Annotated in this window: 102 protein-coding genes and 1 pseudogene; 62 read left to right on the top strand and 41 right to left on the bottom strand. The window is 46.0% G+C overall.

Annotated features, from left to right (window positions below; all coding sequences use genetic code 11):
• Positions 1-48 precede the first annotated feature (48 nt).
• A complete protein-coding gene (locus QUB14_RS05805; protein WP_333215793.1) occupies positions 49-243 on the bottom strand; it encodes a hypothetical protein in 195 nt (64 codons plus the stop codon).
• A 212-nt stretch (positions 244-455) separates the two neighbouring features.
• Here QUB14_RS05805 and QUB14_RS05800 point away from each other — a divergent pair, with 212 nt between their 5' ends.
• The 5 genes from QUB14_RS05800 to QUB14_RS05780 all read left to right on the top strand — a co-directional run bounded on the left by QUB14_RS05800 (position 456) and on the right by QUB14_RS05780 (position 4,623).
• Entirely contained in the window at positions 456-1,226 is a 771-nt protein-coding gene (locus QUB14_RS05800; RefSeq protein ID WP_333215803.1) for a cysteine hydrolase family protein, read from the top strand.
• 211 nt (positions 1,227-1,437) lie between these two features.
• Complete coding sequence (locus tag QUB14_RS05795; protein ID WP_333215791.1) at positions 1,438-1,890, top strand: cupin domain-containing protein; 453 nt, start codon at positions 1,438-1,440, stop codon at positions 1,888-1,890.
• Positions 1,891-2,051: 161 nt separating this feature from the next.
• The gene (locus QUB14_RS05790) at positions 2,052-3,644 is read left to right on the top strand and encodes a CocE/NonD family hydrolase (RefSeq protein ID WP_333215789.1); all 1,593 of its coding nucleotides are present in this window, start codon (positions 2,052-2,054) and stop codon (positions 3,642-3,644) included.
• Positions 3,645-3,663: 19 nt separating this feature from the next.
• Positions 3,664-4,017: a DUF952 domain-containing protein gene (locus tag QUB14_RS05785; RefSeq protein ID WP_333215787.1), complete on the top strand. Its 354-nt coding sequence runs from the start codon at positions 3,664-3,666 to the stop codon at positions 4,015-4,017.
• A gap of 12 nt (positions 4,018-4,029) precedes the next feature.
• A complete protein-coding gene (locus tag QUB14_RS05780; protein WP_333215785.1) occupies positions 4,030-4,623 on the top strand; it encodes a restriction endonuclease in 594 nt (197 codons plus the stop codon).
• 11 nt (positions 4,624-4,634) lie between these two features.
• Here QUB14_RS05780 and QUB14_RS05775 read toward each other — a convergent pair whose 3' ends face one another.
• Positions 4,635-5,615 (bottom strand): site-specific DNA-methyltransferase, encoded by a 981-nt coding sequence (locus QUB14_RS05775; protein WP_333215783.1) that lies wholly within the window; start codon positions 5,613-5,615, stop codon positions 4,635-4,637.
• Between the two features lie 104 nt (positions 5,616-5,719).
• Positions 5,720-6,973 (bottom strand): CCA tRNA nucleotidyltransferase, encoded by a 1,254-nt coding sequence (locus QUB14_RS05770; protein ID WP_333215781.1) that lies wholly within the window; start codon positions 6,971-6,973, stop codon positions 5,720-5,722.
• Positions 6,974-7,081: 108 nt separating this feature from the next.
• Here QUB14_RS05770 and QUB14_RS05765 point away from each other — a divergent pair, with 108 nt between their 5' ends.
• From QUB14_RS05765 to tsaB, 3 genes are all read left to right on the top strand, one after another.
• Positions 7,082-7,330 carry a Ycf34 family protein gene (locus QUB14_RS05765; protein WP_006632635.1) on the top strand — a complete coding sequence of 83 codons (249 nt, stop codon included), beginning with the start codon at positions 7,082-7,084 and terminating at the stop codon, positions 7,328-7,330.
• Positions 7,331-7,555: 225 nt separating this feature from the next.
• On the top strand, positions 7,556-9,268 hold the full coding sequence (locus QUB14_RS05760) for a serine/threonine-protein kinase (RefSeq protein ID WP_333215779.1): 1,713 nt from the start codon (positions 7,556-7,558) through the stop codon (positions 9,266-9,268).
• 2 nt (positions 9,269-9,270) lie between these two features.
• The gene (tsaB, locus tag QUB14_RS05755; RefSeq protein WP_333215777.1) at positions 9,271-10,029 is read left to right on the top strand and encodes a tRNA (adenosine(37)-N6)-threonylcarbamoyltransferase complex dimerization subunit type 1 TsaB; all 759 of its coding nucleotides are present in this window, start codon (positions 9,271-9,273) and stop codon (positions 10,027-10,029) included.
• A gap of 44 nt (positions 10,030-10,073) precedes the next feature.
• Here tsaB and QUB14_RS05750 read toward each other — a convergent pair whose 3' ends face one another.
• The gene (locus QUB14_RS05750) at positions 10,074-10,403 is read right to left on the bottom strand and encodes a hypothetical protein (protein WP_333215775.1); all 330 of its coding nucleotides are present in this window, start codon (positions 10,401-10,403) and stop codon (positions 10,074-10,076) included.
• 84 nt (positions 10,404-10,487) lie between these two features.
• Here QUB14_RS05750 and QUB14_RS05745 point away from each other — a divergent pair, with 84 nt between their 5' ends.
• Entirely contained in the window at positions 10,488-13,667 is a 3,180-nt protein-coding gene (locus QUB14_RS05745) for a tetratricopeptide repeat protein (RefSeq protein ID WP_333215773.1), read from the top strand.
• A gap of 750 nt (positions 13,668-14,417) precedes the next feature.
• On the opposite strand, the gene QUB14_RS05740 is transcribed toward QUB14_RS05745, so the two are convergent.
• Positions 14,418-15,239, bottom strand: a complete 822-nt coding sequence (locus QUB14_RS05740) for an SDR family NAD(P)-dependent oxidoreductase (RefSeq protein ID WP_333215771.1) — start codon at positions 15,237-15,239, stop codon at positions 14,418-14,420.
• Positions 15,240-15,994: 755 nt separating this feature from the next.
• Positions 15,995-17,428: a carotenoid oxygenase family protein gene (locus tag QUB14_RS05735; protein WP_333215769.1), complete on the bottom strand. Its 1,434-nt coding sequence runs from the start codon at positions 17,426-17,428 to the stop codon at positions 15,995-15,997.
• A 73-nt stretch (positions 17,429-17,501) separates the two neighbouring features.
• On the opposite strand from QUB14_RS05735, the gene QUB14_RS05730 reads away from it, so the two are divergent.
• From QUB14_RS05730 to QUB14_RS05700, 7 genes are all read left to right on the top strand, one after another.
• Positions 17,502-18,539 (top strand): LD-carboxypeptidase, encoded by a 1,038-nt coding sequence (locus tag QUB14_RS05730; protein WP_333215801.1) that lies wholly within the window; start codon positions 17,502-17,504, stop codon positions 18,537-18,539.
• A 104-nt stretch (positions 18,540-18,643) separates the two neighbouring features.
• Positions 18,644-19,402: a class I SAM-dependent methyltransferase gene (locus tag QUB14_RS05725; protein WP_333215767.1), complete on the top strand. Its 759-nt coding sequence runs from the start codon at positions 18,644-18,646 to the stop codon at positions 19,400-19,402.
• A gap of 221 nt (positions 19,403-19,623) precedes the next feature.
• Positions 19,624-20,625: a cytochrome c oxidase subunit II gene (locus QUB14_RS05720; RefSeq protein ID WP_333215765.1), complete on the top strand. Its 1,002-nt coding sequence runs from the start codon at positions 19,624-19,626 to the stop codon at positions 20,623-20,625.
• A gap of 78 nt (positions 20,626-20,703) precedes the next feature.
• Positions 20,704-22,509 (top strand): cytochrome c oxidase subunit I, encoded by a 1,806-nt coding sequence (gene ctaD / locus QUB14_RS05715; RefSeq protein ID WP_190661206.1) that lies wholly within the window; start codon positions 20,704-20,706, stop codon positions 22,507-22,509.
• Positions 22,510-22,799: 290 nt separating this feature from the next.
• A complete protein-coding gene (locus QUB14_RS05710; RefSeq protein ID WP_333215762.1) occupies positions 22,800-23,423 on the top strand; it encodes a heme-copper oxidase subunit III in 624 nt (207 codons plus the stop codon).
• A gap of 163 nt (positions 23,424-23,586) precedes the next feature.
• Positions 23,587-23,868: an HNH endonuclease gene (locus QUB14_RS05705; protein ID WP_333215760.1), complete on the top strand. Its 282-nt coding sequence runs from the start codon at positions 23,587-23,589 to the stop codon at positions 23,866-23,868.
• Between the two features lie 171 nt (positions 23,869-24,039).
• Positions 24,040-25,272: a hypothetical protein gene (locus QUB14_RS05700; protein WP_333215758.1), complete on the top strand. Its 1,233-nt coding sequence runs from the start codon at positions 24,040-24,042 to the stop codon at positions 25,270-25,272.
• Between the two features lie 14 nt (positions 25,273-25,286).
• On the opposite strand, the gene QUB14_RS05695 is transcribed toward QUB14_RS05700, so the two are convergent.
• The 4 genes from QUB14_RS05695 to QUB14_RS05680 all read right to left on the bottom strand — a co-directional run bounded on the left by QUB14_RS05695 (position 25,287) and on the right by QUB14_RS05680 (position 28,171).
• Entirely contained in the window at positions 25,287-25,586 is a 300-nt protein-coding gene (locus QUB14_RS05695; protein ID WP_333215756.1) for a (2Fe-2S) ferredoxin domain-containing protein, read from the bottom strand.
• Positions 25,587-25,717: 131 nt separating this feature from the next.
• The gene (locus QUB14_RS05690; RefSeq protein WP_333215754.1) at positions 25,718-26,692 is read right to left on the bottom strand and encodes a cysteine synthase A; all 975 of its coding nucleotides are present in this window, start codon (positions 26,690-26,692) and stop codon (positions 25,718-25,720) included.
• Positions 26,693-26,757: 65 nt separating this feature from the next.
• The gene (locus QUB14_RS05685) at positions 26,758-27,339 is read right to left on the bottom strand and encodes a Uma2 family endonuclease (protein ID WP_333215752.1); all 582 of its coding nucleotides are present in this window, start codon (positions 27,337-27,339) and stop codon (positions 26,758-26,760) included.
• 193 nt (positions 27,340-27,532) lie between these two features.
• A complete protein-coding gene (locus QUB14_RS05680) occupies positions 27,533-28,171 on the bottom strand; it encodes a peroxiredoxin (RefSeq protein ID WP_333215750.1) in 639 nt (212 codons plus the stop codon).
• A 160-nt stretch (positions 28,172-28,331) separates the two neighbouring features.
• Here QUB14_RS05680 and QUB14_RS05675 point away from each other — a divergent pair, with 160 nt between their 5' ends.
• The 5 genes from QUB14_RS05675 (at position 28,332) to QUB14_RS05655 (ending at position 31,320) form a co-directional block, all read left to right on the top strand.
• Positions 28,332-28,607 carry a hypothetical protein gene (locus tag QUB14_RS05675; protein WP_333062925.1) on the top strand — a complete coding sequence of 92 codons (276 nt, stop codon included), beginning with the start codon at positions 28,332-28,334 and terminating at the stop codon, positions 28,605-28,607.
• Between the two features lie 95 nt (positions 28,608-28,702).
• Positions 28,703-29,065: a cupin domain-containing protein gene (locus QUB14_RS05670; RefSeq protein ID WP_333215748.1), complete on the top strand. Its 363-nt coding sequence runs from the start codon at positions 28,703-28,705 to the stop codon at positions 29,063-29,065.
• 548 nt (positions 29,066-29,613) lie between these two features.
• Positions 29,614-30,495 (top strand): ChaN family lipoprotein, encoded by an 882-nt coding sequence (locus tag QUB14_RS05665; protein ID WP_333215746.1) that lies wholly within the window; start codon positions 29,614-29,616, stop codon positions 30,493-30,495.
• A gap of 38 nt (positions 30,496-30,533) precedes the next feature.
• Positions 30,534-31,115, top strand: a complete 582-nt coding sequence (locus QUB14_RS05660) for an NAD(P)H-dependent oxidoreductase (protein ID WP_333215745.1) — start codon at positions 30,534-30,536, stop codon at positions 31,113-31,115.
• Positions 31,116-31,149: 34 nt separating this feature from the next.
• Positions 31,150-31,320 (top strand): hypothetical protein, encoded by a 171-nt coding sequence (locus tag QUB14_RS05655; protein ID WP_333215743.1) that lies wholly within the window; start codon positions 31,150-31,152, stop codon positions 31,318-31,320.
• 253 nt (positions 31,321-31,573) lie between these two features.
• On the opposite strand, the gene QUB14_RS05650 is transcribed toward QUB14_RS05655, so the two are convergent.
• The 3 genes from QUB14_RS05650 to QUB14_RS05640 form a co-directional block, all read right to left on the bottom strand.
• Positions 31,574-31,738 (bottom strand): hypothetical protein, encoded by a 165-nt coding sequence (locus tag QUB14_RS05650; RefSeq protein WP_333167567.1) that lies wholly within the window; start codon positions 31,736-31,738, stop codon positions 31,574-31,576.
• 65 nt (positions 31,739-31,803) lie between these two features.
• On the bottom strand, positions 31,804-32,634 hold the full coding sequence (locus QUB14_RS05645; protein ID WP_333215741.1) for an inositol monophosphatase family protein: 831 nt from the start codon (positions 32,632-32,634) through the stop codon (positions 31,804-31,806).
• 79 nt (positions 32,635-32,713) lie between these two features.
• Positions 32,714-34,147 (bottom strand): BCD family MFS transporter, encoded by a 1,434-nt coding sequence (locus QUB14_RS05640; protein ID WP_333215739.1) that lies wholly within the window; start codon positions 34,145-34,147, stop codon positions 32,714-32,716.
• Between the two features lie 142 nt (positions 34,148-34,289).
• Between QUB14_RS05640 and QUB14_RS05635 the strand changes: the two genes are divergently transcribed.
• The gene (locus QUB14_RS05635; protein WP_333215799.1) at positions 34,290-35,234 is read left to right on the top strand and encodes an aldo/keto reductase; all 945 of its coding nucleotides are present in this window, start codon (positions 34,290-34,292) and stop codon (positions 35,232-35,234) included.
• A 124-nt stretch (positions 35,235-35,358) separates the two neighbouring features.
• Positions 35,359-35,874 (top strand): isoprenylcysteine carboxylmethyltransferase family protein, encoded by a 516-nt coding sequence (locus QUB14_RS05630; protein ID WP_333215737.1) that lies wholly within the window; start codon positions 35,359-35,361, stop codon positions 35,872-35,874.
• A 111-nt stretch (positions 35,875-35,985) separates the two neighbouring features.
• Here QUB14_RS05630 and QUB14_RS05625 read toward each other — a convergent pair whose 3' ends face one another.
• Complete coding sequence (locus QUB14_RS05625; RefSeq protein WP_333215736.1) at positions 35,986-37,296, bottom strand: NB-ARC domain-containing protein; 1,311 nt, start codon at positions 37,294-37,296, stop codon at positions 35,986-35,988.
• Between the two features lie 533 nt (positions 37,297-37,829).
• Here QUB14_RS05625 and QUB14_RS05620 point away from each other — a divergent pair.
• The 7 genes from QUB14_RS05620 (at position 37,830) to QUB14_RS05590 (ending at position 42,198) form a co-directional block, all read left to right on the top strand.
• Positions 37,830-38,702, top strand: coding sequence for a S8 family serine peptidase (locus QUB14_RS05620; RefSeq protein ID WP_216670214.1), 873 nt, complete (start codon positions 37,830-37,832; stop codon positions 38,700-38,702).
• 14 nt (positions 38,703-38,716) lie between these two features.
• Positions 38,717-39,631, top strand: a complete 915-nt coding sequence (locus QUB14_RS05615) for a cyanobactin maturation protease PatG family protein (RefSeq protein WP_333215733.1) — start codon at positions 38,717-38,719, stop codon at positions 39,629-39,631.
• A gap of 150 nt (positions 39,632-39,781) precedes the next feature.
• Complete coding sequence (locus tag QUB14_RS05610; protein ID WP_333215730.1) at positions 39,782-40,030, top strand: hypothetical protein; 249 nt, start codon at positions 39,782-39,784, stop codon at positions 40,028-40,030.
• A gap of 119 nt (positions 40,031-40,149) precedes the next feature.
• Positions 40,150-40,476, top strand: coding sequence for a hypothetical protein (locus QUB14_RS05605; RefSeq protein ID WP_333215729.1), 327 nt, complete (start codon positions 40,150-40,152; stop codon positions 40,474-40,476).
• Between the two features lie 100 nt (positions 40,477-40,576).
• Entirely contained in the window at positions 40,577-41,035 is a 459-nt protein-coding gene (locus QUB14_RS05600) for a hypothetical protein (protein ID WP_333215727.1), read from the top strand.
• 283 nt (positions 41,036-41,318) lie between these two features.
• Positions 41,319-41,936 (top strand): hypothetical protein, encoded by a 618-nt coding sequence (locus tag QUB14_RS05595; RefSeq protein WP_333215725.1) that lies wholly within the window; start codon positions 41,319-41,321, stop codon positions 41,934-41,936.
• A 115-nt stretch (positions 41,937-42,051) separates the two neighbouring features.
• Entirely contained in the window at positions 42,052-42,198 is a 147-nt protein-coding gene (locus QUB14_RS05590; RefSeq protein WP_333215723.1) for a hypothetical protein, read from the top strand.
• A 191-nt stretch (positions 42,199-42,389) separates the two neighbouring features.
• On the opposite strand, the gene QUB14_RS05585 is transcribed toward QUB14_RS05590, so the two are convergent.
• Positions 42,390-43,004, bottom strand: a complete 615-nt coding sequence (locus QUB14_RS05585) for a pentapeptide repeat-containing protein (RefSeq protein ID WP_333215721.1) — start codon at positions 43,002-43,004, stop codon at positions 42,390-42,392.
• A 73-nt stretch (positions 43,005-43,077) separates the two neighbouring features.
• Here QUB14_RS05585 and QUB14_RS05580 point away from each other — a divergent pair, with 73 nt between their 5' ends.
• From QUB14_RS05580 to QUB14_RS05565, 4 genes are all read left to right on the top strand, one after another.
• A complete protein-coding gene (locus tag QUB14_RS05580) occupies positions 43,078-44,511 on the top strand; it encodes a hypothetical protein (RefSeq protein WP_333215719.1) in 1,434 nt (477 codons plus the stop codon).
• Positions 44,512-44,907: 396 nt separating this feature from the next.
• Positions 44,908-46,494, top strand: a complete 1,587-nt coding sequence (locus QUB14_RS05575; protein WP_333215717.1) for a chloride channel protein — start codon at positions 44,908-44,910, stop codon at positions 46,492-46,494.
• A gap of 158 nt (positions 46,495-46,652) precedes the next feature.
• Positions 46,653-47,132 carry a J domain-containing protein gene (locus QUB14_RS05570; RefSeq protein ID WP_333215715.1) on the top strand — a complete coding sequence of 160 codons (480 nt, stop codon included), beginning with the start codon at positions 46,653-46,655 and terminating at the stop codon, positions 47,130-47,132.
• Between the two features lie 90 nt (positions 47,133-47,222).
• Positions 47,223-47,495, top strand: a complete 273-nt coding sequence (locus tag QUB14_RS05565; protein ID WP_190661245.1) for a DUF3143 domain-containing protein — start codon at positions 47,223-47,225, stop codon at positions 47,493-47,495.
• Positions 47,496-47,782: 287 nt separating this feature from the next.
• Here QUB14_RS05565 and QUB14_RS05560 read toward each other — a convergent pair whose 3' ends face one another.
• The 3 genes from QUB14_RS05560 to lysA form a co-directional block, all read right to left on the bottom strand.
• Positions 47,783-48,529, bottom strand: a complete 747-nt coding sequence (locus tag QUB14_RS05560) for an isoprenyl transferase (RefSeq protein ID WP_172185480.1) — start codon at positions 48,527-48,529, stop codon at positions 47,783-47,785.
• Between the two features lie 20 nt (positions 48,530-48,549).
• Positions 48,550-49,443, bottom strand: coding sequence for a diadenylate cyclase CdaA (gene cdaA, locus QUB14_RS05555; protein WP_333215711.1), 894 nt, complete (start codon positions 49,441-49,443; stop codon positions 48,550-48,552).
• Between the two features lie 208 nt (positions 49,444-49,651).
• Complete coding sequence (gene lysA / locus QUB14_RS05550) at positions 49,652-51,085, bottom strand: diaminopimelate decarboxylase (protein ID WP_333215796.1); 1,434 nt, start codon at positions 51,083-51,085, stop codon at positions 49,652-49,654.
• A 179-nt stretch (positions 51,086-51,264) separates the two neighbouring features.
• On the opposite strand from lysA, the gene rimI (QUB14_RS05545) reads away from it, so the two are divergent.
• Together rimI (QUB14_RS05545) and QUB14_RS05540 are read left to right on the top strand one after the other, a co-directional pair.
• Positions 51,265-51,891: a ribosomal protein S18-alanine N-acetyltransferase gene (rimI, locus tag QUB14_RS05545; protein WP_190661249.1), complete on the top strand. Its 627-nt coding sequence runs from the start codon at positions 51,265-51,267 to the stop codon at positions 51,889-51,891.
• A 146-nt stretch (positions 51,892-52,037) separates the two neighbouring features.
• Positions 52,038-52,130, top strand: a pseudogene (locus QUB14_RS05540) (IS5/IS1182 family transposase); the annotation flags it as partial.
• 39 nt (positions 52,131-52,169) lie between these two features.
• On the opposite strand, the gene QUB14_RS05535 reads toward QUB14_RS05540, so the two are convergent.
• Positions 52,170-53,114 (bottom strand): GIY-YIG nuclease family protein, encoded by a 945-nt coding sequence (locus tag QUB14_RS05535; RefSeq protein WP_333215709.1) that lies wholly within the window; start codon positions 53,112-53,114, stop codon positions 52,170-52,172.
• Between the two features lie 336 nt (positions 53,115-53,450).
• On the opposite strand from QUB14_RS05535, the gene rimI (QUB14_RS05530) reads away from it, so the two are divergent.
• A complete protein-coding gene (rimI, locus tag QUB14_RS05530) occupies positions 53,451-53,831 on the top strand; it encodes a ribosomal protein S18-alanine N-acetyltransferase (protein ID WP_333215707.1) in 381 nt (126 codons plus the stop codon).
• A gap of 99 nt (positions 53,832-53,930) precedes the next feature.
• On the opposite strand, the gene QUB14_RS05525 is transcribed toward rimI (QUB14_RS05530), so the two are convergent.
• Positions 53,931-54,119 carry a hypothetical protein gene (locus QUB14_RS05525; RefSeq protein ID WP_333215705.1) on the bottom strand — a complete coding sequence of 63 codons (189 nt, stop codon included), beginning with the start codon at positions 54,117-54,119 and terminating at the stop codon, positions 53,931-53,933.
• 579 nt (positions 54,120-54,698) lie between these two features.
• Here QUB14_RS05525 and QUB14_RS05520 point away from each other — a divergent pair.
• From QUB14_RS05520 to QUB14_RS05510, 3 genes are all read left to right on the top strand, one after another.
• Positions 54,699-57,176: an ATP-dependent Clp protease ATP-binding subunit gene (locus tag QUB14_RS05520; protein WP_190733781.1), complete on the top strand. Its 2,478-nt coding sequence runs from the start codon at positions 54,699-54,701 to the stop codon at positions 57,174-57,176.
• Between the two features lie 399 nt (positions 57,177-57,575).
• Positions 57,576-58,169, top strand: coding sequence for a signal peptidase I (lepB, locus tag QUB14_RS05515; protein ID WP_190733779.1), 594 nt, complete (start codon positions 57,576-57,578; stop codon positions 58,167-58,169).
• Between the two features lie 273 nt (positions 58,170-58,442).
• Positions 58,443-58,766 (top strand): DUF1825 family protein, encoded by a 324-nt coding sequence (locus QUB14_RS05510; protein ID WP_190661255.1) that lies wholly within the window; start codon positions 58,443-58,445, stop codon positions 58,764-58,766.
• A gap of 149 nt (positions 58,767-58,915) precedes the next feature.
• Here the strand turns inward: QUB14_RS05510 and QUB14_RS05505 are convergent, their stop codons facing one another.
• Positions 58,916-60,835 (bottom strand): transglycosylase domain-containing protein, encoded by a 1,920-nt coding sequence (locus QUB14_RS05505; RefSeq protein WP_333215702.1) that lies wholly within the window; start codon positions 60,833-60,835, stop codon positions 58,916-58,918.
• 174 nt (positions 60,836-61,009) lie between these two features.
• Between QUB14_RS05505 and tyrS the strand changes: the two genes are divergently transcribed.
• The 3 genes from tyrS to QUB14_RS05490 are packed head-to-tail and all read left to right on the top strand — an operon-like array spanning position 61,010 to position 63,603.
• Positions 61,010-62,242 (top strand): tyrosine--tRNA ligase, encoded by a 1,233-nt coding sequence (gene tyrS / locus QUB14_RS05500; protein ID WP_333215795.1) that lies wholly within the window; start codon positions 61,010-61,012, stop codon positions 62,240-62,242.
• A gap of 32 nt (positions 62,243-62,274) precedes the next feature.
• A complete protein-coding gene (gene pyrF / locus QUB14_RS05495) occupies positions 62,275-62,985 on the top strand; it encodes an orotidine-5'-phosphate decarboxylase (RefSeq protein ID WP_333215700.1) in 711 nt (236 codons plus the stop codon).
• Between the two features lie 36 nt (positions 62,986-63,021).
• The gene (locus QUB14_RS05490) at positions 63,022-63,603 is read left to right on the top strand and encodes a hypothetical protein (RefSeq protein ID WP_333215698.1); all 582 of its coding nucleotides are present in this window, start codon (positions 63,022-63,024) and stop codon (positions 63,601-63,603) included.
• Positions 63,604-63,634: 31 nt separating this feature from the next.
• Here the strand turns inward: QUB14_RS05490 and QUB14_RS05485 are convergent, their stop codons facing one another.
• From QUB14_RS05485 to QUB14_RS05475, 3 genes are all read right to left on the bottom strand, one after another.
• Complete coding sequence (locus QUB14_RS05485; RefSeq protein ID WP_333215696.1) at positions 63,635-64,552, bottom strand: Bpu10I family restriction endonuclease; 918 nt, start codon at positions 64,550-64,552, stop codon at positions 63,635-63,637.
• Entirely contained in the window at positions 64,545-65,813 is a 1,269-nt protein-coding gene (locus QUB14_RS05480; RefSeq protein WP_333215694.1) for a DNA methyltransferase, read from the bottom strand. Before QUB14_RS05480 ends, QUB14_RS05485 begins: the two co-directional genes overlap by 8 nt.
• A 239-nt stretch (positions 65,814-66,052) precedes the next feature.
• Positions 66,053-66,730 carry a uracil-DNA glycosylase gene (locus QUB14_RS05475; RefSeq protein ID WP_333215692.1) on the bottom strand — a complete coding sequence of 226 codons (678 nt, stop codon included), beginning with the start codon at positions 66,728-66,730 and terminating at the stop codon, positions 66,053-66,055.
• A 193-nt stretch (positions 66,731-66,923) separates the two neighbouring features.
• Here QUB14_RS05475 and QUB14_RS05470 point away from each other — a divergent pair, with 193 nt between their 5' ends.
• Complete coding sequence (locus QUB14_RS05470) at positions 66,924-67,595, top strand: phosphoribosyltransferase family protein (protein WP_333215690.1); 672 nt, start codon at positions 66,924-66,926, stop codon at positions 67,593-67,595.
• 42 nt (positions 67,596-67,637) lie between these two features.
• Positions 67,638-67,928, top strand: coding sequence for a hypothetical protein (locus tag QUB14_RS05465; RefSeq protein ID WP_190733766.1), 291 nt, complete (start codon positions 67,638-67,640; stop codon positions 67,926-67,928).
• A gap of 189 nt (positions 67,929-68,117) precedes the next feature.
• On the opposite strand, the gene QUB14_RS05460 is transcribed toward QUB14_RS05465, so the two are convergent.
• Together QUB14_RS05460 and QUB14_RS05455 are read right to left on the bottom strand one after the other, a co-directional pair.
• A complete protein-coding gene (locus tag QUB14_RS05460; RefSeq protein WP_333215687.1) occupies positions 68,118-68,489 on the bottom strand; it encodes a VOC family protein in 372 nt (123 codons plus the stop codon).
• Positions 68,490-68,549: 60 nt separating this feature from the next.
• Positions 68,550-69,170: a histidine phosphatase family protein gene (locus QUB14_RS05455; RefSeq protein WP_333215686.1), complete on the bottom strand. Its 621-nt coding sequence runs from the start codon at positions 69,168-69,170 to the stop codon at positions 68,550-68,552.
• 55 nt (positions 69,171-69,225) lie between these two features.
• Here QUB14_RS05455 and QUB14_RS05450 point away from each other — a divergent pair, with 55 nt between their 5' ends.
• Positions 69,226-69,693 carry a hypothetical protein gene (locus QUB14_RS05450; protein ID WP_333215684.1) on the top strand — a complete coding sequence of 156 codons (468 nt, stop codon included), beginning with the start codon at positions 69,226-69,228 and terminating at the stop codon, positions 69,691-69,693.
• 148 nt (positions 69,694-69,841) lie between these two features.
• Here the strand turns inward: QUB14_RS05450 and QUB14_RS05445 are convergent, their stop codons facing one another.
• Complete coding sequence (locus QUB14_RS05445; protein ID WP_333215682.1) at positions 69,842-70,168, bottom strand: hypothetical protein; 327 nt, start codon at positions 70,166-70,168, stop codon at positions 69,842-69,844.
• Positions 70,169-70,322: 154 nt separating this feature from the next.
• On the opposite strand from QUB14_RS05445, the gene QUB14_RS05440 reads away from it, so the two are divergent.
• The 6 genes from QUB14_RS05440 (at position 70,323) to QUB14_RS05415 (ending at position 73,246) form a co-directional block, all read left to right on the top strand.
• Positions 70,323-70,601 (top strand): hypothetical protein, encoded by a 279-nt coding sequence (locus QUB14_RS05440; protein ID WP_333215680.1) that lies wholly within the window; start codon positions 70,323-70,325, stop codon positions 70,599-70,601.
• A gap of 39 nt (positions 70,602-70,640) precedes the next feature.
• Positions 70,641-70,922 (top strand): hypothetical protein, encoded by a 282-nt coding sequence (locus QUB14_RS05435; protein ID WP_006632576.1) that lies wholly within the window; start codon positions 70,641-70,643, stop codon positions 70,920-70,922.
• A gap of 218 nt (positions 70,923-71,140) precedes the next feature.
• A complete protein-coding gene (locus QUB14_RS05430; RefSeq protein ID WP_333215678.1) occupies positions 71,141-71,968 on the top strand; it encodes a PHP domain-containing protein in 828 nt (275 codons plus the stop codon).
• Positions 71,969-72,168: 200 nt separating this feature from the next.
• Positions 72,169-72,378 (top strand): CsbD family protein, encoded by a 210-nt coding sequence (locus QUB14_RS05425; RefSeq protein ID WP_333215676.1) that lies wholly within the window; start codon positions 72,169-72,171, stop codon positions 72,376-72,378.
• 227 nt (positions 72,379-72,605) lie between these two features.
• A complete protein-coding gene (locus QUB14_RS05420; RefSeq protein ID WP_332943370.1) occupies positions 72,606-72,866 on the top strand; it encodes a DUF433 domain-containing protein in 261 nt (86 codons plus the stop codon).
• Positions 72,863-73,246, top strand: a complete 384-nt coding sequence (locus QUB14_RS05415; RefSeq protein WP_333215674.1) for a DUF5615 family PIN-like protein — start codon at positions 72,863-72,865, stop codon at positions 73,244-73,246. Before QUB14_RS05420 ends, QUB14_RS05415 begins: the two co-directional genes overlap by 4 nt.
• Before the next feature lie 228 nt (positions 73,247-73,474).
• Here QUB14_RS05415 and xseB read toward each other — a convergent pair whose 3' ends face one another.
• Both xseB and xseA read right to left on the bottom strand, forming a co-directional pair.
• Positions 73,475-73,702 carry an exodeoxyribonuclease VII small subunit gene (gene xseB / locus QUB14_RS05410; protein ID WP_333046043.1) on the bottom strand — a complete coding sequence of 76 codons (228 nt, stop codon included), beginning with the start codon at positions 73,700-73,702 and terminating at the stop codon, positions 73,475-73,477.
• Positions 73,699-74,868, bottom strand: coding sequence for an exodeoxyribonuclease VII large subunit (gene xseA / locus QUB14_RS05405; RefSeq protein WP_333215672.1), 1,170 nt, complete (start codon positions 74,866-74,868; stop codon positions 73,699-73,701). Before xseA ends, xseB begins: the two co-directional genes overlap by 4 nt.
• Before the next feature lie 236 nt (positions 74,869-75,104).
• Between xseA and QUB14_RS05400 the strand changes: the two genes are divergently transcribed.
• Positions 75,105-75,839, top strand: a complete 735-nt coding sequence (locus QUB14_RS05400) for a hypothetical protein (protein ID WP_333215670.1) — start codon at positions 75,105-75,107, stop codon at positions 75,837-75,839.
• Here QUB14_RS05400 and gmk read toward each other — a convergent pair.
• The 4 genes from gmk to QUB14_RS05380 all read right to left on the bottom strand — a co-directional run bounded on the left by gmk (position 75,836) and on the right by QUB14_RS05380 (position 80,886).
• Positions 75,836-76,405 carry a guanylate kinase gene (gene gmk / locus QUB14_RS05395; protein WP_333215668.1) on the bottom strand — a complete coding sequence of 190 codons (570 nt, stop codon included), beginning with the start codon at positions 76,403-76,405 and terminating at the stop codon, positions 75,836-75,838. The genes QUB14_RS05400 and gmk overlap by 4 nt on opposite strands.
• Before the next feature lie 78 nt (positions 76,406-76,483).
• Positions 76,484-76,750 carry an extracellular matrix/biofilm regulator RemA gene (gene remA, locus QUB14_RS05390; RefSeq protein ID WP_333215666.1) on the bottom strand — a complete coding sequence of 89 codons (267 nt, stop codon included), beginning with the start codon at positions 76,748-76,750 and terminating at the stop codon, positions 76,484-76,486.
• A gap of 1,032 nt (positions 76,751-77,782) precedes the next feature.
• Complete coding sequence (locus QUB14_RS05385) at positions 77,783-79,885, bottom strand: M3 family metallopeptidase (protein WP_333215663.1); 2,103 nt, start codon at positions 79,883-79,885, stop codon at positions 77,783-77,785.
• A gap of 164 nt (positions 79,886-80,049) precedes the next feature.
• Positions 80,050-80,886 carry a hypothetical protein gene (locus QUB14_RS05380; protein ID WP_333215661.1) on the bottom strand — a complete coding sequence of 279 codons (837 nt, stop codon included), beginning with the start codon at positions 80,884-80,886 and terminating at the stop codon, positions 80,050-80,052.
• A 145-nt stretch (positions 80,887-81,031) separates the two neighbouring features.
• Between QUB14_RS05380 and QUB14_RS05375 the strand changes: the two genes are divergently transcribed.
• Positions 81,032-81,163, top strand: a complete 132-nt coding sequence (locus QUB14_RS05375) for a hypothetical protein (RefSeq protein WP_333215659.1) — start codon at positions 81,032-81,034, stop codon at positions 81,161-81,163.
• A 430-nt stretch (positions 81,164-81,593) separates the two neighbouring features.
• Here the strand turns inward: QUB14_RS05375 and QUB14_RS05370 are convergent, their stop codons facing one another.
• On the bottom strand, positions 81,594-82,973 hold the full coding sequence (locus tag QUB14_RS05370; RefSeq protein ID WP_333215657.1) for an NB-ARC domain-containing protein: 1,380 nt from the start codon (positions 82,971-82,973) through the stop codon (positions 81,594-81,596).
• A gap of 224 nt (positions 82,974-83,197) precedes the next feature.
• Between QUB14_RS05370 and QUB14_RS05365 the strand changes: the two genes are divergently transcribed.
• Both QUB14_RS05365 and QUB14_RS05360 read left to right on the top strand, forming a co-directional pair.
• Positions 83,198-83,509: a hypothetical protein gene (locus tag QUB14_RS05365; protein WP_333215655.1), complete on the top strand. Its 312-nt coding sequence runs from the start codon at positions 83,198-83,200 to the stop codon at positions 83,507-83,509.
• A 62-nt stretch (positions 83,510-83,571) separates the two neighbouring features.
• A complete protein-coding gene (locus tag QUB14_RS05360; RefSeq protein WP_333215653.1) occupies positions 83,572-86,727 on the top strand; it encodes a helicase-related protein in 3,156 nt (1,051 codons plus the stop codon).
• 209 nt (positions 86,728-86,936) lie between these two features.
• Here the strand turns inward: QUB14_RS05360 and QUB14_RS05355 are convergent, their stop codons facing one another.
• The 5 genes from QUB14_RS05355 to QUB14_RS05335 form a co-directional block, all read right to left on the bottom strand.
• Positions 86,937-87,230 (bottom strand): TIGR03792 family protein, encoded by a 294-nt coding sequence (locus QUB14_RS05355; RefSeq protein WP_333215651.1) that lies wholly within the window; start codon positions 87,228-87,230, stop codon positions 86,937-86,939.
• Positions 87,231-87,256: 26 nt separating this feature from the next.
• Positions 87,257-89,467, bottom strand: coding sequence for a PAS domain S-box protein (locus tag QUB14_RS05350; protein ID WP_333215650.1), 2,211 nt, complete (start codon positions 89,465-89,467; stop codon positions 87,257-87,259).
• 581 nt (positions 89,468-90,048) lie between these two features.
• Positions 90,049-91,257 (bottom strand): AAA family ATPase, encoded by a 1,209-nt coding sequence (locus QUB14_RS05345; RefSeq protein ID WP_333215648.1) that lies wholly within the window; start codon positions 91,255-91,257, stop codon positions 90,049-90,051.
• A gap of 71 nt (positions 91,258-91,328) precedes the next feature.
• A complete protein-coding gene (locus tag QUB14_RS05340) occupies positions 91,329-91,874 on the bottom strand; it encodes an RNA 2'-phosphotransferase (RefSeq protein ID WP_333215646.1) in 546 nt (181 codons plus the stop codon).
• Between the two features lie 321 nt (positions 91,875-92,195).
• Complete coding sequence (locus tag QUB14_RS05335; protein WP_333215644.1) at positions 92,196-92,879, bottom strand: class I SAM-dependent methyltransferase; 684 nt, start codon at positions 92,877-92,879, stop codon at positions 92,196-92,198.
• Between the two features lie 523 nt (positions 92,880-93,402).
• Here QUB14_RS05335 and QUB14_RS05330 point away from each other — a divergent pair.
• The 3 genes from QUB14_RS05330 (at position 93,403) to QUB14_RS05320 (ending at position 96,986) form a co-directional block, all read left to right on the top strand.
• Entirely contained in the window at positions 93,403-96,258 is a 2,856-nt protein-coding gene (locus QUB14_RS05330; RefSeq protein WP_333215642.1) for a diguanylate cyclase, read from the top strand.
• Between the two features lie 146 nt (positions 96,259-96,404).
• Positions 96,405-96,617 carry a hypothetical protein gene (locus tag QUB14_RS05325; protein WP_333215640.1) on the top strand — a complete coding sequence of 71 codons (213 nt, stop codon included), beginning with the start codon at positions 96,405-96,407 and terminating at the stop codon, positions 96,615-96,617.
• Between the two features lie 156 nt (positions 96,618-96,773).
• Entirely contained in the window at positions 96,774-96,986 is a 213-nt protein-coding gene (locus QUB14_RS05320; RefSeq protein WP_333215638.1) for a hypothetical protein, read from the top strand.
• Between the two features lie 59 nt (positions 96,987-97,045).
• Here the strand turns inward: QUB14_RS05320 and QUB14_RS05315 are convergent, their stop codons facing one another.
• Both QUB14_RS05315 and QUB14_RS05310 read right to left on the bottom strand, forming a co-directional pair.
• Entirely contained in the window at positions 97,046-97,252 is a 207-nt protein-coding gene (locus QUB14_RS05315) for a DUF6887 family protein (protein WP_333215636.1), read from the bottom strand.
• The gene (locus QUB14_RS05310) at positions 97,252-97,428 is read right to left on the bottom strand and encodes a DUF6888 family protein (RefSeq protein WP_333046144.1); all 177 of its coding nucleotides are present in this window, start codon (positions 97,426-97,428) and stop codon (positions 97,252-97,254) included. Before QUB14_RS05310 ends, QUB14_RS05315 begins: the two co-directional genes overlap by 1 nt.
• Positions 97,429-97,640: 212 nt before the next feature.
• On the opposite strand from QUB14_RS05310, the gene QUB14_RS05305 reads away from it, so the two are divergent.
• From QUB14_RS05305 to QUB14_RS05295, 3 genes are all read left to right on the top strand, one after another.
• Positions 97,641-97,934, top strand: a complete 294-nt coding sequence (locus QUB14_RS05305) for a hypothetical protein (protein WP_333215633.1) — start codon at positions 97,641-97,643, stop codon at positions 97,932-97,934.
• Entirely contained in the window at positions 97,921-99,060 is a 1,140-nt protein-coding gene (locus QUB14_RS05300; protein ID WP_333215632.1) for a DUF6745 domain-containing protein, read from the top strand. Before QUB14_RS05305 ends, QUB14_RS05300 begins: the two co-directional genes overlap by 14 nt.
• A gap of 107 nt (positions 99,061-99,167) precedes the next feature.
• The coding region (locus tag QUB14_RS05295) for a leucine-rich repeat domain-containing protein (protein WP_333297108.1) at positions 99,168-99,478 on the top strand (311 nt) is incomplete at its 3' end.

The following is a 99,478-nucleotide window of genomic DNA, read 5'->3' as shown; positions in this document are numbered from 1 at the left end:
GGAAATTAGTTTCCACCCATTCCCCCCCAGATGTCAAGCCTGATTTTGTTAAGAAAGATGTGAGTAAGGCATAGCTTGGTAAGGGGGGGAATTAGAGGGGGGGTTCCCCCCTTGGTAAGGGGGGGAATTAGAGGGTGGATTATTGGGCGCGATCGCACTTATGCAATTATCCACCACTTGCACGTCTGCGGTTTCATAACCGCTCTCAACCGGAATTAAAGCATTTTGAATTGTAAAGCTCATAGATTTACCCTTTTTGTAAAATTACATTTATTTTTATTTTATTATTGCAGGGCACTAACATTTGCGCTCACCAAACTGGAATAAACTTAATAAATCATAAAATTTATCAAAAACTTACCCCGGATACTTAATTATAGTAAAGATTTAAGATATGACAAGTTAGTAACAATCAAATTCTTATAAGATTGAAATTGTTTTTGAGTAACAATCATATGAATCCTGATTCTCTCCGCACTTTGGGCGTACCGCCGAATGCTTGGAAAGTTGATGCCAAAATTGCCGATATCACCCGATCGCCGATCGCGCCTCAACCTGTTACCCTGGAAACAGAAACTAAAACCCTGCGTTTGGACTTAGCAAAAGCAGCAATGTTGGTGATAGATATGCAAAACGATTTCTGTCATCCCGACGGTTGGCTAGCACATATTGGCGTAGATGTAACGCCCGCCAGAACTCCAATTAATCCTTTAAAAAATTTGCTGTCAGAATTGCGATCGCACGCAGTACCAATTATATGGATCAACTGGGGAAACCGCCCCGATTTGCTCAATATTAGTGCAGCTTCCCGTCACGTTTACAATCCCACAGGCGACGGCGTAGGTTTGGGAGATCCGCTGCCAAAAAACAACGCACCTGTACTGATGGCAGGGAGTTGGGCGGCGCAAGTTGTCGATGAATTAAAACCCATACCGGAGGATATTTGCGTTGATAAATATCGGATGAGCGGCTTTTGGGATACTCCTTTAGATAGTATCTTGCGGAACCTCGGCAGAACTACACTTTTCTTCGGAGGAGTAAACGCCGATCAGTGCGTCATGGCTACGCTGCAAGATGCTAATTTCCTCGGTTACGACTGTATTTTAGTCAAAGATTGTACAGCTACGACATCTCCCGAGTATTGCTGGCAAGCTACTCTTTATAACGTTAAACAATGTTTTGGTTTTTTGTCGGATTCTCAGGCTATGTTAGAAGCAATTAAATAGTAGTCATCAGGGGAGTATCTCTCTGGAGTATAAAAAGCGTTTTTTAGGACTGTGAGAGTCCTGCACAGCAAAGCCTATATCTCGCTTCCTGCTCTGACAGCGAACTCTCCTGTGAAATTAATAAACTTTGGAGGTTGAGCGGCGGACTAATGACTCTGGATTTTCACTAATGACAGCAGAAACATAACCACTGACAACTAACAATAAAAAAATGACAAACCAGTGCGTGATTCCTGTTATAAAGTCTCCGAAAGACTACCAAGCATTTCGCATCAGTCCGGGCGATACTAATAGATTAGCTATCGTCTTCGATCCGGTAATAGCTAATGTTTCATTAACAGTTTGCGTGGAGATTTTCGATGTGGGGGGCAAAACTCCTCCCAACCGCCATCAATTTGCAGTAGAAATGTTTTTTGTAATCAAAGGAACAGGGCAAGCAACCTGCGACGGCAAAACAGTTGGTATTCAACCGGGAGATAGTTTGTTAGTGCCTCCAACAGGCACTCACCTAATTGAGAATACGGGCAGTGAACGTTTGTACACTTTGTGCATCATGGTGCCGAATGAGGATTTTGTAGAACTAATTCGCAGCGGCACACCAGTCGAACTCGATGAGGAAGATATGAGAGTTCTCAGGCGATCGGATGTACTCGTATCCTGCTAGGTTTGTAGTAAGGAGTTGAGCGCTTAGATGAAAACTATCTCATCAGGTTTGTAGTCAGGGCTTCCGTCCTTAGAAGAAGCACTAAAGCCCTTACTACAAACTTTTTTATTTGATGTTTTTTAGGATTTATGCTGAAACTTTGCCCGAAAGAAACAGCGTCAATGCTAACTAAAGATGCCGTTCGTTTAGATGCTGACATCTACCGCCCCGATGCGGAGGGCGAATTTCCAGTATTATTAATGCGGCAACCTTACGGAAGGGCGATCGCCTCTACAGTCGTATATTCCCATCCCGCATGGTACGCCAAACACGGCTACATCGTTGTCATCCAAGACGTGCGGGGACGCGGCACTTCCCAAGGCGAATTTAACCTATTTGTTAGCGAAACACAAGACGGTTTTGATAGCGTCAATTGGGCAGCTAATTTGCCGGGAAGTAACGGCAAAGTCGGAATGTACGGTTTTTCCTACCAAGGCATGACTCAACTCTACACTGCTGCTGCTAAACCGAGCGCTTTAATTACAATTTGTCCGGCAATGGTAGGCGGCAATTTATACGCAGATTGGGCCTATGAAGGCGGGGCGTTTTGTCTGCAATCAAATCTCGGCTGGGCAATTCAGCTAGCCGGAGAAACCGCTCGCTTAAAAGCCGATATTTCTGCCTATCAAGCCTTGTATGCAGCTTCGAGAAATTTCCCGCTATACGATACCGTGCCGGCGCGTCCTGAGATTATTAAAAATCTGGCACCAGACTCATATTACCACGATTGGTTGGATAATTATCGACCGAGCGAGTATTGGGAAAAGTTATCGCCAAACATCAAAGATTTAGACTTGCCAATGCTGCACGTTGGCGGTTGGTTTGATACTTATTTGCGGGGAACAATCCATCTTTATAAGGAAATGGCGAGCCGGAGTTCCTGTCCGCAGCATTTGATAATTGGCCCTTGGGCGCATTTACCTTGGGGGCGAAAAGTTGGAGCGTTGGACTATGGTTTTGCAGCTTCAAATCCGGTGGATGAGTTGCAAATTCGCTGGTTCGATCGCTTCCTCAAAGGAGTTGATACAGGGATATTAGACGAGCTGCAGATTACACTATTTGAGATGGGGAGAAATGATTGGCGGAAATTTGATAAATGGCCTAATAACAATCATAAATCTTATTTTTTAGCAAGTACCGGACTTGCCGCGATGAGAGAAGATGCGGGTATTTTAACAGAGAGGTGCGCGGATGTTTGCACTGATGATATATTCGTACATGACCCTTGGCGGCCGGTGCCATCATTGGGAGGTCACGCTGCATTTCCTGCAGGTGCGATGGAGCGATCGACTATTGACTGCCGCACCGATGTGTTAACATACACTTCGGCACCGCTAACAGCAGATTTGCACTTAGCTGGAGATATAATTGTCGAAGTATTTTGTACCGCCGATGGGCCGACTTTTGATTTGTGTGCCATACTTTCTGAGGTAAAAGATAGTGGCAGCGTTTACAATTTTAGTCAAGGTTACGTCCGGATGAATTCAGGTGAAACACCTGTAATAATTGTGCTGCAAGCAACTTGTATGCAAATTGCCAAAGGTAATGCGTTGCGTCTGAGTTTGAGTGCGGCTTGTTTTCCCGCTTACGACGTGAATCCGGGAAGTGGTGCACCTCCCGGTGAAGCGCGGGCGATCGATGCTAAAATTATCACGCTGACAGTAAGTTGTGGCGGGAATTGTCCCTCTCAAATTTTGCTGCCAATTCTCAATTAAACCTAGAATTTATTCAATTATGAGCATTATTTTTCACATCATCCGCAGCCAACAGTGGGAACAAGCAAAACAAGTTCAATCCTATCGCGGAGATACGCTAGATACTGAAGGATTTATCCACTGTTCGACACTGCCGCAAGTTCTTAAATCTGCTAATAAATTTTTTGTGGGACAAACAGGATTGTTGCTGCTTTGGATTGACTCGGACAAAGTGCAAGCTGAACTTAAGTATGAATTGGCTGCGGGTGAAAATTACCCGCACATTTACGGGCCGCTGAATGTTGATGCTGTGTTGAAAATTTTTGAGTTTGAACCGCGTGCAGATGGCAAGTTTGAATTACCCGAAGAATTAACAGCAAGTATAAATGAATAGGCTTAGTACGCTGTGAAGATAGTTCAAGAAGTATCACTTATTAGTCGCGGTAACTTTGAGGAGTCAGAAGAATGGGGAGTTATTAAAAATGAAATACGGATTGCTATTGACGCGATCGCCTGGCCTGTGGGTGCATCAAACTTTACGATCAATCCAACCAGGCACGGAAACGGTGTCAAACCTATCAAAAATGCTTGTATGGCTGCTCTTCATGACAGTTTTGGATGGCAGCTTGAAACTAAAATCAGATTTGCAACTAGAACCCCTGGACGAGTAGATGCTACCAAAATCTTAGACAATCATTTATTTGCATTTGAATGGGAAACAGGAAATATCTCATCAAGTCACCGTGCTGTTAATAAACTGGTTCTCGGTATTTTACGAGGGATTTTTTTGGGGACGGCATTAGTTCTGCCCAGCCGTAAACTCTACCCTTATTTGACTGATAGAATTGGCAATTATGAGGAACTAGAGCCTTACTTTGATGTCTGGCGTGCTGTTAACATACAAGAAGGTTTTTTAGCCATATTTGTCATTGAACATGATGCCCTTGATAGGAGCGTACCTACAATTACTAAAGGCACAGATGGTCGCGCTTTAATATAAAATGTTAGTTATCAAGAAAACAATTCTAGTTGGATTGACTCGCTTTGTTTAACTTTATTTTTGGTCTTTCCCCTCGCTGATTCCCAGTTTTCAACTTTTCCATTTGCCAAGTCTTGTAACCGCTTCACTGCAGGTTCAATATCGCCGATTTCTGTACCCAGCCAATACCTACCCAACTTCTCTGCTGCATAAAATGTAGTGCCAGAACCTCCAAAAGGATCGATTACAACTTGTCCTGGATTCGATGCCATAGCAATGATACGTTCCAGCATGATTGGAGCTAATTCGTTTGCTCCCCTTTTCTTGTGCTGTCGGTGTCTTACTGGCGGAATATCTGTCCACATTTCTTCAATTAAAGTCCACAGATTTTCTTCTCGAATATCTTCAGAAGCATTTTCCCAGACATCTTCGGGAGCATCCCAAACATCCATTAAGTTAATACCTTGAGGATTTAATTTTTTGCGGTGTCCGCCGTAATCTTTAATCTCTCCTCCGCAATGCCGGCAGACTTGAATCGGCGTATAAACTTTATTGAAAACTGCTGGTTCGCCTTTTGTGTAGTAAAGCAATCCGTAGTGTGCGGGAGACATTTTCTTGCCGCGAGGAAAAGCTTTAGGCATTCTACAAGCTATCCAGTGACGAAAGTTCATTCCCTCTTGGTTTAAATATGCACCGTACTCAATGCACCATTTAGGTAAGTTGAAAATAAATAGACTTCCGCCCGGTTTAAGCACTCGAATACTTTCTTTAAGCCACTGTTTTGACCAAGCAAGATAATCGCTGGAATTCAGCATATCGCTCGTACCTTTACCGTAATCTTTGCCGAGATTAAAGGGCGGATCGGCAAAGACAATATCTGCACAATAATCGGGAATAGCACCTAAAAACTTGAGACAGTCTTCCTGGTATAGAATGCCGTATTTGCTTTGATAAACCTCTCGCAATCCCCGTTCGGCGGAAATCACAGGTGATATCAGACTCAAAGGTTGCATTTAATTATTTTTATTTAATAAGCATCACTTCAATAATAGTAATTCTAGCCAGTATTGTCAAGAGATTATTGGAGCGATCGCACTGTTGCCACTATTGCAAAATATCAATGAACATCAACCAACTCTGCCGCCAATTTCAGCGCATCTTCGCGAGTCGCAATTTTCCCTTCCACCCGCGCTAATTGAATATCCATCAACAATTGACCGATGCGCGGACTTCTGGGCAAATTCAAATATTCCATTAAATCATTGCCGCTAACTAATTGGGTCGGATGAGCAATAATATCATCAGCATCCAGATAGCGATTAATTAACAGTGAAATCTCCTCAACCGCAACTCCCGCCGCCACCGCCAAAACCGCTAAAACTGGAAATACTATTCCTACATCCCGAAACAAAAAATACTGTTCTCGCAAAGACATTTCCGCGATAGGTTTTGCTTGCAATTTTGGCAAGTATTTCAAAAGCCCGATCGCACTTTTAATCTCCGCATTGCTGTACTTCAACCGCAGCAACTGAGTTTCAGCAATTGTCGGGTCGGAATCTGCCAAAACAGCCAACTTCGCAACCGCCAACAACGGCGTTTTAATCGTATCTCGAATCGAGCGCGAAAATTCTCTCCCTAATTCCGGGTAAATTGCCGCTAACTTGGCAGCAGACGCATCAATTTTTGTCAAAATATCGAAACGGTCGATCGCACTTTCAAACCAAATCGAAAACAAACCGTCTTCGCAACCGCGACAAATCCAAGGAACACCGTCAGGATTGCTCAACAAATAACCCAATTCCGTCCGCACCCGTTCCACCGCTACCCGACTCAACAGCGGCGCTAATTCCCGAATCGCCGATTGAGTTTCAGGTTCGATCGCAAAACCCAACTGCGCCGCTTGGCGGTAAGCTCTTAATAACCTCAGCGGATCGTCCTCCAAATTTGACCGCGAAATCATCCGCAGCACACCCAACCGCAAATCAGTTTGACCGTCCAAAGGATCGATGATTTCTCCTGTAAAAGGATTGTAGGCGATCGCATTTATCCGAAAATCCCGGCGCAGCAAATCCCCCTCCAGACTCCCCCCTTCCGCCTGCGCCAAATCCACCGTACCGCCCGCAAATACAACCCGCGCAATTTGGCGTTCCGCATCCAACAAGACAAATCCACCATTCGTGCGATCGGCAATTTTTCGAGCAGTCTTCACCGCCCGTGTTAGCATGACAAAATCCAAATCAAAATAGTGCGATCGCCTCCCCAGCAACGCATCCCGCACCGCACCGCCCACCAGATAAGCAGGCGGTGTCAGCAGTTCCAAATCAAACGGCCAAGTATCAGGAGATAATGAAGAGGGCAAATTAATCGGCATCGCAACAAAAATCTACTTTCCTTACAAACAATTAAACTCTTGCTACGCTAGATTAACAGAAAGCTCAAATTTCACCAATCTTTTTGAAATGCACAGAGGATATCAAGAATGTGTATTTGTATTAACTGCCATTATGTAGACCGCTGCTTTACCTACCACGCCGTAGAAGAACAGCACGAACAGCTTCACCTCACCGAAACACCCGATTTCGACCCCGTAGAACCCACCATCAACGTCAACATCCGCCCCCGCCAAGACGAAATTGAAATGGAATGGGATGTAGTTGGCTGTCAGAGTTTCAAGCAAGAGACCGGCAAATGGGCAAAATTGCGGCCAGGCGAACTCGTCCCGACTTAAGGAAGAAGTCATTAGTCATTAGTCATTAGTCATTAGTCAGTAGTCATTAGTCATTAGTCATTTGTTGGTTGTTGGTTGCTATTTGTTGTTTTTTATAGGTTTCTTGTGAGTGGTTGGCGATAACAACCAATAACCAATTCCCAATTCCCGATGCCCGATGCCCAATTCCCCATTCCCCCTTCCCAATTAAAAATCTAAAATCTAAAATCTAAAATCTAAAATCCAATGTGCTATTGCTTAAACCCAACTTGTCAGAATCCGCAAAACCCAGGGGATGCAGAATTGTGCCAAAGTTGCGGGTCAAAATTGTTGTTAACTATTGACGCAGAAACACCATCAGCATCTCGCTACCGAACCATAAAGCCGATCGGGCAAGGAGGCTTTGGCAGAACATTTCTAGCAGTTGATGAAACAAAACCCCTGATTTTTTCGCAGTGCGTAATCAAGCAATTTTTCCCGCAAAATACCGCCACCGAAAAAGCAGCACAACTATTTCACCAAGAAGCAGCCCAGCTAGAAACCTTGGGAAAACATCCCCAGATTCCAGAATTAATCGCGCATTTTGAACAAGACGGGAGACAGTATTTAGTACAAGAATTTATAGACGGCAAAAATCTAGCCCGAGAATTAGAACAAAAAGGAGCCTTCACCGAAACTCAAATTCGGCAAATCCTCAACGATTTATTGCCCGTGCTCCACTTCGTCCACAAATCCAAAGTCATTCACCGCGATATCAAACCAGAAAATATCATTCGCCGCCGATTATCTCCTACTCCTTTACCCGCCTTAGAAAATTCCTATCAACCCTCTCCTTTCCAAAAAGATATTGTTTTAGTAGACTTTGGTGCAGCTAAGAAAGTAACAGCAACCGGGTTGCCGCAAACTGGTACAATCATCGGCAGTGCTGCTTATACAGCCCCAGAACAATTGATGGGGAAAGCAGTTTTTGCTAGCGATATCTACAGTTTGGGCGTTACCTGCATTCACTTGCTGACTGAAATTCCTCCCTTCGATTTGTTCGACAGTACAGAGGATTCTTGGGCTTGGCGAAATTATTTGAAAACCGCTGTTAGCGACGATTTCGGCCGCATCCTCGACACCATGCTTCAAAGTGCTACCAATCGGCGCTACAGTTCAGCATCAGCAGTCATCCGGCACTTGAACCCCAAACCAGTCTATTTAGACGCAGAGCCTGTGCTAGACGCGCCGGAAACGCCCGCAGAACGGGTGGTTACACCCGCGCCCGGTGTGTCGCTTTTCACTCGCCAAGAGCAAGCCGAAATTCAGCAAGCTTTGCAAGAGGATCTCGCCCCCTACAATGTTACAATCCAAGTCAGTCAAGCCAAGCAACAGCTCAATATCGTCATCAACAGAACCGAAGACAACCCCGTTTACTATCCGCACTTATCTCAAATAATTGCCACCCGACTCACCGATTTGCAGTTAAATAAAGTCGCAGCCGTTAAGCTGTTGGGAAGAGTCAACAATTCTCGCCGCCCGGAGTGGAAGCAAATATTGCAAATCGATCCCAAGATTAAATTGAGAAACAAACTCGTGCGGCTGCAACACAATCAATTAGTCAAGAAAATCGCCCCTGTTGCTACCCAAGAATTTTGGCTGCCGAAGTTCAAAACTCAGGATTTTTGGATAGATGCGCTAATGTTTGCTTTAGTTTGGTTTATCTTTGGCTCTCAAATAGTCATTTTTAATTCTTGGTTTGCGCTAATAGTTTCTTCTGGTTTTATGGCGGTGAAGCATCAAGTTTCCCAACACAAAGAATTTGCAAATAAAAATTTATTCGCAAGTTTAGTTGTGCTGTTTTTGATGACTGGGGGCATGGGGAATTCCAGGATTTTAAATACGGGAATATTTGGCATTCTTTTGGGTTGCTTAGTTGTGGCTTTGCCGCTGTTTTTTGTTAAGGAAAATTATCAGTAATCGTGAATAGCAATCCCCAAGACGGAACATCTGTTAAAAAATACGGCTTAGCCCTGAACACAGCTAGTCGCGAACTCGGTTTAGCCATCAGCAATTTTGCCGGGGATTCTCGCTGCCAAACTTGGAATTTGGATCGCGATTTAGCAACTCATTTGCATCAGTATTTAGTCGAGTTTATTGGGCCACAAACTTGGGCGGATTTGGCTTTTATTGCGGTGGCGAAGGGGCCCGGAGGTTTCACGGGGACTCGCATGGGTATGGTGACGGCGCGGACTTTGGCTCAACAGTTGGATATTCCGGTTTTTGCGGTTTCAACTTTGGCGGCTGTGGCTTGGGCGGCACCCCCCCAACCCCCCCTTGCTAAGGGGGGGCTTTTGAATACGGAACCTCCCGTTGGTAAGGGGGGGCTTTTGAATACGGAACCCCCCCAACCCCCCCTTGCTAAGGGGGGGCTTTTGAGAGAGGATATTGCGCTGCAAATGCCTGCACAGCGGGGACAATTGTTTGGGGCGGTTTATTCAGTTAACAAAGATTCTGGTTTAACTGAGTTGTTTCCTGAGACGGTGATGACTCCTGAATCTTGGCAAGAAAAGTTGGATAATTGGGGGAATTCTTATCAGTTAATTGAAGTGGGTAGCGAGTTGGGCTGGTCGGTTTCTAGTGTGTTGGAATTGGCTTATTTGGAGTGGCAAATGGGAAGTCGTCCTGATTGGTCGGATGCTTTGCCTTTTTACGGGCAACATCCGGTTAAGGGACACTGAATATTGGGAATAGGGAATTGGTAATTGGTAATTGATATCGTTGTTTATTTAAGGGCGATACAAACTTCGAGGCAAAAAGTTAATGTTAAGGGGTCTGGGCTTTCGGTTCGCAATCGATCGATCTCAGCTCGATCGCAGCCGCGAGATTCCATGAAATCGAGCATCCAGTTCGTTATTGTAGCGAGCTCGATGTATTTTGCTCCGAGACAAACAGGGCAAATTTCTGGGCTGAGGGTACCGGTGCCGCCGCATTCGGGGCAATCCCAGTGGCTGGTTACGGGCTCGGGGGTAGTTAGGATGTTGTTCATGCTGGGAAAAAGTACGCGCGGCGTAGCGATCCCGCAGGGAATCGCACTACTCGTTAACTCTAGCAAAAATGCCGATCGCCCTGACTTCTTCCTGCTTTAACACTAAGCAGGCTAGCGACTAAAATTGAAAAAAATACAAAAGGGGTGGCTATGTTCGATCGCGCTCAATGGGTTTTGGCCGGTATGTCGATCGCACTTTCGGTTCAGTTAAGTCAGCCAGTGGCAGCAGCCGTGCCCGTTGGTAAAGTCGTACAAACAGCACAAACTAACAGTAACGAAGCTGCTGCAAAAGCATTAAACGAAGGACTACAACTCTACCAGCAAGGAACGGCGGAAGCAAAAAGAAGTGCGATCGTCAAGTGCGAAGAAGCATTAAAGCTGTTTCGGCAAGCAGGCGACAATAGAGGGCAAGCACTTAGCCTCCTTGGTCTTGCCAAAATCTACTTAGACTTGGGAGAGAAACAGAAAGCATTAGAGTATTGGAGCCAATCCCTTCCTCTGAGTCGAACCCTCGGCGATCGCCGTTGGGAAGCTACCGCCCTCACCAGCATCGGCTTAGTCTACGATGAATTGGGAGAAAAACAGAAAGCGCTAGAGTATTACAACCAGTCCCTGTCTCTGAAACGGGCAATCGGCGATCGCAGTGGGGAAGCTCGCACCCTCACCAGCATCGGCACTGTCTACTTACAATTGGGAGAAAAACAGAAAGCGCTAGAGTATTACACCCAGTCGCTTCCTCTATTGCGGGCAGTGGGCGATCGCGTCGGGGAAGCTGCCACCCTCACTAACATCGGCAGTGTCTACTCACAATTGGGAGAAAAACAGAAAGCGCTAGAGTATTACACCCAGTCGCTTCCTCTATTGCGGGCAACCGACTATCGCAGGGGAGAAGCTGCCACCCTCAACAACATCGGCGGTGTCTACTCAGATTTGGGAGAAAAACAGAAAGCGCTAGAGTATTACACCCAGTCGCTTCTCCTGAGTCGGGCAACAGGCAATCGCGGTGGGGAAGCTGTCACCCTCACCAGCATCGGCTTAGTCTACTCAGAATTGGGAGAAAAACAGAAAGCGTTAGAGTATTACACCCAGTCGCTTTCCCTGACTCGGGCAACCGACGATCGCGGCGGGGAAGCTATCACCCTCAATAACATCGGCTTAGTCTACTCACAATTGGGAGAACAACAGAAAGCGCTAGAGTATTACACCCAGTCGCTTCCCTTGACTCGGGCAGTAGGCGATCGCCCACAGGAAGCTATCACCCTCAATAACATCGGCAATGTCTACTCAAAATTGGGAGAAAAACAGAAAGCGCTAGAATATTACACCCAGTCGCTTCCCCTGAGACGGGCAGTAGGCGATCGCTCAGGGGAAGCTGCCACCCTCAACAATATCGGCAGTGTCTACTCACAATTGGGAGAAAAACAGAAAGCGCTAGAGTATTACAACCAGTCGCTTCCCCTAACTCGGGCAGTAGGCAATCGCGGTGGGGAAGCTGCCACCCTCAAGAATATCGGCAGTGTCTACTCACAATTGGGAGAACAACAGAAAGCGCTAGAGTATTACAGCCAGTCGCTTCCCCTATTTCGGGCAGTAGGCGATCGCTCAGGGGAAGCTCTCACCCTTTACAGCATGGCTTCTGTCAAACGCGACCAAAACAATCTTTCCGAAGCCCTCAACGACATTGAATCCTCTATCAAAATCATCGAAAACCTCCGCACCAAAATTGCCAGCCCTGAACTCCGCAGCTCATACTTTGCCACAGTACAGGACTCCTACGAATTCTACATCGATTTGTTAATGCAACTGAACAAAACTAATCCTAAATCCGGTTACGATACTAAAGCCTTAGAAGCTAGCGAACGTTCGAGGGCCCGCAGCCTCCTCGAACTCCTCTTTGAAAGTAACGCCAACATTCGCGAAGGTATTTCCCCCGAGTTACTGCAACAAGAAAAGAGCCTGCAACAGCAACTCGATGCTATTGAAAAGCAGCGCATCGTAACAATCAGCACCCCCAATCCCAACGCGACTAAAATCGATGAAATCGACAAACAGCGCCTCGCACTTTTGCAACAATATCAGCAAATTCAAGCCCAAATTCGTACCACCAGCCCCCGCTACGCTGCCCTCACCCAACCCCAACCTTTAACGCTGCCAGAAATTCAGAAACAGATTCTCGATGAAAACACGATTTTATTGCAGTATTCCCTCGGCAAAGACCGCAGTTATTTGTGGGTGGTGACATCGACCGGAGTAACCAGCTATGAATTGCCAAAACAGGTTGACATTGAAACAGCAGCTAAGGACTTCCTAGAGGCAATAACTAGCCCAATCCAGAGAGATATTCCCCAACAAGTTGCCCAAGCAAGTGCAAATCTGGGAAAAATAATTTTACAGCCCGCAGCAGCCCAATTAGGAAATAAACGCTTATTAATTGTTCCCGACGGCGTGCTGCACTATACCCCTTTTCAAGCTTTAACTCTTGACAAAACCGCCGGACAAAATACCAATGTTCCCTTAATTATCGAACATGAAATTATTACTCTGCCTTCTGCCTCAAGTCTCGCTATTCTCAGGCAAAATTACGGAGATAGAAAACCGCCCAGCCGAACTTTAGCAATTTTAGCCGATCCAGTATTCAGTCCAGATGATGAAAGAGTCAAAGGAAAAATCACCCAAGCAACAACAGAAAAATTAGAAGCAAATAACCTCGGTTTAAATCAATCGCTTCGTGCTTCTAATCGGCAATGGCCGCCCGAACGCCTCGCATTTACCCGCCAAGAAGCCCAAACAATATCCAGCTTATTTCCCTCAGCTTCTAGCAGTCAAAAGATTGATTTTGATGCCAATCGCACTACTGCTATCGACGGCAGTTTAGCTAATTATCAAATCGTTCACTTTGCCACCCACGGCATGGCCAACAGCAAAAATCCCGAACTGTCAGGAATTGTGATGTCGATGGTAGATGACAAGGGCAATCTTGTCAATGGTTTTTTGCGCCTCACGGATATTTTTAACTTGAAACTGGCGGCAAATTTAGTGGTTTTAAGTGCTTGTCAATCGGGAATGGGACAGAATATTAAAGGCGAAGGAATGGTGGGATTGACAAGGGGTTTTATGTATGCGGGGGCGCAGCGGGTGGCGGTGAGTTTGTGGAATGTGGATGATGAGGGAACTTCTGTGTTAATGCAAAAGTTTTATCAAAAAATGGTGCAACAAAAGTTAGCGCCGGCGGCAGCTTTGAGGGCGGCGCAGATGGAAATGATGCAGCAGGAAAAATGGAAATCGCCCTATTATTGGGCGGCTTTTACCTTGCAAGGGGAGTGGAAATGATATACAGCACTTTTGCTGGTAAGTAAGTACATAGCCCTTGTAGGGACACGGCAATGCCCATTGGTGTCAACTTAACGTTAAACCGATAGTCCGACAGTCCGATAGTCCGACAATCCGACAATCCGACAGGGAATGAATTCCCTGTCTAATAGCTAAAGTCGTCTGAAGAGGACTAATGAGTTTAAAAATTCGGCGTTGCTGGGCGTTGCTGAATAAAGGTAGGAATTCAGATTTCCTAATAGCTATAAAACCAGTATGGTCAGTTTTGTAACATCAAGCGAAAAGTTGATTCCTACCGTGAATCAGCAACGTCAAAAATTCTTCTTCCCAGTCCTCTTCAGAGGACTTTCGCTATTAGACAGGGGTTTCAACCCCTGGCGGATTAGCGGACTACCGGGTGGGCGGCGTGAATCAGCAACGTCAAAAATTCTTCTTCCCAGTCCTCTTCAGAGGACTTTCGCTATGAGACAGGGATTTCAATCCCTGGCGGATTAGCGGACTATTGGGTGGGCGGCGTGAATCAGCAACGTCAAAAATTCTTTTTCCCAGTCCTCTTCAGAGGACTTTCGCTATGAGACAGGGATTTCAATCCCTGGCGGACTACCGGGTGGACTGGCGGACTAACGGGTGGCGGACTGACAGCTTAAGTTGACACCAATGGCCGAAGAGCCCGGAACGGGCAAGATGCCCGTTCCACAAAAGAATGAGTTTTCTTGTGGGGTGGGCCGAAGAGCCCGCCCATAAAAGGGTTTATCGCCCGCTAGCTAAAGCCTCCCGCAATTTACGGCCCCGCGATTTATCCCGAAGTTCTGGAGTCGCCATCCGCAACACAAAATCCAGCAACCAAGGCGCAATTCGGTGACACCAAACTGCTAGATGACTTTGCCATCCTACCAAGATTTCCGGTGCATCTTTCTGCAATCCCGCGACAAGTGCTAGGGCAACTTTTTCGGGAGTTGTGGGCACTACCCAGCGAAATTGTTCCAAGTCTCGCACCATGTCGGTATCTGTTAGAGATGGCAGCAAAGCTGTGACTCGAACATTGTACTGAGTTAACTCGCTGCGTAAAGCTTGGGTGAATCCCAAAATGGCAAATTTGGTAGCAGAATAAGTTGCCATTGTCGGAGCAGCAATTTTGCCCATTAAGCTCGAAACATTGACGATTGTTCCCTCTTTTTGAGTCGCCATTCGCCGAGCTATCAAGCGGGTAATTGTGTAGGTTCCGAGCAAATTTAAGGCGATTTCTTCCTCGATTAATGGCAGCGGGGAACGCAAGAAAGATGCTTGGTGGGCGACGCCTGCACAGTTGACTAGCAGGTGAATCGGGCCGCAATCTCGCCAAGCTTGGGCGATCGCAATATTCACCGCTACTGACTGAGTTAAATCCAAAGCTAACGGCACTACTTCTGTGCCCAAAACATCGATTTCCTCTGCCAGTTCAATTAATTGCCTGCGGTTGCGCGCCACAATCAACAAGCGTTTGACTCCTTGTCTCGCTAATTCCAGGGCGATCGATCGCCCAATTCCGCGCGAAGCCCCTGTAACAAGAGCTGTTTTTCCTTGAAGTTGCATAATAGATTAAACCTTTTGGTAGATACTCACTGCGGCACGGAGTTATGAGTTGTGAGTTGTGAATTATTAGTTATGAGTTGAATGTTTTGGCGGTAACAACTCATAATTCATAATTGTTGAAAAGGCTATCTTGTTTCGATAGACCTGATTTACTTGTGGGGTTAACTCAAAACCAAAAACTGTTGAATCGCTAACGTGCGCGTGAGTTGAACTAAACTTTGGGTTTGCCAGAAATCAGTCAATTATCTGGTCATTTAACCTCATTCCAGCAGACCAAGCTGAGATGAGAAAACCGAGTCGGAAATCATGATCAAGCGGGCTTTATTACCGCTTTTTCTTCTGTTCGCGGAGGCGGACTTTGCCTGTGTAGCCACGAATTTATTCGCCGGGGACATTCACCGCGAATTTGCCATTGAGCGGGGTTGGAGAACCCCTCTTTCTTCACTCCGTGGAGGCGGATTTTGCCTGTGTAGCTGCGAATAAATTGGCAGGGAATATTCGCCGGGATTGGTTATTCGCCAGGGCTTAATTACCCCTCTTTTTTTAGTCCGCAGAGGCAGACGATATCCTGTGCAACCGCGACTTAAAATCGCCGGGGATTCGTGCGAATTGGCACAGGATAATTGAGCAATGCAGATTATCAATTCCACACCTCCTAGATATGAGAATTTCCTATCTACACACACCTTAACAACTTGACAGAGAAGCGGCAACAATTTTTAATAAATCTTCCGCAACACTTCTTTACAATTTTCTCAGACTGCCGATTTCCAAGTGCCGTGAAAGCCCAAAGGTATGACACCGGGCAATTCTAGCTTGCAAACAGGTTCGCCGGAAAGTCCGTCGCTGTCAAATATCCAGACTTCGCTGCTGTCAGAATTGCCGTCATAAATAACTGTTACTATCCAACCTTTCTCCGAGGAAATATCTGGAACGTAGATGGGCTCTGTGGGATAGCGATTTTCGCCCAAGTCGGCAATTGTGAGATTGCGGCTTTGCGTGTCAAAACGGGCGATCGCGCCATAACGTTCCGGTACAATATCAACGTCAGGCCGATACATTGCCAGATAAATATATCGTGCGTCTTGCCCTACTTCGGCCGGGGATACCGTCGGAAACTCACAAGGTTTATCCAACAATTCTTCTATTCCTGTCACTTTCGCCGTCAGAGGATTGAGATGCACTCGGCAAAGAGTACCCTCCGCATCGGTGCTAGTTTCACCAGTCGGTACTTCTTTCAGTCGCTGATTAGTTTGAAAGTCAGCGAAGCGCACAAAATCAACCGCCACCGAACCATCTTCCTTGACAAAACCGTTAGCAAAATGCCACTGGAACCAAGCATCAGTTTCGCCGCGACTAACTAAAGATAGAGTTTCTGAGTCAAAAACTAATATCTGAGTACCTAACTCCGGTTTCCACTTAAAGGACTCGCTATAACTGCTAATTCCCGTTAACAATGGCAAAAAATTGACTTGCACCGGCGGGATAAAAAATATCAGATACTTTTCCGCAAAAACAAAATCGTGGAGCGCGTAAATTCCATCTAAAGCAACTGTTGATTGTTGCACGACTTTGCCAGTAAAATCGCTTTTATACAGATTCAACTTTGTAGTCGCACCGTTGGTAATTCCAAAGTTGAAAATATTGCCAGTAATCGGGTCGCGCTTGCAGTGAGCAGAATAAACAAATTTACTATCTAAACTGCCTAAATCGTCCGTTCCCTGAGTTTCCAGGGTTTGCAAATCGAGGCGGTGAGGCGGGCCACCTTCCCACAATGCCAAAAGGCGATCGGGCAAAGCTAAAACAGAAGTATTGGCAGCATTTTTAACAGTTTTAGTCCACCGCAACCACACAGGGCCCGGTGCTGTCATGCCATAATTACTGTAGAGAAATTTATCAGCTTTTTCTTCAGCTAGATATCCCGCTGTTTGCACGTAGCGATAAACAGCCGTAGCACCGACATCCGTAAAATGTACTGCCAAAATTGCACCGTCGCCATCAAACCAGTGTCCCGCAGCAACACCGCCGCGTTCCAAACGTCCGGGCCCGTTGCGGTAGAGACTGCCGCGAAATCCTTCGGGAATTTTACCAGTTTTAACCGATAGCTGAGTCAGCGGAAACTCGGCAGCAGGAAGGGCTAAAGATTTGGCCCAGGATTTTTTAGCTGAGATTTTAGTGTCGGTTTTCATTTGAAACTCGCAATTTTCAAGTGATATGGCAGAGATTTTCCTATACAATTATAGCAAAAGTTACCTAACAGCTATGACTCTCCGCCGCCGTGCTCTGCTGACAACTTTTGGGCTGACTGCTATTGGTACTCAGCTTTTGCCGTTAGCGAAGCCCTCGAATAGGATCGCGCAAACCAACCTATCTCCCAAAAGTGCGATCGTTAAGCCGCGCCGCCTGCAAGTTGGCGATACTATAGCTTTAATCAATCCTGCTGCTTTCAACTACAAAAAGGAAATAGAGGATTTTTTTAAAGTTATCGAAAAGCTGGGATTAAAAGTTAAATTGGGAGAGCATTTTTACGACCGCTACGGCTATTTAGCAGGCAAGGATGCCGATCGCGCCGCCGATGTCAACGCAGCCTTTGCCGATGACTCAGTGCGAGCTATTTTTACCGGGATGGGCGGCTGGGGCTGCGGTCGGATATTGCCGCTCCTGGATTACAATATTATCCGCAACAATCCCAAAATTATTATGGGATTTAGCGATATTACTGCGCTGTTATTGGCGATTTATGCTAAAACTAATAGAGTTACTTTTCACGGCCCTTTAGGTGCGTCAACTTGGAGTCCCTTTACAGTGGATTACGTCAAAAAAGTTTTGTTTGACGGAGGTTCTGTGACGATGCAAAACTCCAAAAGCGTGCAAGTTCAAACAATCGGGCGCGGCACGGCTAAGGGAAAACTAATCGGTGGCAATTTATCAGTAATCGCAGCAATGGTTGGTTCGGCTTATTTGCCGGAGTGGGAAAATAGTATTTTGTTTGTCGAGGAAGTTGGCGAAGAAGTTTATCGCATCGATAGAATGTTGACGCAGCTCAAATTAGCCGGCATTCTCGATAAAATATCAGGTTTTATTTTCGGACAGTGTACCAAGTGCGAAGCTGAAAAACCCCAAGAGTCCCTAACCTTACCTCAAGTCTTGTCAGACCACATTCGCCCCTTGAAGATTCCCGCGTGGTACGGTTCTATGGTGGGACACATCCGGGAACAGTTCACTTTGCCGATCGGCCAAGAAGTCGAAATCGACGCTGACTCTGGTACAATCAGATTATTAGAATCTGCTGTCAGCTAAATCTTAAACTCTTCTGGATATTACCGAGGCAGAGCCTCCGGATCTGCGTTCCCAGGCAGAGCCAGGGAACGAGAAATAAATTTAAACACAAAATCAGAAATATCGTGAAAAAAACCGCACAATTAATTAAACCCTTAACAGTAATAATTTTGACAATTCTTTGCGTGTTGCCGCTCAATGCCTGTGCAGCAGCAAGTAAAACCGCTAACAGCGACCCCATTTATCAGCAGCGAACAGTCCACAATCCCGACGGCATCGGCAAATTTTACATGGGTCGAGAAATTGCCCAAGTCATGGGATATCAAGGCGCTGGTTGGCTGGAAAGACCGTCTCGCGGCATGGAAGAAAAATCAGCTCGATTAGTCAACAATCTTGATTTAAAACCAACCGATATTGTAGCAGACATTGGAGCGGGAACGGGATATATTAGCTTTCGCATCGCTCCCTTAGTTCCACAAGGAAAGGTTTTAGCAGTTGACGTGCAGCCGGAAATGATTAATTTTATTAAAGTGAATAAACAAGAAAAAAATATCGCTAACGTTGAGCCAGTTTTGGCGAGTATCGACAATCCGAATTTGCCCGAAAATAGCGTAGATTTAGTTGTGATGGTCGATGCTTATCACGAATTTGCATATCCCAGAGAAATGATGCAAGGAATTGTGAAAGCGCTCAAACCGGGAGGCCGCACGGTATCGATCGAGTATCGCGGCGAAAACCCGCTGATTCCCATTAAAGGTTTGCACAAAATGACGCAGAAGCAGGTGAAAAAAGAAATGGCCGCCGTCGGTTTAGTATGGAAAGAGACAAAAGATATGTTACCCCAGCAGCATTTGATGGTGTTTGAGAAACCATCTCAAATTTAGCAGCCAAACAGAGAGATCATATACCATTTTTAATCAGTTTTGTCAAGGTACAAAAGACGTATTTTTGAGGCGCGCGGGCGCTCGGTCACACATACTAAGCCTTAAGTAACCCTTAAGATAGACATTTTACTAAAAATACCATTTACAATTAAAAATTGATAACCCAGAGGCGCTTCCTTCATTTTTCAAGCGAAGAAGTGTCGCTATTAAGAAGTACCAGCGTGAACATTCCAAGTTCCATCCTCACCATGCTCGCCGGCATCGTAGTGACTCTGATCAGTCTCTGGTACGGGCAGAATCACGGTTTGATGCCGATCGCCGCCTCTGACGAAGCATCCGACATAGACGCACTCTTCAATACAATGATGACCATTTCCACTGGATTATTTATCATGGTCCAGGGAGTGCTAATCTTTGCTGCAATTAAATATCGCCGCCGTCAAGGAGACAACACAGACGGGCCGCCTTGGCATGACAACTTTCCCTTAGAAATTCTTTGGACAGCCGTGCCGGCGGTGATTATTTTAGGAATCGGAGTCTACAGTTTTGAGATTTACAACTCAATGGGAGGCCTCGATCCGATGGGCAATCACGACCACGGCACCATGCAAGCGCAGTCTAAAATGCGCGGAAGTGCGATCGCAGCCACACTCTCAGATACACCCCAAAAAACCCCTCAAATTCCGTCTCAAAAACTCGTTGCTTTAGGCGTAGGTGCTTCCCCTGAAAATGAAGACAAACCAGCAGACTTAGTTGTAAATGTCATGGGTTTGCAGTACGCCTGGATATTTAGCTATCCAGAAAGCGGCGTTAGTTCCGGCGAACTGCATATGCCAGCCAACCGCGACGTACAGCTAAATATTTCAGCCCAAGACGTGCTGCACGCATTTTGGCTGCCGGAATTTCGCCTCAAACAAGATGCAATTCCCGGGCGGCCGAGCGAACTGAGATTTACAGCAACTAAAACCGGCGAATACCGGGTTGTTTGTGCTGAATTGTGCGGCGCTTATCACGGAGCGATGAAAGCTTTAGCAGTCGTTCACACGCCCGAAGAATTCGACACTTGGCTGCAAAGCCAGCAAGTTGCTAGCAGTCAAAACTTAGAGCAAGCAGTTGCAGTCAATCCTGGGGAATTGTCAGACGGTGAATTTTTGGCTCCCTACGTCAGGGAAATAAAAATTAATTCCGAAACCCTAGAACAACTTCACCCAACTCATCACTAAAAATAGTCATTAGTTCCTGGCACTGGGTATTTTATCTTGAGCTAATAACTAATGACTAATAACTAATGACTAATAACTATGACACAAGCACAGTTCCAAGAAAGTGCCAACACTGAGGCTCGCGGAACAGCGCCCGCCGATAGACATTGGCGCGACTACTTCACTTTTAATACCGACCACAAAGTCATCGGTATTCAATACCTAGTCACAACATTTATTTTCTATCTAATCGGCGGCGTGATGGCAACTTTGGTGCGAACCGAACTCGCCACCCCCGACTCCGATTTTGTCCCCCCCGAACTCTACAACAGTTTATTTACTGTTCACGCGACGGTGATGATCTTCCTGTGGATCGTACCCGCCGGAGCCGGATTTGCTAACTTTTTGATCCCCTTAATGATTGGGGCAAAAGACATGGCATTTCCCAGACTGAATGCCCTTGCCTTTTGGCTAATTCCCGTAGGCGGCGTGTTGCTGTTGAGCAGTTTTTTGGTGGGAGCTCCACAGGCGGGTTGGACTTCCTATCCGCCTTTGAGCTTAGTTACTGCTCAAGCGGGGGAAGAAATTTGGATTCTCAGCGTTTTGATTCTGGGGACTTCTTCGATTTTGGGGGCGGTGAATTTTGCCGTTACCATCTTTACCATGCGGGTTCCGAGCATGGGTCTCAATGATATGCCTTTGTTTTGCTGGGCGATGATTGCGACTTCAGCGCTGACTTTGATTGCTACTCCCGTGTTAGCCGCAGCTTTGATTTTGCTGTCGTTTGACTTGTTAGCTGGGACGGCATTTTTTAACCCGACCGGCAACGGCGATCCCATCGTCTACCAGCATTTATTCTGGTTTTATTCGCACCCGGCAGTTTACATTATGATTATGCCCTTTTTCGGGGTGATTTCAGAAGTTTTGCCGGTGCATTCGCGCAAGCCAATTTTTGGTTATTTGGCGATCGCATATTCCAGTCTCGCGATCAGTTTTTTGGGCTTGATCGTGTGGGCGCACCATATGTTTACCAGCGGCACTCCCGGCTGGCTGCGGATGTTTTTTATGATCACTACTATGATCATCGCCGTACCAACTGGGATTAAAATATTTAGCTGGTTGGCAACAATTTGGGGAGGCAAACTCCGGCTTGTCAGCGCCATGCTATTTGGGATGGGTTTTATCTCAACATTTGTCCTCGGCGGCATCACCGGGATCATGGTAGCTTCCGTACCTTTTGACATTCACGTTCACGACACTTATTTTGTCGTCGCTCACCTACACTACGTGCTGTTTGGCGGCTCAGTGTTTGGAATTTACGCTGCTTTTTACCACTGGTTCCCCAAAATGACGGGGCGGATGATTAATGAATTTTGGGGTAGAGTTCACTTTGTTTTAACCTATGTTGGCTTTACTGTAACTTTCTTGCCGATGCACGCTTTGGGGATGCAAGGAATGCCTCGGCGGGTGGCAATGTACGACCCGAAATTTACCACAATTAATGTCATTTGTACTGTCGGTGCTTATATGCTGGCAGTGTCTACAATCCCGTTTATCATTAATGTGATTTGGAGCTGGAGGTACGGCCCGAAAGCAGGTGACAATCCTTGGCAAGCTTTGAGTTTGGAATGGATGACGACTTCGCCGCCGCCTATCGAAAATTTTGAAGGAGTGCCTGTATTGGCAACGGGGCCTTACGATTACGGCATGGAAAAAATTCAGAATACAGGGGAACGTCTCAGGCTCAAGCTGAGGGAAAATGCCACCCGCAACACCCAGAAAACAGGTATTCCTATTGCGGAGGCTCAAGCTTCAACTTTCTTGGGCCGTACTGCAACTTTGGTCAATCCTGAATCAGAGGTAAATGTTGATTCTCCTGCTGATGAAAGTCAAGATGGCGAATAGTTATTAGTCATCAGTCAAAAGTCATTAATCTCAACAAACACGTCTAACGTAGTACGGATCTGCTATCTGACGATTAAGCTCTCGATCCCCCCTAGCCCCCCTTAAGAAGGGGGGAACCGGACACACTCTTTCGTCCCCCTTCTTAAGGGGGATTGAGGGGGATCGAGACTCCGCTATAAACGAGAGATACAAAGATTTTCAGGCAATTGTTGGCACTAATGTCCTCTTGTCTCTTCCTTCTTCCCTCTTCCTTCTTCCTTCCACATCCGATTACCAACTAGCAATTTATTATGCAAATTCCAGCGATCGATCCGGCAAAAACAGCCCTGAATTACCACCACGAGGCTGAGGTAGAAGCACACGGTGTGGAGCATCCCGACCACCGGATGTTAGGTGTAATTGTGTTCCTGTGCGCTGAAGGCATGATATTTTTCGGTATGTTTGCCGCGTATTTGATTTATCGGGCGATGGCCCCCGCGTGGCCTCCTGAAGGTACGCCGGAGCGAGAGTTATTGCTGCCGGGAATCAATACGGTAATTCTGATTGCTAGCAGTTTTGTGATTCACAATGCGGATACTGCAATCAAAAAGAATGATGCCGCCGGAATGCGGAATTGGTTGCTCGTAACTATTACTATGGGCGCAGTTTTCTTGTTCGGTCAGGTTTACGAATACGCTCATTTAGAGTTTGGCTTGACGACGAATTTGTATGCCAGTTGCTTTTACGTTTTGACTGCTTTTCACGGCTTGCACGTTACCTTGGGAGTGCTTTTGATGGTGGCGGTGGTGTGGCGATCGCGCGCGCAAGGTCATTATTCTAGCGAACACCACTTCGGAATCGAAGCGACTGAGATTTACTGGCACTTTGTGGATGTGATTTGGATTGTTTTGTTTTTGCTGCTGTATATTTTGTGATCCCAGAGGCTTTTTGGCCTCTGCCACAAAAGATTTGTATGACCCCCAACTGGGGGTTTTTTTATTGTTTGGAGAGTGCGATCGACCTTTATTTAGATGAATTACAGCCGATCGCGCTAAACTAAAAGTAGCAATTCTCCTATCCAGCAGCATTGAGAAAATTATGCAGTGCGAATTGTGCGATCGACAAATGGAAGCATTAACCGCCCATCACCTCATCCCCAAACAAAACACCAAGCGGAAAAACGAAGATCCAAGCCCGACAATCGACATTTGCTCCGCTTGTCACCGCCAAATTCACTCTCTATTTGACAACAAACACCTCGCCCAAGAGCTCAACACCGTGGAAAAGCTCAAAAATGACCCTGAACTCCAGAAATTTCTCTCTTGGATTAAGAAACAAAAAACCGACAAACGCATTCAAGTACGCGGCAAAAAAGCTTGATCGCAGGGTCAGAACTCAGATATATAGTCCTGGACGCAGTTACTGTCTGAGGCCCGGTTTCTTCATTAATTTTTCGTTCCCTAACCCAAAATTTTGCAGAGAAACCCGGTTTGTTTGCGTAAATCCTAGTATAGTGATTTACTTATTAGTAACAAGCTGCCAACAATTATCATGAACCTCACCTCCCTCGAACTCGCAAAAGACCGAGCGCGCATCTACAAAAACTACCTCCAAATGGAAATAGATGCCAAAGCTAACATAAACAAACTAGCTTTTTTAGACCGGGGAATTGAAAAATCACCTTACCAAAAAGAAATTAAAAACTATCCCGAGTATCTCAAGCAGAAACCCGACGGCTTAAAAGTAATTAGCTATATTCCCGGACCCAATAATCCCCTCAAACTTACCCCCTTTCCCAGCCTGGGAGAACTACCTCAAATTAACTCTCAAGCTTTAAATTTTCTCCACGCAGACATCAAAGAAGCCTGCGTTTGCATTGGTAGTTTTGTAGACGGCAAAATTCAGGCGCAGTGGCTGGGAAAAAACGCACTTACCAATGCTGAGCAGTGGAGTGCCACTAAAATTATCGCACTCCTTAATATCGTCAGTCAACTAAATAGCAAATATCCCGACTGCGACATTGACAACTGCGTTGTTAGAGATGGTAACGGGCAAAAACACGATTATTATTTTTACGATGTAGCAAAAGACATGATTAACTATGCCTCCAATATCGGAAGTTCAAACTCCTTAGCTGCGATGTTCAAACGCTTCGATACTCGCATAGGACTAGAGCAATGGCTGAAGAGCGCTACTGGCAATAATGACCTAATTTTTCGCGGCGATTACGGCGAAAATCCTTATCTCACCAACCCAAAAATATTCGATCTCACCAAAAAACAAGTGCTTTTAAGTGCCGCAGTAAACAGCACCAAACAAAAAAATTCCGTATCTGCTTATGACTTGACCAGGCTGATTTCCATGTTAGGATGGCACTTCCACATCGAACAGCGATCGCGCATGAAAGCATCTCAGTGGAACAGCTTAGAAAGCATTGTCAGAGCAATGGGACACGACAGCGCTCGATATGTGGACGTAGCAATTAAAACTTTGGGGATGGAGGGCCTTATCACTTCTCCAGTAATTATCTCAAAATTGGGTTACGGACTGAGCGCGATCAGGGGAACCCTAGAAACAGTTTATGTGGCTTTAGTGCGGTTTGTTGACGAGCGGCCCAAGGCGGCGGGAAAGCCGGCAAAACTCAGAACTTTAGCCATGAGTTTGCGGGCAGAAAAAGCTGTAGGCAGTTCCAGCAATGTCGATCGCTTGGCGATCGAACTCGACGCCAGATTTTGCGCCGAAGTCACGGAAATTCTCCGCCGGTTGTTTGCGGAAGAATTTTAAACGCGGGCGATCGACTAATTAGAAAGTCGGTGAAACTTGCGATAAAGCATCCTCTCTACCGGCTTTCCTTCCCGCAAATGTTGCTCAGTTATTGCCGCAACTTCTTCAGGGCAAACGGCATTGTACCAAACCTCTTCTGGCAGCACCAACACCATCGGCCCGTTGCCACACTGTCCCAAACAACTGCTAGCAACAACTTCAACTTCTGAGGGTGACAATTTCTGAAAAGCTGCCAGTACCTTTGCTGAATTTTGCTTGCGACAAGTGCGGTTTTGACAAACAAGAACTTGCTTAGAAGATTGGGTAATTTTCATATTTTTTACTTGACATTCTGCTGCATATATGCTATTTTTTTATCATGGGAATAGGTGCGCGCATATACGCCAAGATTTTATATAGACCCAGATTTTAAGGTGCGCCGCAGCGCACCCTACGGTTAATACGGTTAATCTGGTGACAAACCTTTGGAAGCCAACCATTGTCGATCGAACAAACGCGACTGATACCGAGCCCCCCCGTCGCAGAGTACCGTAACAATCGTATGTCCAGGCCCCATTTGCTTCGCTAAAGCCACGGCCGCCGCCACATTAATCCCTACAGAACCGCCCAAAAACAGCCCTTCTTTCCTCAGCAGTTGGTAAATCACCCGGACAGCTTCAGTATCGTCAATTTGAATGGCGTCGTCTACCGGGGCATTCTCCATATTTGCAGTGACGCGAGTGGTGCCAATTCCCTCAGTAATCGAACTGCCTTCGGTCTTAATTTCCCCTGTTTTGAAATAACTGTAAAGCCCGCTGCCCATCGGGTCTGCCAAGACAATTCTAACTGCAGGATTTTTTTCTTTCAAAAACATTCCTACCCCAGCAAAAGTGCCGCCAGTACCAGTAGCTGTTACCCAAGCATCAATTTTCCCGTTTGTTTGTTCCCAAATTTCCGGGCCAGTTGTCTCGTAATGAGCTCGGCGGTTGGCTAAATTGTCAAACTGATTTGCCCAGACTGCATTCTCCATTTCCGAAGCCAATCTTCCCGACAATTTGACATAATTATTCGGGTATTTGTAAGGAACAGCGGGAACAGTCCGAACTTCAGCGCCCAAAGTTTTCAAAGCATCGATTTTTTCTTGAGATTGGTTATCGGGAATCACGATCAAACATTTGTAACCTTTAGCGTTGCAAATGTGCGCCAAACCGATGCCTGTATTGCCGGCAGTGCCTTCAACAACGGTGCCGCCCGGTTTCAGCAAGCCTTTTTCTTCTGCGTCTTTGATGATGTATAAAGCGGCCCTATCTTTAACGGAACCGCCGGGATTTAGAAACTCTGCTTTGCCGAGAATTTCGCAGCCTGTTTCATCGCTGAAGCTGTTTAAGCGAATTAGTGGTGTGTTGCCGATTGTGCCTACAAAGCCGTTTTTAATATCCATATTTTTGGCGTGTGTGTATCCTATGATTAATTTTTACAATAAGTTGATATTTATTGCTAGCAGTTCTACCAAATTTTGCTCATATTGAGTATGAATCTGGGCAAAACGGGGTCGCCGCTGACTGTAGCCGGATTCTCCAAACATTCCTCTGGCAAACCAGGACGGTAAATATAAACGCGGCGATTTTTGCGGTCAATTAACCAGCCTAACTGCACTCCTGGTTCTCTCATATATTCTTGCATTTTGTCTTGCAATGGCTTGAGATTGTCAGAAGCCGACCTGAGTTCTACTACAAAATCGGGGCAAATTGGGGCGAATTTATCTTGCTGTTCTTGAGATAAAGCATTCCACCGTTCCAGTTTAATCCACGAGGCATCTGGAGACTTGTCACCCATTGCAAGCTTAAATCCCGTACTGGAGTCAAAACAAATACCGGTTCCATCTTGGCGGGCCCAAATATACAACTCTCCAAAGACGCTACCGCTACGATTTCCTGTTGTTCCACCAGTAGGGGGCATAATTAGCAATTCTCCCGATTTGTTGCGTTCAATGCGTAACTCACTATTGATTTGACAGAACTCGAAAAACTCGTCGTCTGTCATTTGCAATTTGGGCGGTATTCGCAACACAATTGTTGATGACAGCATTTTGCCTTTCCTCAAATCTAAACTGTTTACACAAGATTGCACAATTTTTTTTTGTAGTGAGGACTTTAGTCCTAAAAAATCAGGATTAAGGACTCAAGCCCTAACTACAAGCTGGTTTGACGCGGGAATTATAGAGGTAAGGTGTGCAGTACACACCTTACATAATTAGGTTCTGCGTCCAGGAATGTTAAACCTATTTATTCGGCTGAGGAGTCATCCGCAAATAAGGCTTAATCGGCGTATAACCTTTAGGAAATTTTTCTTCCAACTCTTTCGGGTCGGTAATCGAAGGTACGATTACGCAATCGTCGCCGTCTTTCCAATCAACCGGAGTCGCAACGCTGTATGTGTCGGTAAGTTGCAAGGAATCAATAACTCGCAAAATTTCATTAAAATTCCGACCAGTGCTCGCCGGATAAGTAATGCTCAAACGCAATTTCTTTTGCGGGTCAATCACAAAAACGGTGCGGATTGTTAAGTTATTCAGCGAGTTGGGATGGATCATATCGTAAATGTCGGAGACTTTACGATCGCCATCTGCTAAAATCGGATAATTGAGGGTGACGTTTTGAGTTTCCTCAATATCTTTAATCCAGCCCATGTGAGAATCCACATCATCGACGCTGAGGGCAATGGTTTTGACGCCCCGCTTTTCAAATTCAGACTTTAGACGGGCCACTGCACCGAGTTCTGTGGTGCAAACTGGAGTATAGTCTTTCGGGTGAGAAAACAACACGACCCAGCTATCCCCAGCCCAGTCGTAGAAATTGATTTCGCCTTCAGACGAAGCTTGGGTAAAGTTGGGAACTGTATCGCCTAATCGCAGAGTCATAACTGATTTCCTCTAATTTTATTTAAGGACTGTTCCTTATCATGCCATAATTGCCCGGTTTCTCGATCGAGCTGTAAAGGATTCTAAACTTTTTGGTCGCTCGATCGGCAATTCCACTACTGTAATGTATGTGTGGCTTCTAACGCTGAATTTTCTTGCTATGCTTTACTTTTTGCTTAAGGCAATACAGCCTATTTTAGTCCCGCTGTGTTTTGTGTCCGCTTGGGGCTTAGTCTTTTTGCTGTGTTTGAGTGTCGGGCGTACAGTCACCGACTCCCTGCGTCGAGCTCAGCGGATGCACCAAATCCCTTGTGCTAACTGCGTATTTTTCACCGGCGACTACCACCTCAAGTGTCCCGTTCAACCTACCATAGCTTTATCTGAAGATGCGATCGACTGTCCTGATTATCGAGGGCATTCGGGAATTTACGGTTAAAAAATCCGGTCGCCGCTTTACATATTTCTTAACATCTCTGGCTCTTTCAATTAAACTTAACTTGTGGTAAAGAGATTTTAAGGAGTGTAGAAAGAATGCTAATTCAAAAGCTAAATGCCTGCGACGAGTTTATTGCTGGCGACGGTACTCAACTGCGAGAATTGCTGCATCCAGACAAACAAGCTGTGGATTTGCGTTACAGTTTAGCGCACGCCACTTTGCCACCGGGACAAACTTCTGCGCTGCACTCCCTGACAACTTCCGAAGTTTACTACATCCTCAGCGGCGTTGGAGAAATGCACATCGACGACGAAAATCAATTTGTGGAAGCCGGAGATGCAGTTTACATTCCGCCAAACGCCAAGCAGTTTATTTACAACTCGGGCACAGAGCCGCTAATATTTATTTGTATCGTCGATCCCGCGTGGCGGAAGGAAGACGAGACAATTTTCCAGTAATTTTCTAGTTTTTCTACTTTTATGCTCGTTACCCGGCTCTGCCCGGTAACGCATATCTAGAGGCTCTGCCTCTACTGAAAAAAACATCACAAACCGAAAATCTCTTTTAACAACAACAGCACCCAGCCATATGTACCGAGTGATTTCCTCTTTTTTCAACTTCGATGTGGAGTTGCAATAATCCTCGGATTCATTTGCATTGCTCCCCTCTCATTAGTTGAGGAAGTATCAGCTTTGTTGGTGGGTGCTGCTATTGGTTTTTAATGAGACAGATGTGAGATGAGACAGCGTTTTACTCCTTATATTCTATTGTGAACTTCGCTGCGGTATCTAGATGTGGTATCTGTCAGAGAAGCTTTTTGTTCGCTTCATATTATTAATTTAGCACCTTATTCTAGAAGCGCAAGTACCTGCAACTAAACTTTACATTTTTAGAAGTAACGGCGGAGAATGATGAAGTTAAATTAAGCATTGAGCTTTCTAGCTGCTCAGCTAAAATAGTAGAGTTCGGCTGTGCTTGCTGCTGCGAGAAACGGCATAATATTTGTATGAAAACAACCAAACTCATCAAACTGTGCGCCTTATCGCTCAGTATCTTTCTGCTGTGCAGCAGTGCAGTGACAGCGCAAACGACGGCGAACCCTCAACCTGGGCAAACTTACACGAACCAAGAGATTCTACAACAGTTGGTAAAGGCAAAAGTCGTGTATCTGGGAGAAACCCACGATAGCGCGGAAGATCACCAAGCTCAACTGGCGATTATCCGAGAAATGCAGCGGCAAAATCGGAAAATTGCGATCGCGATGGAAATGTTTCAGCGTCCCTTTCAAAGCGCGATCGACAACTACTTAGCAGGTAAACTGACTGAACAGCAATTAGTCGAGCAAACAGAGTACGATCGCAGATGGCGCTTTCCCTGGGAATCTTATGCCCCCATTTTGCGGTTTGCCAAAGAAAATCAACTACCCGTCCTCGCCTTAAATACACCATCCGAAGTAACGAGAAAAGTTGCCAGTCAAGGTTTAGAAAGCCTCACAGCCGAGGAAAAAAAGCACATTCCGCCAATATCCGAAATTCGCACTGACAACGCCGAATATCGGCAACTGCTGCTAGAAGTTTTCCAGCAACACCAAAAGGCAGCACAGGGAAATAGTACGGCTTTTGAAAGATTCTTGCAAGCCCAAGTTTTGTGGGACGAAACTATGGCCGAAAAAATTGCCCAATTTGTCAAAGCAAACCCCGACTATCAAGTTGTCGTGTTGGTGGGGAAAGGACACATTATTTACGGTTACGGCATTCCCAGTCGCGTCGAGAGGCGTTTGGGAGTCGGGAATGTAAAAGTGCGATCGGTTTTATTCAATTCCATTGAAAATCTTCCTTTGTCCGCAGATAGACCCATTGCTGACTTTGTTTGGAATCACTCGAAATAGTACAATTATACGCGCCAGCCATAATCAGGAAAAAATCAATGACAAACAGACCAAAAATACTTGCATTTGCGGGGAGTACCCGCGAAGCATCCTATAACAAACTGCTGGTAAAAGTTGCGGCGGCTGGGGCTACGGCGGCGGGTGCAGAAGTTACTTATGTAGATTTGCGCGATTTGCCGATGCCGCTATTTGACGAAGATTTAGAAGCAAAAGAGGGAATGCCAGAAAATGCCCGCAAATTGAAGGAATTGATGGTAGCGCATGACGGCTTTTTGATAGCTTCCCCTGAATATAACAGTTCAATTACCCCTGTGTTGAAAAATGCGATCGATTGGGTATCGCGCCCAGCACCGGGTGAACCGGGATTGGTGGCATTTACTGGCAAAGTAGCGGTAATTATGAGTGCTTCCCCAGGGGGAATGGGCGGTTTGCGGGGATTAGTGCATTTGCGATCGATCCTGGGGAATATTAACGTATTGGTACTCCCCGATCAGAAAGCAATTCCCCAAGCTTTTGAAGCATTTAATGCTGACGGTACGATGAAAGATCCCAAACAGCAGGACGCTGTTGAGAATCTCGGTGCTAAGTTGTCTAATGTGCTGTCGAAATTAATCGCCTGAGGCAATAAATTCATTTTGCAGTAGGGACACAGCAATGTTGTGTCCCAATCCCAGCATCTGTTATTTCGCTGGCTGCATCAAGTGCGATCGCGTCGCAGAATTGCTACGATCCGAGTCGATTGACTGTTATTCTCACCCCCAAATTAACATGACATTCACCGGATATCCCGACTCAGCACCTGGTAAAACGAGTAGTCGCGCTTGAGAATTGCACTTAGAAAATCATCCGTCTGGTGAATCCCTGAAATTGTGCTATCGAGATTAGTTCGATCGCAAACCGCAGACTTTTCCGAGTTTCTTCCAAAGTTTATTCTTGTATCTTCCCACAGGCTAACTCTTCGACCTAGCCATACCACTCATCTACTTTTTCCAACACCGCAGTAAATCTATTTTCCCTTCTGCCTCTACTTGAAAACGGGTATAATTTTATTTCTCCGATATAATAGCGAGTTCAAAAATTACCACAAATTGTACCGAAACCGCATCACCCGATCGACGTAAAACAAAACCACCCGATCGCAGATTGGCAGAAATAGACGAGAGTAGGCATACTTGAACCATCGGTCATCGGTCGGTATATTTCTTCCAAACAGCACGGCAGGCGTGGGAGACTCCTCCGTCACGCCTGCCCTGCCGTTTTATTTAATAATTGTTCGATTTCCTACGGCATAGCTTTTCTTCGCACAAATCACCCCATTTTTTTCTTCTTCCAAGCCTCCACAAACGGCAAAAACACCGACACCAACTCCTGCCGGTTCATCACCAAAGTCGGATAAGAAATCCTCCCGTAATTCTTCCCCACTTCCAGCGGAAAAATACCCTGGGATTCCAGCGGCAACCAAACCGCACCAGCAGCCTTCACAATTACCCAACTCCCGGCAATATCCCAAATTTTCGGCGTCGCTTCCACCCCTCCCAACACCGCACCCGAAGCCACCGTCAAAAAATTGTAACTAGCCATACCCAACATCCGAACTTTACTCGGAAGATGAGGCGCGATTCCCACACTCCGCGAACACAAATTAAAAAAATGATTGCCGCTCATTTTATCAGCACTCGGCCGAATTGGCTGCCCGTTTAAAAACGCACCTTGAGGCATATTGTCAAACACGCCGCCCGCCAAATCAGGTGCAAAAAAACCGTGAAAAGACTGATTAATTGGCGGCAAATGCACGCAGCCAAAAACCGGAGTTCCGCGATACAACAAACCCAAAGAAATACCCCAAATCGGAATTCCCCTAGCAAAATTAGTTGTACCGTCCAAAGGATCGACAATCCAGCACCATTCAGTATCGGGGAAAACCTGTTCTCCTTCCTCACTTAAAATCCCGTGAGTGGGAAAAGTAGATGCGATCGCACTTCTAATTTCTGCATCCGCCCAATTGTCAGACTGCGTAACCAAACTCCCATCATCCTTCTCATCCGCTTGTGCAGAACCGAAATCTTGCAACAACTGCTGCCCCACTCGATCGACAGTAACCCGTGCAAAACTTAAAATAGAATCCCAAAAATCTTTCATGACTTATTAGTTATTGGTTATTAGTTATTGGAACTATTAACTGACAACTGCCAACTGCCAACTGGCAACTGACAAAACATCAGTCTAAGTCATTTTCAAGAATAGTTGCGATCGCACTTTTAGCATTATCCTGAAACTCCTCAACATCCACCCTACCCAACAGCCAAACAGCCAGAATCATACCCACCGCCGGCACCGCAAACACCAACCCATAGGCTAGCATCGGCACCCCAAACAAACTCCTGCCAAAATCCAAAATAGCACCGCCGCTAACCGTCGCCACCCCCCGCGCCATCGCCTGCGACAAACCCCAAGCGCCAATAAAAGTGCCAGCAGTTTCTGCAGCAGTCAAATCCAACATCAAACTCAGCGCCCCCGTCGTCGTAATACCCGAAGCTAAACCAAACAACATTAAAGCCGACTTAAACACAATTGGATTACCAGTAAATCCCGATAAAATAATTAAACCAAAACAAGCAGCCACCGACAAACAGCCCAACCTAATCGTATTTTGCTTGCCGAGGCGCGGTACAATAAAAAAACCAGTTGTAGCCAAACCGATCAGAGTACCAGTACCGTAAATAGCATTCAACCGAGTAGTTTCCGAAATCGCCATCTTAAAAATTTCCCCGCCGTAAGGTTCCAAAACCGCATCCTGCATAAACAAGCAAATTGTCATAACCAGCAGGAAAGTAAAAAACAAACCGGTTTGGCGACTAGCAGTCAAAATCCGCAGCGCACTTCCCAGAGTAATTTTATCTTCTCGATTCACTGCAGACGATCGCGCCCCGTACCGCGAATACTTTTTCTCAACGCCAAAAGTCGCAATCCCCACCAAAAGCAAAACAAGCGCCGGCACCTTCACAAACAAACCGTTAATCGAAGCCTGCAATACTTCCCGCGACACATCCCCATCAATTTGCTTCAGCAAACCGCTGCTAATAATCGCCCCGATAATAATACCAACCATCAGCATCGACCACACCACACCCACCAACTTCGATCGATCTTCCTCATCGGAAACATCCACCAACAAAGCAGCAAAAGGAGTCGAGCTCGAACAAATAGCAATACCGTAAAGCGCAAAAATCAAACCCAACAAACCCACCCAACCGTAAGTAGGAGTCGTCCACCCCACAGCCTCCAAACTGCCGCCCAAGCGCCACATTACCTGCACCGCCAAAAAAGCAGAAATCACAAACAAAACGCTTCCTACCCACACATAACCCGTGCGGTGATGGCCAAACAAAGGCTTAGCATCAGACATTTGCCCGAACCACACCCTAGCCGGCGCGACAAACTGGTGCATGGCCAGCGTACCAGCCACCACAGTAGCCGGAATCGCCAACTCCTTAATCATGATGCGATTGAGCACCCCCAGCGTCAAAATCGACATCATGCCCAATCCCATCTGAAACAAACCCAACCGGAACATAGTCAGGAGGGAAACTCTTTTGATGGCAGGAGTCGCGGAATCTGTTAATCTTGAATCTGGCAAACGGTCGATCGACATAGCTATTCAAATAAACACAGCATCAGCATTTATAGTAACTGACATACTCGCCACCAGCCGTGTTTCCTCCCCCGGCTAGAAGCTCGATCGCGACTATTTATAGAAAAATAATAGACAATAAAGAATTGTGGATTTACCAACCGTGACAACCATTACCCTAGGACAAAATGGCCCAGCCGTCATTCCCCTGTGCGTCGGAACTTGGGCTTGGGGCGACAAACTATTTTGGAACTACGGCAGCAACTACGGCGCCGCCGAAGTCGAAGCAGCATTCAAAACATCCCTAGACAGCGGAGTCAACTTTTTCGACACAGCCGAAGTCTACGGTAACGGCTTGTCAGAAGAATTACTGGGGCAGTTTCTCAAAAAAACCACCCAACCCGTGCAAATAGCCACCAAATTCGGCCCCGTACCTTGGCGGATTACAGGAAAATCAGTTTCCGACGCTTTGAGTGCCAGCTTAAAACGCTTGCAAGTAGAACAAATAGCCCTCTACCAAGTTCACTGGCCCTTCACTTTTTTACTGAGTCAAGAAACCCTGATGAACGCCTTAGCGGATGAAGTAAAACAAGGCAGAATTCAAGCAGTAGGAGTCAGCAACTATTCAGTAGAACAGATGCGGCAAGCCCACAAAATACTAGCAGCAAGAGGCGTTCCGCTAGCAACAAATCAAGTCCGTTACTCCTTGCTGTCGCGGCAAGTAGAAAAACAAGGAATTGTGAGTGCAGCCCGCGAATTGGGAGTCACAATTTTAGCGTACAGCCCCTTAGCCCAAGGATTGCTTACCGGCAAATACACAGCCCAAGAACAACCTACAGGAGCCCGCAAAATGGACTCCCGCTTCAGTAAAAGCGGCCTCGAAAAAATCGAATTAGTCATGTCTACCCTGCGAAAAATGGGCAGAAAGCGCGATCGCACGCCCGCCCAAGTAGCCCTAAACTGGTTGATATGCCAAAACGGAGTCATCCCCATTCCCGGTGCCAAAACCGCAAAACAAGCCCAAGAAAACGCCGGCGCATTAGGCTGGACTTTAAGCCAAGATGAAGTCAACCAACTAGAACTAATGACTCGTCCCTGGCTAGAATAAATTTGTTAATAGTTGACTGTTGACTGTTGACTGTTCCCTGTTCACCGTAGGTTGGGTTTTACTTTAGTCTACCCAACCTACAGTTCACTTTGTTTTCCCATCTTCCTTCTTCCTTTGTCTTAGTATGAAAATATTAACTGATTGGGGTTTCACACGCGAAGGCTGGCGCAATAACAGCCGCGGCGAATATTTAGTTTTGCTTCAAGGAGGATTGCTCACAGGATTTGTAATATTACCAGTTTATCAACTGCCCGGATTAAAAATTCAATCAACCCACTTACTTTATATTATCTGGTTTATAGCCAGTATTCTCGGCTTAACCGGATTAATTTTCATCATCAAAGCATTGAGAGACTTAGGAAAAAACCTCACACCTTTACCGTATCCCATAGAAAACGGAGAATTAGTCCAAACAGGCATTTACGGAATAGTGCGGCATCCCTTATACAGCGGCTTAATTTTAGCAGCCCTCGGCTGGACACTTTTTCAAATGAGCATATCCCACTTAATAGTCAGCGCACTATTAATAATACTTTTCGAGATCAAAGCCAACCGAGAAGAAACCTGGTTAACCAAAAAATATCCAGATTATTCAGAGTACCGCCAGCGAGTAAAAAAACTAATTCCGGGCATTTATTAAAAGTTCGAGCGCCCGTAGTTTGCGATCGCAAATGAATCAGTTTAGATTTCGGTATTGTTTTTACCTGAGTGTAGATCCCCTCGCATCCCCCTTAAAAAGACCCACTTTGAGCTACTTTTCGAGCAATCGTTCTCTAACATACTCGGCAATCGCAGGTTGTAGCATTAAACTTGTTGATGCGGTATAATTAAGCGATCGCTCATCGAAAATGAGCGATCGATCTGCCAGCGCCTGCAATGCTTCCATCACTTGTCGGCCCGAAACTTGGGGTAAAATTTCTGCTTTTAAATTCGCAGGAGTTGCTCTTTCTTGATTAATTGCAATCCCATACATAATTTGTTGTTGCAAAGGAGACAAGCGATCGAACTGGCAATCGAGCAAATCCCACAAATCGCTAAAAACAGTATTTCCTTGCGCTAAAAATGCGTCAATGTCACCGCTAAAAATAGTTTTAATCGTAGTTGCAGCAAGTTTGATTGCGAGGGGATTACCACCAAAATGGTTGACAAGATTTTGACACTGCAATAGCGTTGCTTTTAATCCTTTATCGGCGAGGATTTTCTGGCATACGGGCGGTGAAACTCCGAATAGTTGGATCGATCGCGCGGGTGAGTTTTCGCCCGATCGCACGGCAAATCCGCCCGGTTTTTCTCTTCCGGTTAAAATCAGACAACTTTGGTGGGATTCGTCAGCAATGCGCGCAAATAACTGTCGGTAATCTTCATATCCTTGTTGGTATTGTCCGCTGCGATTTCCCCCTTGCAAAATGGATTCCAGATTGTCGAGAATTAACAAACAGCGTTTTTGTCGCAACTGTTCCATGAGAGCAGAAATAGAGTTATTTGTTGTCGCTTCTGAACCCGTTAAAATCGGTAAAATATTGCTGAGGATAACATCTAAGGTTGGTGCTTGCTGCAAACTTCGCCAAATAACAAATTCAAATTGAGATTGAATTTGCTGGCCGAGTTTGACAGACAGAGAAGTTTTGCCGATACCGCCAAGTCCAAAAATCCCGATCGCACGGGTAGAATTGTCGCTAATCCAAGTTTCTAATGTTTCTAATTCTTGCAGGCGGTTGTAAAAATAGGAAACATCGATCGCTTCTCCCCAATCTTGGATGCAGTTATCTTTTTGAGTAGGTGGGTGGATGGGGGAATTGCTGCGGTGGTAGCGGCGCAAGACTGCTTGAAGATTTTGCTTTGAGACTTTCTCACCGATGATTTGAGATAGATTTCGCCACAAATGTGAACCGACTTGTTTAATATAATCGTGTTCGTAAAGTAAGCGAGCGGCTATGTCTTGATAAGAATCTCCTTCCCAAGTTCCCAGAAAGACGAGGGATTGAATGTCATTGAGTTTTTGCTTTTTGTGTGCGGATTGTAACAGATGCTCGATTAGGGCGATCGCCTCTTGTGGTGTCATAGTTTGTCAGTTTGGCCTATTCAGTAGATTTACCGATTATTCTGAGTGGGGGTTGTTTTTCAGGATAGAAAATAAATTTACTGAATTAACCGGGATTTAGCCCCTTTTACACTCGGCGGTTGAAACCGCGTCTACACATACGAAGTCCGCCGGCGCGGACTAAGAAATAAGAGGGGTATTTTAATGGATTTGGGATGAGGTGAAATCTAAAATCTAAAATCTAAAATCGCTCGGGGGAATTTACGCAAGTTTACAAAACTATGTCACTTTTTCTCACCGGCAGGGCGATCGATCGAGGAATTTACGCAAGTTTACAAAAGATGGTTACTTTTTCTCACCGGCAGGGCGATCGGGGGTGCGTTATTAATTAGGGATTCAAGCAAAAACATCTGGTTAGACAATCACCTGATGAATATGTTTTTCATACTTCATCTAAAAGAATTAGAACCATTTTTTTATTAGCAAATAGCAAAGGAGAAGACAAATGCCACAAGATCGCGCTCAAAGTTTGCCAAATAGTACAGATGCACCATATGACTAAACATTTAGATTTAGTCAAACTTATCGCATTGATGGAACTTACCAGTGGTAATGCAGAAATTATAGTCGGGTTAATTGATGGTCCAGTAGCTGTAGAACATCGTGAACTTGCAGGTGAAAATATCCGATCTCTTCCTGGAATAAAGAGTGGAAACTGTACTCAAAAAAGCAGCATCGCCTGCAAGCATGGAACCTTTGTAGCAGGGATTTTGTTTGGAAAGAGGGATTCTTCAGCCCCTGCCATCTGTCCCAAATGTACTCTGTTGTTACGTCCAATTTTTGCAGAGATAGCATCCGGAACAGAACAGATACCAAGCGCAACTCCTCAAGAACTGGCAACAGCAATAGTGGAGATAGTTGATGCTGGTGTTCATGTATTGAATATGAGCCTTGCACTAGCGCAACCGTCATTTAACGGTCAGCATGAATTAAAACAGGCTTTAGATTATGCAACAAGGCGTGGCGTTATTATTGTTGCGGCAGCGGGGAATCAAGGAACGATTGGAACCTCTGCTATTACTCGACATCCGTGGGTGATTCCGGTTGTGGCATCTGATCTTCAAGGTAGACCTCTTGGTCTGTCTAACTTGGGAAGTTCTATCGGCAGGCGAGGTATCAGCGCTCCTGGTGACGACATTACTAGCCTGACCGCTGACGGCGAACCACTGGCGCTAAGCGGAACGAGTGTCGCCGTCCCGTTTGTGACAGGCGCGATTGCCCTATTGTGGTCGAAATTTCCAAATGCAACGGCAGCCGAGATAAAACTCGCTATTACCGAAGCTCATAGGCAGCAACACACCACAATTGTTCCACCTTTGTTAGATGCGTGGGCAATGTATCAAGTTATGAAAAAGTTTCATTCTTAAAAGAGGAAAATTAAATGGCTCAAACTCAAGAACAGTCTGCTACCCAGACTCGTGTACCAGCGAACACCAGTATCAGCGACCAGAGTGCGACAATCGTGGTCTTACCCCAGGGTGAAAATGGAGGCTGTAGCTGTGGAGGAAACAAACAAAATTCCGAGCCTCCTTCCTACGTTTATGCCCTAGGTAAAGTTGGATATCGTTTTTCCAAGCAGTCGATAGAAAAAGAATTTGCTCAAGCCACTGGACGAGTAGACACATCTGGACTTACAGACCAACAAGCTTTTCACGCCGTTCTGTCAGCGCGACACAATCGTTACCTGGCGCGTCAACTGTGTTGGGTGCTAACTATCGAGGGTCTGGAAACCTACCTTTTACACCCAAGCGATCCTGCGGACTTTGATTTGTTAATTGAAGCAATCCGTCCTACTCCTAGTCCTATGGATCTTGATGTTGTTGTTGGTGTCAGAGGTCTTATTGCTCCGCCGGAAGTGTGCAATGGGCTTATGGTTCCCATTGTTGTATTCGACCAGATTTATTCCTTCGACCGCGATTCACTTATCCAATCTATCCCGCAACCAGAGGCAATTTCCCCAGAACAATTTACGCCTGCTGCTGAAGAACTTTTCGCAAGGCTCATGCAAATGGCTGACAATGCAGGCACAACTGATGAGCATCGCGCTTTAAATTATCTGGCAGTTCGTTATCCAGCTATTTATACAACAACTGCTGAAGCTTTTGGACGCAACCTTTCATTGACAGCAGTGGAAATTCGTCCTTCCCGGTTAAGTGGTATCCGCAAAATTGTCGATGTCATCTTTGCTTTTACCAATCGCAGTACGGATGTTACCGAGAAGTATTTTGTCCGCGTAGACGTGACAGAGGAGTTTCCTTTCCTGGTTACGAGGATGTCGCCCTACTACGACCGTTAAATTTCAACACTTTAAAGGAGGTGATGAAGTATGAGCTAGCCCAAACCAACTGTGTTTTCGGCGTAGACGTGTCCGAAAAATTGACACCATCCGTTACCAATTGTCTCACTAAAACTGTTGAATTTGAAAACATCAAAGGAGTTACCTGATATGAGTTTACCTGGATTTACCGCTGAAGCAGCAGTTTACAATACTAGCCAGAACTATCGTATGTCTGGCGCTGACGTTATTTCCACCACAGAGGTGATACCACAAGGTAGTTGTGGCTGGAGGAAGAAAATTCGCTGCGGTGCCGCAGTGGCTGCTTGCGGTGCTGCCTGTGCTAGTGGTGTCGCTACCGCTGCGTGCATTGCATGTTTTGCTGGTGTTGGATCAAGTAGTTGTGTTGACTGCTTGTAGAGTTTAATCTCAAGTTCTCCCTTTTTAGGAGAACTTGAGTTTCAGGAAATAGCAGACATTTTCCAGTCTAAAAATGCTGGGATCAGAATATATCTCCAATTATGCGGTGAGGATTGTTTATGACAAAGCTAAAACTTATATCTCTTGAGTGCCACAAAACAGAGGATAGCTCTGGGGCTGATGAACCCTATTTGCGTGTCAATGGTAAGAATGTTTGGGGGCCTATCAGTCTTAATGATGGACAGTCAGCAACTATAAACGAGATAGTTGAATTTACCAACTCGGCTGAGATAAAGCTTTACGATCAGGATGGTAGCTGGCTTGATAAAGATGATGACTTAGGTACTTTGACCGCTAATCTTTCTCAAATTGGCAAAGGAGAACAAAGAGGCAAGTTTACTAAAGACGGAGCCGATTACACTTTGACTTGGGAAGTTTTAAGCTGATAATTCTTTAATGGGCGGATTCAGAGGTAGCTTGCAATTAACTGATTGATAGCTCGATCGCACTTCCTCACTCCTTCATCTCCTCACCAAATAACGCGAAATGAATGTTGTAATTGCGATCGCTCTTTCCTCTCGCTCGACCACAATTGAATCCATAGTTAAGTGTATGACACAAGAAATGCTGGAAAAAATGGAGGCTCAAACCAATAGATGGCATCGCTCTGCCGTAATATTGCACTCTATTTCTGTAATTTTAGGAGTAACTTCGGTACTCTCATCAATAACTGTTGCGACCTTTATCGACGAACTAGGAAGTTTTAGGACAAAAATTTTTGCTGGACTAAGTGCAGCTTCAGTGGCTATCCTTGAGACGACAGGTGTTGGACGAAAAGGTAATGGATTTCGTCAAGCCCAAAGACACTTAAAAGCCGAAACAATTAGATTTCGTGAAGGTGAAAGTTCTGTTAAAGATTTAACCAAAGCTTTTATAGAAGCAGAACTGATGATAGGAGATTTAGTAATTAAACTGCCATCTACATCCGACGGGGAACAAAAATAATACTTACAAGCAAAACTCAGCATTTGAGCGATAGCAGTGGCTTTTCTCACCAGCAGGGCGATCGAGTTGGTTGATTCTTTGAATTAAGAAGGTTGCAAGTACATGAAGCGAAGCTATCCCGAACGCGCGTGCCTTCGGTGAAGGGTAGGGAATCGCCATTTCTCCTAATTCAACAATTGACCCATTTACAAACCTTGACAAAAGTCGGTCACTTTTTCTCACTGGCAGGGCGATCTGGTTCGTTTATTCTTCAGTAAATTTCAGCAGTAATAACTACACGAAGATGAATGAATTTGCATCCTCATCAACTGAAGGAGTAGCACCACAACTTCCTGTTTCTGAAACCGATACATCGTCAGATGCTTCTTCCCCAGCTAATGAGGAGGAGATTCTGATGCTGGCAAATGCTCTTGCTCGTGAAGCAGATACATCGTCGGCTGCCGCTGCGTTTTCTTCAGTGGCAGGTGTCTTGGGTGGTTTCAGCATAACAATTGTGGTGCTAGCTTTAACTCCTGGTACAATAGCAAGCAACAGCGGCAAAGACTGGGTTGTGGGCTTGGTTCTACTTTCTGCAGGACTCTATATTTATTCGGCTGGCATTTTTGCTAATTCCATTAGTTTGGCAGCTAAAAAAACTAAATATAGAGTGTTTAATGTTGCCCTTGTACTTTTTCATTTGTCCAATCTGCTGTTGTCGATCGGATTACTCCTGCTTGCTTTTCAGTTTCCTTTAAATATCACAAGAATTGCAGCCACTATAATTGCGTTTTTTGCACTTCTAATTGTGTTATCTAATATTGGTCGTAAAATATTGCCGTTTGTAGGTGCCTCAATATTTGCCATATTATTTGCCATATTAGCGTATGTATGGAGATCGCTAATGGCAGGAATAAGTAGCTAGTAGAAAGTGTGGCAGCATAACAATTTGCCACGTTCAAATTCCAACCGAAAGGTCAAGCTATGCAAGCCAAACTTCAGAACTTTCCCTCGCTGATGCTGAAATCATTTTAGGACGCTTGCCCGATCGAATTCAAGCTGCTCTAATTGCTCGTGCTGCTGAAAGTGAATACCCGATCGAAGCAGTTATTGATATGGCTATCGCCAGTTTTCTCGACACAGAGGCATTAGGTTTCGTAGATTGCAAACCAGGACGCGGGCAGTAAAATTGTAATATCTTTTAGGAGGCCGATCGCACCTCGTCACTCCTTCATCTCCTCACCAAATAACGGAAATAAAGGTGAAGAGTACGCGCGTGCGAAGCTATCTTCCCGTAGGGGTTCCCGAAGGGTAAGGAATCGCTCTTTCCCCTGACTGATGACTCATGACAGCTTTCTTGTCAACTGTCAACTGACTTTCATTCGTGCGGCGTACCGTCAGGCATCACCGCACCCTTTAAATTCGCCCCTTCTAAATTAGTATCCAACAGCAAAGCGTTCCTCAAATTAGCGCCCTTCAAATTAGCACCTTCCAGATTTGCCATCCACAGATTAGCCCCCTCCAAATTCGCCCCCTCCAAGTCAGCAGTTACCAAAAAAATACCTTTCATAAAAGCACCTCTTAAGTTAGCCTTTCTCAAATTACTCCCTCCCAAATAAGCATCCTCTAAAAACGCATTTTCTAGATTGCTTCCCTCCAAATTTGCCCCTGCCAAATTGCTGCTTATCAGGTAAACCCCAGCCAAATTTGCCTGTTTCAAGTTAGCGTTTACCAAATGCGCGCTCCACAAATTGGCATCTTTCAGGTTGGCTTTTTCTAAATTGACGCCTTCCAGAAAAACTTCGCTCAAATTCGCCCCGGAAAGATTGCAACCTTGACAGTCCCTCGCTGTCAGCAATTGCCGGACTTGATGCTTGACTGACGAACGGTTCGCTGCGAAAATTATTAAACCTGTAGTTGCTAAGGCAATAATACTAAAAGTTGCCAGCCCGATCGCACTTACAATCTTCCTGTGTCCCGCGCCTCGCAACATCCGCTTGCAGCCCCTAAAAATATTTGGATAATTGTTCGTATTTATAACCTAGTTCCTTCCTTCCCCTGCCCCTATGAAAAAACAGTTAAAATTTAAATTACTCGCGATCGCCCTTATCTCCATCCTAGCAACAATCGGTATCGGGTGCGATCGCATTTTCACAAAACCCTTTCAACTTCCCGCCTCAGCCAAACAAGAACCCTGGCCAATTCAAACAGGCCTCCGAGCAGCCATCCTCCGATCCAACATACCAACAGTTAACCGCGTAGTTTTAGTACCCGACGAAGCCACCTTCTTAGCAGCAATCCAAAAATGGAATCTCAAAGGAAACTGGCCTATTCTCATCGAAGACAAAAAATATACGCCGATGTTTTTGCAGCGCTTTCAACCCCAAGAAATCGTGCGTTTGCCAAGCATCAAACAGCAACTGCCAAAAAATCAAAAACTCCAACAATTAATGCTGAACGCCTCAGCAGCAGCTTGGAATGCCACCGATACTCAAACCTTAAAGGCACAATGGACGCAACTCGGCTGGGAACCCCCAGGAGTAGTAATCACATCAGAAAATGACGCCGCACGCTCAGCAGCAGTTGCTTTAGCAGCCGCTCACGGCCAACCTTTAGTCTTTCTAGAAGGCAACTTCGGAAAACCTAACGATACCCTCAATAACACACAGTGGAAAAGTCTGCAACTAGCAGTTACAAAAGCTGTCGAATCAACCGGATATTTTTACTCTCAACTCGCCGACCCGATCGACACAATAACCATTGTACGCCAACTAGCAGTCAAATATCAATCTCCTGAAAAACCCGACGAACAACTAGCCGTTACCGACGGTTTGGGACGGCACCCCAACGGCGAACGCTGGGCGGCTGTCGGCTGGATTTACGGCTCCGAAGTACGATCGATCTATCAAGCCATGTGTGCCATATTTCTCGATAGCGAAACCGCCATGCTTTATGACAGTTACCCCAAGGAAGGAAATTGGGGGAAATATGAAATGGAGGCGGCCGCTAGCGGACTAAAAACCATAGGTTTGAATGTCGAAGTAGTGCAGAAACCCGAATCGAGCCTGGAAAAGTGGCGGAGTTTAGCCTCAAAACCGTGGACATTTGACTTAATATTAATGAATTCCAAAGGCTATCCAAAATCATTTCAAGTCGGCAACGGCGACGCTTCAGTTGAGGACATACCAAAACTCCTATTTCCCGCAGCAATCCACATGATCCACAGTTGGTCAGCAGCCGCCCCAGATGACAAAAACACCGTTGCTGGAAGGTGGCTAGAAAATGGTGCTTACGCCTATGTCGGCAGCGTCAACGAACCTTTTTTATCGGCATTTATTCCACCTAAATTAATGGTCGATCGCCTGAAGCGAGGCTCACCCTTTTTAATCGCAGCACGCCAGCTAGAATCCCCTCCCTGGAAAGTCGCCACCATCGGCGATCCGCTAATGTCGATCGCCAAACCCAGACCAAGAATTCCGCCCACTCAACAACCGATGTGATAGTAGGCGCGAGCGAGGGATTTAAAATTGGAGATTTGAGATTTGTGGTTGTAAGGTAAAATCTCAAATCGCCAATTCTTTAATTTTAAAGTTGTTTTTTACTGAGTTATATGATATTGGTAGTTCACTGATGCGATCGGCCTAACCACCCACAGGGTAAATATAGTTAATTAGCATTATCGCCAGAGTATATCTAAGTTTGAATGTAACTTAGCATACAATCACGCCAAATCCGCCGCTCCTCAGAATCAGTCATTCCACCCCAGTGGTCAGCCCAAAAAAATTCCCTAAAATAGGCCTTAATTAAGTTGTCAATTCCCGTAAAATAACTCAAAATGAAAATAAGAAATAAATTGTAATAATTATATAACTCCTCACGGAAGAATTAACCGCTAAATGAGAGCCACCCATCCTGTGGATCTGCCGCCACCCGGGCCAACCGCAGCAACTCCCCAAGCCTCCCGCCTAAGCCCGCTATTCAATCGCCTGCACCCGAGTCCAGAAACCCTCTTGCTCATCCTCTCCCTAGTCATCGGGGGAGTTACGGGCGCAGGCGTCGTCACGTTTCACTACCTCATCCACTTCATCCACAGCCTGATGCTGGAAGACTTCATGGGGGCGATCGCGTCGAAAGGCTCTTGGACGCTAGCCTGCATTCCCACCTTCGGCGGAGTCATCATCGGGCTGATGCGCTGGCGGTTTCGGGATTTTGGCCCGAATATGTCTTCCTTAATTGCAGCCACCCGCGGGCTGCAAGAACTCTCCCCCCTCAAACCAATCACCAAAATGGTGGCAGCCTCAGTTTCCCTCGGCACCGGCGCCTCGCTCGGCCCGGAAGCCCCCAGCGTCGAAATCGGCGCCAACTTCGGAATGCTGCTGGCTCAAGTCTTACAGCTCTCCCCTGAACGGCAGCGCTTGCTCCTGGGCGCGGGGGCTGCTGCTGGTTTATCTGCCGGGTTTAACTCTCCCATCGCCGGAGTCTTCTTTGCTTTAGAAGTCGTGCTCGGCAGCACCTTCGCTACTTCGTCAGTCAGCGTTGTCTTGCTCTCCGCCGTAGTTTCCGCGCTGATTGCTCAAATCTGCTTGGGAGCTCAGCCGGCCTTTTCTTTGCCGATCTACGATGTCCGCAGCCCCCTAGAACTGCCTCTGTACATGGGATTGGGACTTTTGGCGAGCGGAGTCTCCCTAGCGTACACAGAAGCAATTCAATTGGCCGAGGGCTGTTTTCAAGGAAAAATCCGAGGATTTGCTTGGCTCGGACGACTGCCCCGGCCGCTTCACCCCATCATCGGCGGGGCCTGCGTCGGCTTAGTCGCCCTGCAATTGCCTCAAATTTTGGGTGTCGGCTACGAAACAGTCCAAGCAATGCTCCAAGATGTTAAATTTTCCTTGCCTTTGCTGCTGCTGCTGCTGTTTGTCAAACTGGCGATGACCGCAATCAGCCTCGGCAGCGGTTTAGTGGGCGGCATCTTCGCTCCGGCGATGTTTTTGGGAGCTTCCCTGGGTTCGGCTTACGGGCTCTTTTTGGAAATGCTGCCGGCAATGAGCGATCGAGTCGCCGGCCCTCCCGCCTACGCAATGGTGGGAATGGCCGCCGTCCTCGCCGGCAGCGCCAGAGCACCGCTGACAGCCATCCTATTGATGTTTGAATTAACCCGCGATTATCGGATTGTCTTGCCTTTGATGGCCGCAGTCGGATTGAGCGTTTGGCTGGTGGAGTGTGTCAACCGCCGATCTGCCGCCCACAGCCTCAACCTTCAGCAAATGGGCGTAGACGTGGCTCTCAATACACCGATCAAAGCCAGAGAACAGTTGCAGGATTGGGAAGATGTTCTGGGCGATCGCATCGTGACAGAGTTGATTTCTTGCCAACTTCCGATCGACGGCGAACACAGTATCGATCAACCAGAAGCCACTGACGCCCCAGTGCTAGCCCTTGCCAATTCACATTCCTCCGAAAAAGTCAACCCCAATAAAGAATAAAAAACAGCGTGACAGCAGAAACAGACGAAGAACGGGAGAATTTAGAATTCTTCCCTCTTCCCTCTGCGTTCTCTGCGCCCTCTGGGGTTAATTCCTCTTCCTTCATATTTCAGCTAAAATAACCAAATATTATTAACAATAGGCAGAGAGGGGCTTCGGTGGCAGGAAACGAGGCAACTGCAAAAAACAAAAGTCAGAAAATACCCGGCAAAACCCCCTTGGGTTCCACTCATTACGGCTTGTTAGGGCTGCATCCTTCAGCCTCAGCGATCGAAATTCGGCGCTCGTACCGGGAACTGAGCAAACTCTACCATCCCGATACCACCGAGCTGCCGCCCGCAGTCGCCACCGCCAAATTTCAGCAGCTCAACAACGCCTACGCCACCCTCAGCAACCCAGAACGTCGCCTCGCCTACGACCTCAAAATAGGCTATTCTCGCCAGACCGTGATTGGGCAACCCCCAGGCTTCAATACTCCGGTTTCGGGCTCGGGCAAAAAAACTTACAACTCCGCTTACCTAGATCCCACGGATCGACCTCTTTCCCCCGGAGAAATGTTCGCTCTGTTTATCATGGGAGCTAGCTTAATCGGATGTTTGGTACTCGCGATCGCGATAGGCTTAATTCGCGGCAATTAAAGCGTCAAATCTCACATCTCCAATCTAAAATCGGAAATTCTCAATCCGAAATCCCCAACCTAAAATCTAAAATCTAAAATCTAAAATCCTATGACTCTTCCTTCCGCTGACACTCCTTTGTACAACCATCCACTCCCGGAAATCGAGCAGTGGCTCAAAAGCCGCGGCTGCCAGCAAGATCAGCGAGAACTTCACTGCTGGCAGATCGAGCAACTTACATGGAAAGCAGAACTCTCCCTCGATATTGACCAACTCACCGTCCGCTACATCGATGCTGGAGCCGACGGCCAAGACATTCAGCGAGCATTCAAATACTCCCTCTCACGTCAGGACATTGAAGCAGCCGTTTTCTCCGGCCCCTAATTTGATTTGACATTTGAGAGTTGAGATTTGTCCTCCAATCTAAAACCTAAAATCGTTATGTTGAGCAGGAGATGAGTGAAATTGGTATTAGATTTTAGATGGGGAATCCAGGTAAGAATCCGGAGCATCAAGCGTGCAACCATTTACATGGGAGTGCGAGGGGGACGCTCGCAGCTCGTAAAAACGTTTTTTACTTTCATGGAGATGCTCCCTCAGAATCGATATCTACTTGGAAACTGAAAAATCAACCAAAAAATCTAAAATCTAAAATCCCAAATCCAAAATCGTTAGACTTTGCCAAATCGGCGGTTGCGTTGCTGATAAGTAGACAAAGCGCGGTGAAACTCCGATCGATCAAAATCCGGCCACAGCGTCTCAGTAATGTAAATTTCGGAATAAGCCATTTGCCATAGTAGAAAATTGCTCAACCGCATTTCCCCGCTCGTCCGGATCAGCAAATCCGGGTCACAAACATCAGCAGTATACAAATAGCGTTTAAATAAAACCTCATCAATCTCCTCCGGCTGCAACTTGCCCTCTTTCACCTGAGTGGCGATCGCCCGACAAGCTTGTACAATCTCCTGACGCCCCCCGTAATTCGTCGCCACCGTAAACAAAATCCCTTGATTGTGCTGAGTGGCCGTCACAGAACGCTCGATTTCGGCTTGCAAAGACTTCGGCAAAGCCTGCAAATTCCCCATAAATTGAATTTGCACGTCCTCGTCCACCATCTCCCGCAATTCTTGCCGCAGCTTTCCCTCAAACAAACTCATTAAAAAATCGACCTCTCCGGCCGGCCGCCCCCAATTCTCCGTCGAAAAAGCATAGGCCGTTAAAGCTGGAATCCCCCAATCTTTGCAGCAGCGCAGCAGTTCCTTCAGAGTGCTAGCTCCTCGGCGGTGCCCCGCAATCCGCGGCAACCCCTTATTCTTAGCCCAGCGCCCGTTCCCGTCCATAATCACTGCTATGTGCTTAGGCAGTAGTTCTTGTTGCAGATCCTCCGGCAACTTTTCCAAGCAAATTCCTTGACTCATGGTTTCTCCCGATTACCCGACTAACGGCGCAGTATCCGTTTTAATAGCGTCACTCCCTTCAATCCTATCTGGCGTCCGAGATTGCCGATCGGAATTGGAGCCACAACTCTTTCTCCCTCGGACGGAAACAGCTTTGCTTCCAGCAATTCCTTAAGTTTGCTGCTAGTCAAAGGTCGATTTAACATTCCCATCTGGGCTAAAGAAATAGAACCCGTTTCCTCAGACACTACCACGCACAGGCAAGCTTGCACCCGTTCCGTAATCCCCATCGCCGCCCGGTGGCGGGTTCCCAACTGCCGCGACGCGCTGCGATCGGACAAAGGCAAAATTACCCCCGCCGACACGATCCGCGAACCTCGAATCAAAACAGCTCCGTCGTGCAGCAAAGTTTGCGGCTGAAAGATTGTCTGCAACAATTCTTTAGAAACTTCAGCATTTAGCTTTAGTCCGGGCACCGAAAAATCTCGATCGTCGATCGGAGAATCTGTTTCTATAATTAGTAAAGCGCCCGTGCGGTTTTGCGAAAGTTCTTTTACTGCGTCCACAATTTCATCTATTACGCTGTCCGGTTCGGGATTTGGTCGGCGATCGCGTCCAAACAATTGCCGAAATTCCCCCCGACCCAATTGTTCCAGAAATCGGCGAAACTCCGACTGCAATATGACCGCCATTGCCACAGCCGAACCAGTCACCAAGCTGTTGAGGGCAACGTGCAATAGCCTCAATCCAGCCCAGTTGCTCACCGCCGCCGCCAGCATCAAAATAATAAATCCCCGTACCATCCACAGCGTTCTGCGCTCGCCAACAATGACGAGCACCAAATACGCAAGGGCAAAAACCAGTCCAATATCGATCCCTTGAATCAATAAGGACTGAACGAGGGTCAAGTCAAAGCCAGATTGTTGATTGTTCATGGTTCATCGAACGCTACCGCCTGTGAACCGCGAACCGTGATGCACTCGAACCCATGAACCATGAACAGTTGTTATAAGGAATATGCTGAAAATCCCCGTGTTTTTAGACCGGGGAGTGTCAATCTAATCGCGTGACTGAACAAGGCAAAAGTTAAAAGTGAAAAGGCAATCATCACTAAGTAAACATGGATTGTCTTTCTTTTAACTTTTAACTTTTAACTTTTAACTTTTGAGCTCCGAGTCGTTCAGGAAGGCGGTCAAGCCTCAGCAAATCCTGGTAAGTTTCCCGCTGTATAATCGTGTTAACTTCCCCATTTCTAACTAAAACCGCTGCCGGTCGGGGCACTCGGTTGTAGTTAGAAGCCATGCTGTAATTGTATGCCCCTGTAGCCGGAACGGCTAGGATATCTCCGGCCCCACACTCTGGCAATTTGGCATCTTTAATCAGAACATCGCCTGATTCGCAGTGTTTCCCAGCAATTGTCACTGTTTCCGTTAAGGGAGCAGACATTTTGCCGGCTGCGAGGACTCGATAAACTGATTGATAGGTAATAGGACGCGGATTGTCCGACATCCCGCCATCGACAGCTATATACGTCCGCATTTCCGGAATGACTTTTTTAGAGCCAACGGTGTAAGCTGTAACGCAAGCTGTACCCACGAGCGATCGACCAGGTTCGCAAAGCAATTTAGGCAAGGGCAATTGCTGCCGCTCGCAAGCTGCTACCACTGCCTTGCAAATAGTACGAGCCCAATCTTCAATGCTAGGAGGATCGTCCGCTTCAGTATAGCGAATGCCCAACCCACCGCCAATATTAATTTCTGTTGCTGGCAAACCATAACTCTGTGCTTTTGTCAAGGCCTGAACTATGACTTCGGCTAAATCGTCATGGGGTTGCAGTTCAAAAATCTGAGAGCCGATGTGAGCGTGTACTCCCACGCAAAATAACGGCGGCTGTTGGCTGATGAAAGTAAATACTCGATCGAGCGAGTTGGGATCGAAGCCAAATTTACTGTCGATTTGACCCGTCTGAATGTACTCGTGGGTGTGACACTCAATTCCAGGTGTAAACCGCACCATAACTCGTGTCGGCCCACCGGTGAGGCTGCTGACACCTACTTCTCCCAACTCTGCTAGAGTTTCTAAATCCCGCCAATTGTCGGCTACGGTAGTGCAGCCGTTTTCGACAGCTAGCTGTAGTTCCTCGCGGGACTTGTTGTTACCGTGGAAGTAGATTTTGTCGGGGCTGATGCCGGCTTGCAGTGCAGTGTGGATTTCTCCGGCGGATACGACATCTATGCCTAAACCTTCCGAAGCTGCGATCGCGCAAACTGCCAAACAACTCCAAGCTTTAGAAGCATAGAGCACTTGAGATTCGCCCGGATAGTAACGCTTAAAAGCATCCCGGTACTGGGTACAAGCCGCCCGCAGCGTTTCTTCGTCTAAAATGTACAACGGCGAGCCAAATTGCTCCACCAAAGCTGTCACCTCGCAGCCTCCGATTTCCAACCGATCGCTGCTGTTAACACTGGCTGTCAGCGGTAACAGTTCTTGATTGGGCGATCGATTTTGCAGGGTCGGCTTCGACTCAGACAGATACTTAAGTCCCGATTCGACCCCGAAAGATTGAGTTGATACCATCGCGCAATAACTATCCTTACGGTCTTTCCCAGTGTACAATTGACCGCAAGCAATTGGGTCAGTTGCCCCCAGATTCATTCCGCAAGCAGGCTGACTGACTGAGACTCGATCGAACTCCGCATCCTTGCAGTGAGTAATGATCAAATCTAAAATCTCAAATCTAAAATTTAAAATCGGCTGTGCGTTTTCTACAAATTAAACATCTCGCGGCAGAACACCTCAACAGTGCAGTCGAACTCGATCGGCTGTGTTTTGGCGGACTTTGGACTTTAGAAGGCTATGGGCGTGAGTTAGGCAGTCCTAACAGCGACTTATTAGGTCTTTGGACATGGGAAACTGACGACTGTGAATCAGCTCAAAACCGGGCGGGCACGGGGGCACCGCCCCTACAGATTCCGCCAACTCTCATTGGTATCGGTTGTTTGTGGGCAATTTTAGAAGAAGCTCATATTACAATTTTGGCGATTCATCCTCGCTTTCAAGGTCAGGGTTTAGGACAAGCTCTGCTTTGGGATTTACTGAAAAAGGCTCACTATAGAGAATTAGAACGGGCAACCTTAGAAGTGCGATCGTCCAATTTGACCGCTATATCTCTTTATCAGAAGTTCGGTTTTCAGGAAGCTGGACGCAGACGTGGCTACTATGAAGATACGGGGGAAGATGCTTTGATTCTCTGGCGGGGTGGTCTTCATCATCCAGAGTTTGAGGAAGATTTAGCTAAATGGGAAGGGGAAATTCGCGATCGCCTCGCCTACTTTTACAAGAGGTCTAATGTATTGAATTTAGATGGAATATTGCCAAGTTGATAAAATTCCGTCAATTTATCACCATTTTATCTATAGCAATCCGATCTGAGTCTCAAGATATAACGATCCATTGTATTGCTAGACTCCATGTAGAGCAAGGGTTTCAAGTTTTGTGTGCCTAGAAAATTAATTAGGATTGCTATAGCCGTTATAGAAATAGAAGAAAGAGATTTGGATTGCGAGTAAACCTGCTAGCAGGAATTTATAACTATGAGCTAAAAATAGGTGAGAAATCTTAATTCCGCAAGAGGTCTGATGTTTACCAGCCTAGTATCCGACTATTTCACCTTGAGCTGAGGCAACCAGTAATCAGGAGTTGGCGGATCTGAACCAATTGTTGGCCATGTAGGATCACTATCCTGTCGTGGAACCCAACTACGGGGAATACCGAGCGAGAGAGCTTCACGAACTGAGTGCTGGGCTTTGGGCCATAAATTCTTGTACAAAAAGTCATTAAGTAGAAGAGGGAAGCCATGTGGTCCTAAAACAGGACTCCAAGTTCTGCTTACAATCTGACAGTGACTCTTGGCTTCAAAAACCACACTGGCCTCGTCTTCCGCATCTCCAGGCGTGGGAAGCCATACAAGTCTTTCACCAGGCATTAAACGCTCACGACCGTTAATTAGACCATTAGCGACGGTTCTCTTACGGTCAAGATATGGAACAGGATCATCAGTACTTCCGGGATCACTATCACTCAACCCTGAAATTTGGCTAGGTGACTCAGCTCCGTAAATCTCAAGAAGGTCACCATTTGAATGAGCCTGCCAAAGATCAATAATTTCGGCATTGCCTACCATCATATCTGTAAGACTTCTATAACTAAGGAGAGCAAATACTTGTCCAGACTTTAGTGTCAATGAGGCTCGATCTCTATCTGACAAGAAGTGTCTTTCCGAATGTTTCCAGCTATCAATACCTGCTACGTCAACAAGCGCACGACGAACCACGTCGATCGCTTCTTCTACTTTGACACGAAAAAACTCTCGCCTTCGGTTAACCCGATATTCATCAAGAAGATCGTGAGCTCTTTGCTCCACTAATTGAGGCCATGACGTAGTTGTACGATAAGCTACTTCAAAGGGTTCCGGAACACTTGTGGTGTAAAGAGCTTTAGCCCGATCCTCAGGCAAACAGGAAGTAAACCCAACCTTGACACAATCCGGCATTGAGTCATTGGTGAGGACGTAGACAAAGCCAACTTTATGAAATGGGGTAGTCATGAGTCAGAGATTGCTTTTACATCAATACAGGGGGATAGGCAGATTGTTTTGGCAGATCCCTCCATAACAGGTGGAGCTGAGGAAAGCTTCTTCATAATACGCCGATCGCGGTGGATCTGAGAAAAATTTCCGCTGTTCGGAGCTTGAGGGGGCTGGCGATCGCGATCCCCACCATGTGCCAGTTGGGAAACCGGGGACTCGGAATCAGCCAAATTTTTCACTTCCCTGGAGTCTTGTGAAAATTCCAGCACTCAAAACTTAAAACTTTTCTGGGCCACTCAAAACGGGGCGAGCACCGGGACACCGCCCCTACTGATTCCGCCAACCCTCATTGATTTGGGTTGTCTGTGGGCAATTTTAGAAGAAGCTCACATTATAATGCTGGCGATTCATCCTCAGTTTCAACGTCAGGGTTTAGGACAAGCTCTGCTTTGGGCTTTACTAACAAAGGCTAACTATAGACAATTAGAACGGGCAACCTTAGAAGTGCGGGAATCTAATTTAGCGGCAGTTTCTCTTTACCAAAAATTTTGGTTTAAAGAGGCTGGACGGCGCAAACGATACTACGAAGACACCGGAGAAGATGCTCTGGTAATGTGGCGCAGCGGTCTGGAAAAACCGGAATTTCAGCGATATTTGGCGGTTGAGAAAGTGCAGATGTGCGATCGGCTGCATCAGAGAAAATGGCATTTGGCGAGCGATAGTTTTGAGTTTTGAATGTAATTTGTTGTGCATTTAACTGGCATTGATAAATAATGGGTTACTCCATATCAATTTAGTTCAAAATCCTCATAGGGAATCAACCTCAGTATTGGACTAAACATCTGCCTGCCCGGCCATATTTACCGCTTTGCTTCGCGCTTCGATAATTTGACATATCTCGCGCCCCAAGCTGGGTTGACGTTCAATCATCGTATTTACAGCATCCGAGTAGATAACAAGAACTTGCAAATCGTCAACGGCGGCGATCGATACCGGACTTGGTTCTCCACTAAACAGTGCCATCTAGCCAAAAAACTCACCGCGCCAGATAGTCATTACCTCACTAATTGATGCAGGAGCGATCGCACAACTGACAACATGAAGACTACCCAAATTCCCAACGGATCTGAGACAAAATTTTAGATAAAGAAAGCCCAGCTCGCTCTCGCCCTCCCAAAACAACAAATTCTAGATATGGGCTGCAGGTTAAGGATGAGTTTAGGGGATCGATCGCCCATCTAACTAATAAGTTTTGTGCAAAACCCGGCCTGTACTTCGAGAATTATCACTTTTGCACCTGCATGACAGCCAAAAAGATTATGCTAGAATCCATCAATACGCAGTCGTAGGTTGGGCACGGGCCGAGAAGAGCAATCTTCTTGCAGTCTAGGGGAGGTTGTAGGTCAGCCACCATTTGGGTCTTCCCAGTTGAAAGCCACCCTGCAACATGAGCCTGGAATCTGCAACCGCAGCCGAGTGCGGCAGATAGGTTGGGAGTGTCGCGCTAGAATAAGCAGTACGAGTTAACACTCGAACACAAACGCTCGTTGTGCGAGCGTGACCTCGAAACGGGCACATAGCAGCAGGTGATGGGAATAAATCATGTTTGAACGCTTCACAGAAAAAGCAATAAAAGTAATCATGTTGGCCCAGGAAGAAGCTCGCCGCCTGGGTCACAACTTCGTAGGGACAGAACAGATCCTCCTGGGTCTGATCGGAGAAGGAACCGGGGTTGCAGCGAAAGTCCTCAAATCAATGGGCGTCAACCTGAAAGACGCGCGCATTGAAGTGGAAAAAATCATCGGTCGCGGTTCCGGCTTCGTAGCAGTCGAAATTCCGTTCACTCCCCGCGCCAAGCGGGTTCTAGAACTATCCCTAGAAGAAGCTCGCCAACTCGGACACAACTATATAGGTACTGAACACCTGCTGCTCGGTCTGATCCGCGAAGGTGAAGGAGTAGCGGCCAGAGTCTTAGAAAACCTGGGAGTAGACTTGTCGAAAGTCCGCACCCAAGTTATTCGGATGCTGGGAGAAACCGCAGAAGTCGCAGCCACTGGCGGCGGTGCCCGCACCAAAACCCCAACCCTCGACGAATTCGGCGCCAACCTGACTCAAATGGCGGTCGATGGCAAACTAGACCCAGTAGTCGGACGCCAAAAAGAAATCGAACGAGTAATTCAAATCCTCGGTCGCCGCACCAAAAATAACCCGGTGCTAATCGGGGAACCCGGAGTCGGTAAAACCGCGATCGCCGAAGGCCTGGCCCAGCGCATCGCTAACAACGACATCCCAGACATCCTGGAAGACAAGCGCGTCGTCACTCTCGACATCGGCTTGCTCGTTGCAGGGACGAAATACCGGGGCGAATTTGAAGAACGCCTCAAAAAAATCATGGACGAAATCCGCACAGCGGGTAACGTGATTTTGGTGATTGACGAAGTGCACACTTTGATCGGTGCAGGTGCGGCTGAAGGCGCGATCGACGCAGCGAACATTCTCAAGCCGGCTCTGGCAAGAGGCGAGCTCCAGTGTATCGGCGCTACCACCCTCGACGAGTACCGCAAGCACATCGAGCGCGATGCAGCCCTAGAACGGCGCTTCCAGCCCGTCATGGTCGGCGAACCCACCGTTGACGAGACGATCGAGATTCTCTTCGGTCTGCGGGAACGCTACGAACAGCACCACAAGCTGAAAATCTTGGATACAGCCCTAGAAGCTGCAGCCAAACTCTCACATCGTTACATCTCCGATCGCTTCCTCCCAGACAAAGCCATTGACTTGGTAGACGAAGCAGGTTCCAGAGTCCGCCTGATCAACTCGCAACTGCCCCCCGCAGCCAAAGAACTTGACAAAGAACTGCGCCAAGTCCTCAAAGATAAAGACGAAGCGGTGCGTTCTCAAGACTTTGACAAAGCCGGCGAATTGCGCGATCGGGAAATGACCATCAAAGCCGAAATTCGCGCAATTTCCCAAGCCAAAAAAACCGACTCGGCCCGCACCGGCGAAACCGACCCATCGCCAGTAGTCACCGAAGAAGATATCGCTCAAATCGTGGCAAGCTGGACGGGGGTCCCGGTCAACAAACTGACCGAATCCGAATCCGAAAAGCTGCTGCACATGGAAGATACCTTGCACCAGCGCTTGATCGGCCAGGAAGAAGCAGTGAAAGCCGTTTCCCGCGCCATCCGTCGCGCTCGCGTTGGCTTGAAAAATCCCAATCGCCCGATCGCCAGTTTTATCTTCTCCGGGCCTACCGGCGTCGGCAAAACCGAACTCACCAAAGCCCTAGCAGGCTACTTCTTCGGTTCCGAAGACGCCATGATTCGGCTGGATATGTCGGAGTACATGGAACGGCACACCGTCTCCAAACTCATCGGTTCTCCTCCAGGCTACGTCGGCTACAACGAAGGCGGCCAACTCACAGAAGCAGTCCGCCGCCGTCCTTACACCGTCGTGCTGTTCGACGAAATCGAAAAAGCCCACCCCGATGTCTTCAATATGCTGTTGCAAATATTGGAAGACGGCCGATTAACAGATGCCAAAGGTCGCACCGTGGACTTCAAAAACACGCTGCTAATTATGACCTCAAACATTGGTTCTAAGGTGATTGAAAAAGGTGGCGGTGGTCTCGGTTTCGAGTTCAGCGACAACCAAGCCGATGCTAATTACAACCGCATTCGTTCTTTGGTTAACGAAGAACTCAAAAACTACTTCCGCCCGGAATTCCTCAACCGACTCGACGAAATTATCGTCTTCCGTCAGTTGAACAAGGAAGAGGTCAAGGAAATCGCGGTCATCATGCTCAAAGAAGTGTTCGGTCGTTTGACAGAACAGGGAATCACCCTGGAAGTGACCGAAAAATTCAAAGAACGGCTGGTAGAAGAAGGCTACAACCCCAGCTACGGAGCCAGACCCCTGCGCCGCGCCATCATGCGCTTGCTGGAAGACAGTTTGGCTGAGGAAATCCTTTCTGGACGCATCAAAGACGGCGACACCGCTGTTGTGGATGTGGGCGAGGACGGAATTGTTAAGGTGCTGCAAGGTCAAAAGCGGGAATTGCTGCCCCAAGGCGCTGAGTAAGATTGAGTGGCGTGCGATCGCGAGTTAAGTTTGGAAATCACCAATCTCGCAGTCGCAAACAACTCAAAATCCTCACATAAAAAAGGTAGAGAATTTAAATTCTCTGCCTTTTTTATGAGTTAATATCAAGAGGAGAGTTATAGCATAAATCTTTGATTGATAGGGAAACAACAGATGCAACGCAGATGCTTTTCAAGATTGTTTGCGAATGCCTGCACTGCACGTCTAGTAATTAAGAGTGACATACTTCAATGGTAAGCTGTACTGCATTTAAATTGTATATTTCGGGCGGGTTCGCGTGTCCTACCAGCTCATGGTTTGATTATTTCTTGAAATGCAATTTAAATGCTGAGCGAGCTTAATCAGATAATTAATGGCAACTATTGAGCGAGGACTTTCATGACATCTGAAAAAAATAAGTTGGGTACACAAGTAGCAGAAAATCCGCCTGAAAGCTGGTGGCAGAAAGCGTGGAAGTCGCAGCGAGAAAATCTTCAGATAGTGATTATTGCTTTGAGTTTAGCAATAGTGATTCGAGCCGTGGTCGCCGAACCGCGCTACATACCCTCAGATTCTATGGTACCTACTTTGCACGTGGGCGATCGCGTCGTAGTCGAAAAAATCTCCTACTACCTCGAACCTCCAAAAACTGGCGACATCGTAGTATTTACTCCCCCGGAAAAGTTGCAAGAAGAAGGCTTTACCCAAGACCAAGCATTCATCAAGCGGATAATTGGCTTACCGGGTCAAACCGTCGCCGTTAAAAAAGGTTTAGTTTATCTCAACGACCAACCCCTCGTTGAAAAATATATTGCCGAACCTCCTAAATACCAGTGGGGACCTTTTCGCGTCCCAGAAAATGAATACTTTGTGATGGGAGACAACCGCAACAACAGCAACGACTCCAGCAGGTGGGGATTTTTACCTAAGCAGAACATCATTGGCCGCGCTGTAGTGCGGTTTTGGCCTCTAGAACGCATCGGGGAAGTTTGAAGTCAGTTGACAGTTGACAGTTGACAGTTGACAGTTGACTGTTGACAGTTGACTGTTGACAGTTGACTGTTGACAGTTGACAGTTGACAGTTGACTGTTGTCATCGCCAGCCCAATGCCCAATGCCCATCCCTTATGCTGTACGGAAATTTCTACTTATTCTTGTGCCTTAAGGGGTAGGGACTTCCTCCGGCAACTGATAAAATGGTACAAAAAGCAGCGGGATTTCTCGCCTAGATCAAAATTAGTAGAATATTAAAACATTAGGAAAGCTATGGGATTTTTTGATTCAGAAATTGTTCAGCAAGAAGCCAAGCTGTTGTTTGAAGACTATCAATCTCTCATCAAACTAGGTGGCAATTACGGGAAATTCGATCGCGAAGGCAAGAAAATGTTCATCGCTCAGATGGAATCAATGATGGAGCGCTACCGTATTTTTATGAAGCGCTTCGAGCTGTCTGAGGACTTCATGGCTCAGATGACTGTAGAGCAGTTAAAAACACAGCTCAATCAATTTGGCATCACGCCCCAGCAGATGTTCGATCAAATGAACTCAACGCTGGAGCGGATGAAATCTGAGCTGGAAAAACAGTCTTAGTGTCAGAAGGAAGAAGGAAGAAGGAAGAGGGAAGAAGGAAGAGGGAAGAGGGAAGAAGGAAGAGGGAAGAAGGAAGAAAAAGAAAGTATTCCCCATGCCCAATGCCCAATGCCCTGTTTGGCCAATGCCCAATGACTAATGACTGATAATTAAGGCCGCTCAAAAGATGAAGGAGGTTTGAAACTTTCTGCGGGAACACCTTCCAAAGCTTGGCTCATAAAATCACGCCAAACAGGGGCGACAATAGTACCACCAGTAGCACCGTAGCTCATCGGTCTATAATTGTCGTTGCCCATCCAAACAGCCACGGACAACTGCGGTACGTAACCCACAAACCAGATATCCCGTTCTGAAGAAGTTGTACCAGTTTTCCCAGCAGCCGGCCGCCCAAGTTGAGCCGCCCTTGCCGTTCCGCTGGTAATTACCCCTTGCAGGGCGCTGTTGACAGATGCCGCAGCCCAGGAATTGAGAACTAATTTGGGTTTAGGCGTATTGTCGAGCAAGACGTTGCCGCTGCTGTCAGTTACTTGCACGATAAACGTGGTGTCAGAATGCCAGCCGTTGTTGGCGAAGGTAGCAAAAGCTCCGGCCATTTCTAAAGGAGTGAGGTCAACGGCACCCAAGGGCAAAGAAACCACCGGTTCCATCGGACTTCTGATGCCGAGTACGCGGCAAATCTCAATCACTTTATTCAATCCGACTTCTTGGCCAAGCTTGACGGCGGGAATGTTCAGAGATACTTCCAAAGCTCTGCGGATGCTGACGGCACCGGAGAAGCCGCCACCGTAGTTTTGAGGGTAGTAGTAGCCGTCGCCGTCGCGGTAGCCGACAGGGGAGTCGTAGACAACTGAATCCGGGCCGTATTTGCCGCTAGCAAAGGCAGCGTAGTAGATAAAAGGTTTAAAAGAAGATCCGGGCTGGCGGCGTGCTTGAATGGCGCGGTTGAACTGACTCTTTTCGTAATCGACGCCGCCCACCATTGCTTTGACGAAGTGGGTGCGGGGATCGACGGCGGCTAGGGCAATTTGACCTTCGTCGCGATCGTAAAACAGCCCTTGGTAGTAAAGCCGATTGTGCCACGCTTTGACTGTTTCTTCGGCTATGCGCTGCATTTTGAGGTCGATCGTGGTTTGAACGCGCATTCCTCCCTTAACCACGGCATCTCGCCCGAAACGCCTAGTCAGTTCCTGGACTACGGCTTGTGTTACGTAAGGAACTTGAGAGCCACCAAAAGAGGTAATTTTGCCTAGCTTAATTTTTTCCTTGCGGGCTGCTGTCTCTTGAGCCGGTGTAATCCATTTAAGATCCTTCATGCGGTTTAAAACGATTTCCTGCCGCTCTTTTGCCAACTTGTAATTGACGAAAGGACTGTATTCTTCGGGGGCAGAAATTAAGCCGGCCAGCATCGCTGCTTCTGAAAGAGTCAAATTACCTGCTGACTTGTTGAAATAGCTTCGAGAGGCTGTCTCTACGCCGTACAAGTTGTGACCTAAGTAGATTTGATTCAGGTATAGTTGCAGAATTTGGTCTTTGTTGAGAATTTGCTCCAAGCGGATAGACATTACCGCTTCAGCTACCTTGCGACTAAATTTTGACTGGGGAGAAAGAAACAGGTTCTTGACTAGCTGCATAGTCATAGTCGAGCCCCCTTCCACGGTTCGACCTTTCTCTAGGTTGACTATGAGAGCTCGGGCTATCCCGCCGGGGTTGATGCCTTTGTGGGTGAAGAAGTTGCTATCTTCGATCGCCAGAACAGCTCGTTTCAGGTTGGGGGAGATTTGGTTGAGGGGTACGACATCCCGGTTGGCTTCGTCGTGGATGCTGGCTAGGGGCTTGCCGTTGATGTCGTAAATGTGGGTAGTTTCTGTGGGAGAGTAGGTTTGCAAGATCCGAACATCTGGCAAATTGCGGAAGCTGATCGCTAAGCCAACCAGTCCACCAGCGACTACGGAACTGGCAAGCATTGTCATGCTGAGTATGGTTCCGGCGGTCACTTTACTGACTGACTGAACAAACTCGAATACGGGGGCTGAGTTTTCCGTGTTATTGCGGACTGCGTTGGTTGACACGTGGATTTCACTTCCTCACTCGATTTGGGGTTTAAGACTTTTAATTTTAGATGCGAACCCTAGAGACTGTCAGCTAATGAAAGCCGGTCAGCTTTGGGATTATAGTAGCTTGATAGTTATGTTTTTATGCGTCAACCAGTGAGTGTAACTAATTCTGCTGCACTTTGGCAAAATATGATGGACGATCGCTCCCCGATGATAACTCCTAACCTTTCAGCGCTTTACCGCGGCGTCAGCGAGATTTTTCCAGATCGACCTGATTCTAGCAACCCTGACGAAAATTTAGCCCAACTGCTGGCAACAGTCGATCGACCCTTGCGCGTCAAACTGGGAATTGACCCGACAGGGAGTGACATTCACTTGGGACACAGCATTTGCGTCCGCAAGCTGCGAGCTTTTCAGGATGCCGGTCACACAGCCGTACTGCTGATCGGAGATTTTACCGCAAGAATTGGCGATCCGACAGGGAAGTCGGAGATGCGTAGCCAGTTGACAGCCGAACAAGTGGCGGAAAATGCCAAGACTTATTTAGACCAAGTGCGTCCGATTCTAGATTTTGACACGCCCGGACGTTTGGAAATTCGCTATAACTCCGAGTGGTTGTCGAAATTGGATTTGGCGAAGATTTTGGAACTGCTGGGGACGATGACGGTGCAGCAGATGCTCGCTAAAGAGGGATTTGATAATCGGATGCAGCAGGAGAATGCGATTTATCTGCATGAGTTTCTGTACCCGCTAATGCAGGGTTACGACTCGGTGGCTTTGGAAGCGGATGTGGAGTTGGGGGGAACCGACCAAAAGTTTAATATTGCCGTGGGGAGAGATTTGCAGCGACATTTTGGGATGAAACCGCAGTTTGGTTTGCTGATGCCGATTTTGATCGGGACTGACGGGGTGCAGAAGATGTCGAAGTCTTTGAACAATTATGTGGGTTTGTCGGAAGACCCGCTGACTATGTATTCTAAGTTGGAGAAAATTGCTGATAGTTCGATCGCCCAGTATTTTGAACTATTGACAGATTTGCCGCTTGATGAATTGCCAGAAAATCCGCGAGAAAAACAGAAACTTTTGGCTGTGGATGTGGTGCGCCAGTATCGGGGGAAGGAAGCGGCGGATCGCGCACAACAAGATGCAATGGCGCTGGTTAAAGGTGCTGCGGGACAAGCTGATGCTGTGGCAGAGTTTTCTTTGGCAAACGTCCAGTTTCCGGCTAAGTTGTTTTATATTCTGAGTGCTAGCGGGCTTTGTAAAAGCAGCGGTGATGCCAGGAAGTTGATGCAGGGCGGCGGGGTGAAGTTGGAGGGCGATCGGGTTTCTGATGTTAACCTTACTTTTGAATCACCTGCTGATTTATGCGGTAAGGTTTTGCAGGTTGGGAAGAATAAGTTTGTTCGTTTGGTGTCTTGAATCTCTTTTTTAACCGCAGATGAATACTGAAGATGAACGCTGATAATCGAATTATTGTTGCTTTGGATGTTTCGAGTCAAGAAGAGGCGATCGCACTTCTGGACAAACTTCCGCAAGTATCTTTTTGGAAAGTGGGTTTGGAACTGTTTGTGAGCTCCGGGCCGGGGATTTTGGAAATTTTAAAGCAGCGGGAAAAGCGGATTTTTCTCGATTTGAAGTTTCACGATATCCCGAATACTGTAGCTGGTGCTTGTCGGGCTGCTGCTAAGTATAATGTGGATTTATTGACTATCCATTCTACTTGTGGTAAAGATGCTTTGAAAGCGGCACAGTTGGCTTTGACTGAAGGGGCGGCGGCTGTGGATAAACCGAGTCCTAAGTTGATTGCAATTACCCTGTTAACGAGTTTGAATTCGCGACAGTTGGCTTTTGAGTTGAAAATACCTTTGGAGTTGCCGGAATATGCTTTGCACATGGCATTGTTGGCTAAGGAAACGGGTTTAGCTGGGGCTGTTTGTTCTCCGCAAGAAGTGGAACAGTTAAGAATGAGTTGCGGGGATGATTTTCTGTTAGTTTGTCCCGGTGTGCGTCCGAAATGGGCTGAGGGAGGGGATCAAAAGCGATCGATGACTCCGAAGGCGGCTTTGAAAGCTGGTGCGGATTATCTGGTGATTGGGCGGCCGATTACTGCTGCGTCTGATCCGGTGGCGGCTTTTACACGTATTTGTGAAGAGATTGAATAACAATATGAAGGTTTTTTAAACCGCAGGTAAATACAGATGAACACAGAGAAAATTTCATCCGCGTTTATCTGTGTTTATCTGCTGATATCTGGGGTTGCAACTCCGACTTTGGCAGTTAATTTTGTGACCAATCATGCTAACAGTATAAATGCCAGTCGGTATGATTTGTTAGCGCGATCCCCCTGTCCGGCTGATTTAGAAACTTTGGTCGCTCGCCTGTTGCAAGATTTGCCGAGTTATGCTAACCGCGTAATTGTGCGATCGCACTTTTCTCCTAACACTAATACACCGCCCGGTTACGCGCTGCCTCAAATAATTTTAGCGGGCCGCCCCGAGTTTGAACCGCTACCTTTAAATTTTGAAGATGCGCTTCCTGAAAATGCCAGTCAAGTTTTCATTACTACTTTGGAACGGCAGTATCGCGGGGAAAAACCAGTCGAAATTCAGCAATATCATTGGTTATTTTTTATTAAAACTGCGAATGGGTGGGAATTGGCAAAAATTGTTTCTCGGTTTGGTACTGCGGCGGATATTCGTTCTTTATTAGGTCAAGATAGTGAAAACGAAATTGCTGAGGCTATTCGGTTGTGGTTGCGCGATTGTCATGCAAAGCCATAACTTTCGCTGGTGCCGATAATTTTTTTTACACTTAAAAATAGCCTCTTGACAGCACGTCATCTTCGTCTAGTTCATCTTTACCAATCATCCCTTCAATCTCACTTAAAAATCTCATAAAAACTTCCGGTGCAAAGGGGTTGTTATCGAGATGATCGACAAAATAATCTTTATTTTTCTTTCTTCCCTCTACCGTACTAAAAGCACTTCTTATATTAGACGATAAGCGTTTGGCTTTTCTCAAAATTAGTATCTCATCAATAGCTGTGAGTGATGAGCTAATCGGCGACATATCAAGCCACTCACATAGCAAGAAATACTTGGCTCCTGGTACACTCAATTTTACATCCAGGGCAGTTGCGGCGCCCTCTTGAAACATGGTTTTATCAAGATTTGTTTTACACTCAGCCGCAACATAAGCAATATTTGCCTCGCGGGAGGTAGTCTCCTTAAAATCTTGGTTATGAGAGGCTTTTAGAAATATTTTCCTACTAATCGCAAAATCTTGATCCTTGGCTCGAATACTCATCCCACCGCCTTTTGGACTGAGTTTTAAACTTGACTCAAATCGTAGTGATGAAAAACACTGTGTTGGGCCAAAGGATAATTCTTTGTCCTTTAATGAATCTGCAAAGACGGTTGTAACTAAGATAGGTATAAATTCTTCAATAATTGAGTTGTCAAGTTTTAATTGCCCTTTTTGACGGTACAAAAAATCATTGTCACTGTCAAAAATTAGTTCGACGTCAATGTATCGCTTATAGGAGGTTAGATGGGATACCATCTCGGGAACAACTTTCAGATCATCCCCCCTGATGTTTTTAAGCGTTTCCAACCATTTTTTATAGTATTCGATTGCTTGATTAACACGCCGTTTATCTGTAGGAGGTAATTTCACGTTATCAAGTAATGCTGCTAGTTTGTCCCCATGTGGTTGAGTTAAATTAAACATAATTTTCTGCTTTTGGGTTGAGTATTTCAATGGTTTTCCGTGAACGCTGCAGATCGAAATAAGGTGAGGGCTGTACTGTGGCAGCCTTATCGATAGCATCCTTGATTTCATATTTTACTTGTTCATTCGCTACGGAATAAGCAGATATTAAAGCTTCTATAGCAAGAGTTCTGGCTTGATGTATGGCAAAATAATACTGTAAATCTTCTCTTTTTGTAAAGTGTAGTATATCTTCTTTGATAATTTTTCCATAACGATTTACAAAACTTCTTTCTTGACGGATATTTAAGCTAATCCCCAATACTTGACGAGCAACTTCTGCAACTAACTCCCCGTTTAAAAAAGGCGTCCCTCTAATATTTGATTCTTTACCTACTACAAATATTATTCTACTGTTATGGCTGCATATTCTTAACAATTCTTGCAAAGTATAAGCGATGTCTAAGCAATATTGAATCACAGTTAGAAATCTATTACTTCTATGCTTTCGATTAGAACCAAACTCTGATTTTGCCACCTCTAAAATTTTCCAGTTTAGTGCTTCAGTAGAACCGCGATACTGCTGATGATAGTTAAATACATTGATATAAGGGGGGGAGGTAATCACAAGATTGACGCTGGAGTTTTGTAAGGGAACGTGTCTTGCATCGGCATTGTAGGCATTTATCGGCTTTTTACTATAGGGTAGTTTAAGAACAAAAGTAGCGATATTTTCCGCAAGTGTAAAAACTCTTGATTTGGTAAGTTTTTTGTTTTCTAAGTCTAGCAATATAATTAATACTTCATGTAGGATATTAAGGAAAATTTCTTCATCATCAACGGCTACGTGTACAATTTTATCTATTAAATCATTGGGTGTAAGTTCTTTATGTATTGTTTGGAAGAGTGGCATTCTCTCCCATATCTCTGTTTTTAGTTTAGTGAGAAAACAATTGATACATTTTTCACGCTTTCTTGGTGAAAGAGTGATGAATTTATAAGTGTTAGCTAGGATTAAGGCTGCTGGATTTATTTCTGTTCCGCAGGCTTCCAGTCCGAATCTTCCTGCCTCATATAAAACTGTTCCACTACCTAAAAATGGATCAAAAATTACACTATTTTTATTGGCATATTTATCAATCAAAGCTTCGATGAACTGGGGTGAAAATTGCCCTTTCCAAGGAAGTGGATTAGTACGTTGTTTATCTTCAATGTCTAAGAGTTCTTGAGGGATTTCTTGTCTATTGATAGGAGTTTCACTAAAAATACTAGAGACAACCATAATTCGGATTTTTACTACAGGGCGTGAATTTATGAATGGAATGCGGGAACTTTTTTTGTAGATGGCAGGTAAAAATCAAAGATTTTTGGTGAAACCAGCCCCCTACCAATTGCGAATGAAAATAAATTATAATTTTTCGGTGGGTCGGGGCGGGTTTTAAGATTGTGGGTAAAAATCAGAGATTTTTGGTGAAACCAGCCCCGACAAATCAACAAGAAAAATTCATTACATTACAATTGCTATTTTAATTCATCCAATTTAGCCTTGATAGCTTGCATATCTTGCCACATATACCATTTCGGAGTTTCCGGTTCTCGGGAGGGGTTTCGCAGCAAGTAAGATGGGTGGAAAATTGGCATACACAAACGATTTTCCCATTCCATCCATTGACCTCTGATTTTACTAATGGGCCGCTTGTCGCTTAGCAAACCTTTGAGGGCTGTTGCACCGGTTAATAAAATAATTTTGGGGTCTAAGATGCGAATTTGTTCGAGCAAGTAAGGTTTGCAAGCTTCGATTTCTTTTGCTGTCGGAGGGCGGTTGTTGGGAGGGCGACATTTGATGACGTTGGCAATGAATACGTCGTTTTCTGCACTCAATCCCACGGATTCTAAAATCTTATCTAACAGTTGGCCCGATCGCCCGACGAAGGGCAATCCGGTTTCATCTTCGTTCTGTCCGGGCGCTTCTCCCACAATCAAAATTGAGGCTTGAGGATTGCCACGCCCGATGACAGCGTGAGTGCGGGTATTGCCCAATTCGCAGCGGTAGCAGCGGTTGCAGTGCTCGCCGATTTGTTCCATATTTTGATAAGTGCCGGGAGGGATGGGAATTTTGGCATTTGCTGGTATTGAGTCTGTTTGAAAAGTGGCACTTTGATTGTTGTCAAAAAGGCTGAGTTGCAAGTCGCTGGACATACATTTTACAATTAGGGAGAGATTTTGGAGTCTAGAGTTTATAGTTTAGATCGGGTTTGGTGATTTGAGATTGGCTAGATGCTTGTATGGGATGCTGTCGATTCCCTACGGGATAGCTACGCTCGCGCGTACAATCTCCAATTAACACTGGCACAATCTCCAATTGTTTGGTTGAGCTCGTACAGGCAAAAATATGTTCTCTAACCCGTTTTTTGACGATCGCGCCGATGCAGGCGAAAAACTGGCCGAGGCAGTTGTGGGCGAGTTCGGCAAGTTGAATTTAACGGCACAGGAGGCTGTGAAACCGATTGTTTACGCCTTGCCGCGCGGGGGTTTGCCCGTTGCTGTGCCGATTGCGCGCCGCTTGGGCTGTCCTTTGGATGTGGTTGTCGCCAAGAAAATTACTCGCCCAGATAATTTAGAATTGGCGATCGGGGCTGCAACGGCTGACGGTCACGTCCTCTGGGAAAAGCAAAAGCTGCTGAATTGGCGCTTGCAAAAATCCGCCCTGCCCGTGGCTCAAAATAATGCTCAATCTCTGCTGGCAGATTTGTCTCCTGGGCGCCCAAATATCAGCGCGGCGGGGGCTTTGGCGATTTTGGTAGATGACGGCATTGCTACGGGGATGACGATGGCTGTGGCGGCTAAGGCTTTGGAGTCGCAGCAACCGATGGCTTTGTGGATTTGCGCGCCTGTCGCCCCGGCAGATTTGATGGGATTTTTGGCCCAGATGGGCGATAAGTTGATCGTTCTGGAGACTCCTCACCCTTTTTACAGTGTCAGTCGCTTTTATGGGCAATTTCCGCAGGTTGAGACTGCGGAGGCTTTAAGGTGTTTGCAGCAACAAACTGAATGGCGATCGTAGGTTAAGCTAGAAGGCTAAATCTAAAAGCTCGATCGCTAAAACATGAGACCTTGGCAATATTGGTTGGACACTTTGATTCTGTCTACTCAGCACAATCCGCCTCGCTTTGTTGAGCTGGTAATGTTAACTTTGGCGATGATTTTGCTCGGGCTGTGGAGTGTAACATTGCAGTGGCAGTATTTAACGCTGTCTCTGAGTTATATAATTGGTTCGTCTTTTTCAATTTTGGTGCGGGAATCCCTCGGCCCACGGCCTCAATTCCAACTAACTCATCTGACAGCATTGCTGTTATTAATCATCAGTTTTTATAGTTTTGCTGAACTGATTAGGTAGTTAAGGCTGTTTTGATTTGTAGACGCGGGTTTGACAATGTGATTGCGAAGGTGGTGAAGCAATTGCATAACTTATATAGCAATCCTCAGCGGGTTGTGAACTAGATGTTTTTTTGAACGAACCGCGAAGACGCGAAGGACGCGAAGGAAAGATCGAGGGTTCACAAATCATTAGCCATCATCCTACATTCTAATGGGATTGATGTAAAATTATGCGGTTCCCGGCAGGATCGAAGGCATAGATTTCTAGACCGTGAGAAGCTTTGATAATTTCTCCGTTGGGCGGATAACCTAAAGCCCAAATTCTGGCGATCGCAGTTTCGATATCGCTGACTTCCAAACACAAACTGATGCCTGTTTTGGCTCGATTTGCAAATTCCGCTTTGTGGGAATCTTTTGGTTTGAATATGCCGAGTCTTAAGCCGGGGAGTTGAAATTCAGCATAGGTATTGGGAATATAAGGGTTTGGTTCTATGTCGAGAAATTTGGTGTAAAATTTAACGAGAACTTCCTTATCAAGGTCGGCTAAAGTCACTAGGGCGGCGCTGTATTGGAAACTCATATAAATTGGTAATGGGGAATTGGTAATGGAAAATTGATAATATTATAACTTTCTATCTATTTAAAATCCTCCAATTCGTCCGACTATTTCGATTTTACCTTGTCGATCGCTTGTGAGAATCACAGCTTCGCCGCTTTGCGGTACAATATCAGTGATAGCGGTAATATTTACTTGATGAGTTACCAGAATAATCGCGCCTTTTGTGTTGCGGTTGTCAACAATTAATTTGCGGATTGTCGCTGTTTGTCTGGCTTCTGTGCTACTGTCCCTAAAAAACGAGTTCAGCGCTGGTAACGGTTCGACTTTGCCTATATTTATCAGTTTTGCTGTTTCCAAACACCTACACCACTGACTGGATAAAACTCTGGCAACTTTGATGTTGCGGTTGCGAAATTCGGCTCCAATTTGCTTGGCTTGGCTTTGTCCCTGTGCTGATAAATTGCGCTGGGTGGAACAGTCACCCAACTTAAAGTTAGCAGGATCTCCCGTACCTGGGGCGATCGCGTGTCGCATTGCTACCACCAACCCCGTCTCCCCCCGCTGCAACAATTGCCACCCTGCTTGAGTTTGCGCGTTAGTTGCTGCGTCAGAACTTGCAGTTGCAGTAATTAAGCCGATCGACAATACTAAAGCTAGCGATCCGAAAAACCATTTCCAGTTGAGGTCAATCCGCGCAGCCATTGTTCCAGAACTTAGAAATTATCTTATCATATTATAATACAACAAATATTGCTCTATGGAACTCACCAATTTTATTGCTCTGTCTGTCATTATTGCCCTCGTGCTGGGGATTGGGTTGGGAACAATGACTTGGGCTTACTTCGGCAAGGGCAGCATTTCTGTACTCTTTAAAGAACCAATTTTAACTTACCCAGAATTTCCCGATACCGACAGCGGCAGTAAAGCTTCCGTTTATTTTCAACAAGGAATTGAGGCTTATCAGTCAGGAAAGTACCGCAAAGCAAAAGATAAATTTACCAGCGCTGTAGAACAAGTTTCAACTTTGGCAGAAGCTTACCACAATCGCGGCTTAGCTTGTGCAAATTTGCGATCGGATGAGGAGGCCGTTGCAGATTTGATCCGTGCCAGCGAATTATATCAACAGCAGGGGGCTGGATTTGCCCTCGACACGATTAAACAAAATCTGGCAGCCTTGAAGCAGCGCAAATTAGAACGAGAAAAACAAAAAGCAGTAGCGACCTAAATTATTAGGTTGGGCCAGTGGAACTCAACTCAACCCTAGAGTTGTGGTCTGAAAAACCCGGTTTGTTGAGTGTGGTTGGGAGAAACCGGGTTTGTTTAGAGAATTTCTATTAAAGTTGAAAATCAAGATTTCACCTTCTCCGGGTAAACTAAATTGTTCGGGAATCTTCTATTTGGTCGATTTTTGAAATCATCATTTCTCGGCTTGAGGCCACAACTCGATAGTTAGTAATGGGATCGTAAGCTTCCCATTCTTGAGTCACTTCGCTGTCTTGCCACAAAAACCATTCCCGATAAATTTCGCCGTCATCAATGTCGCCGCACAAGGGAAGCCAATCATCTCCTCCCAAGCTCTCGAAATCTCCTCCTACTAAGTCAATCCAAGCTGCAAGGATACAAGAGTCAATAACATTATTATTAACAGTGACTGCGTTAGAGTAAAGAGAAGTTTCGGGAAAACAAAGTGTGGATTTCATAAGCTGTACCTGAATGTTATGTTATTAATTTATAAAAAAATCCTCTAGGTCAGTGACAGCAGAATGCCACTATCCTAACCTCCACAGTTGCCACCTCGAAAAACCTTGACACCCAAAGCGCTCAAATGCCTCTGCCGTATGACTTGAGACCGCTTTGAGTCAAGTCGCTAGACAGGCTAAATTGAGCCACTTTGCCAAGTGGCATACAAGAAAGCCCGATCGACCAAATATTGCTGGCGAAGGATCTCGCGCATTGGGGAGCGAAGACAGTGCAACTGGTAATTCTATACTGGGTAAGTTGGCAACTTTCAGTACAGTTTTTGTGATAAAATTAGCAGTAACCGGACTTTCGTACCGACAGCCTGGTTTGGTCAAAAGCTTTCCAACGAGCTTTCCAACAGTGGTGCGATCGCCAGTTTTGATTTATTGTTAATTTTGCCAAGTCCCGATCGACTGTTAGGGAAAAAAATTTATGCAAGCAACCAACCAAGAAAGAGTTATCGATCTGACAATCCACTATACCAACGGCAAACAGCAACACTTCCAGTTCATTGCGCCAGAGGGAACAGTAGGAGAGCAAGCAACTTTAGGCACTCGCCTGCACAAAATGTTGACGGCAGACCCCATAATTCTCGAATTGGCAGATAAACTGGTAGTTATCCCAGTTCACAACATACAAAGTATTGAAATATCGCCGATTCCTTCCAAATTGCCAGAGGGTGTCCTTCACCCAATGCGAGAAATCAAGAAATAGCTAAGGTGTTCTGCATCTAAATTCAACTGAAAAGGCGGGCAAGATGCCCACCCCACGCAAGCTTTTAATAAACAGAAATGTCCCACTTAAAGGCGCGAAAACTTATTACAGCTAACAGATTGAAATTACCCAAAAACTTGTCGATCGCAGGGACGGTAGATGTCGCGTGAGTGAGGGGAATAATTGCAGATTTCGCAGACTTTGACTTACCAGAAAAAATGCTTGAGCTCCACTGTCACACTACTTATTCCGACGGCACTCTCACCCCTGCCGAACTCGTAGCCGCGGCCGCGTCCTCGGGGGTTCGCGCCTTGGCAGTCACGGATCACGATACGATGTCGGGTTGGGATGAAGCCTTCGCCGCCGCTGCTTTGCACGGTATCGAAATAGTCCCCGGACTCGAACTCAGTACAGTTCACAACGGCCGTTCGCTGCACATTTTAGGTTTTTATCCCGATGCAAATAAGTTGCGAGTTCCTTTGAACGATCGCCTGCAAGGAAGGTTTCGCCGATCGCAGGAAATGGTCGAAAAATTAGCAGCAATGGGATACGCGATCGAACTGCCCAAAACATCCCCAGGAATGGCACCGGGAAGGCCTCATATTGCCTCTGCACTTGTAAAAGCCGGTCACGCGAAATCATCGCGGGAAGCATTCGATCGCTGGCTGGGAGATGACGGCCCGGCTTATGTTCATTACGAGAAATTCTCGATCGTCGAAGGCATTGATTTACTGAAAAGTTGTGGCGCAGTACCAGTGTGGGCTCACCCTTATTTATTTCGCGGCGGCGCTGTTGAGGAAGTCTTAAAAGAATTAGTAGAGGCTGGTTTAATGGGAGTTGAAGTATACCATCCCAGCCACAGTTCCAGCCAAATTCAAAAGTTGAAAGATTTGTGTCTTCATTACGGTTTGCTGGCAACTGGCGGCAGCGATTATCACGGCCCCGACCCGGAAAGGAAAGCAGCAGATAGCACCCAATTAAATATGCTGCATTTGCCCTTAGAATTGCTCGAACCGATTAAAGTTGCTGCGGCGAGTTTGAAATAGTTTTTTAGGACGAATATTGCCGACGTATACATTTGTAAAAAAAAGGAATCCTTCGCTTTTTGAGGGAGGAATTTGCGCGCAGTAAGTCATCAGAAGAAGACCGAGGTCAAGCAGAATATAAATTAATATGAAGTTAAAGGCAATTGCAGGGGAGTTGATTTTACAATGTTACTAAAGGAACTTGCCAAACGGAGCTTATTATGAGTGCAGAAGATAGAGCAAAGGCGATCGGCAAAAATTTAGAAGGCAAAGCTCAGGAAATTTTCGGTAATATCACCGGCAACAGAAAAGACCAGGTTGAAGGCAAAGCCAAACAAGCAGAAGCCGCCGCCCGCCACGCAGCAGAAGATGCTAAAAATGCGGTGAAAAATCTGGCAGATAAAGCCAAAAGGTCGATCGACAAATTGTAGAAACTGCGTTATACCAAATCCTGGCTAATAGAATTCGCTTCATATCAAATCCTGTGTCATCAATTGGGTTTGATATGATTTATTTTTGGAAGGTGCATAAACTGGGTGACTCCTGCGATATCTCTTCAAAAGCGCAATGGAGAAGTCCTATTTTAAACCCGCCCCCACCCAACTCAACCCTAAAATTCATTACAATGAATCCATGGAAAATATCTAATTGAAAAGACATGACTCAAAATAATTTACTGTCTCGCATCTCAATCGACTCGAATATCTGCTTTGGCAAACCCTGTATTCGCGGACATCGCATCTGGGTTTCTCTGATTCTTGACTTTCTCGCTAGTGGAATGACTTTTGAAGAATTGCTTGAGGAATATCCGGGAATTGAACGAGAAGACGTTTTGGCTTGTATTGCTTATGGGGCTGAGTTGGCAAGAGATTGTTATGTGGAAATTCCTGTGGGTGAAAAAAAGGTAGTTTTAAAGTGAAGTTAAAACTTGATGAAAATTTGGGCAGCATCCGCGTTGTTTCGCTGTTACGTTTAGCTGGGCACGATGTTGCGACTGTACGGGAACAAAATTTGAGTTCAACAGCGGATGGATTGTTGATTGATATCTGTCGGAGGGAAGGTAGATGTTTGGTGACTTTGGATAGGGGGTTTGGCAATCGCCTCCGCTACAATCCTTCTGATTATTCTGGGATTGTGTTACTGCGTTTGCCTTCTCAAGCGAAACCGCAAGATTTGCAAGCGGCAGTAGAAATATTAATTCGCGGATTGGATGCGGCAGAAGTTACGGGTAAATTGTGGATTATCCGAGGGGAACAGCTTTTGGAGTATCAAGCAATATCGGAAGAGGAATCTGACTAAAAAATTAAAATAAAGGAGTGATGCAAAGTAAGCCGGTTTCTACGCAAAGAATGTCGATGTTGATTCGGTGTGTGGTAATGAGAAAGGTGGTAGCCAACCCGGATTTAGTATTATGAGTTTAACACTCCTCATAGCGAGGACTTTCGCTATGAGACAGGGAATTAATTCCCCGTCGGACTTCCGGTTTCACCCGCTATTTCACCTACATTAATCCCCGTTCACCTGCGCTTAAAAATCGGGTTCCGCGGCCAAAAGCTCGATCGACAAATCCATCTGTTCCTTCCCACGCGCCAAAAACCTTTCGCACTCCTGCCAACACTCCACAGCCACCCCAAACTGCTCGAAAACCTCCTCTAGAGGCAACTCTCCCGATTCCACCCGATCGATAATCGCTTCAATTCGATCGACCGTTTCCTCATAATTCCAGTCAGACTGGCGCAACTGCGAATCAATCATAACTTTTCTTCCGCATCCAATACTTCTACAATCTTAACTTTCAGCACGCCCCGACTCAACCTCACAGTCAATTCCTCTCCCAATTCCAAACCGTCAGTTGTGCGGACGATCGTACCGTCACTTTGGATTACCGCCGCATAACCCCTTTGCAATACCGCAGCCGGATTTAATGCGGATAACTTTTCTTGCAATACTTCCAGTTTACCAGTTGCTTGCCGCAAAGTTCGGGATGTCGCAGGCAAACGTTTTAATCGATTTTGTAACAGTTGCAAATGCTCTTGTTCTGTCTGAAATCTTGCCCGCACAGCACTTGCTAAATTGACCATTCTCTGCTTGTGTTCAAAGTAAAGATCTGCTAAAATTGGTACAGCTTGAACCGCCGCCGCAGTCGGAGTGTGGGCTCGTTTATCTGCTACTAAATCCGCGAGAGATTCGTCTCTTTCGTGCCCGATGCCTGTAATAATTGGAATCGCACAATTCGCGATCGCCCTGACAACTCTCTCATCATTAAAACAAGCCAAATCTTCCGCAGAACCGCCGCCGCGCGCTAAAACGATCACATCAGCCCTACCGTCCAATTCTACACGGGCGATCGCCCTAGCAATGGCAGCAGCAGCCAATTCTCCCTGCACTCCTGTCGGCGACAGCAACACCCGCAAACCTGGATATCTTTGGGCTAGAGTGCGCTGAATGTCTCCCCAAGCAGCGCCAGTATCGGATGTCACCACGGCCACAATTTGCGGGTGTGCGGGAATCGGGCGCTTTCTGGCGGGATCGAAGAAACCCTCAGCATCTAAGCGCGATCGCAATTGCTGCAACCGCAAAGCCTGCAATCCTTCCCCAGCCGGTAGCGATTGCACAACAGTCAACTGGTACTCGCCGCGATTTTTGTAAACCCGGATGCTTCCCAAAACCAGCAACTGTTCCCCTTTTTCCGGGATTTGCACCAATTTTTGCCGCTGAGAATTCCACACTACGCAGCGAATCGCAGCGCTTTTGTCAGTGTCGCACAGAGTGAAAAAGCAGCCGCTGGGGTGGTGCGAAACGTTCGACACCTCGCCTGTCAGCCAAACTGATTGCAGGTTGCGATCGCCCTCCAACAAGTCTTGCAGGTATGATGTTAGTCCGGCAACAGATAAAGCTGTATCGGGAAGAATTGAAGTCATCCAATTTTAGATTTTAGATTTTAGATTTTAGATGTAGGCTACTATCAATGCTTCGGACAGTGTGCGATTGCCAAGCGTAAAATAAGGGTGTCAGGGCGATTGCCGAATCGAGTTCCTAACGCAAAATCAAGGATTTCCGACTAGGATCTCAAAATAGTCCGGACTATTGTAGTATATCTAAGGTAATTTATTTGTAGGCTGAGCGGGCGAGCGTAAATTTAACTGCAAACAAACTAATGATATCAGATACAATGACTTCGATGAATGTGCTGCGCCAAGAGGCTGCGGCGATCGGCATTACTGAGGAAGAAGCCAGAAAATATGGCGACCTCCGACATAAAAGAACTTGGTCTTTGGCGATCGAACATCACCTCTCACTGCAAGATTTTGCCGATCGCATAGAACAATCCTTCACAACTTCCGAACCCGATTCTTCCAGCGCACTCAACCACTCTTTGACTGAAGAGTCGAAAGACTATGGTATTCAGCTAACTGCGAACCTAGGCGAATCTAGAGTAACCAGGGACAACCAAACAGCCTCTCTTGCTTCGCCACAACAGCAAGCAGAAGAAATCGGGCGATCGCACGGCAATTCCGACCCCCGCAGCAACCAAAACCGAGGTTTTAAACAAGTAGTTCAAAATCATATTAAAGCATTAACAATTGCATCCGCCTCCCGCACAAATCAGCTCAATTCACACCTGGGCAATTGGGTTTGTCCTGAGTGTGGGCCGAAGGGGGAATTGGGCTGTTACCTTTGCGCCGGAGAAGGCAATGTAAGGGATATTGCAGCTATTGGGTGGACGCTAGCTTATATGGAAATGTTGGGCTGTTCTCCTCGCGAAATCGAACCTATACGGAAATTTCCGCCTTCCTTAAATATTCTGGAATTGAATTTAAAAGTTTGTGTTGCTATCAAACAAAGTAGCGAAGTTTTAGCCAGGACGGAGAAATGGGTAATTAGTCATTAGTTACCTGAAAGCTCACCCAAATTAAGTTTTGATTCTAGCTTTTTCAAAGCAACTTCCAAATCATCATTAACAACTTGGAAATCAAATTCCCCCGCCGCTTCAATTTCCTCTTTAGCACGCAGCAACCGACGGGCGATCGCAATTTCGGAATCTTGACCCCGACTCCGCAGGCGCCGCTCCAATTCTTCCCAAGAAGGAGGTAAAATAAAAATTCGCAGCGCCTGTGGAAAATTATTCCTAATTTGCCTAGCCCCTTCGAGCTCAATTTCGAGGATTACCCATTTTCCCTCACGAATTCCTTGCTTGAGACCAAAATAAGGAGTACCGTAAAAATTACCGGCAAACTCAGCCCATTCCGCCAACTCTCCAGCCTCAACCATTTGTTCAAAACGGCTGCGGCTGACAAAATAGTAATGCTGTCCCTCAATTTCTCCCTCACGGGGCGATCGAGTTGTCACCGATACCGAAAGATACAATTCGGGATGGCGATTGAGGAGCGATCGTACTAAGGTGCCTTTCCCCACACCGCTAGGCCCCGTCAGAACAATTAATTTACCAGATTTCATCTTTAGAATAGAAACGTGTAACAATTTAAGTTTCCGCTTACTTTAGACTGTAAACGCTCAAATTGCAACTGACAAACCTCAATCATCCCGACCTTGACCGTCTTTGCTGATCGCAAAACGATTAGCAACCGTTTCCGGCTGAATCGCCGAGAGGATGACGTGACTCGAATCTGTAATAATTACCGCTCTCGTGCGGCGGCCGTAAGTCGCGTCAACCAGTTGTCCCCGCTCCCGCGCATCAGTAATAATCCGCTTAATTGGCGCTGACTCGGGACTGACAATGGCAATCACTCGATTAGCCGACACAATGTTACCAAAACCGATATTAATTAATTGAATATCCATGAAAATCTTAATCTGTAGGTGAACGATTTACTATCAATCCTTACTTTTTATCATATAATATACAATAATTTTTTATGAGAATCCTCAAATTAATCTCAACTAAGTTTTTTAATTTCTACCTAAAGTTTTTACCATTTTGACGCCGAGTAACCCGTTCTTTATCAAAAATTTAAAAAAGACTCGCTGTTGCCACTCTATCTTAAAGATTCCGTAAAAGCATCTATTTTTAGTTGCAAATAAAAGCATTAGCTGTATCGAGAAAACAACCCGTAAATGTTGCGAAATATAAATTTATTTAATTGCCGACAGCGGAAAATTGAAGTATAATCAGGGAGAAATGATAGTAAATATTCGCGAATCGAAGTCTATACTAACAGTATTGAGACTGATGCTGCTTTGATGAGCTTTCCAACCTAAAGTAAAAGCTGCTGGCGATCCTCTTCGAGGGCTTCGCTAACGCACTTTCTGCCCGATTTTTTACCAAAAGATTGGGGATGATGTGCAAAACTACAGATTTTTATTGCATGATGTTCTACAATAAAATAAGTTTGTAGTGAAAATTTTAGTTTTATTAATACCAATAAAAAAGTGTGGCTACAATTATCAATTTTATAACAAATCTGAAAACTTGCAGAGTCTCGCGCCGGACACGGCAGTGCCGTTTCCCTACAGATGGTCGCAGGATTATATGTTGCAATAATTGTGGGAATTAGTATAAAAATCTGAGCACTTTAGTTTTTACTACAAACATTTTGAATTCAGCAAAAGTTAGGCAGAAAGGGGTTTTACGCATGAGATGAATTCCGGTTGAATTGGAATGATTAAACCGCAGAGGACACAGAGAACACAGAGTCAGAGAACAGAGAGATGAATAATTCCGATCCTACCTGATTTGATATAAATTATAGCGGTAAGACTTCATGCACACCGCACCCTACACATACAGGATATGTATAAATTTTGGTTGACAAAAAACCGGGATTAATGCAGATAAATTTACCCGCATTAATCCCGAGTTATTCCACACTTAAATTAAGCAGCAACTAAACCGCTGTGTCTCAACAAAGCTTTAGTGCTCGGTTCGCGTCCCCGGAAAGTTTTAAACACTTCCATCGGGTGCAAACTGCCGCCCAATCCTAACACTGTATCTCGGAAGCGCTTGCCTGTAGATGCGATCGCACTTTCATCTTCCAAACCCGCTTCCTCAAAAGCCGCAAAAGCATCAGCGCTGAGCACTTCCGCCCATTTATAACTGTAATACCCCGCCGCATAGCCGCCCGCAAAAATGTGTCCGAAAGCGCACAAAAATGCGTCTTCTTCCAGAGGAGGCAAAACTGTGGTAGTTTTAGCGATGCGGTTGCGGACATCGGCCACAGTTTCGCTGCCGCCCGATCGATAGCGGTGGTGCAATTCGATGTCAACGCTGCTAAAATGTACTTGCCTGAGCATGACGCTGCCGCTCATGTAGTGGCGCGCTGCTAGCAGTTTTTGGTAGTAGTGTTCCGGCAAAGTTTCTCCTGTTTCGTAATGCTTTGCCATCCCGAACAAAGTCGCGCGATCGTAACACCAATTTTCCATAAATTGACTGGGCAATTCCACCGCATCCCACTCAACATTATTGATGCCAGAAGCCCCCGGATAGTCTACCGTTGTCAGCATATGCTGCAAACCGTGACCGAATTCGTGAAACAAAGTTTCGACTTCCCCAAAAGTCATTAAACTCGGTTTCCCGTCAACGGGAGGACTTTGGTTGCACACCAAATAAGCCACCGGCAACCGCGTGGTTGTCTTGGACGCTTCCACAAATTTAGCGCGCACCACGCACTCGTCCATCCAAGCACCGCCGCGCTTTTCCTCGGGGCGGCTGTAGGGGTCTAAATAGAAATTGGCGATCGTATTTCCTGCTTCATCATCTATTTGGAAGTAGCGCACATCTTTGTGCCAGACAGGAGTTTGACCGTCCGCCGCAGTTACTGTCACGCCGAACAACCGCTTTACTAATCCAAATAACCCCTCTAATACCTGCGGCAAAGCAAAATAAGGCCGCAATTCTTCGGCACTAAAAGCAAACTTTTCTTCCCTGCGCCGTTCCGACCAAAAACCTACATCCCAGTGCTTCAAATCTCCAGCTTCCGGCGCGCCTTTTTCGGCAGCAAAAGCTTTCAAATCTTCTAAATCTTTGACAGCAGCATCATAACTAGCCTGCCGCAATTCTTCTAACAAAGCTTCCACTGCTGCAACGTCGGGAGCCATTTTGCTCGCCAAGCTCAATTCGGCATAACTGCTAAACCCGAGCAAAGCAGCTTTTTCCTGGCGCAAAGCTAAAATGCGATCGGTCAACGGCCAGTTATTCAATTCTCCGCTACTTGCTCTGCCGATAAAAGCTTTGTACAACTTTTCGCGCAAGTCGCGGCGGGTGCTGTGCTGCATGAAAGGGCCGTAACTCGGAAAGTCTAAAGTAATCCGCCAAGGGCCGTTTTCGGCATCCGCCTTTTCTTCGCCGGCGCTGCGAGCGGCTTGAGCTGCTAAACTCAACAAACTCGGCGGCAAACCGTCAATTTCGTCTTTGTTTGTGAGGGTGATGCTGAATGCTTTGGTAGCGTCGAGGACGTGATTGGAAAATTGGGTAGTAATTTCCGCCAATTCTAATTGAATGGCATTAAAACGCTCTTTTTGCTCGCCTTCTAAACCGACGCCGGAGAGTTGAGCGTCTCGAAGAGCGGCTTCGACAATTCGCTTTTGAGCTGACTCTAAGCTGTCCCAATTTTCGCTAGCCCGCAGCGCTTTAAAAGCTTCATAAAGCGGTTTGCTTTGACTGAGCTTGCTCCAAAATTTTACTACTTCCGGCTGCACTGTTTCCTGAGCCGATCGCAGTTCCGGGCTATTTTTCACGCCCATCAAATGTCCGACAATGCTCCAGCTCCAATTTAAACGCTCTCCGAGTCGCTGCAATGGTTCTACTAAGCCGCTCCAAGTCGGCTCTACAGACGATTCTAAGTCAGCTAGCGAGGCTTCTAGTTCGGTCAGCAGTTGAGTAACAGCGGGGACTACGTGTTCTGGTTCGATCGCGTCAAATGGAGGCAATCCTTGACCGATTAGTAACGGGTTATCAGCAATAGTTACGGTTGCAGTCATTTAATTTTCTTGTAACAGGTTGAAAACAGGTGAACTAGACAGATTAGCTTTTCATTTTGTAACACAGTTGTCGAAAAATTTGGACTCGATCGGGCGTTAGTCGCAGAATGTCTGAGTCGAAAAATATTCCTTCTGACTGATGACTAATGACTGCTCACTAATGACTAATGAATATTCTCTTGTGTGTGCTGCAACTCCTTGACAACCGAGATTAAGCGCTTGAGGTGAGGTTTGACAACTTCTTGCTGCTCGTGTTCCAAACGGTGGATTTGAGCTTGGACGATCGACAAATCCGCCGTTGATTGGTGCGCGGGAGCTTGCAGTTGGCTTTGCAAATTGGCCATGACTTTCTGGATTTCCAAAAATCTAGTATTTACTACTTCCCAGTCGTCTCGGGTAATAGAAGTTTCTGTCAAGCCTTGCGTGGCGCTTTGCAGTTGCTCTATAGCCTGTTCCACAGCTTGGAGATTCGCCCGTTGGCCAACCGATAAATCTTGCAGTTGTTCGCTCACCTGCTGGCGGACATCGAGCACAGCAGACGCCACGATTTCTTGCAAAGAAGCTACCGACTCTCCTAAACTCAGCAACTGCCGCTGAATGTCGAGAGAATCCTCAAAGCCCTCAGCCCTAGGCATTGTCGCCATTTGCTGGCGCAGCGCTGCAATATCTGCAGACAACTGCCTGCGTAATTTAACAATTACCGTCACCGCCGTTCTTTCGACTTTATTGACAGACTTTTGGACTTGGGCCATTTCCGAATTTTGATGCACGCGCACTTGCTGCTCGAAGCGATACCGGTTAGCAACATTCAGCGACAAAGCCAAAGTTAGGGGAGCCACCCCGTAAAAAGCTTGGCCCGACACAGCCACCGCCAGGGAACCCACACCAGAGGCCGCCAGAGAGGCGTACTCTGCCAGCTCCAGCCAGTGCCTTTGAGGAAAACTTGGTCTCAAGCGGTTTGCTACAGAGGGTTTTGGCTTCCGCACGGCTCTTTGGGTCATAGTATTTGCTCGTTGTGGGTAAGGTTGCGAGACTGGGTGGAGCATCGATTTCTATCCTTATTTTCAGTTATATGTTTTAGATTATTTCTCGGCACTCTTCTATTTTTACCTTTGTGAGTAAGTTAAGGATGACTGCCATATTATTATGTATTTGGGAGCCTGTGACGATCGCGCCCAATTCCGGCTGTTAAAAGGTTCGCCCCAACGCGCCCTCTATTTTACAGGAGTTAGCGCCATCGGGTTTGGGCGATCGACAATAGCTGTCCGGGCTAACTGAAAAATGCCTAAGACTATTTTAGATTTTAGATTTTAGATTAAAAGTTAACAAAAGGCGACCTACTGAGGACGATCGTCGTTTGGAGATTGTCGGGAGTTGCCTTTTTGTTCGCGCATTGGTATAATTTACTATTTCTCAATGGCCCGGAGCAAATTTACTGTAAAAATTAACCAATGAACTCAGAAAAACCCGGAATTGGCGATCGGCTAAAGTCTATTTTCAGTATCGCCATCTTTATCCTTCTCGTACTTGCAGTAGGCTTTTTAAGCCTTAATTTTATTTCAGCTCTCTATGCAAAACTTTCTTAAAATTAGTCCTGGACGCCTGCGGTTCCGAAACCGGGTTTTTTTACAAAAATACTTCGTCGCAGCCTGCTGACTCGGTAAAAAACCCGGTTTATTTAGTATTTATGCGTCCAGGAATAATTTGGTTACAACCCTTTGATATATTGCTTCAGTACAGGTGGCAAAGTGTAAAGACTTTCCTGTTTTTCGATCAAGCAGCGGCGCGATAGAGATTGCAATGCGTTTAGCAAATCTGATGATGATATTTGTCCGTTTTGTAGCAATTTCGCGAAGTTGACTGGCTGGTTTTCTGTCGCCAACAATGACATGACTTGTTTTTCGAGTTCGGAAGTGCGATCGTACTGCTGCTGTAAAACATCTTTTAAATCTTCGGGTAACAATATGGTATCATCTATTAATAACTCTGTCGCGCCGATTCCCAACTCTTGAATCAAAGTCGCCACGCTTTTTAACCATAACGGGTTGCCTTGGTAGCGGTGAATGAGTGCTTCGCAGTTGTCGATGTCTGTTAATCCTTTATCTCTGAGTATTTGCCGTGCGGCTGCGATATCTAAGCCAGTGAGTTGTAAAGTACGAATGGGAGTATTTTCGCTTGTGAGTTGAGGCACTTCTTTCGGTGGTTCCCAACCGACTAGCAGAAAGCAACTTTGATGGGATAATTTTTCTATTTGTTTGAATAGGGAGCGATATTCTTCGTATTCTGCTTTATATTTTCCTGCCAATTCACCGCTACAGAAAAGGTTGTGAACGTCATCTAAGACTATTAAACAGCGATGGTTTTGTAAATATTTAATTATTGGTAAGCGTTTGTGGTTTGTTGGGGATGAATCTAGGTTTTCTGACTGGGAAAAAAGCTGTGTTAGGTTAGATTGAAATTTATCGATGGTGGGGAATTCGTCTAGTGTGTACCAAACTGCGTACTCAAACTCGTTTTTGATTTGTTGTACCAGTTGTACTGCTAGGGATGTTTTGCCGATGCCGCTGATACCGGTGAGGGTGATGAGGCGGCAGTTTTGTTGTAGAATCGAGGTTGTGAGGGTTTGGAGTTCGGGGGTGCGATCGAAGAAATCGCCCAACTCTGGCATTTCGCTTAAATCTTGATGTAGAGTTTTAATTGGTTTAGAGTTAGATGTTTCCTGATTTGGTGAGTGTGAGTTTGGTGTATCTGGTGAGTGTAAAGTTTCTCCACAAAAATTAACTAAGCCTATTTGCACAGAATCCTGTCCAAAATGTTTTGAAAACAGGAAGATTTGCAACCTCTCCATTGCTGAGCTTAAATTGGATTTACTAACATCTTCCCCCAACTCTTCTGAAAGTATTTCCCATAATTCTGCTCCCACTTTGCGAACGCTACTTTCCGAACAATCAAAGTCTTTGGCTATGTGCTTGTATGTCTCACGTTGTAGAGTTCCTTTCAGTACCGCTGCTTGTAAATCGTCAAGGTGTTGACCCGTTTTCTCGAAGACTATGCGATCGGCGAGGGTTAACACTTCTTTTAGGTTCATGAGATCACGAAATGTTATTTTTTTTGTATTATAGCTCACATTTAGGAACAGTTTAGTACATTTTTCCACATTTTTGTACAAAACTAGATTAAAGAGATGGAAAGGGCTGACAAGCCGCTCACAAAATTGAACATTTTTGGGCTAGACAAATCTTTGATTTGTAAGGATGATGGGACAAGTATTAAATTAGTGAAAAACTTATTTATAGTCAAAAAATATTAATTATGTCAAATTTAAAGCTTTTGGGCAAGAGACTTAAAAATCTTTCCCTTTATCAGAAAGCGCAACAAATTGGCTTTGAGTATATTCTCAACCCCGACACTGGCGAACTACATCGTGTTGGTCTGGATGATTTTTGGGGTTCTCACAATCTCGCAGATGCAGACCTAAGCATTTTCATTGGTCTTAATAATATTGGGATTATACCAGTTGACGTTTTTCGTGATGGGAAAATACTTCCCGTTTATGATATTGATACTGGCGAAATGATTGGAAGCTATGCCCTCAATAAATGTAGTTACTGCTTTCCAAAATAAGCTTACTTCTTTAAAAGGCATTGGGAACTTGGGCATAATCAAAAACTTCAGAGGACAGACGCATGACGTATAGGCTGTTTGAAATCCCATCTGAGAGCGGTAATCATGCAGATGTTGTCTGGGCTGACCCCAGTAGTGGCGATCGCAATGCCTATACCCATTTAGCCTATACAATCGAAACAACTGACAGCGAAAACAGCGTACTAGATCGGCGAGGTATCCGCTTCAAAAACTTACGCCACTGGAAAAAAATCAACGAAAAATTTCCTGACTTACGGTTACGTCTCAAGGAAAAGCATACATACTATGCAGGTGAAAGCGTCCTCGAAAAAAATGAGCTAAAGCATCAGCATCATATTCAAACTGTTCTAAGGTTGGGTGCATTAGAGCTACTCGCAAATATCTATTCGGGGCGGATTACCGCTAGTGACAAAGATCCTTTTCCTCATCAATTAGCATTACAACAGTATGTTAAAAATCATGAGTCTCGCATTAAGCGAATTCTGATCGCCGACGAAGTAGGTTTAGGTAAAACAATTGAAGTAGGCTTAATATTAAGAGACAAGCTGATTGCACAAAAAGAGGATTTGCGTTGTCTTTATCTAACTTCTGGTGGCTTAACCGAAGATGTTAGAGATAAACTACGTAGTGTGATTAAAGATTCTGTTGATGGAAGCATTATTAGTGTTGTAGATTCTTTTAGACAATATGGCGATAGCATTAGTCAAAAAGGTATTCGGATTGCTAGTATGCACGCTGCTAGACGATATCTCAATGATAAGAAAGAGCTACCTAAAGGAGTTAAACCAAATATCATCATCATTGATGAATGTCATCACTGTGCCAGCAATGCTAACCTCATCAATGGGGAGTCATATGTAGAATCGGCAATTGAGACAACACAAGCTTATAAAACTGCATATCAGATGATCGCAGGTAAGTTCTGGAAAGACTCAGAACCGCCAGAGCTAGTTATCTTGATGAGTGCTACACCTTTTCGATCTGCCAATCAATTTACAAATTTATTGCGATTACTGGTACACCAAACTGCTTTTGAAAATGCCTATGCTAACGATATTGGCAACAAAGAACTTCGAGCAGCAATATCAAAAGATGATTCACCCGTAGCAGTCATTTGGCGGCAACAGGATGAGATTCGTAATTGGTCTGACCAAAGATTATTTCCGAAATTAATGATAGTTCGTCCCCACCGCGAAGGTGAGCCAAGTCTCGAAAAAACTGATGAAGAGTATCTGTCAACGCTAGAAAAAATCAAAAGGACAGTACAGCGTATTTATCGAGATCATAGGGGTAGTTTTGGAGGGTTTGCTACTGCACATCTTGAAACACGTTTAACCAGTAGTTCCCTTGCAGGTGCTTGTTGGCTATTTCGTTGGTGTGTCCGCCATCATCCAAAATGGCAAAATGAGCACAAGTATAAGACAGATAACTTCGCTGATACTCAAGATTTAAGGAAATTAATTCGCGAGATTTCCAAACACCTAGCGAAATTTGATACTGAGAGGGATACAGTTACAGGATACGCCAAAAAGGTTATATTTCCTTCTGACAGTAATTTTTCATTTGACTCTGCCCACTTGAAGGATGGCAATATACCTGCTATTCGTGACTTTCAGAAAAAACTACTGGAGAACGCAAAACAAAAAAATGATCGAGATGATGACGATGATACAGATTTAGAAGCAACGATAGAGGAAATATTAGAACTGACAAAATTAGCCTTAGACTTGTTGGCATCAGGTAGAAGTGTTGAAAATGCCAAGCTAAACTGGCTAAGAGCTATGCTAGAAGCACATCCCGATTCTCGTTTTCTCGTTTTTACTGAGGTATTACAAACTACTGCCATTATTACCGCAACTTTTCCTAAACAAAGTCGGGCTCTTACTGGGGAGATGAGTGCTGATGATCGAAAGAATGTAGTTAAGGATTTTTACGATCGCAACCAAAAATACCGCATCCTTGTCGCAACTTCTGCGGCGGACGAAGGATTAGATTTTCAAGTAGCCAATAAAGTTGTGCATTGGGATCTCAGTCCCGATCCTGCTGTTTTAATGCAACGTAATGGGAGGGTTGCTCGATTAGGTCAAATTTCTGATGTCACTGCCTACTATCTCATTTTAGAGGGTACATTAGCAGAAAAAAGAGATACAGCCTTACTAAAGCGTCTCGAAACAGCAGGAGTTACAGATCCGCGTATGCAATTGAAAATTTTGGGACAGCTTGATAATAAGCAAGAGGGCAAAATTGCAAGTGCTATTGAAAATGACAGTGGTGATGGACAAACTGTAGACAAAATTCTACAAGTAGCAAAGGAAAGCAGTGATCTCATGGAGACAGAGCTTCGTAAGTTAAATGAACAGCTAAAACCCATTGAGGTTCTCGATCGCGATAAGCTACTTAAACGCCTCAAAACTTGGCATAATGTGGAAGTTACTCAATACGATACTTACAAGCATAAATTAGTTTTTGAATCCAAAGAATGGCAACGCCCTATTTTTGGAGAAGAGAAAACAGAGATGGAGTCAGCAGTTTCTGAAGTTCTCGTAATCAAGCAGAAAAACAAAAAAGATAGAAAATTTAACTTTGACCCAGAATTTGCTCTTTTTAGCCAAGAAAAAACTCCCGATCGATTAGCAGGGTTGCTGCCTTGGAACCCGAAAGAAAGTGAGGGAGGTACAAAACAACATCAACCTTTTTTTGACATTGATCCAATTGGAGCCTTAACCCAGTCTCTTGCTAGACAAAGAGAAGCGGACTTTATGGCTGTTTCTGCACAAAACCTGTGCGAACATTTTCCCAATCTTAAAGGCTCCTCTTACTTGCTGTTTGCAACCCATCCATTACGAGAATTGGAGAAAAACAAATCATCAGACTCAGCTAAATACTTGACCTACTACACTTTTACAACTGATTTTAGTCAGCCAGTCAATCCCGATGGTGCTTCTGCTATTGAAGTACATGACATGATTACTTTCTTGGAGGCGCAACTTGTTCCAGGTGTAGTCTCTCTATCATCCGAAGTAATCGATCTGGCAAAATCAGCAGGGCGAGATATCTCTAAATGGGTACAAGATTCTTTCAGCATGGGTGGTGATGATTTCTTAGATGAAGAGTCAAGTTATTTCGTGCCGATTCCTGTTGCTTTGGTAGCTATTGTTGATCCGATCGCAGAAGTTAAAGAAAATAACATCGCATAACATCGCCCTTTATTTTTTGTGATGACCGACGATCGCCTTTCACGCATCAAGATCGATCGCCCCTAACACCAAATACCCAACACTGCGATGATTCTACCAAGATGGATCGCCCTTCACACCAAATACCCAATCGATGTCTGCGGTACAATCAAGGTAAAACTTATGATTAATCTTTCAAAAATTAACACCATCAACTGACTGCTGACTAACTAATGCAAAAACTTGCGGACTTGATATTCGCGACTTTCCGCGATCGCAATTTGCCAATCGCCCATTTTGGCATCCAACTCGTCGATTGTGGTTTGTGGCACAGACTTCCACTTCTCCCTAGTTTCCCAGCGAATCAACATCACCACCTCATTTTCCACCGGATCTACCCAAACTTCTTTGCCTAAAAAACCGTCGCAACTTTTTAGTCCCGCCGTCCAAACTTCCTGATCTCGCTGAATAAACTGCTCCCACTTTTCTTGAGGTACTTTAAATTTAAGCCACTCAATAACCATATTATTTCCTATTTACAAACAGCCCATTAATCGTTGCCGATGGCAATTCTAATTATCAACTCCGTTCCCTCTCCCGGACGCGAAACACAGTGCAACTTACCGCCGTGCTTTTCTACTACTAAATGCTGGGATATTGCTAGACCCAAACCAGTGCTCGTGTCTGGACATTTAGTGGTAAACAAAGGGTCAAAGATGCAGTCGAGGACTTCTTCAGTCATGCCAGGGCCGTTGTCACTAATGGCGATCGCAACTTCGTTTTCCCCTACCACGGAGGTCCGAATCCGAATTTCGGGAGTGAATATTTCAGAGCTCGACCTGGCTGAAGACAAGTAAGACTGATTTTGATTTTTACCATACTTTGCGTGATGTCTCCCCCCTTCTTCCAAAGCGTCGATCGCATTTGTCAACAAGTGCATGAACACTTGGTTTAAGTGTCCCGCATAGCAGTGAACTTGCGGCAAATCTCCGTACTCTTTAACTAGAGAAATCCCCGGCCGTCCCCCTTTAGCTTGCAGGCGATTTTGCAAGATCAGCAAAGTGCTGTCCAAACCTTCATGGATATCAGCAGGCTTCATTTGGGCTTCGTCGGTACGCGAGAACAAGCGGAGCGATCGCACGACATCGCGAATCCTTTCCGAACCTACTTTCATTGAATTTAGCAGTTTTGGCAAGTCTTTTTTGATGAAGTCTAAGTCTAATTCTTCCATCACATCTTGAATTTCCCGCACGGGACGGGGATAATACTTTTGGTAAAGGTCGATCGCTCGCAGCAGTTCTTGAATGTAGCCGGTGGCGTGGCTGACATTGCCGGAAATAAAACTAACTGGATTATTAATTTCGTGCGCTATTCCTGCTACCAACTGCCCCAGGGATGACATCTTTTCTGTTTGAATCAGTTGAGTTTGAGCTCGCTGCAAAATTAACAGCGTCTGCTCTAATTTAGCCGCTTGTTGTCGCAGGCGTTCTTCGGATTCTTGCAAAGCCAAAAGAGACTGTTTGCTTTCTGTAATGTCCAATCCGACAAATACCGCCGCCGTACTGTTATGGTATTTTTGAGCGACAATTAGATAAGTTTTATTTTCTCCTCTGATGCTCGCTGTTACTTCTTGAGATGTCTTCTTTTTATGGCTGGCAAAGAAATCGTATACTAAATCGTTAAATTTGGGACTTGTATCTAAAAAACCTACTTTTTGACCGATAAATAGTTCGGCAGGCATTTTGTAAGCGGTAGCTAAATGTCGGTTTACTCCCAAGTAGCGCAAATCGGAACTTACCCAAGAAACTAATCCCGGCACGGCGTCCAAAACGGCTTGAAGTTGCTCTTTCGCCTCTAAAAGCGCTAATTCTGCTACTCGGCGAGCCGAAATGTCGCGGGCGATCGCGCAGCGGTATTCGCAACCGCCGTATTCTAAATAATTGACTTTAACTTCAACGGGAAAACTGGGGCCGTCTTTGGTTTTGTAAGTGGTTTCAAAAGTGAGGTTGGTTTGCTGCTTCAGTTGAGCCCAGTGTTCTCGCCAATCCGATGCTGGCAACTGCGAATCGATGTCGCTAACCCTCATGTTTAGCAGTTCAGATTCCGAGTAGCCGAAAAGATGGCAAGCGGCTTTGTTCGCGTAGCAAATTTGACCGTCGGACGTAGTAAAAAAAATTGTATCAGCAGCATTTTCGAGGGCAATTTGAGTTAGTTGCGGTATAGTTTCTAACTGCTTGCTTTTGAGCTCGGACTGAAATTTATTAAAGCAATTAGTTTGAGCGGGAGCCTCAGCTATCTTAGATGCAAACAAAATCAAACCGCCGATCGCACCTTCGCTATTTGTCCAAGGCTGAAATACCCATTTTACCGACTCGCTGACAGAGCCGCTTGCGGTTTTTCCTGATACAGATGCGATCGAGCGCCCTGCCACAAACTCGCTGTATTCCAAAACTCCCGTCAAACAAGCCTGGGCGTTTTGCTCCCAATATTCCGGGAGATTCGGGAACAGTTCCCAATGAGCTCGGCCGATGGCCTCGCCGTCGCCCAACCCCCAATCGGTTTCCCAGCGACGAGAAACCGACAGATAGCGCATTTCACAATCTACCATTGCCACGGCCTCGGCGGAGCGCTCCACAAACCGCCGAAATCGGTCTTTACTCTCGGACACGGCTGCCTCTGCGGGTTGTTGGGCGATCGGGACAGTCCCGTCAACGTACCTTCCCAGTCCCTGACTTTTTTGCTGAACTGGCTTAGTGTGCACGGTTTGGGATTTCCTCCATAGCTGTCAAGTCTGAAAAATTCTGTTTGAGACCAAAAATGCTGTTTTCCCCTGATGTGCTCTCTCGGTCGATATCCTTAGAGGGTCTCACCCATCATTGATATCATTTTTGATGGGGATATGTCTATAGGCATTGCTATCAACTTAAGACCAAAGCTAGTGCCCGCTTGCTGTTTGACCATTAGGCATAGATCGCGCCCGCGCCCCCGAATAGTCGGAGGAGACTGGAGCGATCTCTTGCCTGCCCCGACTGTGCGGGGGCGCAAGAGGGCAGCGACACTAGGCAAAAAACGAGAGAGACAAAGGGTTTTAGGCGATTGTTGACACCCATGGTCTATAGGTACTCAAGAAAGTTTCCCCCAAACTTTGATATTCAGAAGATTTCCTGGTGATTGTTCGGTATTTTATACAAGTTCCCAAAAGAATGCAACTGTAGGCCCGCGCTCCAAATCATGAGCTTCCTCAGTCATTCCAAATTCTTTAATTGAAAACCCCACATCGAACATGGTTGAGATCGTGTAGCCAGTGCGATCGCCAGATAGCTTGAGAATGCAAGAGAGCGCTCAAACAAATTTGTGCGTAAATTCACTGGTAAAATCCACTCTCCCTTTGCGTAACATTGCAGGATCTAATCTTTCAGTGGTGTTGCAAGTCATCAAAATTACGAGTTTTTGCTGAAATTGAATGCCGTGTTCGTCGATGACGCTTTGATACAAAGTTCCATCCAGCAAACTCAAAATGTGTTCAGTTTTGTTAGTGCGTTGGGCTTCAGCAGTCGATCGATCTTGAGCCAAATTATCAGCCTCGTTTATAATAATACAAATCCGCTCTAAATAACTCGGTGGCACAAAATTTTCCACAGCATCGTGGTCTAAGATAAAAATCACATAACCCAGCGGCACTAAAATTTCCTTTGCTACCGCTTGCGTCCAAGCAGTTTTGCCCGTCCCCGGTTCGCCACTGACCAAAACAGCCAACTGATTTTGATCCAAAATTGCCTGCTGAACTGTATCGGTAAAACTTTGAACCTCCGCAGAAAAAGTGCGAATTGGGAACTGGCTGTGAACCTGTCCGACGCGGCTTTTGTACCCGCCCAGAATCACCGCTAAATTATAAGTTGCCTTGCTAACGAGCGGCGCAATATCTTGGCAAATTAGAGTGTAGCAGCGTCTTCCCCTGTCGTAGCTGTCAATTTGCAGCCAGCAGCCGAAGCGGGCCCAAGAAGCATACACAGTACCCAAAACTTCCAAGCGTTCCCAGCTAACAAACCGCTCCGGAGGATAAGAAAAATGTCGCTCCATAAAAGACTGGGTAATTGCATCCGGTTTTCCCAGCAAATCGAGAACTTTAAAAACAGTAATCTCTTGGAGTTTGTTGAGAACGTAGTCGATGGGAATGCTAGCGCGGCTGACCAATTGCACCACAGGCGTTTCGGTAACTAAAACGTCTTTGTAGCGGTAATCCGGGTAAACTGGCTGCGGAGTAATGTAATCCCAAAATTCATCAATTTCGTAGCGAGTATTTTCCGAGAATACATTTAACATATTTGCCCACCAAGTATATTGGTGTCGTCCCATTGCGTCGGCAATGTCGCTAGCTGCCCCTAAAGTTTTTTGAGCTAGTTCTAAGGGATCGCTAGATGCTAAATGTACCAGGTATTCCCAATCTAATTGACGGTAAAAAGGTCGCCAACCCGATCCTAGCAGGCCTCTATTTGGAGAATTGTTTTGATGAAAATTGTTTTCGCGATCGCCCATATCTTCCGCACTCATTTTGCAAAACTCCTAGTTACTCTTATTTTACAGTTTTTGCGGTACACATTCTACAAAAAAAGTGAAAATTATCAACTTATTTTGAGATAAGCGGGCGGCACAAAATCAACTAACCAAACTTTGTTTGCCGAGCAGTAAAATGTATGACCGTCGCGTTGCATGGCTGCGGCATCTACACTAAAGACTGCCGGGATGCCATGTCTTGCACCTACTTGGCGCGCCGTCTGGATATTCACGGACAAATGAACGTGATGCCGCGACATTTTCCTAATTCCTTGACTGAGAATAGACTCGACAACAGTGCTACCTGTTCCGTGATATAAAATATGTGGGGGAACAGCGGGTTCTAACTGCAAGTCAACCTCTACGCTGTGTCCATGGTTGGCACGAATTAGAGTGCCCGTTTCGTCAAATGAAAAGCGCTGCTTGTCGTTTTGCGCGACTACTTTTTTGAGTTCTGCAAGCTGAACTGGAAAGTTATTTTTTTGGCACGCATCGAGGAGTTCGCTAACAGGAACCCAGCCACCGGGAGCGAGTTCAATGCCGATGCGCGATGGCGCGTGGCGCAGGTGTTTGCTGAGATATCGGCTGATTTTTACTAATCGAGCATCGTTCATAATTTTACTTTTTTTATTGAGCTTTTAAATCCCCTATTACAAAACGTCACTAGCGGGTTGTATCGTTGATGGGATGCGGGTTTGTTGAATCTGTTTGCACTGCCATAGGGCGCTTGAGTGAACCCGCCTCTACAGGTTTCGGAGAATGATTCCCGGATCTAAAAAATAGTTTTACGCGCTAATTATGGTGGTAATGTGCGCCCTTCAACACCTACAAAATTAGGTTCTGCCTCCGGGCATAAAAAAGTATTCGGGGTGTTATTTTTCACGAGCTTTATCTTTTGATAATTATCAAAAACTTTGCCTTCTGCCGAATGCCTTCTACCTTGGAATAACGCCGCCAAAAACAGCAAAATTTAGATAGCGCCAGTGACATCCAGCGTCGGCAAAACCTGCTTCTGCAAGCCACTTTGTCTGCTCTTCCACAGAGGAGGGAATATCTTCTTCTAGGTATTTTTGAAACCAGGCTGCATCGTCTTCTCCGTTAGCTTTCATGTACTGCCGCCACAACTGTTCGTATTGCTCAGTCAGCCGGGGAGTAGCACCTGTCACAATATCTCGAATTAGCAAGATTCCCCCTGGATTCATCGAGTGGAAAAGTTTGTGAAATAGCTGTTGTTTGCCTGCGCTGTCGAGGTGGTGGATCGCCAACCCTGAAACAACCAAATCGTAACCGCTGCCGAAATCATCTTCGGCAAAGTTTCCTTGCTGCAAGGTCAGCCGTTCTCGGAAAGCGGACAAGTTAGTTTGGCAAGTTTTCAGCATATTTTGGGCGATGTCAAAGGCTAGGACTTTTGCTTGAGGAAATGCTTGCAGAATCATAGCCGACAGTATGCCCGTTCCCGCGCCTAAATCCAGAACTTTTATGTTACCATTAGTTTCAGAAGGGATTAACTGCAATATTACATCGTGTTGCTCGCGATATCGCGGAATGAGGCGCGGAATTAAGCCGTCATAATCAAATGCTCTTTGTTCAAATTGCTCGCGTACAGCGTCTAAATTCACAGACGATTTTCCTCAAATTGTTAATAGTTGAGTGCGTCAATGCAGTTGGGCGGTTCTCTTCTCTGAAGGTATATTACAGATATAATACAAAAAATTTACATACCTGTCAAGATGTAGAATAAAATAATTTAAAAGAAGTTACGGACGATCGCCAGACAGGGACTTTGTGCGCCCAAACCCGCCCCCGATCTGGGAACTGTCTAGCCCTGCACATATATCTCCTTCAGTGCAGATGAGGCAGAATGCCACAGACTCGAAAGCCTGCCGAAGACGAGACTTTGTGCCAGATACTAGGAGTAATTGTGAGAAAAAAGTTGACGGTTAGGATACCCGTTTCAAACAAGAATGCAACTGTCGGTGTGTGCTCCACACCCTAAATTTCTCAGTGATTACCCCTAGTAAAATATAAAAGATAAAAACGAATGAGCTAGCAGCCGACGATCGGCTAGATCTGAAAAAATCAGTCCTCAGATTGACAAACTTTAGCCAACTATAAACAAAAATTGAGTTGACTCCCGAGTGGATGTGGTACCTGCCAATTTTTCAGGAAGATGAAGAGATACAAAATATTACACCCGTCGGTGCGGGAAAGAAAATTGTGATAATGAATCAGGATGCGAGTAGATTAGGTGTCAGCCGTCAGGGGAAAATAGAAGCCATGGAAATCCAACAACGGAGTAAGGATAAGCCCGATCGCCAGCAACAAAACGCGTCCGATCGGCTCGCTCAATTTTCTACCACAAAAGAGGTAGATTCATTGCTGCAAGAATGTTTAGATTTTAAAAGAGCGATCGACCGATCGGCACTTGCGGTGAGAACTGACGCGCGAGGAATTATCAACTATGTCAGCGAACGAGTTTGCTCCATCTCCAACTATTCCCAGGCTGAACTAATCGGCAGCCACTTCGGCATCCTCCATTCGGAATATAAATCTTCGGAAATAATCAAAAATCTCCTATCAACTGTGGCCAAAGGTGAAGTTTGGCAAGGAGACATTAAGAATAAAGCCAAGAATGGAACTGATTATTGGGTGTACGCAGCAGTAGTTCCACTGTTGGACTGTAAGGGAAAACACTCTCAGTATTTGGCGATCGGATTCGACATCACCGATCGCAAAGCCGTTGAAGCAGCCCAAGCCGAAGCCAACCGGGCAAAAGACGAATTTCTGGCGATCGCCTCCCACGAACTGCGATCGCCCCTGAGCGCGATTTTGGGATGGACGCAGCTAGCTCGATCGCGCAATTTCAACGAAGCCACCACCCACCGCGCTTTGGAAATCATCGAGCGCAACGCCAAATTACAAAACCGGCAAATAGACAATCTCCTCGACCTCTCGCGGCTGCTGCGGGGGAAAGTGTGCCTGAACATCAGCCAAGTTCACCTCCCGTCGATCGTCGAATCTGTGATCGATACCCTCCGTCCCGACGCCGAGGCTAAAAACATCCACCTAGAAAAACATTGCGACCCCGCCGTAGGCTACATTTTGGCAGATGCAGAACGCTTGCAACAAGTAGTCGCGAACCTCGTTACCAACGCCATCAAATTCACTCCAGAATCGACACCAAACCCAGTTCAAGTGGGGATCGAGCCTAGTCCGTCCGGCGTCTTGATTCGGGTTAGCGACAGCGGTTGCGGCATCGACCCCAAATTTCTGCCGCACATCTTTGACTACTTCCGCCCCGCAGACAGTTTCCAGAGCAAGGAACAGCACCGGCTTGGGCTGGGGCTCTCAATTGTGCGGCAGTTAGTGGAACTGCACGGGGGAAGTGTTTGGGCTTCGAGTCCCGGCCTCGGTCAGGGGGCGATTTTTGGGGTGCTGCTACCGAACCCCAACCAAAATGCACCCGACGATCGCACTGCTGCGATCGCCCAAAGTAAAAGCAGACCCGGATCGGTTTCCAAACCCCTAGCGGGAAAGCAAGTCTTGGTAGTGGAAAGCAGCCCCGAGATCCGGAAATTTCTCAAAACAGGTCTCGAAGCATTTGGAGCCAAGGTAACAGCGGTGGGTAGCGCCGCCGAAGCGATGGCCGAGTTGCAACAGTCGCGGCCCGACGTGTTGGTGAGCGATATGGAGGTGTCGGGAGCAGACGGCTGCGATTTGATCCGCCGCATCAGAGCAATGGAAATGTCCGAACACAGGGAACTGCTGCCGGCGGTGGCGCTGACGGGAGGCATCGAGGAAGAAGATTCGGCATCGGCGCTGGAGGCGGGGTTTCAGAGGCATTTGTCGAAGCCGGTGGAAGCGAATCAGTTGGTCAGCGCGATCGCCCAATTGGCGGGACTGACTGGATTCAGCGCCGGAGAGTGGGGAGCGGGAAATGTCGGGGCGAGCGGACCCCAGACCCCGCTGCCGGAACCTAAAAGTTCTGAGGACAAAAATAATGGGGAACAATTAACAACTGACAACAGAGAATTACCGCTGTTGCTGGTAGTAGAAGACAACAATTTTCTGGTGGCTTACCTCCAAACTTTATTGAGTCCATACTATCGAGTCGCCGTCGCGAGTGACGGGGTTGAAGGTTTAGAAAAAGCCAAAAGTTTGCAGCCAAATTTGATTGTGAGCGACCAAATCATGCCCAGACAAAACGGGCTGGATTTGCTTAAGGAGATTCGGAACACGCCAGAATTGAAATCGACTCCGGTAATCTTTTTGACCGCGCGATCGGGGATGGAAGCTCGGATCGAAAGTTTGGATGCGGGTGCTGACGATTATATTTCAAAGCCTTTTGACGAGAGGGAATTGCTGGCGAGGGTGAGAAATTTGTTGCGATCGCACGCAGCCGAACAGCAGTTGGCTGAGCTCAACCGTCAGTTGCAGCAGCAGAAAAAGCAGTTAGAAACGGTGAATCGAGCCTTGCAGTATTTGGCAAATTACGACAGTTTGACGGAGGTAAGAAACCGCCACTCTTTTAATGAATACCTCGATACGGAATGGCGGCGTTTGGCGAGGGAAGAAGCACCGCTGTCTTTAATTATGTGCGACATTGATTATTTCAAACTTTACAACGACACTTACGGTCACCAAGCGGGGGATGAATGTTTGCGGCAAGTGGCGGGGGTTATCCAACATTCGGTAAAGCGAGCGGCAGATTTAGTAGCGCGTTACGGTGGAGAAGAATTTGTAGTAGTTTTGCCGAATACGGATATTGAAGGTGCCACTTGCGTAGCTGAAATGATCGCACAACAGGTGCGGGGTTTGCAGATACCTCACGCTAAGTCTGCAGTCAGCGAATATGTGACGCTGAGTTTGGGTGTAGCTTGCTGCATTCCGGCGCCGATGTCGCACCCGGGGGCGCTAATTGCGAGCGCCGACGAGTCGCTTTATCGGGCGAAAGAAGCAGGGCGCGATCGGGTTTCGGTTGCCACATTTCAAGGATAATATAATAGTTAAATCAACTTATATGGTGCGTCAAAAATCTAGGGTTTCGATTTAAACAAATTTTTTGTATCAGACGCACCATACAATTGTGCTGGCAAACTTGGGTGAATTCAAATTGCTATAAAATAGTTAAAGGAGGTCGTGCCATGACAGCAACCTTAGACCAACCCAAAGACCAGCGCCTAATTCACTCCGGGATTGATGGGCAACAATTCAAGCTAATCGAGCAGGGGTTTTCTGATTCCCCCGGCATCCGACTTTTTTATTTCAAAGGTGAAGTAGAAATCTTGGCAGTTTCGCAAGAACATGAAGTCTTCAGCGGTGTCATCGCCCTGTTGCTGGGTACGTATTTTGTATAAAAAGAAATCGATTTTACTCCCACAGGAAGCTTTACCCAGGATAAAGAAGGAAAAGCCTCCGCACAAGCATACTAATCTTACTTAATTGGCAAAGCATCGGGAGGCATTGCAGACCTCTCGATCGAAGTTGTATTTACTAGCGGCAACGAAAGCAAGTTGAATCGTTACCAAGCCTTGGGAGTCCCCGAAGTTGGGTTTTGGGAGGATGGAGTATTTGGCCTGTATCATTTGCGATCGCACGGATATGAAAAAATTGACCAAAGCGAAGTTCTCCCCGGTTTAGACATCAACCTGCTGTCTCGCTGCTTGCTGATGGCTTCTAGGGTTGAAGCAGTTAAGGAGTTTCGGCGCGGGATTTCTGCGGTTTAGAGAAAAACTGGTTTGGGCGATCGCTCCCCCATTTATAAATATATTGTTAGGATACAAGACTAATCTTTGTCTTCTTTCATTTGCTGGCGAATGGCTGCCTCAATCTTAGTATCGAAATCCGAATCTCCCACTTTTGTTATGATTGAATTCGACCGCTTTTTCCGCCTGTCTAAGTAGGCTTGAAGTGCAGCTTTATCCCCGCGATTTTTAAGAAAATAACGCTTCAATTCTCCATCAGACATTGCAGTATAATCTACTTTGCTCATTAAAATACCTCCCCATTTGGAGCAATTTCAATCTCAATTTCCTCGTCATATCCAGCCAATACGAACAAGTTTTTGCTTCTCTCGTCAACACAGACGAGGTGAATAGGTTGCAATGCCAAATATGTCAAGTAATAACTGATTCGATACAAACCCTCTAGCTGCGCGTAGGTCGGCATTCAAACCTAAAACTTTATCGAAACTGGTATCTATTGTAGCATTCCTGTTTGCGATCGCACTTTCACCTTCCAAGATAACGTCTGTCACTGCAGCAAAGAGTGATGGAATTTGGTTTGTGGCTCTTGACAGGTATGTATTACAAGTGTAGTATAAAGTTGCGGTAGAAAAGCTCGATCGCTCGACACCAGCAAACAAAATTTAGAAAAAACCTATGCAACCCATCCGACAAGGCGACGTAATTCTCACCCCCGTACCGAAAATCGAAGGAGAAAAAAAACCTCACCTAACTCTCGCCGAAGGTGAAGTCACCGGACATTCTCACCAGATTATTGAGGGACAAGCTGAACTTTACGAAAAAAACGGCACTCTGTACTTGCGGGTGCTTTCACCGACAGCTTTATTGAGTCACGAAGAACACCATGCGATCGCAATTCCCGAAGGTAATTGGATGGTGCGAATTCAGCGGGAATATGAGCCGCAAGGTTGGAGGTATGTCACAGACTAAGGTTAAAAAACTGACGCCAGAACAAGCAGCTTTGATTCCAGTTTATCGGGAAAAGTGGAGAGCCATCGCGCTTTCCACTGGCCCGATAAATCGCTCGCAAGCTGCGGAAACAATAAAATCGGCTTACAGTGCGATCGGCAAAAAAGCACCGGAAATCATTTTTGTCGATCGCCCCTACGAAGCTGCCGATCTAATCGTCAGTCGATTGGACAATCCCAGCAGCGAACTGCGGAGCGAATTTGAGAGAAAACTTCGCAGCCAGCTAGAAAAACAACTGCGACGTTATTTGGGGAGCCAACTAGAAATCGAACTGCAAAGCCAACTGCAAACTCAACTTTCAGCTCGACTTTATACTCAACTGCAAACGCAAATGTGGGAGGCGCACCGCAATTATTTAGCTGGCTTCATAGCAAGCCAATTGCTACCGCAAGAGGTGCTCAATGAGCGGAGTGGAGACATTTACTGGGAAACATTAGGAAAACAATTCAGTAATTGCATTCAACCAGTATTGTGGGCTGCTTATGGCAGTTTGTTGGATTTTTGCATTTCCGTTCTAAATTTACCTCATTCCAACCGCAGAAATTGGATAGTTTTTCAATCGATTGTCCGGGATTGCGGCTTGATTTATCCCTATGAAAAAGTTTGCGTTGTCTGCGAAAAGCCGATCGCACTTTCCGCAGACAGCAACTACCGCCTGCACGCCGAAGGAACACCAGCGGTACAATTTGCCGACGGTGTTTCGATTTACGCCTATCACGGCGTGATTTTGCCGGAATGGTACGGTAGGCTGCACCCGCACCAGTGGCAGTCTAAGTGGGTGTTGAAGGAACAGAATGCGGAAGTTCGGCGGGCGTTAATTCAGGGAATTACTTACGATCGCATTTGTCAAGAATTAGCGGTTACAGAATTAGATAGTTGGCAAGAATACACTCTATTAAGCATCGAGTTTGACGATGATTTTGATTGGGTGGGTAATGCAAAGCCAGTTTATTTGTTAAAAATGACTTGTCCAAGTACGGGACACATTCACGCTTTGCGCGTGCCGCCAAATGTGCGATCGGCTCTTGAGGCAATTCGCTGGGTAAATTGGGGAATCGAGCCAGAGGAGTTTAGCGTGCAAACTTGAAGATTTTTCATGGCCACACAGGCCGGCAGGGGTTTAAACCCCTGCCGGACTAAGGAACTGACGGACAGGCAGACTGAAATTTTACCAAAATAGAATCGGAATTTACTATGTCAGAACCACAAGCAAACCAACCAATTAATTTTAGTAGCTTTGCCGACAGGTGCACGCACAAAGATAGTCTTTCAAAATCGGCAAGAGATACAGTTGAAGTGCTGTTAAAACGGGCTCGCACTTCTAAGTGCAATAAAGCCGCTCGGATACTTTCAAACCTCACGGAACTTTCTCTCGACGGCAATCAAATTACCGACATCACCCCACTGTCGGCACTCACCAACCTGACATCCCTGTATCTCAACAACAATCAAATTACCGACATCACCCCACTGTCGGCACTCACCAACCTGACATCCCTGTATCT

Origin of the sequence: Microcoleus sp. B3-D2 (assembly GCF_036705345.1) — a bacterium.
Lineage (GTDB): Bacteria > Cyanobacteriota > Cyanobacteriia > Cyanobacteriales > Microcoleaceae > Microcoleus.
This window is presented reverse-complemented; position numbering and strand designations above follow the sequence as displayed.

Coding starts and splice junctions, on each gene's coding strand:
- QUB14_RS05615 (WP_333215733.1), top strand. CDS start 38,717: ATGGCTCAAACTCAAGAACAGTCTGCTACCCAGACTCGTGTACCAGCG.
- QUB14_RS05675 (WP_333062925.1), top strand. CDS start 28,332: ATGCTTTACTTTTTGCTTAAGGCAATACAGCCTATTTTAGTCCCGCTG.
- QUB14_RS05475 (WP_333215692.1), bottom strand. CDS start 66,730: ATGTCCAGCGACTTGCAACTCAGCCTTTTTGACAACAATCAAAGTGCC.
- QUB14_RS05400 (WP_333215670.1), top strand. CDS start 75,105: ATGATATCAGATACAATGACTTCGATGAATGTGCTGCGCCAAGAGGCT.
- QUB14_RS05310 (WP_333046144.1), bottom strand. CDS start 97,428: ATGCCGACCTACGCGCAGCTAGAGGGTTTGTATCGAATCAGTTATTAC.
- QUB14_RS05420 (WP_332943370.1), top strand. CDS start 72,606: ATGACTCAAAATAATTTACTGTCTCGCATCTCAATCGACTCGAATATC.
- tyrS (WP_333215795.1), top strand. CDS start 61,010: ATGATGGACGATCGCTCCCCGATGATAACTCCTAACCTTTCAGCGCTT.
- lysA (WP_333215796.1), bottom strand. CDS start 51,085: ATGGTATCAACTCAATCTTTCGGGGTCGAATCGGGACTTAAGTATCTG.
- QUB14_RS05620 (WP_216670214.1), top strand. CDS start 37,830: ATGACTAAACATTTAGATTTAGTCAAACTTATCGCATTGATGGAACTT.
- QUB14_RS05595 (WP_333215725.1), top strand. CDS start 41,319: ATGAATGAATTTGCATCCTCATCAACTGAAGGAGTAGCACCACAACTT.
- xseA (WP_333215672.1), bottom strand. CDS start 74,868: ATGACTTCAATTCTTCCCGATACAGCTTTATCTGTTGCCGGACTAACA.
- QUB14_RS05695 (WP_333215756.1), bottom strand. CDS start 25,586: ATGAAAATTACCCAATCTTCTAAGCAAGTTCTTGTTTGTCAAAACCGC.
- QUB14_RS05660 (WP_333215745.1), top strand. CDS start 30,534: ATGACAAACAGACCAAAAATACTTGCATTTGCGGGGAGTACCCGCGAA.
- QUB14_RS05470 (WP_333215690.1), top strand. CDS start 66,924: ATGTTCTCTAACCCGTTTTTTGACGATCGCGCCGATGCAGGCGAAAAA.
- QUB14_RS05330 (WP_333215642.1), top strand. CDS start 93,403: ATGTGGTACCTGCCAATTTTTCAGGAAGATGAAGAGATACAAAATATT.
- QUB14_RS05455 (WP_333215686.1), bottom strand. CDS start 69,170: ATGGCTGCGCGGATTGACCTCAACTGGAAATGGTTTTTCGGATCGCTA.
- QUB14_RS05305 (WP_333215633.1), top strand. CDS start 97,641: ATGCAACCCATCCGACAAGGCGACGTAATTCTCACCCCCGTACCGAAA.
- QUB14_RS05385 (WP_333215663.1), bottom strand. CDS start 79,885: ATGACTGCAACCGTAACTATTGCTGATAACCCGTTACTAATCGGTCAA.
- QUB14_RS05565 (WP_190661245.1), top strand. CDS start 47,223: ATGACTCTTCCTTCCGCTGACACTCCTTTGTACAACCATCCACTCCCG.
- QUB14_RS05485 (WP_333215696.1), bottom strand. CDS start 64,552: ATGTTTAATTTAACTCAACCACATGGGGACAAACTAGCAGCATTACTT.
- QUB14_RS05580 (WP_333215719.1), top strand. CDS start 43,078: ATGAAAAAACAGTTAAAATTTAAATTACTCGCGATCGCCCTTATCTCC.
- QUB14_RS05800 (WP_333215803.1), top strand. CDS start 456: ATGAATCCTGATTCTCTCCGCACTTTGGGCGTACCGCCGAATGCTTGG.
- QUB14_RS05805 (WP_333215793.1), bottom strand. CDS start 243: ATGAGCTTTACAATTCAAAATGCTTTAATTCCGGTTGAGAGCGGTTAT.
- QUB14_RS05425 (WP_333215676.1), top strand. CDS start 72,169: ATGAGTGCAGAAGATAGAGCAAAGGCGATCGGCAAAAATTTAGAAGGC.
- QUB14_RS05700 (WP_333215758.1), top strand. CDS start 24,040: ATGAACCTCACCTCCCTCGAACTCGCAAAAGACCGAGCGCGCATCTAC.
- QUB14_RS05480 (WP_333215694.1), bottom strand. CDS start 65,813: ATGGTTGTCTCTAGTATTTTTAGTGAAACTCCTATCAATAGACAAGAA.
- QUB14_RS05340 (WP_333215646.1), bottom strand. CDS start 91,874: ATGAACGATGCTCGATTAGTAAAAATCAGCCGATATCTCAGCAAACAC.
- QUB14_RS05380 (WP_333215661.1), bottom strand. CDS start 80,886: ATGACCCAAAGAGCCGTGCGGAAGCCAAAACCCTCTGTAGCAAACCGC.
- QUB14_RS05775 (WP_333215783.1), bottom strand. CDS start 5,615: ATGCAACCTTTGAGTCTGATATCACCTGTGATTTCCGCCGAACGGGGA.
- QUB14_RS05575 (WP_333215717.1), top strand. CDS start 44,908: ATGAGAGCCACCCATCCTGTGGATCTGCCGCCACCCGGGCCAACCGCA.
- QUB14_RS05610 (WP_333215730.1), top strand. CDS start 39,782: ATGAGTTTACCTGGATTTACCGCTGAAGCAGCAGTTTACAATACTAGC.
- QUB14_RS05490 (WP_333215698.1), top strand. CDS start 63,022: ATGAACACAGAGAAAATTTCATCCGCGTTTATCTGTGTTTATCTGCTG.
- QUB14_RS05510 (WP_190661255.1), top strand. CDS start 58,443: ATGGGATTTTTTGATTCAGAAATTGTTCAGCAAGAAGCCAAGCTGTTG.
- xseB (WP_333046043.1), bottom strand. CDS start 73,702: ATGATTGATTCGCAGTTGCGCCAGTCTGACTGGAATTATGAGGAAACG.
- QUB14_RS05745 (WP_333215773.1), top strand. CDS start 10,488: ATGTTCGATCGCGCTCAATGGGTTTTGGCCGGTATGTCGATCGCACTT.
- QUB14_RS05605 (WP_333215729.1), top strand. CDS start 40,150: ATGACAAAGCTAAAACTTATATCTCTTGAGTGCCACAAAACAGAGGAT.
- QUB14_RS05525 (WP_333215705.1), bottom strand. CDS start 54,119: ATGGCACTGTTTAGTGGAGAACCAAGTCCGGTATCGATCGCCGCCGTT.
- ctaD (WP_190661206.1), top strand. CDS start 20,704: ATGACACAAGCACAGTTCCAAGAAAGTGCCAACACTGAGGCTCGCGGA.
- QUB14_RS05375 (WP_333215659.1), top strand. CDS start 81,032: ATGTATTTGGGAGCCTGTGACGATCGCGCCCAATTCCGGCTGTTAAAA.
- gmk (WP_333215668.1), bottom strand. CDS start 76,405: ATGAAATCTGGTAAATTAATTGTTCTGACGGGGCCTAGCGGTGTGGGG.
- QUB14_RS05345 (WP_333215648.1), bottom strand. CDS start 91,257: ATGAGTGCGGAAGATATGGGCGATCGCGAAAACAATTTTCATCAAAAC.
- QUB14_RS05450 (WP_333215684.1), top strand. CDS start 69,226: ATGGAACTCACCAATTTTATTGCTCTGTCTGTCATTATTGCCCTCGTG.
- remA (WP_333215666.1), bottom strand. CDS start 76,750: ATGGATATTCAATTAATTAATATCGGTTTTGGTAACATTGTGTCGGCT.
- QUB14_RS05640 (WP_333215739.1), bottom strand. CDS start 34,147: ATGTCGATCGACCGTTTGCCAGATTCAAGATTAACAGATTCCGCGACT.
- QUB14_RS05785 (WP_333215787.1), top strand. CDS start 3,664: ATGAGCATTATTTTTCACATCATCCGCAGCCAACAGTGGGAACAAGCA.
- QUB14_RS05655 (WP_333215743.1), top strand. CDS start 31,150: ATGTTGTGTCCCAATCCCAGCATCTGTTATTTCGCTGGCTGCATCAAG.
- QUB14_RS05445 (WP_333215682.1), bottom strand. CDS start 70,168: ATGAAATCCACACTTTGTTTTCCCGAAACTTCTCTTTACTCTAACGCA.
- QUB14_RS05465 (WP_190733766.1), top strand. CDS start 67,638: ATGAGACCTTGGCAATATTGGTTGGACACTTTGATTCTGTCTACTCAG.
- QUB14_RS05625 (WP_333215736.1), bottom strand. CDS start 37,296: ATGACACCACAAGAGGCGATCGCCCTAATCGAGCATCTGTTACAATCC.
- QUB14_RS05585 (WP_333215721.1), bottom strand. CDS start 43,004: ATGTTGCGAGGCGCGGGACACAGGAAGATTGTAAGTGCGATCGGGCTG.
- QUB14_RS05535 (WP_333215709.1), bottom strand. CDS start 53,114: ATGACTACCCCATTTCATAAAGTTGGCTTTGTCTACGTCCTCACCAAT.
- QUB14_RS05740 (WP_333215771.1), bottom strand. CDS start 15,239: ATGCAACTTCAAGGAAAAACAGCTCTTGTTACAGGGGCTTCGCGCGGA.
- QUB14_RS05670 (WP_333215748.1), top strand. CDS start 28,703: ATGCTAATTCAAAAGCTAAATGCCTGCGACGAGTTTATTGCTGGCGAC.
- QUB14_RS05760 (WP_333215779.1), top strand. CDS start 7,556: ATGTGCTATTGCTTAAACCCAACTTGTCAGAATCCGCAAAACCCAGGG.
- cdaA (WP_333215711.1), bottom strand. CDS start 49,443: ATGAACAATCAACAATCTGGCTTTGACTTGACCCTCGTTCAGTCCTTA.
- QUB14_RS05355 (WP_333215651.1), bottom strand. CDS start 87,230: ATGGTTATTGAGTGGCTTAAATTTAAAGTACCTCAAGAAAAGTGGGAG.
- QUB14_RS05600 (WP_333215727.1), top strand. CDS start 40,577: ATGAATGTTGTAATTGCGATCGCTCTTTCCTCTCGCTCGACCACAATT.
- pyrF (WP_333215700.1), top strand. CDS start 62,275: ATGAACGCTGATAATCGAATTATTGTTGCTTTGGATGTTTCGAGTCAA.
- QUB14_RS05360 (WP_333215653.1), top strand. CDS start 83,572: ATGACGTATAGGCTGTTTGAAATCCCATCTGAGAGCGGTAATCATGCA.
- QUB14_RS05370 (WP_333215657.1), bottom strand. CDS start 82,973: ATGAACCTAAAAGAAGTGTTAACCCTCGCCGATCGCATAGTCTTCGAG.
- QUB14_RS05770 (WP_333215781.1), bottom strand. CDS start 6,973: ATGCCGATTAATTTGCCCTCTTCATTATCTCCTGATACTTGGCCGTTT.
- QUB14_RS05690 (WP_333215754.1), bottom strand. CDS start 26,692: ATGGATATTAAAAACGGCTTTGTAGGCACAATCGGCAACACACCACTA.
- QUB14_RS05680 (WP_333215750.1), bottom strand. CDS start 28,171: ATGACTCTGCGATTAGGCGATACAGTTCCCAACTTTACCCAAGCTTCG.
- QUB14_RS05685 (WP_333215752.1), bottom strand. CDS start 27,339: ATGCTGTCATCAACAATTGTGTTGCGAATACCGCCCAAATTGCAAATG.
- QUB14_RS05710 (WP_333215762.1), top strand. CDS start 22,800: ATGCAAATTCCAGCGATCGATCCGGCAAAAACAGCCCTGAATTACCAC.
- QUB14_RS05705 (WP_333215760.1), top strand. CDS start 23,587: ATGCAGTGCGAATTGTGCGATCGACAAATGGAAGCATTAACCGCCCAT.
- QUB14_RS05645 (WP_333215741.1), bottom strand. CDS start 32,634: ATGAAAGATTTTTGGGATTCTATTTTAAGTTTTGCACGGGTTACTGTC.
- QUB14_RS05790 (WP_333215789.1), top strand. CDS start 2,052: ATGCTAACTAAAGATGCCGTTCGTTTAGATGCTGACATCTACCGCCCC.
- QUB14_RS05630 (WP_333215737.1), top strand. CDS start 35,359: ATGAAAATATTAACTGATTGGGGTTTCACACGCGAAGGCTGGCGCAAT.
- lepB (WP_190733779.1), top strand. CDS start 57,576: ATGACATCTGAAAAAAATAAGTTGGGTACACAAGTAGCAGAAAATCCG.
- QUB14_RS05315 (WP_333215636.1), bottom strand. CDS start 97,252: ATGAGCAAAGTAGATTATACTGCAATGTCTGATGGAGAATTGAAGCGT.
- QUB14_RS05765 (WP_006632635.1), top strand. CDS start 7,082: ATGTGTATTTGTATTAACTGCCATTATGTAGACCGCTGCTTTACCTAC.
- QUB14_RS05665 (WP_333215746.1), top strand. CDS start 29,614: ATGAAAACAACCAAACTCATCAAACTGTGCGCCTTATCGCTCAGTATC.
- QUB14_RS05460 (WP_333215687.1), bottom strand. CDS start 68,489: ATGAGTTTCCAATACAGCGCCGCCCTAGTGACTTTAGCCGACCTTGAT.
- QUB14_RS05325 (WP_333215640.1), top strand. CDS start 96,405: ATGACAGCAACCTTAGACCAACCCAAAGACCAGCGCCTAATTCACTCC.
- QUB14_RS05520 (WP_190733781.1), top strand. CDS start 54,699: ATGTTTGAACGCTTCACAGAAAAAGCAATAAAAGTAATCATGTTGGCC.
- QUB14_RS05735 (WP_333215769.1), bottom strand. CDS start 17,428: ATGAAAACCGACACTAAAATCTCAGCTAAAAAATCCTGGGCCAAATCT.
- QUB14_RS05435 (WP_006632576.1), top strand. CDS start 70,641: ATGCAAGCAACCAACCAAGAAAGAGTTATCGATCTGACAATCCACTAT.
- QUB14_RS05560 (WP_172185480.1), bottom strand. CDS start 48,529: ATGAGTCAAGGAATTTGCTTGGAAAAGTTGCCGGAGGATCTGCAACAA.
- QUB14_RS05730 (WP_333215801.1), top strand. CDS start 17,502: ATGACTCTCCGCCGCCGTGCTCTGCTGACAACTTTTGGGCTGACTGCT.
- QUB14_RS05300 (WP_333215632.1), top strand. CDS start 97,921: ATGTCACAGACTAAGGTTAAAAAACTGACGCCAGAACAAGCAGCTTTG.
- QUB14_RS05795 (WP_333215791.1), top strand. CDS start 1,438: ATGACAAACCAGTGCGTGATTCCTGTTATAAAGTCTCCGAAAGACTAC.
- QUB14_RS05430 (WP_333215678.1), top strand. CDS start 71,141: ATGCTTGAGCTCCACTGTCACACTACTTATTCCGACGGCACTCTCACC.
- QUB14_RS05365 (WP_333215655.1), top strand. CDS start 83,198: ATGTCAAATTTAAAGCTTTTGGGCAAGAGACTTAAAAATCTTTCCCTT.